At 59.3% G+C, this 112,689-nt stretch carries 92 protein-coding genes and 11 pseudogenes; 71 read left to right on the forward strand and 32 right to left on the reverse strand.

Annotated elements, in window-relative coordinates; all coding sequences use genetic code 11:
- The 4 genes from ACZ1HM_RS00125 to ACZ1HM_RS00140 form a co-directional block, all read right to left on the reverse strand.
- Positions 1-347, reverse strand: a 347-nt coding sequence (locus ACZ1HM_RS00125) for a caspase family protein (RefSeq protein ID WP_472740363.1), incomplete at its 3' end; no start/stop codon positions are given.
- A 45-nt stretch (positions 348-392) separates the two neighbouring features.
- Positions 393-2,393: an MBG domain-containing protein gene (locus ACZ1HM_RS00130; RefSeq protein ID WP_472740365.1), complete on the reverse strand. Its 2,001-nt coding sequence runs from the start codon at positions 2,391-2,393 to the stop codon at positions 393-395.
- Positions 2,360-5,140, reverse strand: coding sequence for a two-partner secretion domain-containing protein (locus ACZ1HM_RS00135; protein WP_472740367.1), 2,781 nt, complete (start codon positions 5,138-5,140; stop codon positions 2,360-2,362). The genes ACZ1HM_RS00130 and ACZ1HM_RS00135 overlap by 34 nt, the downstream gene beginning before the upstream one ends.
- 40 nt (positions 5,141-5,180) lie before the next feature.
- Positions 5,181-6,971 (reverse strand): ShlB/FhaC/HecB family hemolysin secretion/activation protein, encoded by a 1,791-nt coding sequence (locus ACZ1HM_RS00140; protein WP_472740369.1) that lies wholly within the window; start codon positions 6,969-6,971, stop codon positions 5,181-5,183.
- 258 nt (positions 6,972-7,229) lie between these two features.
- On the opposite strand from ACZ1HM_RS00140, the gene ACZ1HM_RS00145 reads away from it, so the two are divergent.
- From ACZ1HM_RS00145 to ACZ1HM_RS00155, 3 genes are read left to right on the forward strand one after another with little or no spacing between them, the layout of a single operon-like run.
- Positions 7,230-7,841, forward strand: a complete 612-nt coding sequence (locus tag ACZ1HM_RS00145; RefSeq protein ID WP_472740371.1) for a hypothetical protein — start codon at positions 7,230-7,232, stop codon at positions 7,839-7,841.
- On the forward strand, positions 7,792-12,300 hold the full coding sequence (locus ACZ1HM_RS00150) for a hypothetical protein (RefSeq protein WP_472740372.1): 4,509 nt from the start codon (positions 7,792-7,794) through the stop codon (positions 12,298-12,300). The genes ACZ1HM_RS00145 and ACZ1HM_RS00150 overlap by 50 nt, the downstream gene beginning before the upstream one ends.
- A gap of 19 nt (positions 12,301-12,319) precedes the next feature.
- The gene (locus ACZ1HM_RS00155) at positions 12,320-13,018 is read left to right on the forward strand and encodes a CpXC domain-containing protein (RefSeq protein WP_472740374.1); all 699 of its coding nucleotides are present in this window, start codon (positions 12,320-12,322) and stop codon (positions 13,016-13,018) included.
- A gap of 28 nt (positions 13,019-13,046) precedes the next feature.
- Here the strand turns inward: ACZ1HM_RS00155 and ACZ1HM_RS00160 are convergent, their stop codons facing one another.
- The 6 genes from ACZ1HM_RS00160 to ACZ1HM_RS00185 all read right to left on the reverse strand — a co-directional run bounded on the left by ACZ1HM_RS00160 (position 13,047) and on the right by ACZ1HM_RS00185 (position 17,821).
- On the reverse strand, positions 13,047-13,859 hold the full coding sequence (locus tag ACZ1HM_RS00160; protein ID WP_472740376.1) for a DUF4384 domain-containing protein: 813 nt from the start codon (positions 13,857-13,859) through the stop codon (positions 13,047-13,049).
- Between the two features lie 579 nt (positions 13,860-14,438).
- A complete protein-coding gene (locus ACZ1HM_RS00165; RefSeq protein ID WP_472740378.1) occupies positions 14,439-14,837 on the reverse strand; it encodes an ExbD/TolR family protein in 399 nt (132 codons plus the stop codon).
- Positions 14,834-15,271 carry an ExbD/TolR family protein gene (locus tag ACZ1HM_RS00170; protein ID WP_472740380.1) on the reverse strand — a complete coding sequence of 146 codons (438 nt, stop codon included), beginning with the start codon at positions 15,269-15,271 and terminating at the stop codon, positions 14,834-14,836. Before ACZ1HM_RS00170 ends, ACZ1HM_RS00165 begins: the two co-directional genes overlap by 4 nt.
- 3 nt (positions 15,272-15,274) lie before the next feature.
- Positions 15,275-15,901 carry a MotA/TolQ/ExbB proton channel family protein gene (locus ACZ1HM_RS00175; RefSeq protein WP_472740382.1) on the reverse strand — a complete coding sequence of 209 codons (627 nt, stop codon included), beginning with the start codon at positions 15,899-15,901 and terminating at the stop codon, positions 15,275-15,277.
- A gap of 1 nt (position 15,902) precedes the next feature.
- A complete protein-coding gene (locus tag ACZ1HM_RS00180) occupies positions 15,903-16,325 on the reverse strand; it encodes a hypothetical protein (protein WP_472740384.1) in 423 nt (140 codons plus the stop codon).
- Between the two features lie 23 nt (positions 16,326-16,348).
- Positions 16,349-17,821, reverse strand: coding sequence for a hypothetical protein (locus tag ACZ1HM_RS00185; protein ID WP_472740386.1), 1,473 nt, complete (start codon positions 17,819-17,821; stop codon positions 16,349-16,351).
- A gap of 281 nt (positions 17,822-18,102) precedes the next feature.
- Between ACZ1HM_RS00185 and tssA the strand changes: the two genes are divergently transcribed.
- From tssA to ACZ1HM_RS00300, 23 genes and pseudogenes are all read left to right on the forward strand, one after another.
- Positions 18,103-19,137: a type VI secretion system protein TssA gene (gene tssA / locus ACZ1HM_RS00190; protein WP_472740387.1), complete on the forward strand. Its 1,035-nt coding sequence runs from the start codon at positions 18,103-18,105 to the stop codon at positions 19,135-19,137.
- 72 nt (positions 19,138-19,209) lie between these two features.
- On the forward strand, positions 19,210-19,719 hold the full coding sequence (tssB, locus tag ACZ1HM_RS00195) for a type VI secretion system contractile sheath small subunit (protein ID WP_472740389.1): 510 nt from the start codon (positions 19,210-19,212) through the stop codon (positions 19,717-19,719).
- Positions 19,720-19,722: 3 nt separating this feature from the next.
- A pseudogene (gene tssC / locus ACZ1HM_RS00200) lies at positions 19,723-21,223 on the forward strand (type VI secretion system contractile sheath large subunit).
- 65 nt (positions 21,224-21,288) lie between these two features.
- Entirely contained in the window at positions 21,289-21,789 is a 501-nt protein-coding gene (locus ACZ1HM_RS00205) for an Hcp family type VI secretion system effector (protein WP_472740391.1), read from the forward strand.
- Between the two features lie 520 nt (positions 21,790-22,309).
- Positions 22,310-22,696 carry a type VI secretion system accessory protein TagJ gene (locus ACZ1HM_RS00210; protein WP_472740393.1) on the forward strand — a complete coding sequence of 129 codons (387 nt, stop codon included), beginning with the start codon at positions 22,310-22,312 and terminating at the stop codon, positions 22,694-22,696.
- On the forward strand, positions 22,689-23,186 hold the full coding sequence (gene tssE, locus ACZ1HM_RS00215; protein ID WP_472740395.1) for a type VI secretion system baseplate subunit TssE: 498 nt from the start codon (positions 22,689-22,691) through the stop codon (positions 23,184-23,186). The genes ACZ1HM_RS00210 and tssE overlap by 8 nt, the downstream gene beginning before the upstream one ends.
- Positions 23,187-23,192: 6 nt before the next feature.
- Positions 23,193-25,070 (forward strand): annotated as a pseudogene (tssF, locus tag ACZ1HM_RS00220) (type VI secretion system baseplate subunit TssF).
- Positions 25,034-26,065 (forward strand): type VI secretion system baseplate subunit TssG, encoded by a 1,032-nt coding sequence (tssG, locus tag ACZ1HM_RS00225; RefSeq protein ID WP_472740397.1) that lies wholly within the window; start codon positions 25,034-25,036, stop codon positions 26,063-26,065. The pseudogene tssF and the gene tssG overlap by 37 nt, the downstream one beginning before the upstream one ends.
- 27 nt (positions 26,066-26,092) lie before the next feature.
- Positions 26,093-28,799 (forward strand): annotated as a pseudogene (gene tssH, locus ACZ1HM_RS00230) (type VI secretion system ATPase TssH).
- Between the two features lie 86 nt (positions 28,800-28,885).
- Positions 28,886-29,719 (forward strand): ion transporter, encoded by an 834-nt coding sequence (locus ACZ1HM_RS00235; RefSeq protein WP_472740399.1) that lies wholly within the window; start codon positions 28,886-28,888, stop codon positions 29,717-29,719.
- Between the two features lie 5 nt (positions 29,720-29,724).
- A pseudogene (tssB, locus tag ACZ1HM_RS00240) lies at positions 29,725-30,201 on the forward strand (type VI secretion system contractile sheath small subunit); the annotation flags it as partial.
- Positions 30,202-30,509: 308 nt separating this feature from the next.
- Entirely contained in the window at positions 30,510-33,794 is a 3,285-nt protein-coding gene (locus ACZ1HM_RS00245; protein ID WP_472740401.1) for a type VI secretion system contractile sheath domain-containing protein, read from the forward strand.
- A complete protein-coding gene (locus ACZ1HM_RS00250; protein WP_472740402.1) occupies positions 33,748-33,963 on the forward strand; it encodes a hypothetical protein in 216 nt (71 codons plus the stop codon). The genes ACZ1HM_RS00245 and ACZ1HM_RS00250 overlap by 47 nt, the downstream gene beginning before the upstream one ends.
- Positions 33,964-34,012: 49 nt before the next feature.
- The gene (locus ACZ1HM_RS00255) at positions 34,013-36,043 is read left to right on the forward strand and encodes a type VI secretion system Vgr family protein (RefSeq protein WP_472740404.1); all 2,031 of its coding nucleotides are present in this window, start codon (positions 34,013-34,015) and stop codon (positions 36,041-36,043) included.
- Between the two features lie 9 nt (positions 36,044-36,052).
- The gene (locus ACZ1HM_RS00260) at positions 36,053-36,712 is read left to right on the forward strand and encodes a DUF6931 family protein (protein WP_472740406.1); all 660 of its coding nucleotides are present in this window, start codon (positions 36,053-36,055) and stop codon (positions 36,710-36,712) included.
- Between the two features lie 14 nt (positions 36,713-36,726).
- Positions 36,727-38,193 carry a type VI secretion system-associated FHA domain protein TagH gene (gene tagH, locus ACZ1HM_RS00265; RefSeq protein ID WP_472740408.1) on the forward strand — a complete coding sequence of 489 codons (1,467 nt, stop codon included), beginning with the start codon at positions 36,727-36,729 and terminating at the stop codon, positions 38,191-38,193.
- Between the two features lie 54 nt (positions 38,194-38,247).
- Positions 38,248-39,569 (forward strand): annotated as a pseudogene (tssK, locus tag ACZ1HM_RS00270) (type VI secretion system baseplate subunit TssK).
- A 25-nt stretch (positions 39,570-39,594) separates the two neighbouring features.
- Positions 39,595-40,605, forward strand: a complete 1,011-nt coding sequence (gene icmH / locus ACZ1HM_RS00275; RefSeq protein WP_472740410.1) for a type IVB secretion system protein IcmH/DotU — start codon at positions 39,595-39,597, stop codon at positions 40,603-40,605.
- Positions 40,568-41,008 carry a type VI secretion system protein TssL, long form gene (tssL, locus tag ACZ1HM_RS00280; protein ID WP_472740411.1) on the forward strand — a complete coding sequence of 147 codons (441 nt, stop codon included), beginning with the start codon at positions 40,568-40,570 and terminating at the stop codon, positions 41,006-41,008. The genes icmH and tssL overlap by 38 nt, the downstream gene beginning before the upstream one ends.
- Complete coding sequence (tssM, locus tag ACZ1HM_RS00285) at positions 41,008-44,586, forward strand: type VI secretion system membrane subunit TssM (protein ID WP_472740413.1); 3,579 nt, start codon at positions 41,008-41,010, stop codon at positions 44,584-44,586. The genes tssL and tssM overlap by 1 nt, the downstream gene beginning before the upstream one ends.
- Positions 44,586-45,065, forward strand: coding sequence for a type VI secretion system-associated protein TagF (gene tagF / locus ACZ1HM_RS00290; protein WP_472740415.1), 480 nt, complete (start codon positions 44,586-44,588; stop codon positions 45,063-45,065). Before tssM ends, tagF begins: the two co-directional genes overlap by 1 nt.
- Positions 45,059-45,271 (forward strand): hypothetical protein, encoded by a 213-nt coding sequence (locus ACZ1HM_RS00295; protein ID WP_472740417.1) that lies wholly within the window; start codon positions 45,059-45,061, stop codon positions 45,269-45,271. The genes tagF and ACZ1HM_RS00295 overlap by 7 nt, the downstream gene beginning before the upstream one ends.
- Complete coding sequence (locus ACZ1HM_RS00300; RefSeq protein WP_472740419.1) at positions 45,268-45,984, forward strand: PP2C family protein-serine/threonine phosphatase; 717 nt, start codon at positions 45,268-45,270, stop codon at positions 45,982-45,984. Before ACZ1HM_RS00295 ends, ACZ1HM_RS00300 begins: the two co-directional genes overlap by 4 nt.
- A 24-nt stretch (positions 45,985-46,008) precedes the next feature.
- Here the strand turns inward: ACZ1HM_RS00300 and ACZ1HM_RS00305 are convergent, their stop codons facing one another.
- The 3 genes from ACZ1HM_RS00305 to ACZ1HM_RS00315 all read right to left on the reverse strand — a co-directional run bounded on the left by ACZ1HM_RS00305 (position 46,009) and on the right by ACZ1HM_RS00315 (position 48,870).
- Entirely contained in the window at positions 46,009-47,010 is a 1,002-nt protein-coding gene (locus ACZ1HM_RS00305; protein WP_472740421.1) for a hypothetical protein, read from the reverse strand.
- A 131-nt stretch (positions 47,011-47,141) separates the two neighbouring features.
- Complete coding sequence (locus ACZ1HM_RS00310; RefSeq protein WP_472740423.1) at positions 47,142-48,251, reverse strand: serine/threonine-protein kinase; 1,110 nt, start codon at positions 48,249-48,251, stop codon at positions 47,142-47,144.
- A 40-nt stretch (positions 48,252-48,291) separates the two neighbouring features.
- A complete protein-coding gene (locus ACZ1HM_RS00315) occupies positions 48,292-48,870 on the reverse strand; it encodes an OmpA family protein (protein ID WP_472740425.1) in 579 nt (192 codons plus the stop codon).
- Between the two features lie 150 nt (positions 48,871-49,020).
- Here ACZ1HM_RS00315 and ACZ1HM_RS00320 point away from each other — a divergent pair, with 150 nt between their 5' ends.
- Both ACZ1HM_RS00320 and ACZ1HM_RS00325 read left to right on the forward strand, forming a co-directional pair.
- A complete protein-coding gene (locus ACZ1HM_RS00320; RefSeq protein ID WP_472740427.1) occupies positions 49,021-49,896 on the forward strand; it encodes a M15 family metallopeptidase in 876 nt (291 codons plus the stop codon).
- A 396-nt stretch (positions 49,897-50,292) separates the two neighbouring features.
- Positions 50,293-51,099, forward strand: a complete 807-nt coding sequence (locus ACZ1HM_RS00325) for a class I SAM-dependent methyltransferase (protein WP_472740428.1) — start codon at positions 50,293-50,295, stop codon at positions 51,097-51,099.
- A 230-nt stretch (positions 51,100-51,329) separates the two neighbouring features.
- Here the strand turns inward: ACZ1HM_RS00325 and ppsR are convergent, their stop codons facing one another.
- Both ppsR and ACZ1HM_RS00335 read right to left on the reverse strand, forming a co-directional pair.
- Complete coding sequence (ppsR, locus tag ACZ1HM_RS00330; RefSeq protein ID WP_472740430.1) at positions 51,330-52,751, reverse strand: transcriptional regulator PpsR; 1,422 nt, start codon at positions 52,749-52,751, stop codon at positions 51,330-51,332.
- Complete coding sequence (locus ACZ1HM_RS00335; protein ID WP_472740432.1) at positions 52,748-53,548, reverse strand: cobalamin B12-binding domain-containing protein; 801 nt, start codon at positions 53,546-53,548, stop codon at positions 52,748-52,750. The genes ppsR and ACZ1HM_RS00335 overlap by 4 nt, the downstream gene beginning before the upstream one ends.
- Positions 53,549-53,791: 243 nt before the next feature.
- Between ACZ1HM_RS00335 and bchF the strand changes: the two genes are divergently transcribed.
- From bchF to ACZ1HM_RS00410, 15 genes and pseudogenes are all read left to right on the forward strand, one after another.
- Positions 53,792-54,280 carry a 2-vinyl bacteriochlorophyllide hydratase gene (gene bchF, locus ACZ1HM_RS00340; protein ID WP_472740434.1) on the forward strand — a complete coding sequence of 163 codons (489 nt, stop codon included), beginning with the start codon at positions 53,792-53,794 and terminating at the stop codon, positions 54,278-54,280.
- A 7-nt stretch (positions 54,281-54,287) separates the two neighbouring features.
- Complete coding sequence (locus ACZ1HM_RS00345) at positions 54,288-55,571, forward strand: ferredoxin:protochlorophyllide reductase (ATP-dependent) subunit N (RefSeq protein WP_472740530.1); 1,284 nt, start codon at positions 54,288-54,290, stop codon at positions 55,569-55,571.
- Between the two features lie 85 nt (positions 55,572-55,656).
- Positions 55,657-57,215, forward strand: a pseudogene (bchB, locus tag ACZ1HM_RS00350) (ferredoxin:protochlorophyllide reductase (ATP-dependent) subunit B).
- Positions 57,205-60,744 carry a magnesium chelatase subunit H gene (locus ACZ1HM_RS00355; RefSeq protein WP_472740436.1) on the forward strand — a complete coding sequence of 1,180 codons (3,540 nt, stop codon included), beginning with the start codon at positions 57,205-57,207 and terminating at the stop codon, positions 60,742-60,744. Before bchB ends, ACZ1HM_RS00355 begins: the two are co-directional and overlap by 11 nt.
- Before the next feature lie 19 nt (positions 60,745-60,763).
- Complete coding sequence (gene bchL / locus ACZ1HM_RS00360; RefSeq protein ID WP_472740437.1) at positions 60,764-61,663, forward strand: ferredoxin:protochlorophyllide reductase (ATP-dependent) iron-sulfur ATP-binding protein; 900 nt, start codon at positions 60,764-60,766, stop codon at positions 61,661-61,663.
- Between the two features lie 93 nt (positions 61,664-61,756).
- The gene (bchM, locus tag ACZ1HM_RS00365; RefSeq protein ID WP_472740439.1) at positions 61,757-62,434 is read left to right on the forward strand and encodes a magnesium protoporphyrin IX methyltransferase; all 678 of its coding nucleotides are present in this window, start codon (positions 61,757-61,759) and stop codon (positions 62,432-62,434) included.
- A complete protein-coding gene (locus tag ACZ1HM_RS00370) occupies positions 62,431-63,861 on the forward strand; it encodes a PucC family protein (RefSeq protein ID WP_472740441.1) in 1,431 nt (476 codons plus the stop codon). The genes bchM and ACZ1HM_RS00370 overlap by 4 nt, the downstream gene beginning before the upstream one ends.
- Before the next feature lie 28 nt (positions 63,862-63,889).
- Complete coding sequence (gene puhA / locus ACZ1HM_RS00375; RefSeq protein WP_472740443.1) at positions 63,890-64,663, forward strand: photosynthetic reaction center subunit H; 774 nt, start codon at positions 63,890-63,892, stop codon at positions 64,661-64,663.
- Positions 64,664-64,718: 55 nt separating this feature from the next.
- Positions 64,719-65,357, forward strand: coding sequence for a photosynthetic complex putative assembly protein PuhB (gene puhB / locus ACZ1HM_RS00380; protein WP_472740445.1), 639 nt, complete (start codon positions 64,719-64,721; stop codon positions 65,355-65,357).
- A gap of 1 nt (position 65,358) precedes the next feature.
- Positions 65,359-65,829, forward strand: coding sequence for a photosynthetic complex assembly protein PuhC (puhC, locus tag ACZ1HM_RS00385; protein WP_472740447.1), 471 nt, complete (start codon positions 65,359-65,361; stop codon positions 65,827-65,829).
- 20 nt (positions 65,830-65,849) lie between these two features.
- A complete protein-coding gene (locus ACZ1HM_RS00390; RefSeq protein WP_472740449.1) occupies positions 65,850-66,146 on the forward strand; it encodes a hypothetical protein in 297 nt (98 codons plus the stop codon).
- Positions 66,143-67,273 (forward strand): magnesium-protoporphyrin IX monomethyl ester (oxidative) cyclase, encoded by a 1,131-nt coding sequence (acsF, locus tag ACZ1HM_RS00395; protein ID WP_472740451.1) that lies wholly within the window; start codon positions 66,143-66,145, stop codon positions 67,271-67,273. Before ACZ1HM_RS00390 ends, acsF begins: the two co-directional genes overlap by 4 nt.
- Before the next feature lie 9 nt (positions 67,274-67,282).
- Positions 67,283-68,035, forward strand: a pseudogene (gene puhE / locus ACZ1HM_RS00400) (putative photosynthetic complex assembly protein PuhE); the annotation flags it as partial.
- 39 nt (positions 68,036-68,074) lie between these two features.
- Complete coding sequence (gene hemA / locus ACZ1HM_RS00405) at positions 68,075-69,289, forward strand: 5-aminolevulinate synthase (RefSeq protein WP_472740532.1); 1,215 nt, start codon at positions 68,075-68,077, stop codon at positions 69,287-69,289.
- Positions 69,290-69,408: 119 nt separating this feature from the next.
- Positions 69,409-69,810 carry an ACT domain-containing protein gene (locus ACZ1HM_RS00410; protein WP_472740453.1) on the forward strand — a complete coding sequence of 134 codons (402 nt, stop codon included), beginning with the start codon at positions 69,409-69,411 and terminating at the stop codon, positions 69,808-69,810.
- A 26-nt stretch (positions 69,811-69,836) separates the two neighbouring features.
- On the opposite strand, the gene ACZ1HM_RS00415 is transcribed toward ACZ1HM_RS00410, so the two are convergent.
- Positions 69,837-70,694: an alpha/beta fold hydrolase gene (locus ACZ1HM_RS00415; RefSeq protein WP_472740456.1), complete on the reverse strand. Its 858-nt coding sequence runs from the start codon at positions 70,692-70,694 to the stop codon at positions 69,837-69,839.
- A 126-nt stretch (positions 70,695-70,820) separates the two neighbouring features.
- Positions 70,821-71,768, reverse strand: a complete 948-nt coding sequence (hemC, locus tag ACZ1HM_RS00420; protein WP_472740458.1) for a hydroxymethylbilane synthase — start codon at positions 71,766-71,768, stop codon at positions 70,821-70,823.
- A gap of 95 nt (positions 71,769-71,863) precedes the next feature.
- Here hemC and hemE point away from each other — a divergent pair, with 95 nt between their 5' ends.
- Complete coding sequence (gene hemE, locus ACZ1HM_RS00425) at positions 71,864-72,898, forward strand: uroporphyrinogen decarboxylase (protein WP_472740460.1); 1,035 nt, start codon at positions 71,864-71,866, stop codon at positions 72,896-72,898.
- Between the two features lie 135 nt (positions 72,899-73,033).
- Here the strand turns inward: hemE and ACZ1HM_RS00430 are convergent, their stop codons facing one another.
- Positions 73,034-73,711, reverse strand: coding sequence for a hypothetical protein (locus ACZ1HM_RS00430; RefSeq protein WP_472740462.1), 678 nt, complete (start codon positions 73,709-73,711; stop codon positions 73,034-73,036).
- 508 nt (positions 73,712-74,219) lie between these two features.
- Between ACZ1HM_RS00430 and ACZ1HM_RS00435 the strand changes: the two genes are divergently transcribed.
- Positions 74,220-75,524 (forward strand): AAA family ATPase, encoded by a 1,305-nt coding sequence (locus tag ACZ1HM_RS00435; RefSeq protein ID WP_472740464.1) that lies wholly within the window; start codon positions 74,220-74,222, stop codon positions 75,522-75,524.
- Positions 75,521-76,591 carry a ParB N-terminal domain-containing protein gene (locus tag ACZ1HM_RS00440; RefSeq protein WP_472740466.1) on the forward strand — a complete coding sequence of 357 codons (1,071 nt, stop codon included), beginning with the start codon at positions 75,521-75,523 and terminating at the stop codon, positions 76,589-76,591. Before ACZ1HM_RS00435 ends, ACZ1HM_RS00440 begins: the two co-directional genes overlap by 4 nt.
- A gap of 147 nt (positions 76,592-76,738) precedes the next feature.
- Here ACZ1HM_RS00440 and bchO read toward each other — a convergent pair whose 3' ends face one another.
- The 4 genes from bchO to crtA form a co-directional block, all read right to left on the reverse strand.
- Positions 76,739-77,608: an alpha/beta fold hydrolase BchO gene (gene bchO, locus ACZ1HM_RS00445; protein ID WP_472740468.1), complete on the reverse strand. Its 870-nt coding sequence runs from the start codon at positions 77,606-77,608 to the stop codon at positions 76,739-76,741.
- Between the two features lies 1 nt (position 77,609).
- A complete protein-coding gene (locus ACZ1HM_RS00450) occupies positions 77,610-79,088 on the reverse strand; it encodes a VWA domain-containing protein (protein WP_472740470.1) in 1,479 nt (492 codons plus the stop codon).
- A 148-nt stretch (positions 79,089-79,236) separates the two neighbouring features.
- Complete coding sequence (gene bchI, locus ACZ1HM_RS00455) at positions 79,237-80,241, reverse strand: magnesium chelatase ATPase subunit I (RefSeq protein ID WP_472740472.1); 1,005 nt, start codon at positions 80,239-80,241, stop codon at positions 79,237-79,239.
- Positions 80,238-80,942, reverse strand: a complete 705-nt coding sequence (gene crtA / locus ACZ1HM_RS00460; RefSeq protein ID WP_472740474.1) for a spheroidene monooxygenase — start codon at positions 80,940-80,942, stop codon at positions 80,238-80,240. The genes bchI and crtA overlap by 4 nt, the downstream gene beginning before the upstream one ends.
- 111 nt (positions 80,943-81,053) lie before the next feature.
- On the opposite strand from crtA, the gene ACZ1HM_RS00465 reads away from it, so the two are divergent.
- The 3 genes from ACZ1HM_RS00465 to tspO are packed head-to-tail and all read left to right on the forward strand — an operon-like array spanning position 81,054 to position 84,109.
- The gene (locus ACZ1HM_RS00465) at positions 81,054-82,598 is read left to right on the forward strand and encodes a phytoene desaturase (protein WP_472740476.1); all 1,545 of its coding nucleotides are present in this window, start codon (positions 81,054-81,056) and stop codon (positions 82,596-82,598) included.
- A complete protein-coding gene (crtB, locus tag ACZ1HM_RS00470) occupies positions 82,595-83,608 on the forward strand; it encodes a 15-cis-phytoene synthase (protein ID WP_472740478.1) in 1,014 nt (337 codons plus the stop codon). Before ACZ1HM_RS00465 ends, crtB begins: the two co-directional genes overlap by 4 nt.
- An 18-nt stretch (positions 83,609-83,626) precedes the next feature.
- The gene (gene tspO, locus ACZ1HM_RS00475; protein ID WP_472740480.1) at positions 83,627-84,109 is read left to right on the forward strand and encodes a tryptophan-rich sensory protein TspO; all 483 of its coding nucleotides are present in this window, start codon (positions 83,627-83,629) and stop codon (positions 84,107-84,109) included.
- A gap of 21 nt (positions 84,110-84,130) precedes the next feature.
- Here tspO and crtC read toward each other — a convergent pair whose 3' ends face one another.
- Positions 84,131-84,970 carry a carotenoid 1,2-hydratase gene (gene crtC / locus ACZ1HM_RS00480; RefSeq protein ID WP_472740533.1) on the reverse strand — a complete coding sequence of 280 codons (840 nt, stop codon included), beginning with the start codon at positions 84,968-84,970 and terminating at the stop codon, positions 84,131-84,133.
- On the reverse strand, positions 84,955-86,529 hold the full coding sequence (gene crtD / locus ACZ1HM_RS00485) for a 1-hydroxycarotenoid 3,4-desaturase CrtD (protein WP_472740482.1): 1,575 nt from the start codon (positions 86,527-86,529) through the stop codon (positions 84,955-84,957). The genes crtC and crtD overlap by 16 nt, the downstream gene beginning before the upstream one ends.
- A gap of 94 nt (positions 86,530-86,623) precedes the next feature.
- Here crtD and ACZ1HM_RS00490 point away from each other — a divergent pair, with 94 nt between their 5' ends.
- From ACZ1HM_RS00490 to dxs, 14 genes and pseudogenes are all read left to right on the forward strand, one after another.
- On the forward strand, positions 86,624-87,508 hold the full coding sequence (locus tag ACZ1HM_RS00490; RefSeq protein ID WP_472740484.1) for a polyprenyl synthetase family protein: 885 nt from the start codon (positions 86,624-86,626) through the stop codon (positions 87,506-87,508).
- Positions 87,508-88,633 (forward strand): annotated as a pseudogene (locus ACZ1HM_RS00495) (methyltransferase). Before ACZ1HM_RS00490 ends, ACZ1HM_RS00495 begins: the two are co-directional and overlap by 1 nt.
- Positions 88,634-88,747: 114 nt before the next feature.
- On the forward strand, positions 88,748-89,689 hold the full coding sequence (bchC, locus tag ACZ1HM_RS00500) for a chlorophyll synthesis pathway protein BchC (protein WP_472740486.1): 942 nt from the start codon (positions 88,748-88,750) through the stop codon (positions 89,687-89,689).
- Positions 89,686-90,705, forward strand: coding sequence for a chlorophyllide a reductase iron protein subunit X (locus tag ACZ1HM_RS00505; RefSeq protein ID WP_472740488.1), 1,020 nt, complete (start codon positions 89,686-89,688; stop codon positions 90,703-90,705). The genes bchC and ACZ1HM_RS00505 overlap by 4 nt, the downstream gene beginning before the upstream one ends.
- Positions 90,692-90,871, forward strand: coding sequence for a hypothetical protein (locus ACZ1HM_RS00510; protein ID WP_472740490.1), 180 nt, complete (start codon positions 90,692-90,694; stop codon positions 90,869-90,871). Before ACZ1HM_RS00505 ends, ACZ1HM_RS00510 begins: the two co-directional genes overlap by 14 nt.
- Positions 90,868-92,430 carry a chlorophyllide a reductase subunit Y gene (bchY, locus tag ACZ1HM_RS00515; protein ID WP_472740492.1) on the forward strand — a complete coding sequence of 521 codons (1,563 nt, stop codon included), beginning with the start codon at positions 90,868-90,870 and terminating at the stop codon, positions 92,428-92,430. Before ACZ1HM_RS00510 ends, bchY begins: the two co-directional genes overlap by 4 nt.
- A gap of 127 nt (positions 92,431-92,557) precedes the next feature.
- Complete coding sequence (bchZ, locus tag ACZ1HM_RS00520) at positions 92,558-94,021, forward strand: chlorophyllide a reductase subunit Z (protein WP_472740494.1); 1,464 nt, start codon at positions 92,558-92,560, stop codon at positions 94,019-94,021.
- Positions 94,018-94,251 carry a cytochrome PufQ gene (gene pufQ, locus ACZ1HM_RS00525; RefSeq protein ID WP_472740496.1) on the forward strand — a complete coding sequence of 78 codons (234 nt, stop codon included), beginning with the start codon at positions 94,018-94,020 and terminating at the stop codon, positions 94,249-94,251. The genes bchZ and pufQ overlap by 4 nt, the downstream gene beginning before the upstream one ends.
- Before the next feature lie 143 nt (positions 94,252-94,394).
- On the forward strand, positions 94,395-94,550 hold the full coding sequence (gene pufB, locus ACZ1HM_RS00530) for a light-harvesting antenna LH1, beta subunit (protein WP_472740498.1): 156 nt from the start codon (positions 94,395-94,397) through the stop codon (positions 94,548-94,550).
- A gap of 17 nt (positions 94,551-94,567) precedes the next feature.
- Complete coding sequence (pufA, locus tag ACZ1HM_RS00535; protein ID WP_164355052.1) at positions 94,568-94,726, forward strand: light-harvesting antenna LH1, alpha subunit; 159 nt, start codon at positions 94,568-94,570, stop codon at positions 94,724-94,726.
- A gap of 120 nt (positions 94,727-94,846) precedes the next feature.
- Positions 94,847-95,679, forward strand: a pseudogene (gene pufL, locus ACZ1HM_RS00540) (photosynthetic reaction center subunit L).
- Positions 95,680-95,693: 14 nt separating this feature from the next.
- Positions 95,694-96,620 (forward strand): photosynthetic reaction center subunit M, encoded by a 927-nt coding sequence (pufM, locus tag ACZ1HM_RS00545; RefSeq protein ID WP_472740500.1) that lies wholly within the window; start codon positions 95,694-95,696, stop codon positions 96,618-96,620.
- Between the two features lie 13 nt (positions 96,621-96,633).
- A complete protein-coding gene (pufX, locus tag ACZ1HM_RS00550; RefSeq protein ID WP_472740502.1) occupies positions 96,634-96,870 on the forward strand; it encodes an RC-LH1 core complex protein PufX in 237 nt (78 codons plus the stop codon).
- Between the two features lie 203 nt (positions 96,871-97,073).
- Positions 97,074-98,969, forward strand: coding sequence for a 1-deoxy-D-xylulose-5-phosphate synthase (dxs, locus tag ACZ1HM_RS00555; protein ID WP_472740504.1), 1,896 nt, complete (start codon positions 97,074-97,076; stop codon positions 98,967-98,969).
- A gap of 84 nt (positions 98,970-99,053) precedes the next feature.
- Here the strand turns inward: dxs and idi are convergent, their stop codons facing one another.
- From idi to chlG, 4 genes are read right to left on the reverse strand one after another with little or no spacing between them, the layout of a single operon-like run.
- On the reverse strand, positions 99,054-99,590 hold the full coding sequence (gene idi / locus ACZ1HM_RS00560; protein WP_472740506.1) for an isopentenyl-diphosphate Delta-isomerase: 537 nt from the start codon (positions 99,588-99,590) through the stop codon (positions 99,054-99,056).
- A gap of 11 nt (positions 99,591-99,601) precedes the next feature.
- Positions 99,602-100,780 carry a geranylgeranyl diphosphate reductase gene (locus ACZ1HM_RS00565; RefSeq protein ID WP_472740508.1) on the reverse strand — a complete coding sequence of 393 codons (1,179 nt, stop codon included), beginning with the start codon at positions 100,778-100,780 and terminating at the stop codon, positions 99,602-99,604.
- 2 nt (positions 100,781-100,782) lie between these two features.
- Positions 100,783-102,051 (reverse strand): BCD family MFS transporter, encoded by a 1,269-nt coding sequence (locus tag ACZ1HM_RS00570; protein WP_472740510.1) that lies wholly within the window; start codon positions 102,049-102,051, stop codon positions 100,783-100,785.
- Positions 102,048-102,947, reverse strand: a complete 900-nt coding sequence (gene chlG, locus ACZ1HM_RS00575; protein WP_472740511.1) for a chlorophyll synthase ChlG — start codon at positions 102,945-102,947, stop codon at positions 102,048-102,050. Before chlG ends, ACZ1HM_RS00570 begins: the two co-directional genes overlap by 4 nt.
- 227 nt (positions 102,948-103,174) lie before the next feature.
- Between chlG and ACZ1HM_RS00580 the strand changes: the two genes are divergently transcribed.
- On the forward strand, positions 103,175-103,624 hold the full coding sequence (locus ACZ1HM_RS00580; RefSeq protein WP_472740513.1) for a c-type cytochrome: 450 nt from the start codon (positions 103,175-103,177) through the stop codon (positions 103,622-103,624).
- Positions 103,625-103,679: 55 nt separating this feature from the next.
- Here ACZ1HM_RS00580 and ACZ1HM_RS00585 read toward each other — a convergent pair whose 3' ends face one another.
- Entirely contained in the window at positions 103,680-104,420 is a 741-nt protein-coding gene (locus tag ACZ1HM_RS00585) for a cobalamin B12-binding domain-containing protein (protein ID WP_472740515.1), read from the reverse strand.
- Between the two features lie 671 nt (positions 104,421-105,091).
- On the opposite strand from ACZ1HM_RS00585, the gene ACZ1HM_RS00590 reads away from it, so the two are divergent.
- The 7 genes and pseudogenes from ACZ1HM_RS00590 (at position 105,092) to ACZ1HM_RS00620 (ending at position 110,179) form a co-directional block, all read left to right on the forward strand.
- On the forward strand, positions 105,092-106,009 hold the full coding sequence (locus ACZ1HM_RS00590; RefSeq protein WP_472740517.1) for a branched-chain amino acid ABC transporter permease: 918 nt from the start codon (positions 105,092-105,094) through the stop codon (positions 106,007-106,009).
- A gap of 73 nt (positions 106,010-106,082) precedes the next feature.
- Positions 106,083-106,409, forward strand: a pseudogene (locus tag ACZ1HM_RS00595) (ABC transporter permease subunit); the annotation flags it as partial.
- Positions 106,410-106,492: 83 nt separating this feature from the next.
- Entirely contained in the window at positions 106,493-106,984 is a 492-nt protein-coding gene (locus tag ACZ1HM_RS00600; protein WP_472740518.1) for a branched-chain amino acid ABC transporter permease, read from the forward strand.
- Complete coding sequence (locus tag ACZ1HM_RS00605) at positions 106,974-107,729, forward strand: ABC transporter ATP-binding protein (protein WP_472740520.1); 756 nt, start codon at positions 106,974-106,976, stop codon at positions 107,727-107,729. Before ACZ1HM_RS00600 ends, ACZ1HM_RS00605 begins: the two co-directional genes overlap by 11 nt.
- Positions 107,726-108,414, forward strand: a pseudogene (locus tag ACZ1HM_RS00610) (ABC transporter ATP-binding protein). The gene ACZ1HM_RS00605 and the pseudogene ACZ1HM_RS00610 overlap by 4 nt, the downstream one beginning before the upstream one ends.
- Positions 108,415-108,470: 56 nt before the next feature.
- Complete coding sequence (locus ACZ1HM_RS00615; RefSeq protein WP_472740522.1) at positions 108,471-108,863, forward strand: RidA family protein; 393 nt, start codon at positions 108,471-108,473, stop codon at positions 108,861-108,863.
- A gap of 41 nt (positions 108,864-108,904) precedes the next feature.
- The gene (locus tag ACZ1HM_RS00620; protein WP_472740524.1) at positions 108,905-110,179 is read left to right on the forward strand and encodes a phenylacetate--CoA ligase family protein; all 1,275 of its coding nucleotides are present in this window, start codon (positions 108,905-108,907) and stop codon (positions 110,177-110,179) included.
- Between the two features lie 11 nt (positions 110,180-110,190).
- Here the strand turns inward: ACZ1HM_RS00620 and ACZ1HM_RS00625 are convergent, their stop codons facing one another.
- The 3 genes from ACZ1HM_RS00625 to ACZ1HM_RS00635 form a co-directional block, all read right to left on the reverse strand.
- The gene (locus ACZ1HM_RS00625; protein WP_472740525.1) at positions 110,191-111,111 is read right to left on the reverse strand and encodes a fumarylacetoacetate hydrolase family protein; all 921 of its coding nucleotides are present in this window, start codon (positions 111,109-111,111) and stop codon (positions 110,191-110,193) included.
- A gap of 27 nt (positions 111,112-111,138) precedes the next feature.
- Positions 111,139-112,287 (reverse strand): SEL1-like repeat protein, encoded by a 1,149-nt coding sequence (locus ACZ1HM_RS00630; protein WP_472740527.1) that lies wholly within the window; start codon positions 112,285-112,287, stop codon positions 111,139-111,141.
- Positions 112,257-112,689, reverse strand: a 433-nt coding sequence (locus ACZ1HM_RS00635) for a caspase family protein (protein WP_472740529.1), incomplete at its 5' end; no start/stop codon positions are given. The genes ACZ1HM_RS00635 and ACZ1HM_RS00630, both read right to left, overlap by 31 nt.

Raw genomic sequence — 112,689 nt, forward strand, 5'->3', positions numbered from 1 at the left:
GTTTGATTAATCACATCCTGCGGGGTTTGAATGCGGGCGTCCGTGGGGACCAGATAGTTTTGCCCGTTCACCTGAAAGCCGTGACCGGCAAAGAAAAACAATGACACGTCGGCGGTTTCAATGGCCGTTGAAAACTGATCAGCGAGGCGGGTCATCTCTTGGCCCGAAACATCAAGGCCAAGGTAGACATCAAACCCCAGCCCTTCCAATGCCACGGCCATATCGCTGGCGTCATTGCCCGGATTGTCGAGCGGTGCGACGCGTTCATATTCCGCATTGCCAATGATAAGCGCCACCCGGCGTTCATCTGTCTCTTGCGCCAAAGCGTTCAGGGGCCACAGCAACAACAGGCAAAACGCCCAGAATGCTCTGATCCCCTTCCCGCGCATGGTTTAAAGTTCGACCGCCCGCGCCAGTGTGCTGTCGACCGTGTCGAAGGCTTGGATAATCCGGTTGCCGGTGCGGACCTGTACCGCCTCTACTGCGGGATCATCGGCGCGGATCAAGGTGATCGCTTTGCGAATGTCCTCTTTTGCGGTGTCCAAAGCGCCCCGCGCTTCAGCGATTGCATCCCTGCGGATCGCCTGACGCTCTGCCTCGGACGTGGCGGTCGCAAGGCGGGACTGCGCGCGCGCGGCTGCTGCCTGCACTTCTTGGCGGGCGGTGCGGATGGTGGCCGATACCGTTTCCAGCCCGGAGGGCAGATCCGTTGCGATCTGATCCAGCGCATTGGCATAGGTGTCCAAAGAGGCGCTCAGGCAGGCCATATAGTTGGTAAAGTCCTGATCCGCTGAGCCGCAAGACTGGATCGCCAGCTCCAACTCAGTTGAGATGTCATCCACCACTTCAAAGGTTGCTTCGGCTTCTGAGAGGCTTTGCTGGGCAGAACCTTCACCGCGCGATTGCACATTACCTGCCTCAACCTCACTGCCGGGGAAGGCGATGCGGATCACGTCGCCGGGGTTGGGCAAGGTACTGCTGCCCGGCTCACGTGGGTTGACCTCAGGTGTGGTGGTGATGTTGGCCACGGTCATCGTGCCGTCGACAGTGGTCACGTCGTAGTTTTCCAAGCCCGATCCTGTCACATCACTGATGAAAATAGTGAAGGGGCTGTCTTCGATCAACGCGTCCTCTGACGCGCCGTCACTGGTCAGCACCGCGCTGTCCACACTGTCGCCGTTGCGCAGGCCCGATGCGGTGAACTCTGTGCCCGCAAAGGTAAACACCTGCCCTTCTTGTTTCAGGATATCATCTGCGGTGACCGTCAGAGGGGCCGGGGTGATGACCAACGTGCCATCCGCCAGAACCAATTCATAATCTTCAAGGCCCGTGCCCACCACGTCGCTGATCACGATCTGGAAGGGGCCATCGCCCACTTGTGCACCTGCGGCAGCCCCGGCGCTTGTCAGGGTCACGCTGTCCACGCTGTCGCCTTCTTCCAGCCCGGTGACAGTGAATTCGGTGCCGTCAAAGACCAGCTCAGTGCCGTAGACTTTGGTCTGATCGTTGGCAGTGATGATCAACCCGCCTTGGGCAATGATCATGATGCCGTTGACCAGCGTAATTTCATAATTCTCAAGCCCGGTCCCCAGTGGGTCTGTGATCAGGATGGCCACACCCGCCTCACCGGTCAGCGGTGCATCAGCCGCTGCACCTGCGCTGCTCAGCGTCGCACTTGTTACCGCGTCGTCATTGACCAGACCTGTGACTGTGAACTCTGTCCCGGCGAACACAAATTCTTCGCCGAAGGGTTTTTCCTGATTATCAGCTGTGATGGTCAGTGCAGCAGGCGTGATTGTTAGCACGCCAGGCAGGATGGAGACCGCATAATTCTCCAAACCCGTGCCCAGAGGGGTTTCCCCCAGAATATCGAACGGCCCATCCGCAACCTGACTGTCTGCGGCGGCACCGTCACTTGTGATTGTCAGGCTGGTCACTTCATCTTCGGCTTGCAGGCCGACAACGGTGAATTCCAAGCCTTCGAATACCAGTTCATCGCCGTAGGTCTTGCTGATGCTGTCCACGGTGATCTCCAACTCAGCCGCTGTCACAGAGGCCGGGGCCGCACGAGAGCGGATGGAGTACGCCTGGCCCAGGGCGCTGGTAAAGCTGGGGTCAAAGGTGAAGGTCTGCGGGCCAACATCTGCTCCTGACAGGATCACAGGCGCGTCCGTTGTCGGCGGCGTGCCGCTGTCTCCCAAGGGCCCAAACTCAAACACGGAGGTGCCTCCGTGGTAGTCGGCCAGGGGCAAAAGATGGTTGACCGTGCCGTTATAGACGAACTCTGGTTCGACTTCGTCCACGAAGAAGCCGTTGATAACCGGAGAGGTGCTGTAAAGCCGCGATTGATCTGACCCGTTCAGTGGATAGGACCAGGTGTCAGCAAGCTCCACCCGCCGGCTTGCGCGGCGCTTGTGAATGCATCGGCGTCGTTAAAGAAGGCCAGATCACCTGACTGCGCCCCCAAGAACTGGCCAAAGCCATTGGTGGCCCCGGGTGTTTCGCCGTTTTGCCCGCTGGTGGCTTGGCCGGTGCGCGAAGGATCCCAGAAGGAAGACAGAATGCTTTGTTCATCCGCACTGTCGGCCCCCACGATGCCGCCTTCATCGACAAAGGCGCAGCAGCCGCCGGTTGCCGCGACCGGGCCGGTTGCGATGACATTTTCAATGACGCCGGGGTTATCGCCAGCGATGCCGCCAATGCGTGTTTCGGTAAAGCCGCCCGGTGCGTTCGCGGTGACACTGGCATCGGAATAGGAATCGAATATGCGGTCAGCATTGCGCCCCGCGATCCCGCCTGCCTCGCCCTCAAAGGCTGCGGCATGTGTGATGCTGCCCGAGCTGTTGGTCCGCTGAATCAAGCCGTCGTTAAATCCGACGATCCCGCCGATGAAGGCCAGGCCCGAGCCAACCGATAGGTTGGTTGGATCTGTGGCGTCTGTCACGCTCACGTTGGTGTAGCTGTCGGAAATGGAGCCGCCAAAGGTTTGGCCGACCAGCCCGCCGCCAGAGCCTTCGAACGTCGTCACGGTGCCAGAGGCAAAGACCCCGCGCACAGCCGCTTCGCTTTGCCCCGCCAGAATACCGGCATTGCCACCAGCGATATCCGCGTTGGTAATATCCAGGCGGTAGACAAAGGCCGATTCACCCAAGGCGCTAAAGAGGCCCGCGTTCTGACCAGACCCAAGCCCGGGATAGCTCCGGACAAAGAGGTTGGAGATGTCGAAGCGGCGTCCGTCAAATTCACCGTCAAAGAATTTGGGGACAAAGCCCCCGTTCTGGAAACCGCCCACCGGAGCATTCAGGCTGACCCAGCTAGACGTGACAGAGGCGTCAATGTCATTGGCCAGCGCAAAATTGGCCGCCCCATTTGCCACGGTGCCCATGCCCTGCAGGCCGTAAACATCCGTAATGAGGTAGGGTGATGATACTGTCCCGTCACCGCCCGTTGCCCGCAAGAAGCTTGAGCCGGGGTCGGTGCCGATGACAAAGTTATCTGCTGCAAAGCCGGGCAGGTCGCTGCCCACTTGCTCCCAATCGCCTTCAGCCAAATGGAATTGCGCCACATCAATGGCCCCTGCAGGTCCTGTCAGAATGGGAGCGATTGCCCCGGCAAAGGCGAAAAGCCGCAAGCTGCCGTTGGAGGCTGTGATGGGCGCGTCGATGTCGATGCTGGTGTCGGCAAAAAGGGTCAGCTCAGTCGCCGCGCTCCAGGTCAGAGGGGCCAGGACGGAAATGAAACCGTCGTCAGACTGGCTGGGGAATGTGTTTGAGGTGGAGATGGAAAAATCGCCCAAAGCCAACTGAGCCTCAACATCGCTTGCCGCGAGCTGATTGCTTGCGTTTGTGACGTCGTTGACGATTTCAATGTCTGTCGGGTCCAGCAGCAGCTCACCCCAATCGCCCTGTGGCGCGCGCATGTCGGCCATGCCCGCAAAGCTAAGGTTGCGTTTGCCCGAAACCTCGGCAAAGCCGCCGTTGCCGCCGTTCTCACCGCCGCGCGCTGAGATTTTGCCCGCAAATGTTGTGCGTTCATCCGACCACAGGATGACCCGGCCGCCATCGCCGCTGTCCGTGGCATCGGCAAGAATGGTTGTCGCGGCGTCTACAGTGAGCGTCTCAGCCGTTGGCAAACCGGCTCCGCCCTGGAATTCTCCGCCGATACGGATTTGTCCGCCACCATTGACACCACTTGCATCAAGCGCTGCCCCGGCAAGCGTGATCTCGCGCCCTGTGATGGTGATGGCCCCGCCCGCGGGTGGGCGGGCCTGAGGGCGTGCAGATTCGACAACCTGGATCGCAGGACGTGTTGCCGTGGTGCGGACGCGTCCCGTGACGGTCACTTTGCCGCCCGCGCCGCCGCCCAGCGTAATGCGGCCGTTGCGCCCTGATACAGTTGTCGCCTCAACCACACCGCCAAGGTTGATGGCGTGCCGGGCTGCGTTCCTTGCTGTAGCGGCTGAGATTTGCACGGTCCCGCCGTTGGCCTGGATCGTGCCTGAGTTTTCTATCAGAGCCTCAAGGCCCGCATCGTCCGAATCCGTCGGCACAGCGACTTGCAGAAATCCGTCGCCCGCCAGATCAAGCGTAACACGTCCACCCGCGCCAAGACCAACAAACCCAAGAGGCGCCTGGATCGTTCCTGAATTTTTAACCTTACCGCCTATCAGCGCGGCATAGCCGCCGGTCACGACCTGCACCGTGCCTGCGTTTTCAACAACAGCAGACGTGCCGTCGCCCTCAAACACAAGCTGGCCAGTGGCAAAGTCTTCGTTGCGGATGTCGAGGGTGGAGGCGACGAAACTGCCCGTGTTCACAGACCCAGTTGGCCCGATAAAGACGCCGTTGGGATTGACGACAAAGACACGCCCGTTTGCGTTAAGCTGTCCGTGGATCTGGCTGGTGGTATCGCCGGTGACGCGGTTCAACAGGGCCGCATCCGCAGAGGGCTGTGTGATGTTCACCGCATTGCCCTGGCCGATGGAAAAGCTGTCCCAGTTGACGATGGCCGTATCCGAGCTTTGGTTGATCGTCATCGTGTTGGGGGCAGGGGTGGCAATAGCAGCAGCGCCATGCGCCACGGTGCCACCTGTCGGCAGCGGATCGGCCAAGACCCAGACGGGCGTGAGCGCCGTGCCCAAGGCCAACGCCCATTTCAGGGCAGACCGCGCTGAACAGCGCTTAGAAGCGGAATGAGCCTTGGATGCTGAAGCGGTTGTTGTCCGGCTGATCGTCATCACGAGTTCCCCTGGCGTATTCAATCCGCACGGTTGCGGATGAGAAATTTGATTTGGTCAAAGTATTAAATTCCACACCAATCCCGAAAGACGTGGCTGACAGATCCGCGCTTTCCTGGGCAGTGGGTGCCTCAAGGGAGACATCCCCGTAGGCGGCAAAAACATATGGGCTGACCAACACAGGCAGGTCGCCAAAGGCGGTCTGCGTTGGCATGGAAATCTCAGCGCGCGCGACAAAGCCGCTGTCGCCTTTAATGGAGCCTGCATCAAAACCAGAGAGCTCTTGCGGGCCAGCAATGCCAAATTGCTCACTGGTCAGCAGCGGATCCCCGAAAGAGGTTTGCGCCCTGCCTGAAAGGGAGAAGTTGAACCGGTCGTTCAATTGGCGGCGCAGGCGGCCCGACAGGATCAACTTGGAAAATTCAGCGTCCGCTCCTTGCCGGGACAGGGGTGTGCCCCCCACAGCGTCCGCAGCCGTGCGTGCGCCAAGCGCGTCAAAACCGTGTGACAGGACGGCCCCGGCCTCTAACGCGGTGCCATTCTCAGTCAGCCAAAAGCCATCCAAGGCGGCGCGCAGCACGGTGGTTTTGTCTTCATAGATGGGCGTTCGTGTGCCCCCCGGGCCGATCAGGAACTGTTCGTCGGTTTGCCGATCCAGCGTCAGCTGGCCCGAGATGTTGCGGTTACGCGAGCGGACGAAGGGATAGAAAAGGCGCACGGATGTGCGGCTAAAGCGGCTTGTGCTGGGGGCCACCAGCGTATCGGGGGCTGTGCGGCTGTCTGTTGCTTCGATGTTAAGCGTCAGACCATCATATCCCAGCGGGATCACGCCCCCCAAAGACACGGTGCGCAGCCGTGGATCGCCGCTTAGAAAGGCCCCAACATCATTGGCATTGTCGCCAGAAGGTGTCGCAGAGATCCGCCCGTAAAGGGTTTCTCCCAAATTGAAGGGTGAGTTTAGCTCAACCCCGGCGCTCAGCGTGAGCGGCCCCAACTCATCTGAGTTGGCGTTGTCGAAGGCGAAAAAGCCGGTGACGGGGCGAAACTCTGGCTGCAAGATCAGCGATGTGCCGCCCGGCGTGGCCCCTGCCGCCAAGGCGGAGCCAAGCGCCACCCCATAGGTATCCCCGGCCAAGAGCAATTGACGCTCAAGTTCTGGCAGCCGCAGGCTGCGTTGGCCGACAAGTGGCTGGGTGATTTGCACAATCCTGTCGCGGACAGGGGCAGGCACGGTGGAGGTATCCACGGTTTCGACAAAGCCGTCGATCACCTCAATCCGCAACGCGCCGCCATCGCGCAGCTCTTGCGCAGGCAGGATAACGCGGGCCAGCACAAAACCTGCCTGGGCATAGGCGGTTTCCAGATCGGAGGCTGCGTTAAAGATTTCTGCGACAGTGATTGTCTTGCCCGTCAGCCTGGCGCGCGTGGCCTCATTCACGTCGGCCATTTGCGGCAGACCGCCATTCAGCACGAGGCCCGACAGATTGATTAGCAGTTTTTCTGAACCTGCCGGCGCCTTGGTCCCGCGTTCACCTGAGAACACGACCGCGCCGGTCAAACGCTGTGCGTCAGGTGCGAAGGAGGATGGCGTAATCTCACTTGCAGTTTGCGCGTCGGATGATTGCCCAAATGCTGCAAAGGCCAGCGCGCATGAAAGGACAAGCGCCGTCCTGACGCGACCGTGTACCGGCGCTTGCGCACAGGTGTCCTGAGGGTTTGGCTTGGGTTCCCGCACAGCAGAACTCCTGCAAAATTTCATAAACAAATATCACCCGGCGTGAGCGCGCCGCGTGCTACATCCTGTAGGCAAATTTACCCTAAGGCAAGGATTTTGCCGCAAATCCTTTGTGGCTTTGGCGGCTGGGGTCCCGTTGATCGGGAAAAACCTTGCATTGGATGACGGCGTGGTTTTCTCTGGGTGGGGGCTGTCACCTTATTTTAGTACAAATCGTTTCCCGGCGGCCCCTGACATCCAGGTAGGAGAGCCTGTGCGATGGCGATCGAGGGATTGACCGATCAGCAAACGGATTTCATTGACCGCTTCTTGAAGCTGCCCAAAGTCATTGGCCGGAAAAAGCGAAAAGAGGCGCAGGCCGAAGCCATTGCGCAGTTCAGCCAGATCAACGCGGCCCAAAACGCAGTTGAGGAACTGATCCTGCGCGTCCAAGACCCGACCGCCAAGGCGATGCTGTTGAGCGGTTTGGAAACCACCGAAGCCATTATTGAGGCTGACCCGGATGCGCTGGATTTTGACGGCGCGCACATGCATCTGGCGCGCGTCTCGGCGCAGGCCGAAAGGCTGGCCACACAAGAAGACGCACAGCGCGCGCATGAGGTGTTGGCGGCAAGGATGGCGGCGTTTCAATCCGGGGCCACGCGCCACCCGACCTCTGACGCGCAAGCGGGTGTTGATCTGACCTGGGCCTATGCGGAAGAAAAATTCGCAGCTGGGATGGCCACGGGTGATGTGAGCGCGCTGCGTTCGGCCCTTGATGCGATGGCACGGCTCGAAGGGTTGCTGCAGGTTGCGGAAGCGGAGGCAGAGAACCCCTTCAATGCACAGACGGGCCAGTGTTGCCGCCGCCAAGGCCGCTCTGGCGCCTGACATTCTGTCTGCCCGCAACCGCCTGCGGGATACACATGCCGCGCTCAGCATCTTGAACAACGAGATCAACGCGCAATTTGGCGAGACCCACGCGCCCTTGTCACTTCGCATGGCGTTGACGGCGGTGCGCAACAAATTGGACGCCGCAGTGGATGCCGCACCCGAGGCTTTGCCAGCGATTGCGGAGGAGGCCGAAGAGTTATTTCAGCAGGCAGAGAAATCGGGCCAGGACCTGATCCGCGATGCCCAGAAATGGGAGCGTGATCACGCAGCGTTTCAGGTGCGCTATTTGGTGATGCAGGCGCATCCCATGGCGCAAGACGCGGCGTTTGTGAAACCTGAGTTTGACGCAGTGCGCGCTGACTATGACGCGGCCTGCGCCAAGGCGGCAGAGCATGCCTATCCAGCCGCCTGCCAGGATCTGACAGTTGTGCGGCATGCCCTGAAAGATGCATTGGATTTCGCCGATGACTGCGCGATGTTTGAGGCGCTTCTGGCGGAACGCACGGTGCTTTTGGCGTCGTTGCCCGCCCCGGAAACCTATCCTTTAGACCGCTTGCGTGATGATCATCTGGCCGCAAGCAATCTGCCTGAGCAAGCCAAAGCTGCGCGGCAAGATGGACAGATCAGTGCCGCGCTGACCTTGCTGAACCAAATCCCCAAGGCCGTTGCCGAAATCCTTGACCTGAACAAATTTGCGACCCGGTTTCAGATCCTTGAAAAACGCTGGGTGGACCGCACCGCGATCGTGGCGCAGGCGCAATACGATGCCGTCCGGCCATTGGTGGCAGACGATGTCGCCTATGTCGCCCGCGCCGGAAAAGCGGCACAAGAGGATGCGGCGCGCGGCGCCTATCGCAGTGCATCGGGTCAGATGCTCAAGCTGACCGGGTTTCACAGAAAACTGGTCACGCAACTGAAATCGCTGCGGGTCTATGACAAAGCCCGCACAGCCCTGGCCGCCCGACTGACTGAAACGGCAGGCCGGGAAGGCGCTGAGGGGCGCATTGCCATCGAAGACTATTATCAAGCGCTCAAAGGGGATGAAGCCAAACGCGTTGCCGCAGAAGCGGCGGGCGATTTCAAACTGGCGCTGGCCATGTGTCAAAGGCTGGAAAGCCGCCATGCAGAGATGATGGCACTGGCGGATGCGGCGAAGCTTTATTTGGTGCAAAAGTCGCGCTTCGATACGGCCTTGGCACAATTGCCAGCGGATACCGGCAGCGCAGCCGCAAGAGAGGCCGCTGTGCAGATGCTGGCACATGCGGTGGATGCGACGAACCGGGGCAATTGGTTGGGGGCCACAACCCTGTTGGACAGCGCTGTTTTCGATGTTGAGCAAGCGGTCAGTGACGCCCAGACAGCTGCTTTGATCGACGGAATCCAAGAGGGTGCGGATGGCACCACCATCAGTGCAGACAATGACTTTGACGCGGCCTTCGCCGCGTTTTCAAAGATCTTGGCCCAGGTGAACGCCTTGGATGAAGACGGGCTTTTCATGGATGCCTTGGTGGATGCAGAGCTGACCGCGCGCACGGCTGAGTTTGAGGATGACCCAGCCGATACCCAAAACATGTTGGATGAGGCGGTAGCCGCATGCAAAGCCGTGATAGCGCAGTTGGGTGCTGCCAAAAGTTACGCGCATCAGTTGAAAACAACTCAGACGCTTCTGGCCCAGGCGGAGGATGAAAACCAGGATCGCGAAATCTCGGATGACATCGACATGGTGAATGCCCGGCTGGCCGCAGCACAGGAAGCGGTGGCGGAACCTGCTTTGGATTTCCGCGCAGGCATTGCCACATTGGCCCAAGCGCAAGCCATTGCGCGGGATGGGGCAGAGGCCATGAAGGTCTATGTCACCACGGTCAAACCCCTGCGGTCTTTGGTGAAAGAGACCTGCGACAGGCTACAAGAGGCGGCGACAGCCCCCTATCTGGGCGAAGAAGTAGGGCGGCTGACGGATCTGCTGGATCAGATGAACGCAGCCTTTGATGCAAGGGATTTGTCAGAGACTGATGCCAAGGTGCGGCTGCTGCGCGAAAGGCTTGCCACGGCAGAGGACGTCCATAAGGCCTGCGTGACCGCTGTGGCGCTGAAAACTACTTATATTGACGCAGGCGCAGGGGCAGAGATGACCCATGTTGCAACCACCGCTGCGGCGTCAGAGCTGAATGAGCTTTCTGATGCCTTTGATCTGGCCATGAACGGTGGGCGTTTTGCCATGGCCGCCGAGTTGGCCCAGCAGATCCGCTTGGTCCGCTATCTGGCACGCAAACGGGCGTTGGCTTTTGACGCGTATCTGCCCGTCAAACTGGCCGCGCAGGAAAAGCTGGCGGCTTTGGCACCGCGTGCGACCGCTGAAACGGGCCCGATTGAGGAAAGCTTGCGCGCGCAGCGCCAGATCTTTGAAGAGGCTGAGGCCAAAGAAGCGATGGGCAATTTCAGCGGCGCGCAAAAGCATCTGTCGGGATTTGACGCGGCTTGCGACGCGCTTGAGCAGGCGTTGGATGTCTTTGACGCTTATGTTTTGCAAAAGGCACGTGCCGAGGCCGCGCTGTCAGATGTGGCGGACATCAGGGGGCCGGAGATTGAGCCGCTGTGGTCGCGGCTGGAGGGCAAGCGCAGCAATGCGGAGCGGCTTGCAGCGGCGGCTGATTTTCAGATGGCCGCAGATCTGTTCGCGTCTTTGCATCAGGACTGCGCACAGGCGCAAGAGTTGCAAGAGCGGGCAAATGGATTTGCGGATATAGACAGCGCGATAGACGGGATCGATGATCAGGACACGGGTGCGTTGTTGGGTATCATCCTGCGGGCAGAGCAAAAGCTGAATGCGCTGCGCAAAGAACCCTCTGCGCTTTATGTCCATGCCGAAATGCTGCAGGCGGTGGCGCAACTCGACAGCGCCAAAGATCAAGCGGAAAGCGATTTCAGTGGTGCCAAAGCCGAGGCGAAAGAGGCGCTTGAGACCTGCACCCAAGTTGCCATTCTGATGGCGCAATATGATCAATTGAACGCCTCTGCATTGGTGGCACGTGGCATTGCAGATAGGCTGTTGGACACGCATCCGTTGCGCAGTCTGATGCATCACAAAGACTTTGGTCGCAGTGACATCATGACCCAGATGGCCGCGGTCGATGCCTCAATGAATGCCGCGCGCACAGATCGCGATCTGCGTCCACAGACCCAAGAGCAGATTGAACGCACCATCATGGACCTGCGCGATTTGATGCGCGTGCTGGACAGACACCTCGCCTACGCAGAGGCGCGCGCGCCGGTGGATGCGGTCCTGGCGGATTTGGAAAAAGGGGCTGATCGCGCCCTGATCCGCGAAGAGTTGACGCAAGCGCGCAAACATCTTGATACCGCAGCCACCCGCGCCATTGACCGCAATCATCCCAGCGCGTTGGCTGAGGTGACCGCTGCAGGACAAGAATTGGACGCCGCCCAGCTGCGCGTTGCCCTTTCGCAAAACACCACGCCCTCCGCTGCGGATTTGTCCAAGCTGATCGCAGCACCAGACGGGTTGGAGCGGTTGGATGACATCATCGCAGGGCTTGAGGCATCTGCGCAGCGCGCCGTGATGGCCGCCGCGTTTGAAGCGCGTTTTGGCTGCAAACTGGAACTGACGAAAGCTACCGATGGCGGTGCCCCTCACCCTGAGGACGAAATGGACATGCCCGCCCCCAACCTCAGACGGTTCTACGCAGAGATGTCAAAGCTGCCGCCCAGCGACACCCTGGAAAATGACAGCCTGCTGACCTTCCTGCATCAGGGCGGAAAGGCCGCCGGATCGGCCTATGACTGGGACCAAAAGAAAATTCTGATGCGCGAAGGGGATGAAGTAGGCTCGCGGGTTTATGCCATCGCGGTGGAGCATGAACTGGGCAAGATCGACGATGACGCGTTGCCAAACCCCGGTGAGGAACGCACAGCCTTTAGTTGGAACACCCTGCACGAGGTGGGACATGCGGTGGATGATAAGCTGAGCTTTATGAACAACAACGGGCACCGGCTTGCCGGTTGGACGGTTTATGGGGCCAATGTCTATGAACCCGCAAAAGAGATCGCTGAGGCCTTTGGCTTTGATGCGGGGTATGTCGCTGAATATATGATGAGCACGCAGGGCCGCGACCTGCCGGTGCCTGACCCGGTGGGCTGTCTGCCAGATGAGTGGCGCAGGCGCATGTTGGATTGCCGCATGTTCGTGGACCGGGCCCGGACGGGCAACAAACCTTGGTCATCGGCCAGCGTGGCGGCGGCCTGTGCGGTGGGCGATTACACTTATGTGGAAAGCTATGAAAAGAACTGGGCGCGCTATCTGACTTCGCAGCGCAAATACGGTGTCTCGGGCTATCAGTTCCGCGCCCCAGGCGAATGGTTTTCAGAACTTTACGCCGCTTATCACAGCGGCCGACTAAACAGCTCGCATCCGCACCGCGCTGAGATCGCAAACCTTTAGGCCAGGCAGGGAGAACAAGATGTCTTTGTTTGATACCGCGACAATGGAATGTCCAAGTTGTGGCACGCTGTCAGATCATCCCGCAGCTGGCAGCGTAAACGCCGATCGTCGCCCGGATTTGCGCACAGCGATTTTAGAGCATCAGTTTCAAACCGTGCGCTGCCCGTGTTGTGGCGAAGAAATGCGGCTTGAGCCGCTTTTCAACTATCTCGACGTTGAACTGGGCCTATGGATTGCCGCCTATCCCGGCAGGCAAATAGGTGAACATCTTGTGCTAGAGGACGCCGTACAGGTGCTGTTTGACGCAAGTTATGGCCCATCTGCCACTGCTTCTGCGCAGGAGGTGGGTGGGCTGTTGAAGGAACGTTTGACCTTTGGCTGGCCCGCTGTGCATGAAAAGCTGTTGCTTGCCCAGGCGCGGATTGATGATGTGAGCATCGAGATGATGAAGCTGGATCTGTTGCGCCGCTTGCCAGAAGCGCCGTTGCAGGCGGGTGTGGAACTGCGCGTCTCAGCCGTTGAAGAAGAGACACTGAGCTTTGTCTGGGTTGAGACCGAAACTGAGGCCGTGTTGCAAGAAATCGCCGCCCAACGGACGCTGCTGGAAGAGATCGAAAGCGACCCCGAAGGCTGGGCCGAGATCCGGGCGGGCCTGACAAGGGGCATGTTCGTGGATATGCAAAAGCTCTACCTTGGAGCGGGGCGTGACGCGGCCTAATGCGGAAAGAAACCGCGTTTGAGGGCTCTTAGTTGGCTGCTGTCGTTACAAAGAAATAAACCCATTCCCCTTTGAAATCAGGGTGTTCTGCGCGCGCCTCTGCGACACGGTCTCGCATCCAGTTGAGGTAGGTATCAGCGGGTTCAATGATCGGGCGAAGCCCTTCATAAAGCGGAACAGACGCGGCAAAGGCGGCGGCAATCTCTTGCCCGTAGGGTGGCCCCACCCGCACCAGCAACCCGGGCTCGCCCTCCTTTGTGGCACCAAAGCGAATGGGGGCTTCGGCTGCGACAAAGGCCAAAGGTGAAGATGTGTTCGGGCTCAGATGGATAACGTTCCCAGCGGCATCAAAATAATCAAGATAGACATAAGCCGGGTAATCTGCCCCCGCCATATCGATGACCAAAGCCTGCCCTTCGGTGTAACGAAACGCGCGGGCGTGGGTATCTGCGCCTACAATCAGGGGGTTGGTGATTTGATCGGTGGATTGCGGCAGCCCCATGTTGGCGATCCCGGTGAGGGCTCCGCATTGGGGGGCGGGCAAAATCAGCAAGTTATCTGCCACGCGAATGTTGCTGCCCATCTGCTCTTGCAGCGCCGCCAGCACCGGCGCGCGCTGGCTGGGATCGGGTATGTGGCCAGAAACGCTGAGCGTGGTGGTATCGGGATCAAAGCTGACCTGCATTCTGGCACAAGGCACTGAAAGCGCAGCGGTCAGGCTGTCGCGCACATCCGTTCCTGTTGCTTGATCGGGTTGGGTGAAACTTTGGAACGCGGCCAGTGATACTGGATCAACCGCGCCATCCGCAGGAAAGGCCAGCTGAGCTTTGGTCCGGGTCATCTCTGGGGTCTGAGGATTTGCAGCGATGCTGGGCGCGTCTTGCGCTACGGCATTTTGCGGCTGGGGCGCCTGGCTGTTTAAAGGCACTGCAGGGGGCGTTTGTTGTGATACCGGGCGGGCGGCGGCCAATTGCAGGGTGCGGCTGTAGCCTTTGGCGCCTGCGATGCAAGCGGTGCCGCCTGCAAGGGCGCTGGTGTGGCGGCGCTTGGCTGGGGCGTCGCCTCAGCAACGGGGGCGGCCTGAAGCGGGGCAGGGCCTGTGCGTTCTGCTGCATCCTTTGCGGCGCGGGCTGTGGCTTTTTCCGGTTGGGGTTCCGTGGAAGGTGCCGCAGACTGGGTTAACGCGCCGATGCCTAGGGCGGTGCCCTTGGCATCTTGGCTATCTGTCGCCTCGTTCGGGGGGGCTGGGAAACGGCCTCGCTACGGTCCACTTGCTGCGCTTCAACGTTCAAGCGGCTTTCGGGAACCGGTTGATCCTGCACCGGTTCCGGTTGCAGAGCGGCCAACAGGGCCGCCCCAGCGCCCAGGTGTACCACCGCCGATGCCGCGATCCCCAAGGCCCAGTTTGCGATGCCGCCACTCATGTGTCACCCGGTGTGACGACAAGGGCCACGTCCTGCGCGCCAGCGGCTTCCAATGCCCCGATCAAGGGCAGGATATGGCGCAGTTCGGCGTCCTGATGCGCATTGATGCGGATCAACGTATCTGGTGCCGATTGCAGGTGGCGCAGCATCACGGCCATAGGATCTGACGTGGGCAGCCCATCAACGGCCATCTGACCCTCTGCGCTGACCGACAGGGTCATCCCGCCCGCGGGCATATCCGCCCCGGTTGCGGCGGTTGGGGGTGTCACGTCAAAGGGGGCGGTGGCGTCCATGCGTCCGATCAGCATGAAAAAGACCAGCAAAAAGAAGACGACGTCGATCAGAGCGATGATAGTCTCAGGCGCTTGTCTGGCTGGAGGACGTGTGAGCTTCATGGCCGCGCCTCCAACCGGATCACGCGCAGATTAGTGACCCCTGCGCGCGTGGCGATGTCCATGACGCTGACCAGCGATTGGGTGCGTGCAACGCCGGTTGGCAACAGCATCACAGAAAGGGCCGAATTTTCGGCCAAGCGGTTTTGCAGCAGTGTGCCGAGATCCGTCAGGCTCAGGCTTTGGCCCCGGATCACGGGTGTCCCATCTGCCCCGATGCGGATCAAAAGCGGTGCCGCGGCTTGCGCAGACACAGGCGCGGTTTCGGATACATCTTCTTGCTGGGACACGGCCGGTATCATGTCCAGATCAAGATAGGTTGACGTGACCATGAAGAAGACCAGCAAAATCAACAGCACGTCGATCATCGCCACTAATGAAATCAGCGCCCGCGCAGGGCGGGGGCGTTTCAGAGTGAGGGATGCTGGATCTTGCATGGCTTAGGCGGCCTCTGGGTTTTCCTCGACCAACATCAGCCGTCCGACGCTGTTCTCAATCATTTGCGCAGCACTTTCTGCCCGTGCGGACAAAAGCGTTGCGCCCACAGCTGCCGGGATGGCCACTAACAGACCCACAGCCGTTGTCAGCAAAGCCTGCCAGATACCACCTGCCAGAACGGACGCATTTGCCGCACCTGCAGCCATTTCAAGTGACTGAAAAGATTGGATCATTCCCAGGACGGTTCCCAGCAGGCCCAAAAGAGGGCTGATCATGGCGATCAGTTCCAACAGGCGGATACCAGAGTTCATGCGCGCAAATTCTTCGTTGCCACGGCGCAGCAATTCGGTCTGCAAGGCGGGGCCTTTGAACCCACTGCTGAGTGATTTCATCGCATAGGCCATGACCCGGTCCGCCGGACTTTTGCCAGCGGCGATGGCCGATGCTGCGGTGTCTTTCTGGCCTTGCGCCCATTGGGTCAGGGCCGCGTCACGGGCCGCCGCCCCGGCGCGTGCGGGCAGCAGTTGGATGATTTTGACGACGATAAGGGCGAGCGACAGGGCCGAAAGCAGGAGCAGCACCACAATGATGATGCCGCCCGCGCCAAGGCTGCTAAGATCAAAAGACATGTTATTTGACCAGCGCCGCTGCCGCTTTGCTGCGCAGCGTCAATATAGGAAAGCAATCCATCTCATCGCCGTTTTGCGGACGGCAAGAGGTGAGATCATGCAGCAAAATTTCTGAGATGTTTTCGCAGGCAATCTCGGGCACTTCAAACAGCTTCAACGTGGTGCGCGCAACCGGCAGGGGGGCCGCGTCAATGGACAGTAAGCGGTCAATCACCCCTTGGCTGTCCAGGATCGCCAGCGACATCTCAAACCCTTCAAAGCTATTGTCCGTCTCATTGCGGAACAAAAAGAATGCGCTGCACCCTCCCGAGCCGGATGCTTCGGTCTTGTTCAGTTCCACCGTCAGGCCGCTGCCCGATTGTGCAGCGACGGCCAAGGGCAGCAGCGCAAATACGGCTGCGGCGCAAAGTCTGAAAAAAATCATTTTGGTCCCCCCAAATTTAAGGGCTACGCGGCCAAAGCCGTTTCCACCCCTTTCAATGCGTTCAGTGCAGTATCTCTTATGTTTGTCTCAATGAAACCGTTGTTGTCGACGGCTTTGAAAAAGTCTGTATCAAGCGTTTCGCGGTAGGCCGCGATGGTCTTTTGCGCCGCATCTTTCAGTTTTTGGCGCTTTATCCCGTCTTGTGTCGCGACCAGCTGGGTCATCGTCTGTTCGAGCGAGGTATCAAGATCTTCGAGGTAATCGAGCAGGGCAGCCGTGTTGTTGGCCACATCTTCAAGCCCCGCGATCCCTTGGGTTTTTGCATCAATCGCCATCTTCAACTGCGCAAGATCCGCACGCAGCCCGTTGCGCGTTTGTACCCATTCGGTCTGAGAGGTGCGATAGGCCTCAACGTCACTGGGCGTGAGCTCTTGTGCTTCGGTCACTGCCTCGCTGCCATCTGCCATCGGTGCCGCTTGCGCCTCTTGCAGCAACTTTTGAGTGGCAGCACCTGCCTTTACAGCAGTGTCAAAGTTGCCGGATGCTGCTTGTTCCTGAGCAAAGGCAAAAGCGCGCTGAACAGCGGCAACATCGCTGAGGCCCGCCTTTTGTGCCTCGTCAATTGCGGACTGCAGACCCGGCTGCATCTTGCCCCACGTCTGTTCCTCAGGTGAAGGCGCGGGCGGGATATCTGGGGTGGTCTGCGGTTCGGGCTCAGGCGCGTCTGCCTGCAGCGGTTCAGCTGCCGCTGTCCTTTTAGCAAGGGCATTGACCGCCTTTTCCACTGCGGTCAGCTTGGCGTGGGCCTGGTCATAGGCGCGGGCCTGCAGCTGAGTGATGGCCTGCACCAGCGCATTTCTGATCTTTGGCGCCGCGTCGCCTTCCAGATCCGGCAAGGCGGATTTGAGGGATGCCGCCCGCGCCAGCAGGACCTTGGGTGGTGGATGCGCCGCGGCCGCGACGGGATCGCTGTTAGCGTTCGCTTTCTTCTGAAATGCCTCCAGCTTTTCCTCAACCTGGTAAAGCATGTCGCCGGTTTTTTCGTAATCCCCTGCCTTGAAGGTTTGCACAATCACCCGCAGCGCCTTTTTCAACGGCGCACCAGTGGGCCCCACGGCGGCAATGTCCTGTTGTAACAGACGGATGCGGTTGGCATGCCGGCGCTGGATTTCTTCGGGGGAGAGTGGGGCCGCTGCCTGAGCTGGCCCATCCTCTTCATCGTCCGCTTCCAGCACCGCGCCGGTGCTGTCACAGATCTCAACCTTAAACGAAAGGTCCAGTGTTTTGAGGTGTTTACGCAGTGCTTTTGACAGGCCCGGCAGGGTTTGCTCGGCTGTCAGGCGGAACTTGCGCCCCTTAACCTCAAAGCTGCCGAATGCAACGCGGCTGCCTTCGCCTTCTTTCTTGGCGATGCGCGCGATGACATCGGGGGCCTTGATGCGGTGCAGGATCAACAGGTCGGCGTTTTTGGGCCCGGGATTATACGCCAGGTTCATGGGCCGCTTCTTGCCCAGCAAGATCAGTTTTTTCTGTTCTTCAATTGTCGTCGGTTCGTAGGCCAAACAGCTTTCGCCCGTTTTTTTGGTGGAAAGTCATTGACATAAAAATGGCGATAAGGCTGACTATTGGTCAAGCTCGCATTTTTTGCCGCAAGATTTCTGTGGTTGAGCTTATGAAATTATGTACTGTTTTTAGACATTTATGAAACGAATGGTGTTTGGAATTACTTTTGGCTGCCGCCAACGATCAGGAAGTCCACGACCAGTAAGGGGGCAAGATGGACGTTGCTAAACTGCTTGAACCTCATGAGGATGACGGGCCGAGCGGTGAAAACCTCGAATATGATCCCGAGTTTGTTGAGCTGGAATTGGCCGCTCAGCCAGGGGAAGAACGGCAAGAAGGCGACACCATTATCGAGGCCGAAGAGCCTGATCATGGCGAGGTTGTCCGGCTTGCTGAAACGATCTTGGGCCGCAGCCATGATATTCGTGCGGCCGTATTCTATGGAACGTCGGTACTGCACACCAAGGGGCTGATCGGCTTTGCCGAGGCAACAGCCTATGTGCGCGGCTGTTTGGAGACCTATTGGGATACATGTCACCCGGAACTGGATGAGGATGACGACAACGATCCGACAATGCGGATCAACGCTGTGCAAGGGCTCAGTGGGGCAGACAGTGTGATCCGCGCGTTGCGCCGGACGGGCCTGACCGATAGCCGGATGTTCGGCAAAATGAGCCTGCGTTTGATGGATGTGGCCGAAGGCACGATCCCGCCGCCCTCTGACGTGACCGACGTCCCTGATACCAGCGCGATCCAGGCGGCATTTCAGGATACCGATCCTGAGGTGATCTCAGCGCTGCTTACAGCGGCCAAAAGCGCAAACGATGATCTGGCGGCCATTGACGCCATCTTTATTGACAAGACCCCGGGGCAGGGGCCTGACCTGGAAGAAGCAAAACGCACCTTGGGCGTTATCATTCGCCGCATCTCTGACGCGACGGGTGCGGAGGACGCCGCCGATGAGGCGGGTGCTGATGAGGCCGCAGGCACCGATGCGGGCGGTGGTGGCGGCGCAGGACGCCCCATGGGCGCGATCAACTCCTCAACGGATGTGATCAACGCGCTGGATAAGATCATGTCTTATTACCAGCGTGTCGAACCCTCCAGCCCGGTGCCCATGTTGCTTGAGCGCGCCAAACGTCTGGTAGGCGCCGACTTTATCACCATCATCAAAGACATTGCCGATCAGGGTAAGGATCAGGTCTATAATATCGGGGGTATCGAGGAAGAAGATACCGGGATGTACTGATGATCTAAGCCTTGCCGAAATTTGAATGCGAGACGTCAGTCTCACCGTATTGCTAAGACCAAGGAGCCCTTCATGGCCAAGAGTTCACAGAAGTTTATCGCCCGGAACCGGGCCCCCCGCGTTCAGATCGAATATGACGTCGAACTGTACGGGGCCGAGAAAAAGGTACAGCTGCCGTTCGTGATGGGCGTCATGAGCGATCTGGCCGGCAAATCTGAGGTGGAACAACCCGCTGTGGCGGACCGCAAGTTTCTTGAGATTGACGTGGACAATTTCGATGAGCGGATGAAATCCATCGCGCCGCGCACAGCCTTTACCGTGCCAAACACCCTGACGGGTGAAGGCAATATGGCTGTCGATATCACCTTTGAAAGCATGGATGATTTCAGCCCCGCCGCCATCGCCGCCAAGGTCGAACCATTGGCCGAGCTGTTGGATGCGCGGACCCAGTTGAGCAACTTGATGACATATATGGACGGCAAGACCGGTGCAGAGGATTTGATCAGCAAGATCATTCAGGATCCCACGCTGCTCAAGACTTTGGCAGCACAGCCCAAGCCCGGCGCGACAGAGGAGGAGTAATCCATGGCTGAACAGGAAGCCCAGGTAGAACAGTCTGGCGGAGCCACGGCATTTGGTTCCACGGAATTTGAGAACTTGCTGCAAAAAGAGTTCCGACCAAAGTCGGATCAGGCCAAAACGGCCGTGCAATCGGCGGTCAAAACACTGGCTGAGCAAGCGCTAGTAAACACCGCTCTGATTTCAGACGATGCACTGCGCTCTGTGGAAAGCATCATTGCAGAGATCGACAAGAAGTTGACCGAACAGGTCAACCTGATCCTGCACCACGAAGAGTTCCAGCAGATGGAAAGCGCGTGGCGTGGTCTGCATTATCTGGTGAACAACACAGAGTCGGATGAAAATCTGAAGATCCGGGTCATGAACATCTCCAAAAAGGACATGCACAAGACCCTGCGCAAATTCAAAGGCACAGCCTGGGATCAATCGCCGATCTTCAAAAAGCTCTATACTGAAGAGTTCTCACAGCTTGGCGGTGAGCCTTATGGCACGCTGGTTGCGGATTACCACTTTGATCACAGCCCGCGCGATGTTGAATTGCTGGGTGAGATGTCCAAGATCGCAGCCGCAGCGCACGCGCCACTGATCACCGGGGCCAACCCAAGCCTGTTCCAGATGGACACATGGTCTGAGTTGATGAACCCACGCGATTTGACCAAGATCTTCCAGACACCGGAATATGCCGCCTGGCGGTCGTTGCGCGACAGCGAAGATGCAAAATACGTGGGCCTTGCGATGCCACGGGTTCTGAGCCGCTTGCCTTACGGTTCCATGACCGAACCGGTCGAGGAATTTGCCTTTGAAGAGGAAACCGACGGTTCCGATCACAGCAAATACGCTTGGATGAACGCCGCCTACGGCATGGCTGTGAACATTAACCGTTCGTTCAAAGAATATGGCTGGTGCAGTCGGATCCGCGGCGTGGAATCCGGCGGGACGCTGGAAAACCTGCCCTCGCACACTTTCCCCACTACAGATGGCGGCGTGGATCAGAAATGCCCCACCGAAATCGCCATTGATGACCGGCGCGAAGCAGAGCTTGCCAAGAACGGCATGATGCCTTTGATCCACCGGAAAAATACGGACGTTGCAACCTTTATGGGCGCGCAGTCTTTGCACAAGCCAGCAGAGTATGACGACCCCGACGCAACGGCCAACGCAAATCTTGCAGCTCGGCTGCCTTACCTGTTCGCGACATGCCGCTTTGCCCACTACCTCAAGTGTATGGTCCGCGACAAAATCGGCTCCTTCAAAAGCCGGACAGACATGGAAGGCTGGCTGCAGGACTGGATCAACAATTACGTTGATTTCAATGCCGACATTTCGTCAGGAATCTGAGAAGGCGCGGAAACCTCTCGCGGCGGCAGAAGTCGTTGTGGAAGAGGTGGAAGGCAATCCTGGCTATTACACCTCAAAGTTCTTCCTGCGACCGCATTACCAGTTGGAAGGCCTTTCGGTATCATTGCGGCTTGTTTCCAAGCTCCCTTCTGAAAAAGGTGGTGCCTGATCTCACGTATTACTTTGGGACAGCCCATTGTCACCATAAAATAACTTGTTGAAAGGATTACGCAAATGGCTGCGAATATGTTCATGAAAGTCGAAGGTGCCGAAGGCGACGCGACTGAAAAACATCACAAGAACTGGATCGTTCTGGAATCTGCAACCTTTGAAGTGGAGCGCGCGGTCGACATGGCCGACCTTGGTTCAAACCAGCGGATGCACGCGAACACCAACTTCCAGAAAATCGAAGTCACCTCTCAGATCGGTAAGGCGTCCAACAAGCTGGCGCAGTCCGTGGCCAACGGCACGGTCCGCCCCGAAGTGCTGATGCACTGGTGCCGGTCCGGTCAGTCGTCCTCTGACGGTCTGGAGGCGTTTTCGCAGTGGAAGTTCAAACACGTTGTCATCGACAAATATTCCATCCAGGCGAGTGCGGATGGCATCCCAGAAGAAACCTGGGCGCTGGCCTATATCGGTGTTGAGCATGAATACAAAGAGACCAACCAGAACACTGGTAAGTTGACCACGCTGAACACCTTCAAGTGGAACCTGCGCACGGGTTCTGTGGAATAATCCAGGTTCGTGATCTGCCCGCGCCCCCTGTGGTGCGCGGGCCATCAAAACGTCGTGTGATTTTTGTCCGCGCATCCCGATCCGAGCGGAGGTCGATCTGTGACGCCTGAAGAACATCTAAAATCCGGCGATCTGTCCGCGACACTTGCAGCCCTGCAAGACAAGGTGCGCGCAGATCCCGCAGACGCCAAGCTGCGGATTTTCCTGTTTCAGCTGCTGTGCGTTCTGGGCGACTGGAAGCGCGCGATCAACCAGCTGAAAGTCAGTGCTGAGTTGGACCCCTCCGCGCTGATGATGGCGCAGACCTACCGTGAAGGCATCATCTGCGAGGTATACCGCGAAAAGGTTTTCGCGGGCGACAAGGAGCCGATGATCTTTGGCGAACCAGAGCCCTGGCTTGCCCTGCTCATTGAAGCACAAAAGCTTTTGGCGCAGGGAGAGCCGGATAAGGCAGCCCAACTGCGCGCTCAGGCTTTTGACGCAGCCCCCGCAACTTCTGGCACGATCAACGGCACTGCGTTTGACTGGATTGCCGACGCGGACATGCGCACTGGGTCCGATCCTGGAAGTTGTTGTAAACGGGCGCTATTTCTGGCTGCCGTTCTCACAGATCAACAAGGTAGAGATCGAAGCCCCTGCAGATCTGCGCGACGCGGTCTGGACGGCTGCCACCCTGACCCTGCGCAACGAAGGGGAGGTGGTCGCCCTGATCCCAACCCGATATGCAGGCACGCCAGAGGCGGGCGATGACGCTGCTAAATTGGCGCGCGCCACGGAATGGCGCGATGCAGGTTCAGAAACCTTTGTGGGCCTTGGCCAACGTCTGTTTGCCACGGATGCCGACGACATCGCACTGCTGGATATCCGCGAACTTGTCCTCAACCATGAGGCTGAAAGCGATGGGTGAGAACCTGCTCTCTGAACGTCTCCAGCCCTCATTGCTGGACAGGCTGACGGATGATGCGCCGTCGGAAAAGCAGGAAGTCCGCTCAAACAAAGCCATTGATATCGGCAGGCTGCGCGAGATCATCAAACGGGACCTGGCGTGGCTTTTGAACACCAATAGCATCGAATCCTCCATCGACGTGAAACGTTTTCCGCATGTGGCAAAATCTGTTCTGAACTTCGGCGTGCGCGAAGTGGCGGGCGAATATTCAACCTCGCAACGTGCCGAGCTGATCCGCAAATCAATTCTGGCCGCCATCGTTCAGCATGAACCGCGCATCATTCATGGCTCAGCCTTTGTGGAGTTGCGCGCCGAAGAGCATAAGGGCCAGACCCAGATTGCCTTTGATATTCATGCCGATATGTGGGCGCAACCGGTGCCGTTGGAGCTGTATTTGCGCAGCAAAATCGATGTCACCACGGGCGAGGTTTCGCTCGACCGGATCGGGTGACGCCTGATGGATACCCGGCTCTTACGACATTATGAAAATGAACTGGCCTTCATGCGTGACATGGGGGCCGAGTTTGCTGAAGCCTATCCAAAGATCGCCTCCCGGTTGGGTATGGAGGGGGTTGAGGTGCTCGACCCCTATGTGGAACGCCTGCTGGAGGGTGTCGCCTTCTTATCTGCACGGGTACAGCTGGAACTTGAGATGCAGTTCCCGGTGTTCACCTCGCATCTGCTGGAAATCGTCTATCCGCATTATTTAGCCCCAACGCCCTCTATGATGATCGCGCAATTCATGCCTGATCTCAGCAGTTCTGGCTTGAAAACAGGCTACGTTATTCCGCGCCAAACAACCGTCCGCAGCCGTCTGCTGGATGGAGAGCAAACGGCCTGTGAATTCCGCACGGCACATGATGTCACCATGTGGCCGATTGAAATTACCGAAGCTGAATACATCGACAGCCGCGGCGGCCTGGTCGCCGCAGGAGTGGGGGCAGATACGCCTGCACGTGCCGGTATCCGGCTGCGCCTGCAACGCGCGAAAGGGGCCAAGATATCTGAGCTGCAGATGGATGATCTGACGCTCTATCTAGACCGCAGTTCTGGCCGCAGCTGGCAATTTCATGAACTGCTGTGCACGCAGACCGTCGGCCTTGCAGGCCGGTCCGCAGACAGACGGGATGATTGGACCGTTTCCTTGCCGCAAGGCCGCACTGGAACAGGTTGGATTTTCGCCCGAAGAGGCGTTGTTGCCCACGCCGCGCCGATCCTTTGATGGCTACCGGCTGCTGCAAGAATACTTTGCGATGCCCGAACGGTTCTTGTTCGTCAAACTGTCGGGGCTGCTGCCCGCCTTGCAAAACGCCAAGGGCAGTGAGGTTGATGTCTATATCCTTTTGGGCGACGGCAACAAAGATCTTGCCCCCGCCGTCACCCCAGACGCCTTTGGGCTGAACGCCGTACCTGCCGTGAACCTGTTTCAGAAGCGTTGCGACCGCGTTCAGGTGACAAACCGCGATGTTGAGCAGCACGTCGTGCCCAACCGAACGGCGGGTCTTGATTTTGAGATTTACCAGATTGAATCCGTCACTGGCATCAGCGGCGACGGATCGGATGACATCCCTTTCCGTCCGTTTTATTCGGCGACCGATTTTACGTCTGCCGGGGATGTGCATGCAGCCTATTACACGCAGATCCGGCGCATGCGAACCCGCAGTGAAAAGGAACGGCTGCGCGGGGTGCGCACCTCTTATCTAGGGTCAGAGGTGTACCTATCGCTCGTCGATCGGGATCAAGCGCCTTACCCCTCAAAGCTCGATCAGCTTGCCGTCACAGCGCTTTGTACCAACCGCGATCTGCCCATGTTGTTGTCGGTTGGCGATGACAAGGTCTTTCATCTGCCAGATGGCGGCCCTGTCAAATCGGTGCGTACGCCAATTTCGCCCACCCGGCCCAATCCGACCCTGGCACAGGGGGACACGGCGTGGCGGCTGATCAGTCATTTATCGCTGAACTATCTGTCGATTGCGCAGACGAACGATGGCAGCTCTGCTGCCGCGCTACGCGAGCTGATCGGCATCTACGCACCGCTTGGGGACAGGGTGACTGACAAGCAGCTTGAAGGCATCACAGGGGTATCAAGCCGCCCCATCGTGCGCCGAATGAGCGATGAGGTGCTGTCCACAGCCGTGCGCGGGCTTGAGATCACAATTGATTTTGATGAGACGTTTTTTGAAGGCACCAGCGTTTACGTGCTGGGTGCCGTGATGGAGCGGTTTTTCCGTAAATATGCCACCATCAATAGTTTTACAGAGACCGTTCTAAAGACGGAAAGACGGGGGAAATTGCCCGATGGAGACCGACGGCCGGCCTGGGCCAGATACTCTAGAGCATTTCGTCAAGCTGACGGAAGAGCCTGAGAAACATCACGTTTTTCAGGCCATGCGGATCATTGATGCCGCCTATCCTGATGCGCCGCGTCTGGGTGAAAGCCGCAGACCACGGCAAGATAAGATACGGCTTGGCCAAGAGGCTGAGCTGGCCTTTCCACCCTCTACCATCGCGGAATTTGAAGCAGGAAAAGACGGCAAACCGGGCAAGCTGATCAACCGCTTCTTCGGACTTTTTGGCCCGCAAGGCCCGCTGCCGCTGCATCTGACGGAATATGCCCGCATCCGGCGGCGCAATCACCGGGACGGGACATTCATTGGCTTTGCCAACATGCTCACCCACCGAATGATGAGCCTGCTGTACCGGGCCTGGCGCACGGGTCAGCCCGCCGCCAGCTATGACCGGGGCGATGATGAATTTGAACGCCGCGTCGCGGCGGTTGCTGGCTATCACGGCGAAGGATTTCGCAATCGCGACGCACTGCCCGATGTCTCAAGGCGCCATTTCGCCGCTTACATGTCGCAAGGCTCCAAAAACCCGGACGGGCTTTTGGCCTTTCTCAGCGCTTTTTTCGACGTGAAAGTCGAGATGATCCAGTTCGTTGGCAGCTGGCTGCAGCTTGAACCGGATGACTGCTGGGAAATGGGCCAGGGCGTTCAACTGGGACGGACCACCAGCATCGGCAGCCGGGTTTGGAGCCGCACATCGAAGTTTCGCTTGCGGGTCGGGCCGCTGGACCGTGCCACTTATGAACGTTTCCTGCCCGGCAATGAAGGATTTGAGCGGCTTGAAGCGATCGTGCGCAGCTACTTGGGCGACACGCTGGATTGGGACGTTCAACTGGTCCTGAAAGGCGAAGAAGTGCCCCGCACGGCGCTGTCGGGGACCGTCCGATTGGGACATACCTCTTGGATCGGGTCCAGACCGACCGGAGATGAGCCACGCCCCGATGCAGACGACCTGTTCCTCTCACCTCAGATTGGGCGGGCATAAACCAATGATAAGAAAGGGAGAACCGAAATGACAGAGATCAGCAGGGTCGCGTTATTTGGCAAGCTCAATAGCCTTGGATACAAGGCGGTCGAGGGGGCTACGGTTTTCTGCAAGATGCGGGGCAACCCCTATGTGGAAGTGGTGCATTGGCTGCATCAGATCCTGAACGGCCAGGACAGCGATCTGCACCGCATCATAGACCACTATGATCTGGACCCCGGCATCATCGCGTCCGAGATGACGCGTAACCTGGATGGCTTGCCCACGGCGCCTCAGCGATCTCAGATCTGTCCGATCATTTGATGGATGCGATGGAACGCGGCTGGGTTTACGGCTCACTCCTGTTTAGCTCGTCCCAAGTGCGGACCGGTCACTTGCTGCTCGGCATGCTCAAAACACCTGCTTTGCGCAATATCCTGACCTCTATTTCGCCCGAGCTGGGCAGCATCAAACCCGATGACCTTGCCGACAGCTTCCTGGATGCAACGGGCGGCTCTCCTGAGGAACAGATGGCAGCGCAGGATGGCTCTAACACGGGCGGCGGGGCAGAGCCTGGCGAAGCCTCTGGCGCGATGGCACCTGCGCAGATGGGCAAGGGCGAAGCGCTTGAGCAGTTTTGCACGGACCTTACCGAACAGGCGCGCAACGGTGAGATTGACCCCATCGTGGGGCGTGATGAGGAAATTCGCCAAATCGTCGATGTGTTGATGCGGCGCCGTCAAAACAACCCGATCCTGACAGGCGAGGCGGGTGTTGGGAAAACCGCCGTTGTCGAAGGCTTTGCCCTGCGCATCGCGCGCGGCGACGTGCCACCTGCGTTGCAGGATGTGCGTTTGCTGGTGCTGGACGTGGGCCTGTTGCAGGCAGGCGCAAGCATGAAGGGCGAGTTTGAAAACCGCCTGCGGTCGGTGATTGACGAAGTTCAGGCCAGCCCCACACCCATCGTGATGTTTGTGGATGAAACCCACACGCTGGTGGGCGCGGGGGGGCAGCTGGGACAGGCGATGCGGCGAACCTGCTCAAGCCTGCGCTGGCACGCGGCACGTTGCGCACCATCGGGGCCACGACCTGGGCCGAATATAAGAAATACATTGAAAAAGACCCCGCCCTGACCCGCCGGTTCCAGGTGGTGCAGGTGGATGAGCCTGATGTCGCAAAAGCCATCATGATGATGCGCGGCATCGCATCCATGTTGGAGAACCACCACAAGGTGCAGGTGCTGGATGAAGGGATCGAAGCGGCTGTGTCGCTTTCCGCCCGCTACATCCCGGCGCGGCAGTTGCCAGATAAATCGGTCAGCGTTTTGGACACGGCCTGCGCGCGGGTGGCGGTTAGCCAACATGCGGTGCCCGCACAAGTGGATGACGCACAACGCCGAATTGAGGCTTTGGAGACCGAGCTTGAGATCATCTCGCGCGATGAAACGGCAGGTTATGATGTGCAAGACCGGCGCGGCAAGGTCGAGGCCGAGAAAGCAGAAGTGTCCGAACGGCTTGAAGGATTGCAAGCACGCTGGGAGACGGAAAAGGAGATCGTCGCCGAAATCCTTGATCTGCGGGGACAGTTGCGCGCAGGCGGTGCCCCGGTTGAAGAGGGATCAGAGCTTGCGCCAGAGGGCGGCGAAGATGCATTGGATGACGCCGCCCGCGCTGAGGTGATGGATAAGCTCAGGGCAGCAAACGACCGTCTTTCTGAGGCACAAGGAGAAGCACCGCTGATCTTGCCAATTGTGGATGCTCAGGCGGTGGCCTCAGTTGTTGGGGATTGGACCGGTATCCCAGTGGGCCGCATGGTCCGGGATGAGCTTGAGACCGTTCTGAGCCTGGAAGAACACCTTGCCAAACGGGTCATCGGCCAGGATCACGCCATGAAGATGATCGCCAAGCGCATCCAGACCAGCAGGGCAGGGTTGGACAACCCCAACAAACCCATTGGTGTTTTCATGCTGGCAGGCACCTCGGGTGTCGGCAAAACTGAAACGGCGCTGGCCTTGGCCGAGGTGCTTTATGGCGGTGAACAAAACGTCATCACCATCAACATGTCCGAATACCAAGAGGCGCATAGCGTCAGCTCACTCAAAGGGGCACCTCCGGGCTATGTCGGCTATGGCGAAGGGGGCGTGCTGACAGAAGCGGTGCGGCGCAAACCCTATTCCGTTGTGCTGCTGGATGAGGTCGAAAAGGCCCACCCAGATGTGCATGAGATTTTCTTTCAGGTGTTTGACAAAGGGGTCATGGAAGACGGCGAAGGCCGGCTGATTGATTTCAAAAACACGCTGATCCTGCTGACGTCAAACGCCGGGTCAGACCTGATCATGGATTTGTGCAGTGATCCTGAATTGCTGCCCGAACCCGATGGCATCGCCAAAGCGCTGCGCGACCCGCTGCTCAAGATCTTCCCGGCAGCGCTTTTGGGCCGCCTGGTGACGATCCCCTATTATCCGCTCAGCCCTGAAATGATTGGCGAGATTACCAAGCTGCAGTTGGGCCGTATCAAAAAGCGGGTGGAAAGCACACATGACGTTCCGTTTGAATACTCAGACGCCGTTGTCGCGCAGATCGTGGACCGCTGCCAAGAGCTGGAAAGCGGTGGCCGCATGATTGATGCCATCGTGACCAACACGATGCTGCCCGATATTTCGGCAGAGTTTCTCAAACGCATGATCGAAGGCCGACCCGTCACCAAGGTCAGCATTGATGTAGCAGACAAGGAATTCACTTACGCCTTTGAATAAAGAGGCGAAAGCAAGAGTATTGACCGCACAAACCACCGGTTTGAGCAGAAGGAGTAAAGAATTTGGCAGTTGTTGACAGAGCTGATTTGAGCCCCAGTCGCGCAAAGGTCTTTGATTTCGTTGAAAGCGCTACGTTCAAGAACACGATCATGGGCGTGATCATTTTCAACGCAATTACGCTTGGCATCTCAACCTCGGGGAACATTTCTTCCCAGTTGGAGGCCACGCTTGGCGTTCTTGATAACATCGTGCTGACGATATTTGTGGGCGAGCTTTTGTTGAAGTTCTACGCCTACCGCTTGGCCTTTTTCAAAAGTGCCTGGAATATTTTTGACCTGTTGGTCGTTATGCTTGGCGTTTTGCCAAAGCAGGAAGGTCTTTCCGCGCTGCGCGGTCTGCGCGTCATCCGTGCAATGCGTCTTTTGTCGGCGGTGCCGCAAATGCGGGCGGTGGTCCAGGCGCTTTTGGATGCCTTGCCTGGTATGGGCGCGGTGATCGTGATGATCTCCATTGTGTTCTACGTCTTCGGGGTGATGGCCACGCTGATGTACGGGGCCAGCTTTGATGAATGGTTCGGCACTTTGGGTCGGTCACTCTATTCCCTGTTCCAGATCATGACGCTTGAAAGCTGGTCGATGGGCATCGTCCGCCCGGTGATGAAGGAATATCCCTCTGCCTGGGCCTTCTTTGTGCCCTTCATCGTGGTAACTGCCTTTTCCGTGCTCAACCTCTTTATTGGTTTGCTGGTCAACACCATGCAGGGCGCTGTGGAAGAAGAGCAGGAGCAGGAGTTTGAAAACCTGCGCAAGCTGGTGCGCGATGAAACGGATGTTGTGGACCGCAATGTGCTGGCGCTGATGGATGAGGTCAAAGCGTTGCGGGCCGAGGTGCAACGCCTGAACGGGCAGGGAGGCTCTTAAACGCCATGGCCAAAAGCGCGCAGAAGTTCATCGCCCGCAACCGGGCCCCCCGCGTCCAAATCGAATATGATGTGGAGCTTTACGGGGCTGAGAAGAAGGTTCAGCTGCCCTTCGTCATGGGGGTGATGAGCGATCTGGCGGGCAAGTCAGAGGTTGACCAGGGTTCAGTTGCCAGCCGCAAGTTTTTGGAGATTGACGTCGACAATTTTGACGAGCGCATGAAATCCATCGCGCCGCGCGCGGCCTTTAACGTGCCCAACACGTTGACCGGCGAAGGCAACATGTCGATTGATTTGACGTTTAACAAGATGTCAGATTTTGAACCCGCAGCGATTGCAGCCAAAACAGATGCCTTGCGCCCCCTGCTGGAAGCGCGCCGACAACTCACTGATCTGATGACCTACATGGACGGCAAGGCAGGGGCGGAGGCGCTGATTGAGAAGGTTCTCAAAGATCCCGCCCTGCTTGGTGCCTTGGCTGCGGGCAACGGAGACAGATCAGCAGAACAAACAGCAGCCCTGGATGCATTGCGTGCGGCAGACGTGGCCGACGACACCCCAGAAGACACCAACGATGCGACGCTTGACGCGCTGCGGCAAGCCGATGTGCCCGCCGCCCCCACCACAGATGATGGCCAAAGCGCGCTGGATGCCTTGCGCGCCGCAGCACCTGAAGAAGCGGTGCCAAGTGATACATCCGCCTCAGCCCTTGATGCGTTACGCGATGCTGCCCCAGCGGAGCAGACACCAGAGGAAACCATTGATCCGCTGGCCCCCTACGCGCGGCACCCGTGGAAGAGGCCGCCGAAGAAGACGGGCAGGATGCCGCTTTGGACGCGTTGAAATCCAGCGCGACGCCAGACGCGCCAGAGGCGGACGACGGCACTTCAACGCTAGACGCTTTGCGCGCAGCTGAGCTGCCCGAAACTGAGGATGACAACAGTGCTGAAAGCATCCTGGCGGGCTTGGACGCCCCCGTTGATGTGGCAACCGAAGACAGTGCTGATGATGTCTTGGCCACGTTGGAAAGCACAGCCTCAGAGCCAGAGCCTGCCCCCGCAGGCGATACGGTTGCCGCAACGCTCGCAGGATTGGACACACCAGATGCGCCGCCTGCTGAGGCTGACACCGATGACATTCTTGGCGGCCTTGAGGCCGTGGAGACATCTGATGATGAAACCTCTGCGGATGATATTTTGGCGGATCTTGAGGCCATAGAAGAGCCGCCTGCGCCAGAGGATATGGATGACCTGGGCGCCCTTCTTGCAGATCTGCCACCCGCAGAAACCGCACCGCCAGAAGACGGTATTGAGGATGCATTGGCGTCCCTTGACGCCCCCGTTGCACCCCAGGCCGAAGAAACCTCAGCCGATGATATCTTGGCCGAACTCGACACGCCCGCAGTATCTCAAGAGGACGTCGCCGACGATTTGGATGCCCTGCTGGACGGGATCGAAACACCCGCCGTTGAAGCAGGTGAACCCTCCGCCCAAGACGTCTTGGCCACGGTGGATGCACCACAAAGCACTGAGCAGGATGACGACGATCTGGACGCGCTCTTGGCAGGCATTGATGCCCCTGAGGAGGGCCAAGATGCGGCAAAGGCAGAAGATGTGCTGTCCTCTCTTGAGCCTGCGGAGGTGTCCGAGGCCGCAGAAGATGATCTCGACGCCCTACTTGCCGACATCGAAGCGCCTGAGGAAACCGAAGACACCTCTACCGATGACGTGCTGGGATCGATTGAAGCCATTGAAGAGGGCACAGCCGAAGAAGACGATCTGGATGCTTTGCTGTCAGATATCCACGCCCCGGCCGATCCTGAGCCTGAGGAAAGTGATGATCTAGACGCACTTTTAGCTGACATCTACACCCCTGAGGACGCTGAGACCTCTGACGATGTGGATGATATCTTGGCTGATCTGGAACCAGCAGCACTTGATCAGGAGGAGGGCGAGGAAAACCTAGATGCGCTTCTTTCTGATTTGGAAACCAGCCCTGCCGCACCGGAGGACGAGGCAGATGACCTTGATGCGCTGTTGGCGGATCTGGGGGCTGAGGACGTGGGCACCGAGGATGCCAAGACCAACGTGGATGACATCCTGGGGGATTTGGACACCGGCGATGACACCGCAGCGGCTGCAGATGACGTGGATGATATCTTGGCTGATCTGGAACCCGCCGCATTGGATGAAGACACCAATGACGATGATCTAGACGCGCTGCTGGCAGACCTTGAGGATGATGCCTCTGACACAGCGGAAGAAGATGATCTCGACAGCCTGCTGGCCGATCTGGACAGCGAAGATACTGTCAGCGCAGCGCCCGACACACCGGCTGACGATCTGGATGCGCTTTTGGCTGATCTGGATGACGAACCGCCCGCCGCCGCCGAAGACGATCTGGATGCCTTGCTGGCGGATTTAGATGCGCCAACCGGCGATACTGATGCCCCAGTCGATGATCTGGACGCGGCCTTGGCCGAGCTGGATGCGGCCCCTGAAGCGGAGGAGGCCCCCGCCACGAAACCGGAAAGCCCGGTGGAGAGCACGCCGCGCACGGATGAGCCTGCGTTGGCTTACGGTCACATTTCCGAAGACCGCCTGTCGCCAGAACAGCTGAACCGGAAACGGTTCCGCATTGCCATTCTGGGTGATTTTACCGGTCGCGCGGCAAGAGGTGCGATTGAAGTCGGGGATGCGCTGGCCAACCGTGAACCGGTTTTGCTGGACGTAGACACCGTTGAGGATGTGATCGAAGGCTTTGCAACCACGCTGATGCTGCCCATCGGCAAAGACGGGGCTGCGGTCGAAGTAAAACTTGGCGGGTTGGAAGACCTGCACCCAGATGAGCTTTATGACAATGTTGAGCTTTTCTCAGCGCTCAAAGATCTCAAGACCCAGCTCAGCCACGGGGGCACCGCCGAAGGTGCCGCTCAATCGCTGAAGGCGTGGGGCGAAGCGCACGGTCAAAAGGTTACGCCGGCCAAAACCGTCTCTGGTGGCAACACGGTGCGCGCCGACCTTAAGCTTAGCGATTTTCAGAAACTGATCGGGGATACCGGCGGCCAGTTGACCCAGGCTTCGCCGGTTGAAGAGTTGCTGGCGCGCGTGGTCGGCCCCCATATCCGCAAATTGCCTGACCCAAATGTCACCGCCATGGCCGAAGCCGTTGATGACGCACTGTCCGCCGCCATGCGCCTGGTTCTGCATCATCCCGAATTCCAATCGGTTGAGGCGCAGTGGCGTTCTATTGATCTGATCGCACGAAGCATCGAAACTGACGATACGCTGGATGTCATGCTCTATGACATCTCAGCCGAAGAGATTGCTGCAGATCTGACGCAATCGGATGATCTGGCAGAGAGCGGATTTGTACGCCTGCTGACCGAAGCGCCATTGGACGAAGAAAACGGGCGCGGTGCCTATTCGGCGATGATCGGCATGTACAGCTTTGAAGAAACGCCGCCCCATGCCCAACTGCTGGGACGGATCGCGCGGGTGGCTGCGCATGTGGATGCCCCATTTATCGCGGCCATGACACCTGGTTTCCTTGAAACCGCAAAAGAGGATCGCCATCCCCTTGTGGCGTCTGAATGGGACAGGCTGCGCGCGATGCCCGAGGCGGGACATCTTGCGCTGGCCTCGCCTCGGTTCCTGCTGCGCAGGCCCTATGGCGCCAAAACCGAACCCATCTACGAGTTTGAGTTTGAAGAATTCACTGAAAGCGATGGGCTGTCAGGCATGCTTTGGGCCAATCCCGTATCCCTGGTATCAATCCTGCTGGCCAAGTCATTCCGGGAAAATGGTGCCTCCATGGGCCTGGGTAAGATCATGTCGCTGGGCGGCATGCCCTATCACTACGTCAATGACCGCTATGGGGATCAGGTTGCCTTGCCCTGCACAGAGCGCAATCTGACCCTTGATAAAGTCGAAATCGTGATGGGCCGCGGCTACCTGCCGGTGATTGCCATCAAAGGCCGCGATGAAATTGAGACTGGGCGCGTTCCAGTCCTTGGCGGGGGGCGATATTTTGGGCCCCTGGGCAAAGGTCCCACCGCCGCCACCTTCCCCGCCTGAGCCGCCACAAGCGGCACCGCAGGAAGGTGCAGCCCCCGCTGAGCAAACATCAGATCAGGATGATCTGGACGCATTACTGTCCAGCTTTGATCTGGATGCGGCAGGGGACGATGACCAAAGTGAAGATGATATGGATGCCGAACTGGCCGCGCTGCTTGCCGATCTTTGAGCGGGGAAATTTCGCCCCATTCCGGCCGCGCATTTAAAGGGATGTTTTGATGACCTTAAGCAAGCCAAGAGACGACGCCTCGACCTGGATGTCGGGCACCTACAGCGCCGATGAGCTAAAGCTCCGTCAAGGGGTGGTGAAGGAAAAGCTCAGTACACTGACAGAGACGACCATCGAGTTTGTCAGCGAAAAGGTGGGGCTGGAGATCAAGGACTTCGTTGGCAAAATCATGACCCTGCATGTGCAGGAAGAAAACCAAGACCGCTCGCATACTCCCAGTGAGGGCCGCAAATTCACCGGCACCTGTATCTCTATCGAAGCCATGGGGATGCGCGATGGCTTTGACGTTTTCGTCGCACAAATACGCCCCTGGTTCTGGATGCTTACCCTGCAGCGCAATATCCGGGTGTTTCAGGAAAAAACGGTCAAGGAAATCATCGAAGAGGTCCTGGGCGAACATGGCTTCTCAGACTATGAACTTAAGCTGTCCGAGACGTATGAGATGCGCGAATACTGTGTGCAGTACCGCGAGAGCGATTTCGCCTTCCTGTCCCGTCTGATGGAAGAAGAAGGGATCTATTATTTCTTCGATCACACTGATGCTTTTGAGGCCAATGAAAAGCTGATCATCTGCGACGGGCTGAGCGCCCATAAAGACGTACCCGTTGACAAAGAGCTGAAATTCAAGCCGCGCGATGGTGAGGATTCACACTCAGGCCAGACCATCACCGAATGGGCCGCCGCCCAGGACGTCACCCGTGGCAAGGTCAGCCTGACGGATTACGACTTTGAAAAACCGGGCATTCGCCAGATGGAAGTGACCGCAATCCCGAAGGGACAACACAATTACAAGAATTATGAATACTACGACAACTTGGGCCATTATCGCGGCGAAAGTCAGTTAGGTCAGAACCGCACCCGCATCCGGGCCGAAGCCGATGCCATCAAGCACCTGCAATACCGTGGTTCTGGCGATATCCGCCATTTTGGCACCGGCTTTCTGTTCACGCTGACAGAACATCCCGAAGAAAAGAACAATGCAGAATATCTGATCACAGAAGCACTGCATTACATCAAAGACTCTGAGGAAATGGCCGACAACGACCGTTGGTTTGCCATCACGCCAAAAAACATCGACATCCCCGAAGAAGTCACCAATGACTATTCCTTCACATTTGGGGCTGTCCTGAAAGAGCATAAGTACCGTGCACCATTGATCACGCCCTGGCCCGAAGTCGCGGGGATTCAAATCGGTGAGGTGGTCGGACCTGATGGCAAAGAGATCTACACCGACGAATATGGCCGCATCAAAGTGCGGTTCCGGTGGGACCGCATCAATGAGCCAAACGAACATGCGTCGTGCTGGATCCGGGTTGTTACGCAGTGGTCGGGCAATGCCTACGGTCTCATCTCCATCCCGCGTGTAGGGCAAGAGGTGATCATTCAGTTTGAGGATGGTGATCCTGACCGCCCCATCTGCACCGGGATGATGTACAATAAAGACAAAATGCCCCCCTACGTTGATCCTCCCGAAGAAACCCGCACTGGGATCATGACCCGCTCTTCACCTGAAGGGGGAGAATCTGAATATAACGCACTGGTGTTCGAAGATGAGGCCGGCAAAGAGTATGTGCATGTTCAGTCGCAAAAAGACTACCAGATGGTCGTCAAGGATTCCGCACAGATCACCATTGGGGATGACGGGCTGAATGTGGATAGCGGTGCGCAGGAAGTTGAGGCCAACAGCTTGCTGCAAACGGTAAAACAACACGTCACCGAAATGGTACAAGAGGGCAACAAGACAGAAACCGTGGACAAGGGGAACCTGGATCTGACGGTTGAGGGCGATATGACGGAAATCGTCCGCACTGGTGACATGAGTTTGGACGTGAAAACGGGCAAAATCACCATGACCGCCGCGCAGAAGATCACGCTGCAAGTTGGGCAAAGCTCTATCGTAATCACGCCAACTGGTATTACCATCAGCGGGGCAACGTCGGTAAACGTCGATGCTCTGAACACCACTGTGCAGGGCACCGCGGCGTTGACGCTGCGGGGTGGTATGGTGAGAATAAACTAGGGCGGGATGATGAGCGAACGATTCAAAGATATGGTCAAAGTACCGAAGGAGCCTGTCGCCAAGCTCCTATCGCTGACCAATACCCGTTTGCAGACGCCTATTACCGCACCGGTGGCCGCTTTGGCAGATGAAGTGCTGGCCGAACTGGATGGCAAAGGCGCGATGATGGATGTCATGCGTCTGATGTCCATCGTGCTGCCGCCCCGCGAACGGGTCTGGTGGGCCTGTTTGGCGGCGCGCGATTATATCGGGCCCAAATCAGACAAGGATCCACAACCGCTCGTTACCTCTGAGGCTTGGGTGTTCAACCCGTCAGATCAAAACCGCGAGGCCGCGCGCAACTCCATTGATGAAGCCTATATCGACGATGAAACCGTAAATTGCGCGCTGTCTGTGCTTTATTTTGACGGCACGCTTGGCCCTGCCGATCTGGCTGATTATCCCTCGCCTGCGGGGGCCGCTGAAACCTATGCCTTTGTGATGAATGTCGTGGCGCTGGACAAAAACTCTGATAGATTTGAAGAGTATGGCCAAATGCTGATTGATCGTGCCGTTGATATAGCCCGGGGGGCAACGGCAGGTTGCAGGCCAAAGAAGAAAACAAGGAGGCGACGTGATGCCAGATGCCACGCCGCGCGCGCTAGTCTGCCAAGCAGCGATCTGGGTTAGGATCTAGAGACAGCGTGCCCGTCAAACTGTCTTTCCAGTCCTCCGGGACGATCCCTGGTGATGTGGGTCCAATGCAGATGCCGTCAGGCGGCAGCCTAAGCATCGGGCGCGGGCCTGCAAACGACGTTGTGCTGCCAGACCCGGAACGCCAGCTTTCCAAAAACCACTGTGTGATTGAGGATCATAACGGCAACATTGTTGTGGTCGATTTCTCAACCAACGGCACTTTTCTGAATTACGCCAAAACCGCGCTTGGCCGTGTGCCAACCCCGATAAACCATGGCGATATCCTCTCTGTCGGCAGCTATGAGCTGCTGGTTGAAATTTCTGAGGCTTTGCCGCCCCCCATCCCCGATCCATTGGGCCATGACCAGGTATCGCACGGCAGTGCGGAACGCGCGCCCGATCCGATGCAGCTTTTGGATGATGTGGGGCCTGGCGGTGATTTTCTTGATGATTTGCTGGGCGCGCCCGAAGGGCCGAAAGGGCCCGCGCAAATCAAAACCGCCGATCCCATCGATGATCTGTTGCCACCTTTGGGCGAAGAAGAAGATCCGTTCTTTGCCAAACCCGGCGGTGATATCCCGGATGATTTCGGCTCTACCCAGTCCGCGCATAATACCAGCGGCACGGACAGCTTTCGCCCCGCGCTGTCCACAGGCCCTGCCGTTATCCCCGATGACTGGGACGACGATCTGCTGGCCCCATCCCAGCCTGAAGAACCGCAAGCACCTGCACCAACGCCGCCCGCGGCGCAGGACACGCCACCAGCCCCTGAACTGACCGCGGAAACGGAACTGCCGACACCGCCCAAACCCGCTGAACCCACCGCAGCACCAGCCCCGCTGACCCCCACAACCGTGCCACCGGCGGCTGAACAAAAGGTTGTGGCACAAGGCGATCAAGCCGCCGCGCGCGCGTTTCTTGATGCCCTTGATGTCGAAGAGCTGTCGATTTCTGACGAAGACCTACACACCACCATGGGCCGGATGGGCCGGGTGATGCGCACAATGATCACCGGCCTGCGCGAGATTCTGATGACCCGCACCTCCATCAAATCCGAGTTTCGGATTGAGCAGACCATGATCAGCGCGGGCGGAAATAACCCCCTGAAATTCTCAATCAGCCCCGAACAGGCGATTGAGGCCTTGGTGAAACCTAAATCTCGTGGCTATCTTGGATCTGAGATGGCAACCGAACAGGCCCTGAATGATATCAAGGCCCATGAGGTAGCGATGGTCACCGGCATGGAGGCCGCGCTCAAAGGCATCTTGGCAAAGTTGGATCCCGAGGTGCTGGGGGAGCAGATTGAAGAAGGGGGCGGTATTGGCGGCCTCTTGAAAGGAAAGAAAGCCCGCTATTGGGAAGTCTACGAAAAGATGTACAGTCAGATCTCAGATCAGGCTGAAAATGATTTTCACGAGCTCTTCAGCCGCGAATTTGCGCGCGCTTATAAGGAGCAGCTCGACAAGTTAAAATAATCGTCTCCCAAGGGGGCGAAGGACGGGGAGTATTGCGTGTCCTGGGACAGTAAAGTGCTTTGGACGGAGGGGTTGTTTCTGCAACCTCACCATTTCCAACAGGCGGACCGCCACAAGGAGGCGCTGATCGCAGGGTTGGCGCGGCGCAGCCGGCCCTATGGCTGGGGCCTGAGTGCGCTTGAGATTGATGAAGAGGTTCTCAAAGTCGGTCAATTCGCGCTGAAAAGCTGCGCGGGGCTGACCCATGACGGCATGGTTTTCCGCGTGCCACAAACCGAAGATCACCCGCCAGCGCTGGAAGTGCCAGAGACGATCAAGGACTGCGTGGTCTATCTGACTGTGCCGCAGCGTCGTCATGGTGCCGTCGAAGTGGATCTAAGCGGGGCAGAACAATCCGTCAGCCGCCTGCGCCCGGCCGAGCTTGAGATCACCGATACGATGGGGCGCGATCAGAAACCGGTCACGATCGGCGTTGGCAAGATGCGCCTGCAATTTGCACTGGCTGTAGATGACCTGGCGGACATGCTGGCCATCCCCATCGCTCGCATCATTGAGGTGCGCCCCGACAAAGAGATCATCCTTGACCGCAGCTTTATCCCGTCTTGCATTGACGTGCGCGCCTCGGCCTCGCTTGCTGGATTTGTGCGCGAGATCGAAGGCCTGTTATCTCACCGGATGACAGCACTGGCCGGACGGCTGTCAGAGGGTGGCGCGGCCAAAGCGGTGGCAGAGGTTTCTGATTTTCTGCTGCTGACGGTCATCAACCGCACCATCCCCCTGTTCAAACATCTGACGAACATCGAAAACCTTCATCCCGAAGACGCCTACCGCGCCTGTGTCTCCCTGGCTGGGGAGCTGTCGGTTTTCATGACCACCAACAAAGAACCGCCAGAGTTTCCCCCTACCAGCATGACAATCTGTCGATGACCTTTGCGCCGGTGATCCGCGTTTTGCGGCAGTACCTCAGCTCTGTTCTGGAACAGACGGCCATCTCCATTCCGCTGGAGGCGCGCAAGTACGGCGTGAGCGTCGGTGTTATTGCAGATCGCAAGCTGATCAGCACTGCAGGTTTTGTGCTGGCGGTACAGGCAGAGATCCCAGCCGAGGATGTCCGCCGCCATTTCGCAGGTCAGGCCAAGATCGGTCCTGTGGAAGAAATCCGGCAGTTGGTCAATTCCGCCCTGCCGGGCATTGCGTTGCGGCCCTTGCCGGTCGCACCGCGGCAAATCCCGTATCACGCGGGTGTTGTTTATTTCGAACTCGCCTCTGACAGCCCGTATTGGGGCAAAATGACCACGTCAGGGGGGATCGCTGTGCATGTTTCAGGTCAATATCCCGGCTTGAACATGGAGTTATGGGCGATCCGCAACACGTAGATTTTTTGAAGAAAGGGGATGGCCTGTGTCAGATGACGACCCGTTTGCAGAACCCGATGATACAGATAAGACAGTCATTCGCCCCAATCCGGGTGGACGCCGAACGCCTGCCGCTGCACCGGCAGCCCCCGCTATGCCAGCGGAACCGATGGAGGCACCGGCCCCTGCACAAATGGATGCCGTTGGCATCCCCTCAGCCGCCAAAGCCCCTCAGGCCACCAAAAAGGACGGCCCGCAAGAAGTAGAAATGGTGCTGACGGGCATGAACCAGCTGACCGCGTCAGCAGCCCCGCTTTTTTCCCTGATCAGCCGGATCAGAAACCGCGCCCAACACATGGATCCTGACAAACTGCGCGGCTCCGTGGTGGCCGAGGTGCGCGCGTTTGAAAACCGTGCCCTGCAGGCGGGCATCGCCGCGCAAACCGTCAAAATCGCGCGCTATGCGCTATGTGCCACGTTGGATGACGTGGTGTTGAACACCCCTTGGGGCGGGCAATCCAGTTGGGGGCTACAATCGATGGTGGGCACCTTTCACCGTGAAACGGTGGGGGGGATCGCTTTTATGATCTGCTGGCCAGTGCTGGAAAAAGAACCCGGCAACAACCTGGATGTGCTTGAGTTCATCTACATGTGTCTGTCGCTAGGCTTTGAAGGCCGCTTGCGGATTGAGCAGGGCGGGCCGGACAAACATCTGCAAATCCGTCAGGGCCTGGCCCGTATCATCCGCGGTCAGCGCGGCGATGTGGAACGTGATCTGTCCCCAAATTGGGAAGGTGAGGATAAACCGTTCAAAGCCCTGTCCGCCTGGCGGCTGGTCTGGATCGCTATGGCAACAACCGCTGCAATGCTGGTGCTGCAATTCACCGGGCTGTCTTATTTCCTGTCCAACGCGACAGAGCGGGTCATTGGCCAGCTCTCAGTGATTGACAGCGGCCCCGTGGCCGAGCTTCAGCGCCGCGCTCCGCCACCACCGCCAGCGCCCCCCGCCGGAAACCGAAGTGCGCCTGCAAAAAGTCGTCAGCTTTTTGCAGGATGAAATTGATGACGGCGTGGTGTCGGTTTTCCAAAAGGACAACCTGCTTGTCATCCGCATCTCAGGCTCAGGCATGTTCGGATCCGGATCTGATCAGCTGACCTCACAGTTTGCCGAGCCCATCTCACGCGTTGCAAATGCGTTGAACGATGAACCCGGCCCGGTCATTATCACTGGCCATTCTGACAACATTCCGATCAAATCCTCGCGCTTTCCCTCAAACATGCATCTCAGTCTGGCCCGGGCCAAATCGGTGATGGCCTCTATGGCCAAGACGATGAAAGATCCCAAACGCCTGACCGCGGAAGGGCGCGCTGAGAAAGAACCCATCGCAGACAACAGCACACGAGAAGGGCGGGCTAAGAACCGCCGCATCGAAGTGTTGCTGGTGCAGGAGGCCACCTAATGTACGGGCGCCGCTTATTCTATTTTATCATCCGCTCCATCTATACCACCCTTTTGGCTGTGGCTGTGGCCCTCTCAGCTGCGGTTTGGTATCTTGGCCCCTTCATTGTTTTCGGTGAATGGCGTCCCTTCGACACGACGATGTCACGCCTGATTTTGATCGGCGGGATATTCTTCTTCTTCCTGGCCCTGATGCTGTTCATTTTCCTGCGCCGCCGCCGCAAGGAAAAGGCCATGACCGAAGAGATCGCCGAAACGGTCGAAGAGGCCGAGGATGATCTGAATGCCATTGAACTGGGTGAATTGCGTGACAAGCTTAAGCAGGCCATGGCCGAGCTACGGAAATCCAAGAACGGGCGCAAACATCTACAAGATCTGCCCTGGTATGTGATGATCGGCCCACCTGGCGCGGGCAAAACGACGGCCATCGTAAATTCCGGTCTGCAGTTCCCCTTGGCCGAAAGCATGGGCAAAACCGCCATCGGCGGGGTAGGGGGCACGCGCAACTGCGATTGGTGGTTCACCAACAACGCTGTCCTGATTGATACGGCCGGGCGCTATACCACGCAGGAAAGCGACGCTGAAACGGACAATGCCGGTTGGCTGGGCTTCTTGGGATTGCTCAAGAAATACCGTAAACGGCAACCGATCAATGGCGCGATGATCGCCATCAGCCTCAGCGATTTGCTGATGCAGGATGAGGTCACACAGGCCAGTCACGCCCGCGCCGTGCGGCGCCGGTTGAATGAGCTGCGCGAAAAACTCGGGGTGCGTTTCCCGGTTTATGTGCTTTTCACAAAGGCGGATTTGATCGCGGGGTTCTCTGAGTTTTTTGACAACTTGGGCAAGGAAGACCGCGAACAGGTCTGGGGCTTTACCCTGCCGCTGAATAAATCCAAGGCCGAAGCCTCGCCCGTGGCGGCCTTTGATGAGGAGTTCGCGCTGCTTTTGGGTCAGCTTAACGCGCAATCGCTTGAGCGGATGCAGACCGAGGTAGATCCGCAAAGGCGTTCCATGATCGCAGGCTTCCCACCACAGGTTGCCGCGATGCGCGCGGTTGCACGCAGCTTCCTGGACGAAGTGTTTCAGGACAACCGTTTTGAAAAACGCCACATGTTGCGCGGTATTTACTTTACGTCTGGCACCCAGGAAGGCACGCCGATTGACCGTCTGATGCTGGGCATGGCGCGCACCTTTGGCATTGGGCGCCAGGCCATTGGCACGGGCCAGGGGCAGGGCCGCTCCTATTTCCTGACGCGGCTTTTTGAAGGGGTGATTTTCCCCGAGGCAGGTTTGGTTTCCGCCGATGACAAAGTCGAACGCCGGTACGCGATTACCAAATGGGGGGCGATTGCCGCGACCGTGATTGTGGCCATCACCACCGGGACGCTGTTTGTGCGCAGCTATCTGGGCAACCAAAGCCTGATTGCGCAGGCAGCGACCTATGTGGAAAGCTATCAACAGGTCGCCTCTACGCTACCGGCAAGCCCGATTGGCGACACTGATCTGCCGCCTGTTGTCGACGCGCTGAACATTCTGCGGGACATGCCCGCAAACCCCACGTTTGAAGATATCGATCCTGAGCGGCGGCTGACCTACGGTCTTTACCAAGGTGAGGTCATCGGCACCCAAGCCGCGCAAACCTACCGAGCCGCTTTGAACCAGCGGCTTTTGCCGCGTCTGCTGCTCCGGCTCGAAGAGCAGATCACCGGCAACATCAACAACCCCGAACTGCTGTACGAAGCGCTTAAGATCTATCTGATGCTCGGTCTGGAAGGGCCGATGAACGCGGATTTGATCAAAGAATGGATGGGCATTGATTGGTCTGTCACCTTTGCCGGGCCCAACCGCGCTGAACTGCGCAATGATCTGGCGCTGCACCTGGACGCGCTGCTGTCCCAGCCCATGGCGAAGGTGGCGTTGAACGGCCCGCTTGTTGAACAGGTGCAGGGGATTTTGGCGGAGATGCCGCTGGCCCAGCGGGTGTATAACGGGATCATCAAAAGCGCCTCTGCCACCAGCCTGCCCAAGTGGCGGATCACTGAGGCCGGAGGCCCTGCGGTTACCCGTGTTCTAGTCCGCTCTTCTGGCAAACCGCTGAGCGACGGGGTCGAGGGCATCTTTACCTATTCCGGCTTCCGGGACGTGTTCCTGGGCGAAGCACTTGGCGTGGCCACCCGCATTCAACGCGAAAGCTGGGTTTTGGGGCCCCGCGGTGTTGCAGAGCAAACCGATCAGGCGCTGACAGCACTCAGCCGAGATGTGCTTGATCTGTATTACAACGACTACATTGCGGCCTATGACGCGGTGCTCAGTGATATCGATATCATTCCGCTGGAATCGCTTTCGCATGCGGTTGAGGTCACTAATGTGCTCTCTGGTCCAACCTCACCCATCGTGAACCTGTTGACCGAAATTGCCCGCGAAACCCGGCTGACCGAAAATCGCAGCCTTCTGGGCAATGAAGAGATCAACAACACGGTTGGCACAATCGCCAACATCGAACTGCGGTCGGGGCTTGGGGTTCAGGGTGAAATCCTGCTCGACGCTTTGCAGCAATCCGGCATCGGTGGCGAAGACGGCACCCCGCCAAAGCCACCCGGCGCCTATGTTGAGGAACGCTTTGGCTGGCTGCAGCAACTGGTGCTGCGCCCGGACGGGCAGAACAGCGAGCTTGATCTGTTGGTCCTGACCTTGCAGGAGGTCTATCAAGAGCTGAACAAGATGTCGTTCAGCGGCGTTGCCGCCACAGCCGTTGAAGGCGGCACAGCCACGCAGCGCTTCAAACAGATGGCAGGCCGCATTCCGGGTCCGATGGAACGCTGGGCCAATCAGATCACCAGCTCTTCTACTGGGATCACAGCGGATGGCACGCGGTCGTCCATCAATGCGGCTTGGCAATCAAACGTGCTGCCTTTCTGCACCCAAGCGCTTGAAAACCGCTATCCGTTCAACCGGCGCGCCCGGGCCGATGTGGCAATGGCAGATTTCCAAAAGATCTTCGCGCCGGGTGGGCTGATTGATGCGTTTTTCCAGACCAATCTGGCCAAATTCGTGGATACCGGTGTGCGGCCCTGGGCCTGGAAACAGGTCAACGATGTCGATCTGGGCATATCGCCTGCGGTGCTGTTGCAACTGCAATACGCCGCCGAAATACGCGACGCGTTCTTTGCAACGGGCGCCAGTCCCCAGGTCCAGTTTCAGATCACACCAGAAGCGCTTGATCCCAAGGCCGCCTCTGTCCAGCTGACAATCGGGTCGCAGAATGTGCTTTTTGAAACGCGCAGGCCGAACAACACGCCGGTGGCCATCACCTGGCCTGGCACGGTGGGTCTGGCGGGTGTGGTGTTCCAACCTGACCTGCGCAACGGCGAAAGCCAGCTGGCCAAAGACGGGCCATGGGCGTTCTTTAGACTGCTGGATGCCGCAGAAATACGCCGCACCAACGTGTCAGACCGCAAGCGCGTGATCTTTAACGTCTCAGGCCGGATCGCCATTTTCCAGATGCAGTCTGGATCGGTGATCAACCCCTTTGCCTTGCCGGCCCTGTCCAAATTCAACTGCCCCAAGACGTTCTGATGGGGCAGGGATTTGGCGCCTTTGGAAAGATCCCCGCCTTGGGAGATTTCTTTCATCTCAACCCGCCCACCGGCTTTGTCCGAGCCTGGGACAGCTGGTTGCAAGGCGCGATGCTGCAGGCGGCTGAGCAGATCGGAGAGAGCTGGGATGCGCGCTATATGTCGGCACCGATTTGGCGGTTTGCGCTTTCTCCCGGCTTGGCGGGGGCGGCTAAAATCATCGGTGTGCTGATGCCATCGGTGGACAGAGTAGGCCGCCGGTTTCCCCTTTCGCTGATGGCGCCGGTGGACCGCGAAGGGCCTGCCGCCTTGGATCATCTGACCCAGGAAAACACCTTTATCCAGCTTGAAGACCTGGCGCTTGCATCGCTCGAAGATGACATGGACCGGGATAGGCTCGCGGCGGCGCTTTCTGGTATCGTGCCCCCCACGCCCACAGCTATGCGCGCCTGCGCCAGGCGGGCAGCGCGCTGGTGCTGACCCAGGCCAATGCCACCAGCGTGGCCCCGGAACTGGCCGCGGGATTACTCACAGCAGATGGGATGACCAAACCCAGTGTCTGGAGCACAGTGCTCAGCGATACCCGCCGCGCGATGATCTGCGAAGGGCTGCCCGATGCACATCAAGCGCGCGCGCTGTTTGATCTAAACGCCCCTCTTTGGGCAGATGCGAGGCCCATTTCATGACCCTGCACACCCGCTACAGCGTCCAAACGCACGTCGGCCACCGGCGCAAAGTCAACGAAGACGCGGTGCTGGCGCTGCCTGATCTGGACATTTGGTTGGTCTCTGACGGCATGGGCGGCCATGCGGCGGGCGATTATGCCAGCCGTCTCATCGCTGATTTGGTTGCGGGCATGCCATTGGATCTGCAACCGGCGGACCGTTTGCAAGTGCTGCGCGACACCATTCAGGAAGCCCATCGTCTGATCCGCCAAGAAGCGCAAACACGCGGCATTGAGGTCATTGGGGCCACGGTTGTGGGGCTGTTGCTGGCAGATGGACATTTCGCGGCACTTTGGGCCGGGGACAGCCGACTGTACCGGCTGCGCGGTGGTGAAATTGAGATGCTGACAACGGATCATTCAGTGGTTGCGGCCTTGGTTGAGGCCGGGCAAATGACCTGGGATGAGGCGGAGAACCACCCCCAGTCTAACGCCATCACCCGCGCAGTTGGGGTCGGAGATGTGTTGGAGCTGGACAAAATCCGCGGCGATATTGAACCGGGTGATCGTTTCTTGATCTGTTCAGACGGGCTGACGAAATACGCCACGTTCAACATGCTGCGCGATGCTTTATCTCAACAACCCATTGAGCTGATCTGCGATCATCTGATCCAGATCGCCCTGGCGGGCGGCGGGGCTGATAACATCACCACAGCCGTGATCGACGTCCTGTAAATGGCAACTCACGCCACCTGACCGTCAGGGCAGGGCAGTGGTGACAATCTCAGCATCAAGGGACCGGATCAACCCGTCACCCGCTGCCGCGCGTTCGCTCAGCGCTTCCGCAAAACCCACACCGGATTCGATGGTTGGACGCATCTGCCGAAACAGAGGTGCCTCAGACACGATCACAAGGATCTTGCTTTTGCCAAGCGCGGAATCGTCCACCTCAATCGCGTAGGTGCCCGGCGGCTTGGTTTCATCCTTGCCAAAGGCCACCCGCAACGGAACCTTGCCATCCTTGAACTCTCGCAAGGTCAGCACGGAATTGTCGGGCCTGCCAATGTTGGGCAACAGGTGGAACACATCGCCTGAGACGTCCACGATGGAAACAGACAGGTATCCGGTAAAGAGATCCTCTGGGATCATCACATCAATGACCGGGTTCTGGCCCACGACAAACCGGCCTGAGGGCACCTCAGGCCCGTTGGCCCCATCGCGGAACACCACGTCAATGCCCCCTGCTGGCGCTTGGGGCAAAAAGTTCTCAACAACGCAAACAGCGGCGTTCAGCACTTCGACATTAAGGACAACGTTGCGGCCATCTGTTTCGGCCTCCAACACCTCTTGCAACACTTCGCGGCTTTGCTCGCTTGCCACGGTGCCTTTGACCAGGATCGCGTCATCAGGTCCGTAGCCGACGCCCTGCGGCGCGTCGACCTGTTCCAGCGGGCCGCAGTCGGCCTGTGCGGACAGGATCGCATCCACGTCATCAGGGCTGAGGAACAATGAGGTAAAGACCACATCAACCGTCCCGGTCAGACCACCGGGCCAATCCGCAGGATAGCGGGCCGTGATGGTATCCATCACCACCTGGTCAGATGTGGCACCTGACAGGGCCACCTCATTGTCGTTGATGGCCAGTTGCCAGTCATCAAGCGTGACCGCATCGGCCAATACCGCCATGACATCCTGCCCCCAGGTCGCCGAGATATTGCCAGAGGCCAGCGTCAAATCTGCTGTGCCACCCATATCTGCCATCCGCGCAACCAAGGCGCTTTGCATTTCAGCATTGGGCACGTACCCGCTGGCCGTGGGGGCGTTATTTTCGGGTTGAGCGATGACCAAAGAAAACGGGCTGACAGGGGGCAGGGGCGGTTCGCCGCCACCGATCAATCCGCCAAAGTATGCAGCAGCGCCGCCCCGATCAAGACCACAGCAGCGCCTGCCGCAATCAATCCGCCAGAGCCTCCAGATGACTTTTTCGGCACGGCGGCTGGTTTTTTGGAGGTCTCCTTGTCCGCCGCAGGTGGCTTGGCGGCGGGCAATTCCTTGGCTGGTTCCGGGATCAGATCATCCAGATCATCAGCCGCCGGCTTTGCGCGCGGCACCACCACGGTCGCATCCGACAACGCATCTGCATCACCACCAGATGCAGCCGGGGCAGGGACTGCTGATGGTCCTTTTTCAAGAAAGCTCAGCACCTCTTTCATGGATTGAAAACGGTCCTCAGGCTTGGGTGCCGTCATGCGATCAAGCAGCGTTTTAAGCGGCTCTGGCACACCAGAGGTATCAAGCGGGTCGTTCTTTTTCTGAACAACCTCCATCGGGTTCGCACCAACATCGGGGGATTTGCCCCTGAAGTTTGCCAACAAAAGTGCGCCCAGCGAATAAATGTCTGAGCGCGCGTCCGTCTTACCGCTCAGCTGTTCTGGCGCCGCATAGGCGTATTTGCCCGCAAATTCATTGCCAACAATAGTCTCCGCACCCGGGTTGGTGTCTTTGGCGATACCAAAGTCAATCACCACCGCCTGCGCGGGGTCATTGTCGCGCATCAGGATGTTATCGGGCGACAGATCGCGGTGCACGATGCTGCGGTCATGGGCAGCCTGCAAACCTTCGCCCACGCGCTTGCACAGAACCAGAAGGTCCTCCGCTGACATGGGCCCTTCTTTTAGCTTTTGATCCAGGCCCGGCCCATCAATGTAGTCCATCAAAAGATAGACCAACCCTTCGGAGGTGCGGTGGTTTTCAGAATAGCGTACAATCGCGTCGTGACGCACTTCACGAATTTCTTCTTCGCGCGTCATCAGCACAAGATAGTCGTCATTTCCCAGAAACTCAGACTTCAGCACCTTGATCGCTACCAACCGCCCCGAAATCTCACTCCGGGCGCGGTAGACATCTGATGTGCCGCCACGGCCCAGCAGGGCCTCAATGCGGTAGGTGTTATTGAGAACGTCACCAGGCTGGAACGCGTCACCGGGGCGTGGCTCAGTCATAAGACCACTCCTGCCCGCTCAGCTTCTTGCAGTACCATGTTTAGCCAAGCGCCTGGAACTCAACCCGGCGATTAGCATCGCTGCGCGGATCACTGGTATCAAACGGGGCGCTTTCGCCCAACCCGATGGCCTCAAGCCGGTTCTCTTCAATCCCGCAGCTGGACACCAGATGGCGTTTCACTTCCTTGGCCCGCAAAAGCGACAGGTTTTCGTTATAGGCCGCTGAGCCGGAGCTGTCGGTGTGGCCAATGATCTGGAAAACCGCCACATCAACCGCCTTCATGGCTTCGCACATCGCATCCAGCTTGGGCTTTTCATTGTCGCGCAATGCGGCACTGTCAAAATCAAACCCGATCTTGAGGTTGATCTGATCCGCCTTATCAACGGCTGTATATTCCTGTGTTGTAGCTACCACCTCAGTCTGCTGCTGTGTGGTTGTCGTCGCTGTCGCCGTCTCGGTCTGGTCCGAGGGTACAATCACCAAGCCGCGTGTCTTTTGCTTGTTAAACGCATCCTTGATCTCTTCTGCGGTCAGATCGTTCTGCGCAACTGCGGCCTGTCCAAAAAATGCAAACAACCCAGCCAAGCTGCCTGCGGTGAGGGCACGGGTGAAAGTCATGACGCCTCCTTTCAAAATGGGATTCATAAAAAGATATAGCGTCAGGCTATACGACACGGTCCAGTGCGACAACGGTTTTGACGCAGCTTAGGTCTTTCGCCTAAGGTAAAACGGAGCTTTGGCTCAGTTGATTTTAGAAAGACATTATTCATGCGGCTTGTTCCTGCCCTCATCCTCGCGTTCGCGATTATTTTGGCCCCCATCCTATGGTTCGTGATGCCGATGATGCTGAACCAATCCTACGGTGGCACAGGCCCTGCGATCGACTCTCAAGCGCGGATTGAGATTGAGGTTCTGAACCAGCAAGTCGAAGATATCCGGTTGCGCATGGAAGACATCCGCGAAGGCATGTCAGCGCTGGGGCAAGAGGTCCGCCGCCGCCCGGCCTTTCAACCGCAGCTGCCTGGGCAAACCCTCAACCAGCAACCGCAGACCGACGGGTCGGAGGTGTTTGAGCAAAACGGCGAAAACGACATTATCGACGCTTATGCCCAGGTTGTTCTGATTGCCGACCGGCGCAACGTGAACAAAGGGCTGGAAATTGCGGGTGGCCGGTATCTGACCGAAAAACTGGGGCTGCCCCGCCAAAACCTGAGCGACAATTGTGAGGCGATGACCAATCCAAGGCTGAAATCCAAGCTCAAAACCCAGCAGGTCGGCCCCATCCGCGTCACCATGCTGCAACCGGCGTTGGATTCGCTGGCCCGCGTGTTTGAAAACGTGCGCATCACCGATCCAGATCTCTACGCCCGCATCAACACCGCGGGCGCCCTCTGCGTCCGCCGCATCCGCGGCACCACCAACCGCGTCTCAACCCACAGCTTTGGCCTGGCGGTGGATCTGAACATCGACGGCAAACTCGACACGCTGGGCGATGGCAAAACCCAATTGGGCCTGACAATCCTGGCCGATTTTTTCCGCACCGAAGGCTGGGTCTGGGGCGCAAGCTGGCGCCGCGAAGACAGCATGCATTTTGAGATCAGCCGGAAGCAGTTGGATCAATGGATCGCGGAAGGGAAGTTGTGAGGGGGTAGTGGGTTGCGAAGCCGGTGTCTGTAGCTGACGAGGTGGGCGCGGGGTAAGCCTGTCATCGCACCAAAAACCTGCCGGAACACTATTGGTTTTGGCCAGGGGTTATGGAAGGTCTAAGCTGTTATCCACACGTTCTGGACTAGGGGTTTCCAAAAACCACCGTTTTAGGCACAGCCTGTAGTTGATCTGCCTGTCTCAAATGAACCAAGAACATCACTGAACAGGTTTTATGTGAACGTCCTTCAGGTTGTGTTGGGGGCAAGGGTGGTGGTGACACAAAGGCAGCTCTGCGGACGAAGCGGACTCTGCCGACCAAATGTTCAAGGTCCGCTTAGGTGTTGCCAACCATCGAAGCAATGTGTTGTCGTCCCTCGCACTAGTGGAGATTTTATGGATTATTCGGCATTTAGAGAAGGCGAACGCGACGGTTGGTCAAAACGCGCGCAAATATACGGCGACGCTACTGCACGCGCGACACTTCAGACTATCCCGAAGCTTTTGGATCACGCCAGACTGTTCCCCGGTGCAAAAGTGCTGGATGCAGGTTGCGGACCTGGCTTTGTCGCAGCGAGTGCAAAACTCCTTGGTGCAGACGTCGAAGGCATCGACTTCTCGGAAGGAATGGTAGAGCAGGCGAAAAGTCGGTTCCCAGATATCGATTTCGCCGTGGCCGATGTCGAGGATTTGCCTATGCCGGACGAAACGCTCGACGCAGTCCTAAGCAACATAGTTTTGTTTCACGTCACCGACCCAGAGAAGGCCATGTCCGAGGCAAAGCGTGTTCTCAAGCCGAATGGAAGATTTGTGTTCAGCCAATGGCTCGGACCTGACCGTTCTGATTGCTACCGGCTCTTGTTCGAAGTCTTGGGAAAACATGCTGATATGTCGCGTGCTGACCCTGCACCAAACGCGTACATCCTCTCCGATGAAGCAAATGTTTCTGAGATGATGAGACGCGTAGGTTTTACGGACATCAAATCCGAAGTCGTCGAGAATGTTCTGCACGCTCCGGGTCCAAGCTTTTTCGATTTCTTCATGAAGTTCGGTGTTCGCGTGCCACTTATCTTGGAACGTCAGGAACAGGATGTTCGGAAGACAATTCAGAAAGACGTCGACAAGGTGACAGCGCCGTATCTTTCGGAGGGAGTTTTTAAATTGCCTATGCCCAGTGTCGTTTTCTCCGGTCGAGCGGCATAGCCAGACGAACGCCAAAACAGCCGTTCGTGTCATCTGCAGCATTTGGGGGGTTTGAGCTCACAGCGGTCATCCGACCGTTTTGGTGGGTCAACAAGCGGTGTTGCGTTTGAGGTTACTTCAAAAACTCAAGATACTGTTTTTATTGCATTATTACCCCCAAATAACGAGATATTATGCAAAGTCTCCAAATTCACTATTCAACATAACTCTGATTACACGTGTATCAGCCGTCACTCATCCGGCTCTTTCTTAAGCAGATCATACTTGCGCAGCTTCACATAAAGCGACTGGCGCGACAGCCCCAGCATCTCTGCCGCAGCGACCCGGTTGTTTGATGTCAGCTCAACCGCTGTCTCGATGCACATTTTCTCAATCACATCGGTGGTCTTGGCCACGATCCCCTTCAGGGTCTGGCTGCCGATCAGCTCAATGACCGAACGCATGTCCACATCCGTGATCTGCTGGCTGGACTTGCGCACCATTTCGGCGCGGCTGGCGTCGCGGATTACCAGGGCAAACACCTGGTCCTGCCCTCCGCTCAGCATGGTCGTGGCAATCTCAACCGGGATCTCGGCCCCGTGCTCTCCGATCACGCGGGTAGCGTAAAGGCGCATTGCACCCGTGCGCGTGGCGTTTTCGCAGATCACGTTCAGATCGACGGAGCCGCGGCCCAGGAAATCCGTGATATTGCGCCCTTTGATGACAGCGGCCTGCACCACATCTGTGAGCCGCAGAAACGCGTCATTCGCGCTCAGCACATTGCCGGCCTTGGTGATGAACACAATGCCATCGGCACCCCGCTCAAACAAACCCGCCAGCTGTTCTTCCAGCGCATCAGAGCGCAGCGCGTCCCCCCGCGCATCGCTAAGCTGGCACAGCATCATCTGCTCACCCGTCGCGCGGAACACCGTAGGCCGCAGGACAAGCTCGCGGCCCGCGTTGTTCTTGATGCGCACTTCATTGCTGGTCTGGGCGGCTGCAGCCTGGGTCAGATCATCCAGCAGGCTCGCCGCACCGTTCAGCTGCACAACATCCCAAAGCTTGCGCCCCAAAAGATCATTGCGCAACGTGCCCAGCATTTGCGCGGCAGAGGGGTTGGCATCGGTAATCTCGCCCGTGCCTGCCGAGACATACAGCACCCCTTCCCGGGAACTGCTCATCAAGACGCGCAGCCGGGTGTCATATTCCCGCTGGGTCTCATAATCTTTCTCAAGCGCAATCTGGGCCGCGACCAATTGCTGCTGCATCTCCGCCACGGGGCGCAAATCCTGGCCCAGCATCAACACAGCACCATCCGTCCCAATCCGGTGAAAACTGTAGCGGATCGGGAATTCCTGCTGATCTTCGGTTGCGGTGTGGTTCAGCTCAACCGGGCGAACAATCTCTTCTTCCTGAGCCAGAAACGCCGCCAGCCGTTCTTCGAACTTTGGCACCGATTCAACAGTGAGCTGCGCATTCAAGGGCTGCCCCTCCCACCGGGAGAAGTTGTATTGCAGCCGTGAGTTTGGATTGCTCAGCACGCCCAACACCGTGCCTGTGCTTGAAATCACCAGCGCAAGGTCAGCAATCCGAGAGATAATTTCTGTGACGATCTCCGGCTCGATCATCGGGATCAGACCACTGGTCCACGTCATTTCGCCCTGAGACATCATACGCCTGCACCCTGCCCTTCATTCTCGCTTACGGGCTTGGACGCATGCGTTTTCGCGGGCTCGCCGCAAAACGCCAAAGCTTCGCCGACATCCGATGTCACGAGATCTACACCAGTGAGGCTTTTTATATCGTTGACCTGTTCCAGAAGCGTTCCGCCGAGAATTACCGGCGTGTTCCGGCTTTCTTTGCGTAAATGATCCACCAGTTTCCGACAAGATTCAAGGTGCGCCGCCCCAGAGGCAGACAAGAGAATGCCGCCATAGTGCTCTTTGCGCATCTGCTCGGCCAACCGCTCAGGCGTCAACGTCAGATCCAGGTGCACTGAATAGCCCCTCTGCCGCAACTGCGCGGCCAGCACAGAAGCCCCCAGCGTGTGCTGCACGCCCTCTGGCACGCCCACCAGAAAGCCGACCGCCCGCGGTGTGGCATAAGAGCTCTCAAATTCCAGATACCGCAGCATGGATTGCAAGCGCGCCGCACCGATCGTTACGGCGGCAAAATCAAGCTCATCACAAACCCACCCTTGGCCCAGGAATTGGGCCACCGCGGGCACGTATACTTCTGCAATCTCAAGCGCTGTGATGTTTTCTGCCCGCATCTCATCCACAACCCCGCGCAACAGCTGCGGCTCCGCACCCAGGACAGCCCGCGCCATGCTATCCACGTGTTGCGGATGGGCCATCGGCTTTTTGGGGGCGGCAACCATGGGCTCCACCACCATTTCCATCGCGCGCAGCACCACCCTGCCCACCTCATCACGAGGAGCGGTCGATGAACTGCGATGGGTTGGTGGCATAACTGTCTCCCTGACAGTGCGCACAGGAGGATAAGGCAGAAAACACCAACATCGTCTCTGACGCCCTGATCAATGTCAAATATTATTGACACAATTAGAGCGGGGCAAGAGAAATGCCTCTTTTTTATAAGGAAAAAAGGGCGATGCCTGTCACTATTAGAAAACCAAAAGCTGTAAATGCAAGTTGACAGTTTCACCGCTTCCTGCCAGATTTTCCTAAGAAACACCAGCCAAGGGGGAGCCATGTCTGGCATCGGCGGCACCGCACAGCCCCACAAATTGCTCTACACACCAGCGCAAAAGCAGCGCCGGGATGAAAGCCCTTGGACCCTTGTCCAGGGGGTTCTGGCCCCTGTTCAGTTCTTGGTGTTCCTGATCTCTTTGGGGCTTGTGTTTCGCTATCTGGCGACGGGCGCGGGCTATGATCTGGCCAGCGCGTCAATCGTGGTCAAAACCGGCTTTTTGTACCTCATCATGATCACCGGTGCGATCTGGGAAAAAGTGGTGTTTGGCCAATGGCTTTTTGCCCCCGCCTTCTTTTGGGAAGATGTCTTTAGCTTTGCGGTCATCGCCCTGCATACCCTTTATATCTTTGGATTATTCTGGACGGACATGGCCCCGATGACGCTGATGCTGATCGCGCTGGCAGCCTACGGTGCCTATGTGATCAACGCAGGCCAGTTCGTCTGGAAATTGCGCGCCGCCCGTCTGCAAGCGGAGGCCGCACTATGACCGACCAATTTGCCCCCCTCCTGCCTTGGGTTGCCGCACTGCCCCCGTGCTCAAAGAACGCGGGCAGCGCGAGGTGTTCTGCGGCTTGACCGGCATTATCTGGCTACACCGCAAAATCCAGGACGCGTTCTTTCTCGTGGTCGGATCACGCACCTGCGCGCACCTGCTGCAAAGTGCTGCGGGCGTTATGATTTTCGCCGAACCACGATTCGGCACAGCGATTCTGGAAGAATCCGATCTGGCGGGCCTGAACGACGCCCATGCGGAACTGGACAAGACCGTGGATGCCCTTCTGGAACGGCGCCCGGACATTCGCCAGCTCTTTCTTGTGGGCTCCTGCCCCTCTGAGGTCATCAAGCTTGATCTCAGCCGTGCCGCCGAACGGCTGACGCAAAAATTCGCGCCCAAAGTGCGCGTGCTGGAATACTCCGGCTCAGGGATTGAAACGACATTTACCCAAGGCGAAGACGCCTGCCTTGCTGCGATGGTGCCCGTGCTGCCCGAAACCCAAGCGCGCGAGCTTTTGGTGGTAGGGGCCCTGCCCGATGTGGTCGAAGACCAGATGCTGTCCTTGCTTGAGGGTCTCGGCGTGGGCCCTATCCGTGTCCTGCCCGCCCGCTCGGTTGAGGCTGAGATGGGCGTGGGACCGAATACCGTTTTTGCCCTCACCCAGCCTTTCTTGGGCGAAACCCACGCCGCTCTGGAACGCCGCGGTGCCCGCCATCTGGCGGCCCCCTTCCCCTTCGGCGAAGAAGGCACAACCGCCTGGCTTGCCGCCATCGCAGCGGAATTTGGCGTCTCAAAAGAACGCTTTTCAGAGGTGACAGAGGCCCCCCGCCGCCGCGCCCGCGCCGCCATCGCCCAGGCCGCCAAACCATTGAACGACCGTTCGGTCTTCTTCTTCCCCGACAGCCAACTCGAAGTACCATTGGCCCGCTTCCTCACCCGCGAATGCGGGATGAGCGCGATCGAAGTCGGCATGCCCTATATCCACGACGCCATCCACGGCCCCGACCTTGATCTGCTGCCCCAAGGCCCTCAAATCTCCGAAGGCCAGGACGTCGATCTGCAACTCGACCGCTGCCGCGCTGCTGCCCCTGACCTGACGGTCTGTGGCCCGGGCCTTGCTAACCCGCTTGAGGCGGAAGGTCTCTCCACCAAATGGGCCATCGAATTGGTCTTCACCCCGGTGCATTTCTACGAACAAGCCGGGGATCTGGCCGCGCTCTTTGCCCGCCCCCTGCGCCGCAAATCCATCCTCACCCCCAAGGCGGAGGTCGCGGCCGAATGACACCCCAGCTTCATCTTTCCTCTACACCTCCGGGGTCCGGGGCCGCGCCCCGGTCCGGCGTTTTCCACACAAAGGAACGCCAGACATGAAACTCACCGTCTGGACATACGAAGGCCCGCCCCACGTCGGCGCCATGCGCGTCGCCACCGGCATGAAGAACCTGCATTATGTGCTGCATGCGCCCCAGGGCGACACCTATGCCGATTTGCTGTTCACCATGATCGAACGGCGCGACCACCGCCCGCCCGTGACCTATACAACCTTCCAGGCGCGCGATCTGGGCAGCGATACCGCTGGCCTGTTCAAACAGGCCTGCCAAGACGCCTATGACCGGTTCAAGCCTGAGGCGATCATCGTCGGTGCCTCTTGCACTGCGGAGCTCATCCAGGATGATCCCGGCGGTCTGGCCGAAACCATGGGCCTACCCATACCGGTGATCCCGCTGGAACTGCCCAGCTACCAACGCAAAGAAAACTTCGGCGCGGATGAGACGTTTTTTCAGATCGTCCGCCACCTTGCCAAACCCATGGCCAAAACAGAACGGGTAAGCTGCAATATCCTGGGCCCCACCGCCCTGGGATTCCGTCACCGCGATGACGTTCAGGAAATCACCAACCTGCTGTATGAGCTGGGGATCGAAGTGAACGTTGCCGCCCCCATGGGCGCCAGCCCTTCGGACATCGCCAAGCTCGGCCAGGCTCATTTCAACGTGCTGCTCTATCCTGAAACCGGTGAACAAGCCGCGCGGTTCTGTGAACGCAGCTTCGATCAGCCCTTTACCAAGACCATCCCCATCGGTGTGAACGCCACGCGCGATTTCATCGAAGAGGTCCGCGCGCTTTCTGGCAGCACCGCACCGATTGATGACCGCGGCCTGCGCCAAACCTGGTGGTCGCGCAGCGTCGACAGCACCTATCTGACCGGTAAACGCGTCTTTATCTTTGGCGATGGCACCCATGTGCAAACCGCCGCCCGGGTGGCGCGGGACGAAATGGGCTTCGAAGTGGCGGGCCTGGGCTGCTACAACCGCGAATTTGCCCGCCCCGTGCGCGCGCTGGCCAAAGAGTTCGGCGTCGAGCCGCTGATCACGGATGACTACCTTGAGGTTGAGCGCGCCATTGAAGCGCTGCAACCCGAAATGATCCTGGGCACCCAGATGGAGCGTCACATCGGCAAGCGCCTGGGCATTCCCTGCGCGGTCATTTCCGCGCCTGTGCATGTGCAGGATTTCCCCGCCCGCTATTCGCCCCAGATGGGGTTTGAAGGGGCCAATGTAATCTTTGACACCTGGATCCACCCGCTGGTGATGGGGCTTGAAGAGCATCTGTTGCACATGTTCCGCGAGGATTTTGAATTTCACGACGCAGCAGGCCCATCACATCACGGCGGCCATGCGCCCGTGGCACTGGAGGCAGGGGGGCCAGCCCCCATCGGCCAGAGGCCGATGTCCCCCGGAGCGATAATGGAAAGATGAAGACGGGCGAGGTGATTTGGCTGGATCAGGCCGAGCGCGAATTAAAGAAGATCCCTTTCTTTGTGCGTGGCAAGGCCCGGCGCAACACAGAAAAGTTCGCCAGCGATCAGGGCTTGAACGAAATCTCACTGGATACGCTTTACGAAGCAAAGGCTCATTTTGCGCGATGATGTAACCCATAACCCCTATCGCGTGGTGCTTCTGACGCTTGACCGGCACGCCGCCGGGCCTGCTGCCCGTGTGGCCCCGCGCCTGGCGCAGGATTTTCCCGGTCTGCAGGTGCACATCCATGCCGCCGCTGAATGGGAAAAAGACCCCAGTGCATTGGCCGCAACCAAATCGGACGTCGCCCAGGCTGATATCGTGGTGTCATCCGTGATCTTCTTAGAAGACCACATCAAAGCCATCCTGCCCGATTTGAAAGCACGCCGCGACACCTGTGATGCCATGGTGGGCATCATCGCAGATCAAGAAATCGTGCAGCTGACCCGCATGGGCGATCTGGACATGTCCCGCCCCGCGTCCGGGGCCATGGCGCTTTTGAAAAAGCTCAAGCCTGCCAGCAAATCCGGGGCCTCTGGTGCAGGCCAGATGAAGATGCTGCGCCGTTTGCCCAAGCTGCTGCGCCTCATTCCCGGCAAAAGCCAGGATCTGCGCGCCTGGTTCCTGTCGATGCAATATTGGCTGGGCGGCTCGGATGAGAACATCGAAAGCCTCGTGCGGTTCCTGATCTCACGTTATGCCAACCGGCCCGAATGGCGCGGCACCCATGCTGATCTGCCCGTCGAATACCCCGATGTTGGGCTTTATCACCCCGATCTACCCGGCACTGGCATCACCACGGACCTAAGCGATCTGCCACAGCGCGGCGATGGCCCAACCGTGGGCATTCTGATGCTGCGCAGCTATATTTTGGCAGGCGATACCGCCCATTACGCCCATGTGATCCGCAGCTTTGAGGCGCGCGGCCTGCGCGTGATCCCTGCTTTTGCGGGGGGCCTCGATGGGCGGCCCGCGATGGATGCTTATTTTGGCGGTGTGGATGCTTTGGTCTCTCTCACCGGGTTCTCTTTGGTGGGCGGGCCGGCCTATAATGACAACGCAGGCGCGATTGCTGCGTTGTCCCAGCTTGACGTGCCTTATCTGACCGCACAGCCCTTGGAATTCCAAACGCTGCAGCAATGGGCGCGGGGCGATCAGGGGCTCAGCCCGATTGAATCCACCATGCTTATCGCGCTGCCCGAACTGGACGGCGCGACCAATCCCACCGTCTTTGCTGGCCGCCATGGTGCGGAAGGCTGCGACGGCTGCGCGCATCGCTGCGCTGCAGAGGGCGATGTCAAAGCCATGGCCCCTTGCGTGGAACGGATTGAGGCCCTGGCCGAAAAGGCCCACAGGATGGCCAGCTTGCGGCGCAAGAGCAATGCGGACAAGAACCTTGCCATCGTGCTTTTTGGCTTTCCGCCCAATGCGGGTGCTGTGGGCACTGCCGCCTACCTCAGCGTATTTGAAAGCCTTTTCAACACGTTGAACCGTTTGCAGGCCGAGGGGTATGACGTCACCCCCGCCTCAGTCGATGAATTGCGCGAGATCGTTTTAAACGGCAACGCCAAGACACTGGGCCAAGAGGCCAATGTCGCCGCCCGCGTCACGGCAGATCAGATCGTGGCGCGCACCCCCTGGCTGGATGAGATTGAGGCAACCTGGGGCCCCGCCCCGGGCCGTGTGCAATCCAACGGGCGCGAGGTGTTTGTGCTGGGCGCGCAGTTTGGCCGCGTCTTTGTCGGCGTACAGCCGGGCTTTGGCTATGAGGGCGATCCGATGCGCCTGCTCTTTGAGCGTGGCTTTGCCCCGACCCATGCGTTCAACGCCTTTTACCAATACCTCAAACATGATTTTGAGGCGGACGCGGTGCTGCATTTCGGGATGCACGGCGCGTTGGAGTTCATGCCCGGCAAGCAGAACGGGCTGTCCGGTGCCGATTGGCCCGACCGTTTGATGGGGCAGATGCCCAACGTCTACCTTTATGCCGCCAACAACCCATCCGAGGCGACGCTGGCCAAGCGGCGCAGCAATGCGGTGACGGTCACGCATCTGACACCGCCACTGCAATCGGCGGGGCTTTACCGTGGCTTGGCTGATCTCAAAGACAGCCTGCAACGTTTCCGCGCCCTGCCCCCCGGTGATCCCAGCCGCGATGAGATGCGCGCGCTGATCGCCGCCCAGGCAGAGGCGGTGAACCTTGAGGCTGAGGATGCCGATACCCTCTGGCTCAAACTGCTTGAGACCGAAGAGGCGCTGATCCCCGACGGTCTGCACATCGTAGGCAAGACACTGGAGGCAGAGCAGCGCGCGGATCTGCTCGGTCTGATGAGCTTTGACAGCGAAGAAGACCGCGCCGCCGCCGCGGCCAACCTTGCGCAGGATCATGAGCTGCCCGCGCTTATGCGCGCGCTCAACGGACAATACATCGCCCCTGTGCCGGGTGGCGATGTGATCCGCGCGCCTGAAATCCTGCCCACGGGCCGCAACATCCACGCCTTTGATCCCTTCCGCATGCCCACCGCCTTTGCCATGCAAGACGGCGCCGCTCAGGCCGAAGCGCTGATTGAGACGCATAAGACCTTGCCGCGCAGCGTGGCTTTGGTGCTTTGGGGCAGTGACAACATCAAATCCGGCGGCGGGCCGATTGGCCAGGCGCTGGCGCTGATGGGCGCGCGTCCACGGTTTGACAGCCACGGCCGCCTCTGCGGCGCTGATCTGATACCGCTGGCCGAGTTGGGCCGCGCACGTGTCGATGTGGTGATGACCCTCTCTGGCATTTTCCGCGATCTGCTGCCCTTGCAGACCAAACTGCTGGCCGATGCCGCGTATCAATGCGCCGCCGCTGATGAACCCGAGGCACTGAACCCCATTCGCCAACATGCGCTGGCCTTTATGGCCACCAATGGCTGCGATCTAAAAACCGCCGCGCTGCGGGTCTTTTCCAATGCCGAAGGGGCCTATGGCTCCAATGTGAACCAATTGGTGGACAGCTCCGCCTTTGAGGATGACGCCGATCTGGCCGATGCCTACCAGGCGCGCAAATCCTTTGCCTACGGCACCGATGGCGAGGCAAGCGCACAGGCCGAACTGCTGCAAGACACGCTCGCCAATGTGGATCTGGCCTATCAAAACCTCGAATCCGTCGAGTTGGGCGTGACCACGGTGGATCACTACTTTGATACGCTGGGCGGCATCGCCTCTGCGGTGAAACGCGCCAAGGGCACGGATGCCACGCCGGTCTATATCGGCGATCAGACACGGGGCTCGGCAACGGTACGCACCCTCGAAGATCAGGTGGCGCTGGAAACCCGCGCCCGCAATCTGAACCCGAAATTCTATGAACCGCTTCTCAAACACGGCCACGAAGGGGTGCGCCAGATTGAGGCCAGCATCACCAATACCGTGGGCTGGTCTGCGACCACCGGCAAGGTGGAACCTTGGGTCTATCAGCGCCTGTCTGAGACCTTTGTGTTGGATGACGCCATGCGCCAGCGGCTCGCTGATCTGAACCCGCAAGCCTCTATGCGCATGGCCAACCGCCTGCTGGAAGCCTCGGATCGTGACTATTGGCAACCAGACGCCGAAACGCTCGCCGCGCTGCAATCCGCAGCCGACGCCATCGAAGATCAACTAGAGGGCATTGCAGCCGAATGACCCCTGAAAGGACAACATCATGAGCCCACTTGATAAGGGAATTCCAAGCCTCAAGGGACAAGACGGCGAAGGTTCCGTGCAGGTGCACCGGGATTCGTCGATGAAAATCGAAGGGGCCAAGGTGTTTTCGGTCTATGGCAAGGGCGGGATTGGCAAATCCACGACCTCATCCAACCTGTCAGCTGCGTTTTCCAAACTGGGCAAACGCGTGCTGCAGATCGGGTGCGACCCCAAACATGACAGCACCTTCACCCTCACCGGTTCGCTGGTGCCCACCGTCATCGACATTCTGAAGGAGGTGGATTTCCACCCCGAAGAGCTGCGCGCGGAGGATTTCGTTTTCGAAGGGTTCAACGGCGTCAAATGTGTTGAGGCGGGCGGCCCACCTGCGGGCACCGGCTGTGGTGGCTATGTCGTGGGCCAGACGGTGAAACTGCTCAAACAGCACCACCTGTTGGAAGACACCGATGTGGTGATCTTTGACGTGCTGGGCGATGTGGTCTGTGGTGGCTTTGCCGCCCCGCTGCAGCACGCGGATCGGGCGTTGATCGTCACGGCCAATGATTTTGACAGCATCTATGCGATGAACCGCATCATTGCGGCCGTGCAGGCCAAGTCCAGCAACTACAAGGTGCGCCTGGCCGGCTGCGTGGCCAACCGCTCACGCGAGACGGATGAGGTGGACCGCTACTGCAAGACGGTTGGCTTTAACCGCATCGCGCATATGCCCGATCTGGATGCGATCCGCCGCTCGCGGCTCAAGAAAAAGACCCTGTTTGAAATGGACCTCGATGACGACATCGCCGCGGTTCAAAAGGAATACATCCGCCTGGCAGAGACACTGTGGAACGGAACGGAGCCTTTGGCCCCTGCCCCGCTGCCTGACCGCGAAATCTTTGAGCTTTTGGGATTTGATTAATGGCTGACACCGCCCAACACCAAAGGCTAAGCGCGACTTCCCCTGCGGGGGCGGCGCCTGTTGGGCTGTCTGAGGCGCAGACCGCTGAGGGGGGTGATCTCCGACGATTATGCCAAGACCCGCAACCGGGTTGAGCATTACTTTGACCGTACCGCCACCAAAACATGGGAGCGGTTGACCTCTGACGCGCCGGTCTCTGGCATCCGCGCCACCGTGCGCGCGGGCCGCGATGCAATGCGGGCGCTGATCCTCAACCAACTGCCCACCGATCTGCGCGGCATGCGGATTTTGGATGCGGGCTGTGGCACCGGGGCCTTGGCCCATGAGCTGGCAGAGCGTGGCGCCGATGTCTTGGGCATCGACATCTCGCCTCAACTGGTTGAAATCGCGCGTAAACGCACGCCGAACATGCTGCATGACAAGCTGACGTTCCGGGCGGGCGACATGCTGGACCCAAGCCTTGGCAACTTTGACCACATCGTCGCCATGGACAGCCTGATTTACTACACCGCGCAGGACATTGCCGAGATCCTCGGGGGCCTTGCCCCGCGTGTGGCCGCCAGCATGGTCTTTACCGTCGCCCCCCGCACCCCGCTGCTGATGGCGATGTGGTATGCGGGCAAGCTGTTCCCGAAATCGGATCGTTCGCCCACGATGATCCCCCACACCGCCGCCCAGATCCGGCGCAAGCTGACAACCGGCAGCTTGAGCGACGTGCAGCGTGTGACCTCTGGCTTCTACATCTCCAACGCTTTGGAGTTCCGCCCATGATCCTGACCCGCAGCCAGATCAAGAACGCCAGCCTGCGCATGTTGCCCTTCTCAGATGCGGTCAGCGCGCAGCTCCCTCTGGGTCAGCTTTTGCGCCTGTCGCTGTTCCAGATCAGCGTTGGCATGGCCTCTGTGATGCTGTTGGGCACGCTCAACCGCGTGATGATCGTGGAGCTGGGCGTGGCCGCAACCATCGTGGCCATCATGATCGCCATCCCCGTGCTGGTCGCCCCTTTCCGGGCGCTCTTGGGGTTCAAATCAGACACCTACCGCTCTTCCATCGGGTGGAAACGCATCCCCTACCTGTGGTTCGGATCGCTGTGGCAATTTGGCGGGCTGGCCATCATGCCCATGGGCCTGTTGGTGTTATCCGGCGATCAGGTCGCAGGCCCCGAATGGGCAGGCGAAGTGGGCGCGGCGCTGGCCTTCCTGCTCACCGGCTTGGGCATGCATATGACCCAGACCGCCGGTCTGGCCCTCGCTGCTGACCGCGCCAGCGATGAAACCCGGCCGCAAGTGGTGGCGCTGCTGTATGTGATGTTCCTGGTGGGCATGGGCGTGTCCGCTGTCCTTATCGGAACATTATTGCGTGATTTCAGCGCCTTACGTCTGGTACAAGTGGTGCAAGGTGCGGCGGTTGTCACGCTGTTGCTGAACCTCGTGGCGCTGTGGAAACAAGAAAAAGTCGCCCCCATGAGCAAAGAGGAACGCGCCGCCCCGCGCCCGCAGTTCCGCGATGCCTGGGCCGATCTGACCCAAGACACCACCGCCACCCGGCTGCTGGTGGTCGTCTTTCTGGGCACCTTGGCCTTCAACATGCAGGACGTCCTGCTTGAACCTTACGGCGGCGAAATTCTGGGGCTGTCGGTCTCTGCCACCACGCTTTTGACGGCGATGTGGGCGGTGGGCGCGCTCTTGGGCTTTGGCCTGGCCGCGCGCTGGCTGAAAACCGCCATCAACCCTCACCGCATGGCGGCACGGGGGCTGCTGGCCGGGCTGATCGCCTTTTCTGCGGTCATCTTTGCCGCGCCGATGAATTCGGGCGTGCTGTTTTTTGCGGGTGCCTTTGGCATCGGCCTGGGCGGCGGGCTTTTTGCGGTGGCCACGCTCACCTCTGCGATGGCGCTGGAAACCCAAGGGACCGCTGGCAAAGGCCTGGCCCTGGGCGCTTGGGGCGCGGCACAGGCCACGGCGGCGGGGCTGTCCATCTTCATGGGCGGCGCGCTGCGCGATGTGATCAACGTCGCGGCCCAAAACGGTGCCCTGGGTGAGGCGCTGCGCTCCGCCACGACGGGCTATTCCGTCGTTTATCACATCGAGATTTGCTTGCTCTTTGCCACGCTCATCGCGCTGGGACCGTTGGTCCGGGCGCGCCCGCTCACTGAAACCCCGGCACAGCCCTTGGGCCTTGCCGATTTTCCAACCTAACCGAACCCAGCAGACCACGGAGGCTTAAATGGTAGGCGTCGAATTCTTCGGTAACTTTGATCTCGCATCAGCGGCGATCTGGTTATTCTACATCTTTTTCGCAGGGCTGATTTACTACCTGCAAACCGAAAACATGCGCGAAGGCTATCCACTAGAAACAGACGATGGCCAGCCCGCCCCAAACCAAGGCCCCTTCCCGGTGCCAAAGGACAAAACCTTTATCCTGCCCCACGGCCGGGGTGAGGTGACGGTCCCCTCAGGTCAGCACCCTGATCGCCCCGTTCTGGCGCTGCAGCGTACCTCCAAGGCCGAAGGCTCGCCTTTTGTGCCCACGGGTGATCCGATGATGGACGGCGTTGGCCCGGCCTCATGGGCGCCGCGCCGCGACGTGCCGGAACTGGATGCCCACGGCCATGCCAAGATCCAGCCGCTGTCCAAGCTGGAGGAATTCTCCGTCTCAGCCGGGCGCGACCCGCAGGGCATGCCGGTGATGACAGGGGACGGCGAAGTTGTTGGCCGCATCGTCGATATGTGGGTGGACGTGCCTGAACAGATGGTCCGCTATCTGGTCATGGACGTGAACCCCGAAGGGTCCGGCAAACACCGCCTGATCCCGATGAACTTTGCGCGGATCAAATCGAACCACGTCAAGATCCGCTCGCTTTATCAGCACAATGTGGACGGCATCCCAACCATCAAAGGGGACGCCGAAATCACGCTGCTCGAAGAGGAAAAGATCATGGCCTACTTCGGCGGCGGCACCATGTACGCCGATCCAAAGCGCGAAGAGCCTGTGATCTAACCCACCTCTGGGCCGACCAGCCATCGGCCCGGAAACCACCTTAGGGATGACTGCCATGCACCACGATGACTTCAAATTCGAACCCGTCCCCGGCCTGCCCGAAGCGCTCCCCAAAGGGGAACACATTCTGTGGCAAGGTCGGCCAAACAGCCTCCGTTTGGCAAAGGACGCGTGGAAATTGAACTGGGTGCTTGGCTATTTCCTGGTGTTGGCAGTTTGGCGCGTGGGGGTGTCCTCCACGACCCTGCCAATCGGATCAGCCCTGGCCCACGGCGTGCCCTTCCTCCTTGCTGGCATCGTAACGGGGCTGATCCTTTACGGGCTTGCCGTCGTCCAGGCGCGCAGCACCATCTACACCCTGACCAACAAACGCGTGGCTTTGCGCATCGGTGCTGCCCTGACCATGACGCTGAACCTACCTTACGTGCAGATCGCCAATGCCACCGTGCACACCCGCAAATCCGGCCATGGCACCCTCGCGTTTGAGCTGATGGGTGAGACGCGCCTGTCCTATCTGATGACCTGGCCGCACGCGCGCCCTGGCGCTTTGCCCGCACCGAGCCGGCGCTGCGGTCGATCCCGAATGTGGCCACCGTTGCGCAGATTTTCGCTGACGCCGCTGAGGCGCGCGTGGCTGAACCCAAAATCACCCGGTCCGCCCCCACGGGCGATGCGATTGCAGCGGAGTAAGTGACATGAGCCACCCCACATCCTCGCTTGCCAACCAGATGAAGATGCGCGACCGCGAAATGGTCCCCCGCATCCTTGTCATTGCGATGTTCGGCCTGATGGCCGCGTCTTTGGCCATCGTGGCCTTTGCCCGTCTCACCGATCAGCCACTGCGCGGCGTGCCCGCGCCATCGGCCATCGTGGCGGAACGGATGATCACCCTGGAAGGCACCCGCAACGACGGGGTGCGCGTCCTGGATGCCAGCGGCGCTGAGATCGCCTTTTCCCGCGAAAACCGCGCGGGCTTTATCGACGTCATCTGGGTCGGCATCAACCGCGAGCGCATGTTGCGCGGCATCGCGGGCAACCCTGCCCTCCAACTTGTGCGCCGCGAAAACGGCCACACCGCCATTATCGACCCCGCCACAAACTGGTCCATCGAACTTGTGGGCTACGGCGCGGACAATATCGCAGCTTTCGCCAGGCTGCTTGATTGAACCATGAAAGGGACACCACCATGGGACTACTGACCCGCAGCAAAGAGACGGCCCCCTGCACCGTCACCATCAGCCACAGGTTCGAAGAACTGTCGGCACATGTGAAATTCAACAACGGCGCCGTCGTCTATCCCGGCGATTCCGTCCTGGTGCACGGGGAAGAGATCATGGCCCCCTACGGTGAGGTTGTCGAAGAGACCCGCACCGCCACGATCACCCGCGCCAGCAAGCTGGAACAGCTTTGGACCCGCATGACCGGGGACTTCGAATTCATGGAACTCTGCGAATTTTCCTTCTCCGAAGAGGTGCTGTCATGAACGCCCCAACCCATTCCGCCTTTGCCAAAACCGCAGAAGAGGCGCTCGCCGCACAGGACGCGTTGGACAACGCTGTCACCACCTCCGAGGAAGCCACGCAGGTGGCGATGCAGAACACCCTGCTGACGCCGCGGTTCTACACCACCGACTTTGATGAAATGGACGCCATTGATGTGTCGCCCGTCCGCGACGAATGGGATGTTCTCATCAACGCGATGAAAGCAGATCCTAATCAGGGGCATTTCAAGAAAAACGAAGATTGGGATGATGTCGATTGGGACGGGATGGAACCTGCGCTCAAGGCCGAATTCATCGACTTCCTGATCTCGTCCTGCACGGCGGAATTCTCAGGCTGTGTGCTGTATAAAGAAATGAAGCGGCGCGGTGCGAATGAAGATATCACCACCCTGTTTCAGCTCATGGCCCGGGATGAGGCGCGGCACGCCGGTTTCATCAACGACGCTCTGCGCGAGGCGGGCATCCGTGTGAACCTTGGCTTTCTGACGCAACAGAAAAAATACACCTACTTCCGGCCCAAGTTCATCTACTATGCCACCTACCTCAGCGAAAAGATCGGCTATGCCCGCTATATCACGATCTTCCGCCATCTTGAGGCGCATCCAGAGCATCGGTTTCACCCGATTTTCAAATGGTTCCGTGAGTGGTGCAATGATGAGTTCAGCCATGGCGAAGCCTTTGCCTTGCTGATGAAAACAGACCCTAAGCTGACGGAATCCTTCACCAACAAGCTGTGGATCAAGTTCTTTTTGACGGCCGTCTATTCCACCATGTGGGTACGCGACCACCAGCGCCCCGTGTTCCATGACGCGCTTGGGGTGGACACCACCTGGTACGGCCAGGAAGTATTCCGCAAGACGTCCGAGATCTCCAAGCAGGTCTTTCCGATGACACTGGACATCGACCATCCGCGCTGGCGCAAGAACCTGGATCTGATGGAGGCCGCAAGCCGCCAGATTGATGCCGCCAAGAAACGCGGCGGTGTGGGCGGCATGATCAGCCGGGTCACCGGCATGGCCAAAGCCGCCAAGGCCTTTGTCAGCCTCTACACCATCCCCGCCATCCCAAATGAGGTGCCGGACAGCCCCCGCCTACAACCGGCCTACTAAGGAACCGCTATGTCGTCCCCCTGGACCGCAGCCTTGATCGCAGTTTTCGCCTGGTGGTTTTTCACCGGTGCGATCCTGCTGGTCGTGCGCCGCGCCGATGGGGGCGACACCGTGGCCCATGGCCGCAATGTCTTTCTGTCGATCCCGCTCTTTGCGCTGGGGGCGGCAGGCATCATCCTCTCTGCCGGGGCCCTGACCACGGCAAATGTCTATATCGCCTTCATCAGCACTCTGCTGGTCTGGGGCTGGATCGAACTGGCGTTCCTCGCTGGCGTCATCACCGGACCTGAGCGTCGCCCCTGCCCTGCGGGCCTCACCGGTCAGGCCCGTTTCGCCCGCGCCTGGCACACGGTCAGCCATCATGAGGTGCTGCTTTTGCTGGCGCTCTTGGTGATCCTGAACATCACTCGCGGCGCTGAGAACACGGTGGCCTTCTGGTCCTACCTCATCCTCTTTGTCGCGCGAATTTCTGCCAAGCTGAACCTCTTTTTCGGCGTACCGCGCATCAACACCGAATTTGTGCCCAAACCGCTGGAGCACCTCAAAAGCTATTTCCGCCAGGGCCCAATCACCCTGGCCTTCCCCTTAGGCGTGACGTTCCTGTCGATCACCGCCGCCTGTTTTGCCGAACGCATGGTATCGGCGCCCTCACCGCAGGCCCTGACCGGCTTTGCCCTTCTCACCGCGCTGGCGGCTCTCGCCACGCTTGAACATTGGTTGATGGTGGTGCCGCTGCCTGATGCCAAACTCTGGCGCTGGATGCTGCCAGAGGCCCCAGGACACTATCCAAGGACAAGACCCATGAACTTTGATGCGCTCTTTCAAGCCCAAATCGACCAATTGAAGGAAGAGGGTAACTATCGCTATTTCGCTGAGTTAGAGCGTAAATGCGGCAAGTTTCCCCGTGCCGCCAACCATGTGGACGGCGAAAAGCGGGATGTGACTGTCTGGTGCTCGAACGACTATCTGGGCATGGGCCAGAACCCTGTGGTGATCGACGCCATGTGCGAAGCGGTGCAGCGCACCGGCACCGGTGCGGGCGGCACGCGCAACATCTCTGGCACCAACCACGATCACCTGCTGCTGGAGGCCGAATTGGCCGACCTGCACGGCAAAGAAAGCGCGCTGCTCTTTACCTCTGGATACGTCTCTAACTGGGCGGCTTTGTCCTGTCTGGGTAGCCGGTTGGAGAACTGCGTGATCCTGTCGGACGCGGGCAACCATGCCTCTATGATCGAAGGCATCCGCCATTCCAAAGCGCAAAAGGTGATCTGGAAACACAACGATGTGGCCGACCTGGAGGCCAAGCTGGCCGCCCTGCCCGCCAATGTCCCTAAAATTGTCGCTTTCGAATCCGTCTATTCCATGGATGGTGACATCTGCCCGATGCGCGAAATTGTTGAGGTGGCCGAAAAATACGGTGCCATGACATACCTTGATGAGGTGCACGCCGTGGGCATGTACGGCCCACGCGGTGGCGGCGTGTCCGAACGCGAAGGCCTGGCAGACCGCATCACCCTGATCGAAGGCACGCTGGGCAAAGCCTTTGGCGTGGTCGGCGGCTATATCACCGGCTCCGCAGCCCTGTGTGATTTCATCCGCAGCTTCGCCTCCGGCTTTATCTTTACCACCGCCCTGCCCCCTGCGGTGGCAGCAGCGGCGCGGGCCTCCATCATGCATCTCAAGCAAAGCTGCGTGGAACGGGACCGCCAAAAAGAGCAGGTCGCCAAGATGCGCAAGCTGCTCGACCTCGCGGGAATTCCCCACATGATGAACGAAAGCCACATCATCCCCGTGATGATCAAAGATCCGGTCAAAACCCGGATGCTGGCCGACTACTTGATGGAGGAATGGGCGATTTACGTGCAGCCCATCAACTATCCCACCGTGCCCAAAGGGACAGAGCGTTTGCGCTTTACCCCCTCACCCCTGCACACCGATAAAGACATCGCTTATCTGGTCGACGCGCTGAGCCACTTGTGGAAACAATGCGCCATCAGTCACGCGGTGGCGTAACCCCGCAAACTGCGGGCGCGTATAGACCAAAACGTCGCCCCACGTGACCCTACCATGCGCGCCACAGTCCCCCTATGGCGCGATCACCTTTGTGGGCGCAACAAGACAGGGCAAGAACGATGGCCGGTGAGACGAACCTCGATAAATTGATCAGATCGCTGTCGGCAGAGCTTGTCGATGGGGTCTATGTCTTTGTGACGGCAGCGCCGGATCAGGTGCCCACGGGCATTGCCCCGCGCATGACTTTTCAAGAGGCAGAGGGCACAACCCTCATCATGCTGCAATCAGAGGCCACAGCACTGGGGCTGGCTTATGAATTTCCCTGCAGAATGATCACCCTCAACATCCACTCCTCCCTTGAGGCGGTGGGTTTCATGGCATGCATCGCCACGGCTTTGGCGCAGCACGACATGGGCGTGAACCCCGTTTCCGGCTTTTTCCATGACCACCTGTTTGTGCCAAACGGACGCGAGGCTGATGCCATGGCCGTCCTGCAAGACCTGTCAGAAGGCAAAGCATAGGCCCTACAAAGGCCGAAGACGCCGCTTTAGCCCAAACCCTCAATAAAGGCGCGCATGGCCCTCAGCGCGTCGCTGGGCCTGTCTGCGACCACTCCATGCCCACAATCTGCGTAGCGGTGATAGGTCACTCGGTCCGCGTCCAGCCCATCCGCGATGACATCTGAGAACACAGGTGGGGTGATCGGATCATCCTCACCCGCCATCAACAGAACCGGACAGGAAATGCGGGCAAGCGCCGGTCGGAAATCCATCGCGCCGTGCTCGGCATGCGGCCCGTTAAAGTGCAGCGCTGTTTGGTTGCGCCAAAGAATGCGGGAAAGCCAGTCTTGGGACGTGGATGCGCTGCGTTGATAGAGCGGCACACAGCGGTCGCGGTAAAGCGCCCTGCCCGCTTCTGTCGGCTGTTCCCAATACTCCCGCGCGATCTTGGCAATCTCAGGGCCGCCCAACCGTTCAAAGGCGGCATAGACGTCGGCAAAATCCACTTTCGCCGCGGTGGAGATCAACACCAGACCCGCCGCATGACCGGGATGGCGCGTGGCATATGACAGTGTGACAAACCCGCCAAAGGACGTGCCAATCACGATCGGGCGCTCAATGCCCAAGGCATCACAAAGTCCGCGCAGATCATCGCCCCATTGCGCCAGTGTCCAGTCATTGGGATCATCGCCCGCGCTGCGCCCGTTGCCCCGGTGATCATAATACACCACCTGCGCAATGTCGGTCAGCTGACCGAAGTAGGGTTTTGACACCGTGTGATCCGCCCCTGGCCCGCCATGGACCATCACCACCGTCGGCTTTTGGCGCATGGACGCGCCCTCCGGCGCCAGCCCTTCGCCATCCACATCAAAATAAAGCCGCGCGCCGTTAACTTCTGTGTACATCGCTCACCCCGCTGCGGCCTATCAGATCACAGCCAGTCGGAGGCGGCCAGCCCACGGGGAGGCCGCATCACATCACAGGTCGTCAGATTATCTCAGAAGGAACAACAAGGCATCTCTGCCCCGCCCTCAGCTGCGCCACTCAAAAAAGCCATCGCCAGCCGCAGCCAGCATCTTGCCCGCCATCTCGGTGCCAGCAGCGGCGCCATCCTCAATCGGGCAACGCACCGCGTCCTCAATCACCTCAGAGCCGTCGGGGCGCAGAACCTCACCGCGCAGCCAGATGTCGCCGCCGTCAAGCTCAGCCAGACCCGCAATCGGCGTTTCACACGACCCATCCAGTGCGGCCAGGAACGCCCGTTCAGCCGCCAGGCGCTGGCCTGTCGGGCCATCATGTATCGCCTCCAGCATTTCGGCCATGCGGCTGTCATCCGCGCGCCGCTCAATCCCGATGGCACCCTGGGCCACCGCAGGCAGCATCGTCTCCGTCTCAATCGCGGTTTTGGGCACCTCATCCATGCCCAAACGGTTCAACCCCGCCATCGCCAGGAAGGTGGCTTCGGCCACGCCATCCTCCAGCTTTTTTAGCCGGGTCTGCAGATTGCCGCGAAACTCAACCACCTCCAGATCGGGCCGCCGCAGTTTCAGCTGCGCCCGGCGCCGCAGGCTTGATGTGCCCACAACCGTGCCCGCCGCCAGCTCACCCAGGCCTGACGCACGCGGTGAGATGAACGCATCGCGCACATCCTCGCGCGGCAAATAGGTATCCAACAACAGCCCCTCTGGCTGGATCGTCGGCATGTCTTTCATCGAATGCACCGCGATGTCGATCTTGCCGGCCAGCATGTCGTCCTCAATCTCGCGGGTGAAAAGACCCTTGCCGCCGATCTCTTTCAACGGGCGGTCCAGCACCTTGTCGCCGGTGGTTTTGATCACGCAGATTTCAAAGGCCTCAAACGGCAGGTCAAACGCCTTCGCCAGCCGCTCCCGCGTTTCATAGGCCTGGGCCAAAGCAAGGGGCGACCCACGGGTGCCGATGTTCAAAGGGTTCTGCGGGGTGGGTAGATTCAGTGTCATACCTTTACGTACCCCTGTAAACTTCGCCTGACAACTCTTGTATCACGTCAGTTTACCTATCATGATGCGACAAAGACCGTAGCCAGGAAAGACCAATGCGCCAAGACAAGACAATCCTGCGGGCCCTCGCGGGGGAAACGCTGCCGACCCCACCGATTTGGATGATGCGCCAGGCCGGGCGATATTTGCCTGAATACAAGGCCACCCGTGCCGAGGCCGGCGATTTCCTGTCGCTGTGCTACAACCCCGATCTGGCCGCCGAAGTTACCTTTCAGCCGATCCGGCGCTACGGCTTTGACGCGGCCATTCTGTTTGCCGATATCCTGCTCATTCCCCAAGCGCTTGGCATGGACCTGTGGTTTGTCACCGGCGAAGGCCCACGGCTGTCCACACTGGGCTCAAAGGCCGATGTGGACGCCCTGAAACCCGCCGAGGCGGTGCATGACACGCTGAACCCCGTCTATGAAACGGTCAAGATCCTGTCCAACGGACTGCCCGATGAAACCACGCTTATCGGTTTCGCCGGTGCCCCCTGGACCGTCGCCACCTACATGATCGCTGGGCGCGGCACGCCAGACCAAGGGCCTGCTCATACGCTCAAATCCGAGAACCGTGCGGTGTTTGAGGCCATCATCGACCGCGTGACAGAGGCCACGGTTCTTTACCTGTCCGAACAGATCAAAGCCGGGGCAGAGGTGGTCAAGATCTTCGATTCTTGGGCAGGCTCGCTTCAAGGCGCTGATTTTGATGACTTTTCTCTCAAACCGATGCAGCGCATCACGGCCGAGATCAAAGCCTTGCACCCCGGCATTCCCGTCATCGCCTTCCCACGTGGTGCGGGTGAACGCTATGTCGGCGCACATGCGGCCACGGGGGCTGACTGCATCGCCCTGGACGACGGCGTGACGGCCCCCTGGGCGGCGCAGAACGTGCAAACCGGCGGCTGTGTGCAGGGCAACCTCAAATCCTCCCACATGGTCACAGGGGGCGATGCACTGGTGTCAGAAACCCGCGCAATCGTTGAGGCGTTCTCAGACGGGCCGCATATCTTTAATCTGGGCCACGGCATCACGCCGGATGCGGACCCAGAAAACGTGCAGTTGATGATTGATACCGTGCGGGGAAGCTAGGGTACTTGCCCCTCGCTGATGTGGTGGGTGCGGCCAGGTTGCTTTTGAGTTTTAGTGGAAAGATGAAGCGCGGCGGTGCGCTTTGACTTCTTCGGGGGCTGCTTGTGGTTTGCGTGGGGATTAAGGTCCTTTGCCCTAGCCGATGATCTCCAGCGTGCTGACATCGCCGTCGACCGCCTGACAGGCCCTCAGGAGCACCGCGTCCAGATGGGTTTGGACGTAGGCTGCATGAAACCGGCTGGGGGCCCGCAGCGTCAGCCGCCCCCCTGCCCTGCCTTCGCGCACCAAGGCTTCAATCCAAGCCCCATAGCGGCCCTGGTCCTCAGCATAGAGCACCGCGCGGGCCAGCCCCCATTCTGTGGCCTCATCCACGGTTGGGGCTGTGACGATACCTTTGACCGGGAAAGGCACAACCGTCTCAGCGGGTGCCCCTTCCAGGCGCAGCGCAAAGTCGGGGCCGACCTCAGGCCAAATTGCCTTGGTGCTATCCAGAAGGCGTTCCACATCGAGGCCGTAAGTGGTCACCCGTCCCCGCGCGCCTTGTTTTTTGACCACCAGCCAGCCGAGGCCGCGTAACTTCGCAAGTTCGCGTTTGACGGTGCGTTCATTGCAAGACCACAGCCGCGCAATTTCGCGCTGGCCCATCGACAGCTCATCGCGGCCCCAGTTGTAACGCGCGGTGAGAAGTGTGATCAGCCGCAAGACCAGACGTTGGTCATGTTTGCCCAGCGACAGGGCATGTGCCCCAAGCGCTGTGATAATATCATATTTGCGTGCAGCAGCTCCCGGCCCTGCCAGCTTTGTCTGGAGCATGTCCCTGCCCTATCCATGCGCAACCGGAAAATAGTTGCTATGCCTCGTGTCCCGAACTCTTTGGTTCGATTAACTGCTTCCAGTGAAAGGCAACGCTTTTCAGGAAGCTTGTCTGATTTGCGTCCAAACGTTCGATTCTGTCAAGGCTTAGCTGATCTTGTGGGTGTCGCTTTCCCAAATCAAAAGAAAGAAATCAGGTTAAATAGGTATAGGGTGACATACAGTCTGTCCCCTAGTTAGACTCTTTTGTCCCCTATTCGTCTCTGATCTTTTCAAACCTGTCCCCCTTGGGACGGTCTGTTTGGTGGTGGGGTCAAGGAGCAGAGCGATTCGCTTTGGGCCAACTATATATGGTGTATTCGCATAATAACGTGATTTACTTTTTTCGCAAAATCAGCGTAAATCGGAAAGTGTGCGGAATTAGCGTCCTGTTTCTATGCAAAACCGCTCCACACCCCTGTCCCCGCGGGGACACATGGCGAATAACGTGAGAATAGAGGCAGTTACCATGTTCACCCATCAAGATCTTGCAGCGTTGCAGGCACAATCGCTCAAGATGCAAGGATTCATCCGTCAGCAGACCTTTTCCCCTGAGAACGAAAAGACCCTGCGCCGCTTTTCCAGCTGGGAGGTGGCGGAGCTGATCTTTAAGGTTAATCAATCGACCCTGCGGGGACGGCTGGCGGCAGACCCCTCCCTGCCCCAGGGCCAGACGGAGGAGGACGGCCGCCAGCATTGGTACAGCTTGGAAGAGATCAATGAGCTGCGCCGCCGGCTCAAGATCAACCGCAAGAGCCTGATGCCCCACCGCCCCGCAGGCAAGCGCGCGATGCGCGCGGCGATTGCCAACTTCAAAGGGGGTGCCGGTAAATCCACCGTGGCACTGCACTTTGCCCATGCCGCGGCCTTGGATGGCTACCGCGTGTTGGTGGTGGATTTTGACCCGCAAGCCACGCTCAGCCATTCCATGGGGCTCAATGATGTGAGCGAGGAATACACCGTCTGGGGCGTCATGGCCCGCGACCTCATCCGCGAGACGGAGCGGATGAATGCCGCCACGCGCGGCGCGGAAAGTGGTGCTGCCCTGCCCCAACGCAAGCTGCCCAGTTCGATCACCGAAATGGGGCTGCACGATCTGCGCGTCACGGACTTTATTAAGCCCACCAATTGGCCCACGATTGACGCCCTGCCCTCTTGCGCCAACGCGGCCTTTGTTGAATTTGCTTCGGCCCAATACCGGCACCTGAACCCTGAGTGGTCGTTCTTTGCCGCGGTCTCTCGCTACCTCGATAGCCTGCCGGATGACGCCTATGACCTCATCCTCTTCGATTGCCCGCCTGCCATCGGCTATCAATCCATGAACGCGGTCTTTGCGGCGGATGTGCTCTATATCCCGTCTGGGCCCGGCTATTGGGAATACGATTCGACCACTTCCTTTATCGGTCAGCTGTCTGAGGCGCTGGAGGATCTGGAACGCTTTGGCGGCGCTGTCCCCGGCGGGACGCTGACGCTCCCTAAGGTTTTCGCCGATGTGCGTTTCCTGCTCACCCGGTTTGAAAGCAACAATGAGCTGCACCGCGCGATGCAGTCAGCTTTCGGCAAGGTCTTTGGTGACAGACTGGCCGAACACCCGATCGAAATGACCCGCGCGGTGGAGCAATCGGGGCGGTTCTTAAGCTCCATCTATGAGACAGACTACCGCGATATGACACGCGAAACTTGGCGCCGGGCGCGGGCGTCTTTTGATCAGGCTTATGATGAATTCAAAGGCCATCTGATCACCGCCTGGGACACGTTGGAGGATAGAACATGAGCAAGAAAAAACGCGTCTTCGACATCAACTTTGACGACGCTGAGGTCACGCCTGAGCCAAACGTCCCCGCGGGGACAGAGCGGCGCGGGCCGATGGCCGCGGCCATCACCGAGAACGCCGAGGCGCTCACCGAGCGACAGGCGGCCGAGGCGGCGATCCGCGCGGAAAACGATGCCTTGGCCCATGAACATGTGCGCCTGAAAAAGGCGGGGCTGATCACCGATTTGATCCCGCTGTCAGAGATCCGCACAGACAAGCTGACCCGTGACCGTGCGCCGGGCCGCGATGATGAGATTGATGAGCTCAAGACCTCGATCCAAGAGATTGGCCTGTCCAACCCCATCCGGGTGGAGCAGGTGGGCGACACCTATGAGCTGATCCAGGGTTTCCGCCGCTTCACCGCCTATCAGGAGCTTTATGAGGACACCGGGGATGAGGCATTTGCCACCATCCCCGCGGGGATCAATGCCAAGGGTGAAAACCTGCTGCGGCTCTACCGCCGCATGGTGGATGAAAACCTTGTGCGGCGCGGCGTGTCTTTCGGAGAGATGGCGCAGTTGGCGATCAACTACCGTCACCAGGCGCCGGAGGTCGAAGGCTATGACCATGCGGTCGCTTTGCTCTTTGCGGCCTCTGGCCGGCAGAAACGAAACTACATCAAACATTTTGTGCGGCTGCTGACGGCGGCAGAGGGGCACATTCAGCATGTCGATACCATTCCCCGGTCGCTCGGGCTTGAGGTGGTCAAACGGCTTGAGGAACACCAGGACGCGAAAGAGATGTTGGTCCGTCTGTTGTCCGGCAAAGCGGCGCGCAGCCCGGAGCAAGAGCAGGCCTTGATGGCCCAGTTCGTGTCCGAGTTTGAGGTCTCCAAAAAGGAGAAGGTCAAGATCGGTCGCCCGCGTTTGGCCAAGACAACCTTTCGGGTGGAGCGTCCCGGCGGGGACGCGAAGTGCACCGTGTCCGACGGACGGGTTGAGCTGCGCCTGGACCGCGATTTTAGCGGGATGGAGCGTAAGCGGCTGGAGGACGCGGTGGAGGCGTTCCTGGCGGCGTTGGACGATTAAGCCGCGCCCACTTTCGTGGCATCAAAGCGCCGGTCCTGATGGGGGCCGGCGCTTTTGCTTTAAGGGGGCTGATCTGTGCAAATGAGGCGTCAAATCGCCGCCAGAAAAAGTGTCCCCGCGGGGACACATGCGTTATTTTGTTTTATTTCAGATGTTTAAGGGTGGTTCGCGAAAAAAGTCCGCCATGGCGTCCATCACTCTTTGCGCATCCTCTTCATGGGCCAAATGGCCCAGTCCCGGCAGGGACAAATGCTGTGCCTGGGGCATTTTTGCAGCCACTTGGGTTGAGGTGCTGGGGGGCACGGCCTTGTCCCGGTCACCGGTAATCAGCAAGGTTTCCGAAGGGTGTTGGGGCAGGGCGTGCAGCAGGGGGTTCAGATCCCACTGCGCCATCATCGCCAGGGTGCCGTCCACATGTGCGGCATCGCTGACCAGGGCGCGATACCATTGCATGTCCTCGGGGCTCAGGCTTGATCCCGTGCCCTCAATCAACCGTGTGACGGACTGGGGCCGCGCGGTGGAGGCGGTGAACATCCGCGCCACCCAGGGCGTCATCGCAAGCGCCTTGGCCATCAGCGGAAAGAGCAGACCAGCCAGCCCTTTGAAATTCCCAAGCGCGGCATTCAGCCCAATGACCGGCGGGGCAGGGGAAAGGTCTGCGGCCATCTCAAGTGCGATGGCAGCACCCGCGGAGTGACCGATCAGCAGCGCTGGCTGCCAGCCCTGATCGGCGCAGAGCTTGCGCAGGTCTTGGGCCATGGGCTGCAACCCCATCCGCCCCTGCGCGCCGCTGCGGGTAAAGCCCTGTCCCGGCAGATCCATCGCGATCACACGGTGGCTTTGGGCCAAGAGCGGCATCAGATGGCGCCAGCTTTGCGTGGCCCCGCCCGCACCGTGGATCAACAGCACAAGCGGGCCTGCGCCCATCTCTTGCACATGCCAATGGTGCGGTTTGCACATCACGAAACGGGACTGGGCCGCGTGGGGCCAGGTGCTGCCGTGCTGCGCCCAATCCATGCTAATCGCGCAGCGCCGCGCTGACTGTCTCTGAAAGCGTATGCGCATTCGCACGCGGAAGTGAGACATAGCGTCCCCGCAGGGACACAGAGAGGTCGCGCAACGCGCGCTCCGGGCGGCGGCTGGTGTCGATGACGATGCTGTCGATGCCTGCGCGGGCGATGTGGTGGGCCATATCCGTGGCGTCAGCGGCGGCTTGTGCGCGGTCCGCGCTGCCATCCAGCGCGATGTTGCTGCGCCCATCGGTGAGCAGGATCAGAACGGGGCTCATCCCCTTGCGTTCGGCTTGGAGTGCAGTCTCTAACCCGTGCCTCAGACCCGATGCCAGCGGGGTGCCGCCGCCACCGGGCAAAGCCGCCAGGCGGCGTTTGGTTTGCACCAGTGACCGTGTGGGGGGCAAAAGCACTTCGGCATCTTCGCCCCGGAATGAGATCAGCGCGACGTGATCACGCCGGGCATAGGCTTCGGCCAAGAGCAGTTCCACTGCGCCTTTCGCCTCTGCCAGGCGGGCCAGAGCGGCGGAGCCTGAGGCATCAACGGCAAAGATCAGCAGGCGGTCGGACAGTTCTTCATAGCGTTTGTGGCGCAGGTCGGTGGGGTGAATGATCGGGCCTTGGCGGTCTGGTTGGCTTCGCCTGCGGAGCGGTTGCCAGGGCACAGCCGCGCGCAGGGTAGCGATTAGGTCAACGCGGGCCGCGCCAGAGGCCGCACCGCGCGCGGGCAGGGGGCGTCCCCGCCGGTTCCCGACACGCTTCTGTCCGGCACCATTGCCTGCCGTTTTCGCCTTATTAGAGCCTGTTTTGTGCAGCAGATCGGTGGGCAGGGCGGTTTCAATTGCTTCCAGCAGGATTTCGTCTGGCAACGTTGTGCTTTGCGAGCTGGATTGCGTGTCATCCGGCTGGCCGTCAGGGGGCGGTGGTGGTGGTGGTTCCTGATGCTCTTGCGGGAACTGGGTGGCGCGGGGGGCAAGCACCAGTTCAGCGGCGGCGTGGATATCCGCCTCAGCCACGGTCCGGCGGCCATGTAGGGCGGCATGCGCGCGTGCTGCATTCAGTGCAAGGGCAGGGGCGCGCAGGCTGGTGATGCCCAGAGAGACTGCGAGGGCGGTCAGATCGTTGATCGCTGCGTCGGTGATGATCACGTCTTGGGGCAGCCGATATGCAACCTTGGGTTGATTTTCCACATCGATATCATGCAGGCCAAGGCCGTCGAAGGAGACATGAAACGCCAGCCGTTCTTGCAAAGCGCCGGGGGCAGGGACCTCATCCTCCCCATGTTCATCCAGCGCAATCAGGCGCAGTCCGCGGCGCCCGTCCAGCGCGCGGGCAAGCTGAGCGGCCATGAGAGGCGGTGTGCGTTCGGCCATGGGCAGGATGAATTGCTGGTCCACGCCTTCCAGCAGCCCGCGTTGATGCACCAGCGTGCCTTCGGCAAGGCTTTGTGAGACGTCAATGCCGCCTGAAAGCGCGTCTTCGGTCATATTGGGGTGCAACCGGGTGCCTTTGCCCCCAGGAGCCGCAGAAAGGCGTCTCTGGCGGGGCCTGAGCGGGCGTGCAGCAGGATACCGCCCAATCCGTCTGGATCCAGCTTGAGCAGCCTCAGGGCCGTTGTTGCGCGGCCCCGGGGTGTCATCCCAGCACGTCTTCGACGACGCGGGCCACGCGGCTGCCTGATCCGGCCTCATCCAAAGGATCGCGGCGCAGGCGGTGGCGCAGGGCCAAGGGCGCCACATCGCGGATATGGGTGCGGGTGAGCGTGGTGTCGCCGACAAAGGCTGCATGTGCACGCGCGGCCTTGAGCAGGGTAAGTTCGCCGCGCAGACCGTCAGAGCCAAGCTTGATGCACAGCTCAGCCACGTCGCGCAGGCTGTCTTCTGGGGTTTTGAGCCGGGCCAAACGCTTGCGCGCGGCAAGGATTTGCGTGCGCAGCAACGCGTCTTCGGCGTGCCAGCGCAGCATGAAGGCGGTGTGATCGCTTTCATAGGCGTCGCGACGTTTGATCACCTCAATCCGTTCGTCAATATCGGTAGGTGAGGCCACATCAACCGACAGACCAAAGCGGTCCAGCAGTTGGGGTCGCAGCTCTCCCTCTTCGGGGTTGCCCGAGCCCACCAGAACAAAACGCGCGGCATGGCGGATGGAGAGGCCTTCGCGTTCAATCACGTTCTCACCCGATTGCGCGACGTCCAGCAGCAGATCCACGATGTGATCCTCAAGCAGGTTGACCTCATCAATATAAAGATAACCCCGGTTCGCCGCCGCCAAAAGGCCCGGCTGAAACGCCTTTTGCCCCTTTGTTAGAGCCTTTTCGATGTCCAGTGCACCCGTCACGCGGTCTTCTGATGCGCCAAGCGGCAGGTCCACAACCGGCGTGGGCACGTGATGCGTGGCCTTTTTGGTTACATTGGCCCGGGGCGGGCAACCGGTGAATTTTTCGCTGTTCACGGGGCAGGCTTTCACCGCCTTGATGGGGGGCAAGAGGGCGGCAAGCGCCCGCACGGCGGTGGATTTGCCAGTGCCCCTGTCGCCAAAGACCAACACGCCGCCGATTGCGGGATCAATCGCGGTGAGCAGCATGGCGCGTTTCATGTCCTCTTGGCCAACGATGGCGGAGAATGGGAACGGCTGTTTCATGAGGCCTCCAGTGCTTTGAGAGGGGAGGATCCGCCCCAGCTGCCTTCGTCGTGCAGCAGAGTGAAGCGGGCGTAGAGTTCTTCGCGGAACCAGCCTTCGTCGCGTACGGCGCGAATGGCTTCGGCATGGGGGCCGGTGCGGGCGAAGTTGGCCATGCGTTGGGCGTCTGGCCAGATAGAAAAGGTGACCTGATGCAGCCAAGGCACCTCTCCGATGCCGATTTTGAAGACGACATTGGGGTCTTGGCCGATCACGGCTGAAATATTGGGCACCCGGCCCCAAAAGCGGCTCAGGATGCGGGGTTTTATGGTGGCGCGTGTCAATGCGGCCAGTGGGCCGGGGGCGGCGGTTTGCTGGGCTTGAAACGGTGCGACGCCAGACCATTCACCACGCACGCTGTCCGCGCTCATGTAGAGGGTCCAGTGTTCTGAGGCGCGCGCGCGGTAGCGGTTGAAAATGCGCGCCTCTGCCTGCGCGTGTTGTGCGGCGTGCAAGCTGGGCCAGGTGCATAGGATGGCATAGACGCCTAGGTTCGGGATGGGCGTGAACCCTTCGCCGACGCCAGAGCCGCAGAGTTTCCAGAACTGAACATCAGGCAGTCGTGCCATGGCAGGACGGGCAAGTCCCATCATGGCAAAGGCCCATGCGCGGGCCATCACGCCATCAAAGCGGTAAAAGCTGAGGCTGACCACCTGTGTCAATGTATCCGAGTCCCTTCGGCTGTCAGCTTAGATTTACACAAAAGCCGTCATTTGGAAAGAGCAGTGCGGAGACGATTGTAAATTAAAGTGGACAGTTGTACGATTTGAAATATGACAGATCGAGACTCGGACAGTGTAGATCGGCGTGCCATCGTTATTGGGGCAGGCCTTGGTGGGTTGGCCGCGGCGATGCGGCTGGGGGCCAAGGGCTATGATGTAACGGTGCTGGACCGGCTGGGTGAAACCGGCGGGCGCGGATCCTCGATCACTCAGGCGGGCCACCGGTTTGATCTGGGCCCCACGATTGTCACGGTGCCCAATGTCTTTGAAAAACTCTGGGCCGCTTGCGGGCGCGATTTTCACCGGGACGTCACGTTGAAAAGCCTCGATCCTTTTTACAAGGTGCGGTGGCCGGACGGCACCGTGTTTGAGGCCAGCGGCGATGATACCCGCATGGAAGCCGAAGTGGCCAAGATCAATCCAAGGGATGTGGCGGGGTATCGCCGGTTTTTGAAGGATTCGCATCGCCGCTACGTTGTCGGGTTTGAGGGCATGGTGGCCAAGCCGATGCACCGCGCCTGGGAGACGATCAAAGTTCTGCCCACCTTTGGTTTGCTGCGCGCGGATCGCTCTATCTACGGCCTGGCGGCATCGCGGGTTAGCCACGAAAAGCTGCGCATGGCCTTGTCGTTTCACCCGCTCTTTATTGGGGGCGATCCGACCCATGTGACCTCAATGTATGCGCTGGTCGCACATTTGGAGAAGACCTATGGCGTGCATTATGCCATGGGCGGCGTGCAGGCGATTGCCGATGCAATGGCCGATGTTGTGCGCGCACAAGGTGGGGCGGTGCGCCACAATGCGGAAGTGGATGAAATCCACGTGGCTAAAGGTGCCGCAACCGGTGTGACACTGAACGATGGTACCCGTCTGGACGCGCCTTTGGTGGTCAGCAATGCGGATGCGGGCCACACCTATGAACGGCTGTTGCGCAACCATAAGCGGCGGCGGTGGAGTTCGGGCAAGCTGCGGCGGATGCGTTGGTCTATGGGGCTTTATGTCTGGTATTTCGGCACAAAAGGCACGCGCAAGATGTGGCCTGATCTGGGCCATCACACCATTCTGAACGGGCCGCGGTTCAAGGGGCTGCTGAAGGACATCTTCATGAAAGGTGTGCTGTCAGATGACATGAGCCTTTATATCCACCGCCCCTCTGAAACCGATCCTACGGCAGCACCTGAGGGGGATGATACATTCTATGTGTTGTCACCTGTGCCGCATCTGGGATGGAAAAAGGCGGTGGACTGGCGCGCCGAAGAACCGGTGTACCGTGAAAAGGTGGCGCAGGTTCTGGAAACTGTCATGCCCGGTTTCCGCGACAAGATCAGCACCGAGCTGGTGTTCACGCCTGAGACATTCCGCGACCGTTACCTAAGCCCGCATGGGGCAGGCTTTTCGTTTGAGCCGCGCATCCTGCAATCGGCGTGGTTTCGGCCCCATAACGTCAGCGAAGAGGCCAAGGGCCTGTTTCTGGTGGGCGCTGGCACACACCCCGGGGCGGGGTTGCCGGGCGTTGTTTCAAGTGCGGAAGTGCTGGGCAAGCTGGTGCCGGATCTGCCGCGCGTGCTGGATGAACAAAGGCTGGCCGCGGAATGATTGCACCTCAGGATATGGCGCATTGCCGCGAAGCGATTCGCACCGGATCATTGTCGTTTCACACCGCGTCCAAGCTGCTGCCTGCTGCGGTGCGTGAACCGGCGCTGGCGCTTTATGCTTTCTGCCGGTTGGCGGATGATGAGGTGGATGAGGGCACGCATAAGGCGCGCGCGGTGCTGGCGCTGCGGGACAGGTTGGATGCGGCCTATGCCGGGCGGCCCCAGAATGCGCCCGAAGACCGCGCCTTTGCGGCGATCATCGAAGAGTTTGACATGCCCAAGGCCCTGCCTGAGGCGTTGTTGGAGGGTCTGGCCCGGGACGCGGCCGGGCAACGCTATGCCACATTGTCGGACGTGCGGGCCTATTCGGCGCGCGTGGCCTCGGCTGTGGGGGCAATGATGTGTGTCCTGATGCGGGTGCGCGATGCGGATGCGCTGGCCCGCGCCTGTGATCTTGGTGTGGCGATGCAGCTGACAAACATCGCCCGCGATGTGGGTGAGGATGCGCGCGCGGGGCGGCTTTATCTGCCGACAGATTGGCTGGAGGACGCCGGGATCGAAACCGATGCGTTCCTGGCGCAAGAAGTGGCCCTGGCTGAGACACAACGCATGGTGCGCCGGCTTCTGGCCGAGGCGCACCGTCTCTATATCCGTTCTGAGGCTGGGATTTCCCGCCTGCCGCTTTCGGCGCGCACCGGCATTTTTGCGGCACGCCTGGTCTATGCGGGCATTGGCACTCAGATTAAACGCAACGGCTATGACAGCGTCACGCGCCGGGCGCATACCTCAAAGCGGCAGAAACTGGGTTGGGTGGTGCAATCGGGCCTGCGCGCAGCGGGCACTTTGGTCATGCCACAATCGCCAGTTCTTTTTGCCGCACCGCTGCCAGAGGTGGCCTTTCTGGTTGATGCTGCTAGGTCCGGAGACAGGGCTGCGGGCCGGACGGCTGCGTTGTTGGATATGCTGGCTGATCTTGAACGGGATCAGCCTTCACAGATGGCGGCAGAGTAAGCCGCGTAAGGAGCGGTCATGGACTTTCTGTTGTTTGGTCTTTTCATTCTGACGTGCGGTGCTGCGGCCACAACGGGGGCCGTTTTCCCACCTGGCAAATGGTATGAGACCTTGGCCAAACCCAGCTGGACACCACCCGACTGGGTGTTCCCCCTGGCCTGGACATCTATCTATCTGCTGATCTCATTTGCTGGTGCGCGTGTGGCCGTGCTTGACGGTAATGCCTATGCGATGGCGTTTTGGGCGATGCAGGCGGGGTTTTCCACCCTGTGGACGCCTGTGTTTTTCGGCCTGCGCCGCATGAAAGGCGCGCTTTTGGTGATGATCCCCCTTTGGGCGTCGGTTGCGGGATGTGTGATCACCCATTTCCAACTGGACACCTGGGCTGGGCTTGCCTTTGTGCCTTACCTGATTTGGGTGAGCGTTGCGGCGGCATTGAACCTGTCGGTGGCACGGCTGAACCCGGATGTGGTGCCGTTCAAACCCGCAGAGCTTGACTAGCGATAGCGCCCAAGCGGCCGGTTAAAACGTCCAATGGGCGCGCCGGGGCACACGCACGGCCAGCATCGGTTTCAAAAGCGGATTGGCGTAGCGGTTAAGATCCAGCGCCTCATGAACGCCCTGCGTGCGTTCGCCCGCGATCTGGGTTTGCACGACGGAGCGGGAATAGAACGGCGCGTCCAGCATGGCCTTGGTTTGGCGCGGCGTGATGCCGGGATCAGCGCGGGTTTCGCGGCGCAACGCCCAAAGGGTGCGTTTGAAAGTTGTGCGGGGTGGGGCTGCGATAGGGCGCGCTTCCCCGTTTTCGGCAAAGGCCACTGCCGCTTCCAACGCGGTGCCATCGCGGCGGGTTGCGTCGTAAAAACAGGTGGCACCTGCAGCGGTGGGATAGCGGCCCCAGGTCCAATAGCTGAAATCAGCCTCCAAGGGTCGGGTGCCAAAGTTGGCATCGAAATAGCCGTGCCCATCAAACTGCCAGCCCTTGGCTTCCAGGTTCACATTGATGCGCGACACAGGGGCGAAGGGCCGCCAGACATGGGCGCCATCACGGGTGAGGGGCAGCTCCACGTTTGTGACAGCTGCCGGGGTCACGGTGACCTGCCCCCGCATGCGTGAAATCAGCGGCAACGAGGAGACTTCGTTGATGTCGATCACCAGCTTGTCGCCCGTCCAATGCAGCGATGAGGGGCCCACCGTAAACGTATCATCGGTGGTGCGTAGCGCCGCGGTGCCCCTGTCGGTCATGGCAAAGCGTCCGCCACGGCCATAGGTGGCCACGTTAATGCAGCAGTGGTTTGCCGGGTTGCCCCGACCTGACCAGTGATACCAGGGCGAAAAAACAGAGCCTATGAAGGCGATGATGGAGATGGCGCGTGTCCCGCAATCGGAGACCCCATCGATGTACCACCAGGCGTATCCCGTGGATGGGACGGTGAGGTCAAAGAATGGTCGATCATGATCGCATCGACCGCGTGCCGTGCGCAGAGTGTCGCCATCGGGATCCCCGCTCCCGGATGCACGCCCCCGCCCACCAGGTAAAGACCCGGTATCTTGCTGCGTACCGTCGGGCGCTGAAACGCTGCCATCATCCCATGTGGGGAACGCCCGTAAAGCGACCCGGTGCTGGCCGGGAACATCTGGGCGAAATGCTGGGGCATTGTGAGACTGCTGGCGTTGGGGCGCGGACTGAAGTGCAGACCGAAGTGGGCCAGACGTCTGAGGGTCGCTGAATGACATTGTTCTTGCTCCTCTTGGGAAAGCGGGGTCGCATCGCTGGTGGGTGCGGCGTTCATGATGATCTCAAAGCGCTCTGGGCCGCTGGGCTGCTGGCCGCCAAAGCGGTCTTGGGCGCAGATATAAAGGGTGGCGTCCTCAGGCCGTTCGCCGCGTGCGATGGGATCGAATTCATCACGCGGGTTGGCGCAGAAAAACACGTTGTGACCGGCAAGGGCCGGGCCACTGGGTTCGGCGGCAAAGCTGTGGACATAGGCCGATAGGCTGCGGGGGTCGGTGGCTTTGTGGGTTACGGCCAGACGGGCGCCGTCCCCCATCAGCCCTTCGCGCAAAGCGCGCGGGTCGCCGTTAAAGAGCACGGCGTCAATGGGATGACGGTCGCCGTCGGTTTCTATTGCCGCGGGGCGGCCTTGTTGCATTTCAATGCGCCGGACGTGGGTGTTTAGATGGATCTTGGCGCCAAGGGCCGCCGCGCGGGTGGCCATGGCCTGGGCCAATTGGTGCATCCCCCCTTCAACATACCAAACGCCCTGCGCCTCAGCATGAGAAATCAGGCTGAGCAGGGCAGGGGAGGCATAGGGCGAGCCGCCCACATAGGTGGCATAGCGGCCAAAGAGCTGCGCCAGGCGGGGATCAGAGAATTGCTTGGCCAGGCTTTGCGCCAGCGTGCGGTGGCTGTCCATCTGGGGGATCAGCCGGGGGTTGCGCATCACTTGGGTGATCAGGGTCAACAAAAAGGGCTGCGCCGTTTGCATCATTGGGGCGTCAAAGGCGTCAAAGAGCGTGGCGGCGCGGGTGGTGAAGGCCTGAAACTCTTGCGCTGAGGTCAGCCCAAAGGCCTGCGCCACATTCGCCATCGTTTCTTGCCGGTCCGCTGTGATGTCAAAGACCGTGCCATCGCGCCAAAAGTGCCGCGCAAGGATATGTTCGCTCCTCAGCGTGACATGGTTGGACAGCGGGCTGCCTGTGCTGGTGAAGAGATCCTCAAACACCGTCTTCATGGTCAGCACGGTAGGGCCTGCATCCACCGGCCCTGCGACCGATGGCACCGTGCGCATTTTGCCCCCCGGTGCCGCGTGACGATCAAAGACGGTAACCTTGGCCCCGATGTGGGCCAGCCGCATGGCGGCGGCCAAACCGCCCACGCCAGCGCCGACGATGGCGATATGCGGGCGGTGGTCCGTCACGTTTTCTGGACAGTTCTAGAATTCCATTTGTCTAGTTTAGTTGACACGTAGAATGTCAGCAATAGACTACATGGGACCTGTCAGGAGAGTCGTCATGGATATTGCCACGCGTATAGACACCGCTATTTCCGAAGCCATTCGGCACGGGCAGGCGGCCCCATCGCCGGGCAGACTTGCCTCAGCCTTGCATTATACGGTGACGCCGGGGGGCGCGCGGATCAGGCCTTCTATCCTGATGTCCGTGGCAGGGGCCTGCGGCGACAAACACCCTGAGGTGGCCAATGCAGCGGCGGCCGCGTTGGAGCTGATCCATTGTGCATCGCTGGTGCATGATGACCTGCCTTGCTTTGATGATGCGGACATGCGGCGCGGTAAACCGGCGGTACACAAGGCCTTTGGCGAACCGCTGGCTGTGCTCACAGGTGACAGTTTGATCATCATGGCGTTTGAGGTTCTGGCGCGGGCGGCGGTGAAAGAGCCGGTGCTGGCGGGCAAATTGATTGCGATCCTGGCGAACCGGTCTGGCATGCCCAATGGGATTTGTGCCGGTCAGGGGTGGGAAAGCGAAGAAGAGGTCGATCTGCGGGCCTATCATCGGGCCAAGACTGGGGCGCTCTTTATGGCGGCGACGCAGATGGGCGCTGTTGCCTCGGGCGAGGATGCGGAGCCTTGGGAAGAGCTGGGCGCACGCATTGGCGAGGCGTTTCAGGTCGCGGATGATTTGCGCGATGCGCTTTATGACGAAGAGACCTTGGGCAAGCCGGTGGGGCAGGATGATCTGCATGGGCGGCCAAATGCGGTGACCGAATTTGGCATCGAAGGCGCGATTGCTCATATGCGTGAGATTTTGACGGGCGCGATCGCCTCCATCCCGAAATGCCCCGGCGAGGCGATGCTGGCCAAGCTGGTGACCGCACAGGCTGAGGTGCTGACCCCCATTAAGTGGCGCGCCGCGCAGCGGCATGTGCCGGGCGAATAATGGCTGACGTTCCGCTGTCACCCATAAGCCCGCCGCGACGTGGGTTTTCATTTTCCGGGTTGGTGGCCAGCCGGGGGTTTCAGAAATGGGCTGCCCGGTTCCCGCTGACGCGGCCCTTCGTGCGCAAGGAGGGTGAGGCGCTTTTTGATCTTTTGGCGGGGTTTTGCCATTCGCAGGTCTTGATGGCGTTGGTGGCGTTGGACGTGCCGCAAAAGCTGATGGCGGGGCCGTTGGCCTTGCGGACGCTGGCGGGACAGACCGCCGTGCCAGAGGCGCGGATGCAGGTGCTGATGCGCGCGGCGGTGTCGCTGGGGTTGGTCAAGGCGAAACGTGGCGGGCGTTTTGCGCTGACGCAACGTGGTGCCGCGCTGGTGGGCGTGCCGGGGTTGCAAGAGATGATCCGGCATCATGATGTGCTCTACCGGGATCTGGCCGATCCAGTGGCATTCTTCCGGGGAGACAGATCCCGAATTGGCCGGATTTTGGCCCTATGTCTTTGGGGGCGATGTCGACCCGCAGGTGGCTGAGACCTATTCGGACCTGATGGCGCAGAGCCAGCTTTTGGTGGCAGATGACACGCTGGATACCGTCAGCCTAAAAGGTGTGCGGCACCTGATGGATGTGGGCGGTGGCACAGGCGCTTTCCTGGCTGAGGTCGGGCGGCGCTATGCGGACATAAAGCTGACGTTGTTTGATCTGCCCGCCGTGGCCCCGCATGCCACGGCCCGCTTTGCCCAGGAAAAGCTGTCTGAGCGCACAGAGATTCGGTCAGGTTCCTTCCGCACAGATGGCGTGCCCGCGGGGGCGGATGCGATTTCGCTCATTCGGGTGCTTTATGATCACGCCGATGAAACGGTGGCCGCACTTTTGGCCTCTGCCTATGACGCGCTGCCTGAGGGAGGGCGGCTGATTATCTCAGAACCGATGAGCGGTGGGGATAGGCCTAACAGGCCGGGGGATGCGTATTTTGCGCTCTACACCTTGGCCATGGGCACCGGAAAGGCGCGCAGCGCGGATGAGATCATCACGCTTTGCCGGTCGGCAGGTTTTCGCGAGATCAAGAAGATGCCTGTGCGCCGTTCTTTCATCACCTCCTGCGTTGTTGCGACGAAAGGACACAGATAAATGTCTAATCGCGTTGACAGAAAAAAGTGTCAGGTTTAACTTACATATAGAAAAGGACGGTGTACCGAGTCTCTGACAGGCTTGCGTCACCGGTTAAGTCCAAAGGGGAAACTGTTGCTCACCACCGCTGTCATCTTGAACGGACCGCGTGACCTTGGCCTGGATCGGCTGAGCGTGACCCCGCCTGCGGCGGGTGATCTGGTGATTGAGGTGACGCACTCTGGCATCTCAACGGGCACGGAGAAACTTCTTTGGACAGGTGAGATGCCGCCCTTTCCGGGCATGGGATATCCGCTTGTGCCGGGCTATGAGGCCGCGGGCGAAGTTGTCGAAGCAGCACCGGCCACGGGGTACAAACCGGGTGACCGTGTGTTTGTGCCGGGGGCCAATTGCTTTGACGGGGCCTTTGGCCTGTTCGGCGGCGCGGCCTCATTGCTGGTCAGCGATGCGGAGCGGGTGACACGGATTGATCCAGGTCTTGAGGCTGAGGGCGCTTTGCTTGCGCTGGCCGCAACCGCGCGCCACGCGATGGCGGGCCCTGGCAAAGCGGTGCCGGACCTGATTGTGGGTCACGGTGTCTTGGGCCGGTTGCTGGCCCGTCTGACAATTGCTGCTGGCGCGCCAGCTCCCACGGTGTGGGAGATTGACCCCAGCCGCGCGGCGGGGGCCGATGGTTATGAAGTGTTGCACCCCGATGCCGATCCGCGCCGCGACTACACATCTGTTTATGACGCCTCCGGTTCGGTGGAGGTGTTGGGCGATCTGATTGGTCGCATCGTTAAGGGCGGTGAGATTGTGCTGGCCGGCTTTTACGCCCAGCCGATCCAATTCGCCTTCCCCCCTGCCTTTATGAAAGAGGCACGGTTCCGGGTTGCCGCTGAATGGACACGGGATGACCTGATGGCCACCCGCGCCCTGGTGGAATGCGGCGCGCTGAGCTTGGGCGGTTTGATCACGCACCGGGCCAAGGCCGCGGATGCGACCACCGCCTATGAGACAGCCTTCTCTGACGGGAACTGTCTGAAAATGATCCTCGACTGGAAAGGTCACGCATGACACTCGACATTCCCAACCTGAAGGATGGCGGGACCATCAAAGACTTTGACCAGCGTTTGCGGGATGAGGCCAATGAAGATCTGGCCGACATCATCGCGGAAGAGCCAAAGTCCAAAACGCAGATCATCGCAATTTATGGCAAGGGCGGGATTGGCAAATCCTTCACGCTGGCCAACCTCAGCCACATGATGGCTGAGCAGGGCAAACGTGTGCTGCTGATCGGCTGTGATCCAAAGTCTGATACGACCAGCCTGTTGTTTGGCGGCAAGGCGTGCCCAACGATCATTGAAACTTCCACCCGCAAGAAGCTGGCGGGCGAAGAAGTGCAGATCGGCGATGTCTGTTTCAAACGTGGCGGTGTCTTCGCGATGGAGCTGGGCGGGCCAGAAGTGGGCCGGGGCTGTGGCGGACGCGGGATCATCCACGGGTTTGAGCTCTTGGAAAAGTTGGGCTTTCACGATTGGGACTTTGATTACGTCTTGCTCGACTTCTTGGGCGATGTGGTCTGTGGCGGCTTTGGTCTGCCGATTGCGCGGGACATGGCGCAGAAGGTGATCTTGGTCGGGTCGAACGATCTGCAGTCACTTTATGTGGCCAACAACGTCTGTTCGGCGGTGGAGTATTTCCGCAAGCTGGGCGGCAACGTGGGTGTTGCGGGCCTGGTGATCAACAAGGACGATGGCTCGGGCGAGGCGCAGGCCTTTGCCGATGCGGCGGGCATTCCGGTACTGGCGAGCATTCCGCAGGACGATGACCTGCGCAAGAAATCCGCGAACTATCAGATTGTCGGATCTGCCTCCACGCAGTGGGGTGGGCTGTTTGCTGAGCTGGGGATGAACGTGGCCGAAGCGCCGCCGGTGCGCCCAACGCCGCTGGACCAAGACGGTCTGCTGGGGCTCTTTGATGCCTCGGAAACTGGCGGCAATGTGGTTCTGGAACCTGCAACAGACACCGACATGCGCGGCAAGAACGCGGCACCGAAAGCCAGCCTTGAGGTGATCTATGACGAAGCCTGAGCTGAGCGATGCGCTGGAGAGCGCGCTGAAAGAGGTGGATGTGGGCCGCATCAAGACCGCTCTGGGGGCGGATGCGGACAAACGTTGTAGCGACATTGCGGCTGAGGGCCGCGAGATTGATCTGCAAGGCGCGCTGGATGAAGCCGCAGCAGGTGCCAAAGCATGAATGGACCCGTCAAATATGACGATGCCGAAGCCGTAGAGGTGGAAACCGGGACCGAGATTGAGGGGCGCGATGCGCCGATTCCTCAGGACGGTCTGGGCTGCCACTCCGGCGCCACGATGGAGGCTGCCGCGCGGGCGGCGGGCCAGTCTGAGCTTTTGGACCAATTCGCCAAGGATTACCCCCAAGGCCCCCATGACAAGCCGCAGTCCATGTGCCCGGCTTTCGGCTCATTGCGCGTGGGCCTACGGATGAAGCGCACCGCGACGATCCTGTCAGGATCGGCCTGCTGCGTGTACGGGCTGACCTTTGTGTCGCATTTCTATGGCGCGCGGCGGTCGGTTGGTTATGTGCCGTTCAACTCAGAAACCCTGGTGACCGGCAAGCTTTTTGAAGACATCCGCGAAGCGGTGCATGACATTGCCGATCCTGAGAAACTGGACGCGGTGGTGGTCACCAACCTCTGTGTGCCCACGGCCTCTGGCGTGCCGTTGCGGTTGTTGCCGGATGAGATCGACGGCGTGCGGATTGTGGGCATTGATGTGCCCGGCTTTGGCATTCCGACCCATGCGGAGGCCAAGGATGTACTGGCCGGTGCCATGCTGAATTACGCCCGGCGTGAAATTGAAGCCGGTCCCGTTGCGATGCCTGACAGCGGGAAATCCGACCGTCCGACCGTGAGCCTGCTGGGTGAGATGTTCCCCGCTGATCCGATGATGATTGGTCAGATGCTGGCCCCGCTTGGATTGGCCGCAGGCCCCGTGGTGCCATGCCGGGAGTGGCGTGAGCTTTATGCAGCATTGGATTGCGGTGCGGTGGCAGCGATCCATCCGTTTTATACCGCAAGCGTGCGCGAATTTGAGGCGGCAGGGCGGCCCGTCATCGGTTCAGCCCCTGTGGGCCATGACGGGACCGCAAGCTGGCTGGCGGCTATCGGCGATGCCTTTGGCCTGTCAGCGGACAAAGTGGCTGAGGCGCAGAATGCTGTGCTGCCCGCGATCAAAGGAGCCCTTGCGGCCACGCCCATTGAGGGGACGATCACGCTTTCAGGCTATGAAGGATCGGAACTGCTGGTGGCGCGCTTGTTGATTGAAAGCGGCGCAAACGTGCCCTACGTCGGCACCGCCTGTCCCAAGACACCCTGGTCGGCAGATGATGCCGCCTGGCTTGAGGCCAAAGGGGTCAAGATCCAGTACCGCGCGTCGCTGGAAGACGACTGTGCGGCGGTGGAAGCCATCAAGCCGGACCTGGCCATCGGCACCACGCCTGTGGTGCAAAAGGGCAAAGAGCTGGGCATCCCGTCGCTTTATTTCACTAACCTGATCTCTGCGCGTCCCTTGATGGGTGTCGCCGGGGCGGGATCCTTGGCGCAGGTCATCAATGCGGCCATCGGCAACAAGGACCGGATGGGCAAGATGAAAGCCTTCTTTGAGGGTGTGGGTCACGGCGACACCGCTGGGGTCTGGGAAGGCGCGCCAAATGTGCAGCCGCAATTCCGGGCGCAGAACCTCAAGAAGTTGGAAAAACAAGCACGGGCGGCGGAAGCCGCGCGGATGATTTGATGTTTGTGCAGGACCATATGTTTGGTGCGCATGAATGCGCACCCTACGGCATGAAACGCGGGCGTTTGTGTGGCTTGGTGCGTGCGGATGAGGTGTATTGGAAAGATGAAGCGGGCGGAGGTGCGCCATGCTGATCCAAGATCATGACCGCGCCGGGGGGTATTGGGGGGCTGTTTATGCCTTTTGTGCCGTCAAAGGATTGCAATGTGTGATTGATGGCCCGGTGGGGTGTGAAAACCTGCCGGTGACCTCAGTGCTGCATTACACCGATGCGCTGCCGCCGCATGAGCTGCCGATTGTGGTGACGGGTCTGGGCGAAGGCGAGATGGGTGCGGGCACAGAGGACGCGATGAAACGCGCCTGGGATGTGCTGGATCCGGCTTTGCCTGCGGTGGTGGTCACTGGCTCAATCGCTGAGATGATCGGCGGTGGCGTGACGCCGCAGGGCACCAACATTCAGCGGTTCCTGCCGCGCACCATTGATGAGGATCAGTGGGAAGCGGCGGACCGGGCGATGACCTGGGTCTTTACCGAATTTGGTATGACCAAGGGGCGGATGCCTAAAGAGAAAAAGCGCGAAGAAGGTGCCAAGCCACGGGTGAATATCCTGGGGCCGATGTATGGCACGTTCAACATGCCCTCTGATCTGGCTGAGATCCGCCGTTTGATCGAAGGCATCGGTGCGGATGTGAACATGGTGATGCCGCTTGGGTCTCATGTGGGTGAGATGCGCAACCTGGTGAATGCCGATGTGAACGTCTGCATGTACCGTGAGTTCGGGCGCGGGTTGGCCGAAGTTCTGGGCAAGCCTTATCTTCAGGCCCCGGTTGGGGTGGAAAGCACCACGAAGTTCCTGCGCAAATTGGGGGAGCTTTTGGAACTGGATCCTGAGCCTTTCATTGCGCAGGAGAAACATTCGACGATCAAGCCGGTATGGGATTTGTGGCGTTCGGTGACGCAGGATTTCTTTGCCACCGCGTCTTTCGGGATTGTCGCGAACGAGACCTATGCCCGCGGCGTTCGGAATTTCCTGGAAAATGATTTGGGGCTGCCCTGTGCCTTTGCGGTGGCGCGGACGCGCGGCAAAAAGACCGACAATGATCAGGTGCGCCATCTGGTGCACAACACCCGGCCGCTGATCGTGTTGGGCTCCATCAATGAAAAGATGTATCTGGCTGAGATGAAATCGGGCTTTGGCCCGGCACCGGCCTTTATCCCGGCCTCTTTCCCAGGCGCGGCCATCCGGCGCGCCACGGGCACGCCTTTCATGGGCTATGCCGGGGCCACCTATCTTGTGCAAGAAGTGTGTAACGGGCTTTTTGATGCGCTGTTTCACATTTTGCCACTGGGGTCTGAGATGGACGCGGCCCCGGCAACACCAACCCCGCTTAGGCGGGATTTCCCCTGGGATGCGGATGCCCAGGCCAAGCTGGACGAGATTGTCGCCAGCCATCCGATCCTGACACGGATTTCCGCCGCCAAGACCCTACGCGATGCCGCTGAAAAGCGCGCATTGGATGCAGGTGACGAACGCGTGGTGCTGGAGACTGTTGAGGGGCTGCAACCTGCGACGGGAGGCGCAAAATCATGACAGACATGACGACCGATACCGCACAGACACAGGCCAGCCGCACCAAGAGCGGCCCGCCCATGCGAGAGTACTACGTATATTTCGCCATCATCTTCACGGCCACTTTGCCACTGGCCTTGTTGACTTGGGTGTTGAGCACCGCCCGCCGGATGGAGCTGCCAGAGCGCGGTCCCATCAAGGCGGCGTGGTCTCAGGCCCGCATCATCACCCCACGCATCTTTTCTGCGTGAGGTATCAGATCCCGGGAGCCTCCCCGGAAAAGAGGTTCGCCACTCCCCCCGGGGTGGTGGATTAGGGCAGGGGATGAGCCCCTGTCGTAACCCGGCCGCGGGGGGTGCGCGGCGTCGGCACTTTTTTTCGTAAGGAGAAAAACATGGCTGATAAAAATGACCTGTCCTTCACAGGTCTGACAGACGAGCAAGCGCAGGAACTGCACTCGGTCTATATGAGCGGCTTCACGATTTTCGCAATCGTGGCTGTTGTCGCCCATTTGCTGACGTACTTCAAACTGCCTTGGTTCGCCTGGTAATTGAGAGGATCTGAGACATGGCACAGTTTTACAAAATCTGGCTGATCTTTGACCCCCGCCGCGTATTCGTGGCGCAGGGCGTGTTCCTCTTTTTGTTGGCAGCGATGATTCACCTCGTCCTGCTCAGCAATCCAGAGACGAACTGGTTCAACCTGGCCTTTGGCGCAGGTGAGTAAGCTCAGCTCCTAAGACAAAGCCGCGGGCGGGGCAGCCTCCCGCCCGCAGCAACCATACGTTATTCACGCGCATCTTGCGGCCCGCAGGGACCTGGCCTTTGGCGCAAAAGGAGAAAGAAGATGGCACAGCTCAGCTTCGAGAGAAAATACCGGGTCCGAGGCGGGACATTGGTAGGTGGCGATCTGTTCGACTTCTGGGTGGGGCCGTTCTACGTCGGATTTTTCGGCGTCACGACGTTCTTTTTTGCCGCACTCGGCACGATACTGATCTTTTACGGTGCCGCCCTTGGCGACACTTGGAACCCCTGGCTGATCTCTATTGATCCGCCCAGCTTGGAGGTGGGCCTGGGTATGGCGCCACTGGCCGAGGGGGGCTTTGGCAAATCATCACCATGTGCGCGACGCTGGCCTTTGTCAGTTGGGCGCTCAGAGAGGTGGAGATCTGCCGCAAATTGGGCATGGGCTTTCATGTGCCCTTTGCCTTTAGCATCGCGATCCTGGCCTATGTCACGCTGGTGATCATCCGGCCTGTGCTGATGGGCGCTTGGGGGCATGGCTTCCCATACGGGATCTTCAGCCACCTCGATTGGGTGAACAACGTGGGCTATGCCTATGGCAACTTCCACTACAACCCGGCGCATATGGTGGCGATCACGTTCTTCTTCACCAACTGTCTGGCGCTGGCGCTGCATGGCTCCTTGGTGCTGTCGGCGGTGAACACGGGTGGCAAGGAAAACCACATCGTCACACCGGATCACGAAGACACCTATTTCCGCGATCTGATTGGCTATTCCATCGGGCCGTTGGGCATCCACCGTCTGGGCCTTTTGCTGGCGCTGAACGCGGGTCTGTGGAGTGCGATCTGTATCGTGATCTCAGGCACCATCTGGTTCGACCAATGGAGCGCATGGTGGGATTGGTACGCATTATTGCCCTGGTGGGCGGATCTTTAAGGAAGGGTTGAGACATGGCTGAATATCAAAATATCTTTACCCAAGTTCAGGTTGCTGGACCTCCGGAAATGGGGGTCGATCCTGAGGGCCGGCTGGACCGCGAACGCACCAAAGGGGCGAGCATTCAGACCCTGTTGGGCTGGTTCGGCAACGCACAGCTTGGGCCGATCTACCTTGGGCCCTTTGGGCTGGTGTCGATGGCGACGGGGTTTGCCTGGTTCTTTATCGTGGGCATGAACTTCTGGTGGCAGGTGGATTATTCGCCTGGGCTGTTCTTCCGCGATCTGTTCTGGCTGGCGCTTGAACCGCCGTCCTCAGATTACGGGTTGGGCTTTGCCCCGCTGGATGACGGGGGGTGGTGGCTGATCGCCTCGTTCTTCTTACTCGTCTCCGTTATTTCCTGGTGGATCCGCACCTATCTGCGGGCCGAAGAGCTGGGGATGGGCAAACATGTGAGCTGGGCTTTTGCCTCTGCGATCTGGCTGTTCCTTGTGCTGGGTCTGTTCCGACCGATCCTCATGGGATCGTGGGAAGAAGCGGTGCCTTACGGGATCTTCCCGCACCTGGATTGGACGAACCTGTTTTCGCTGACCTATGGCAACCTGTTCTACAACCCGTTCCACGCACTTTCGATTGTGTTCCTGTATGGCTCCGCACTGCTGTTTGCGATGCATGGTGCCACGATCCTGGCAGTCAGCCGTTTCGGCGGTGAACGTGAGATTGAACAGATCGTGGACCGCGGCACGGCCTCAGAACGTGCAGCACTCTTCTGGCGCTGGACCATGGGCTTTAACGCCACGATGGAAGGTATTCACCGCTGGGCCTGGTGGTTTGCGGTGCTGACGACGCTAACGGGCGGCATCGGCATCCTGCTGACCGGCACGGTCGTGGATAACTGGTTCATCTGGGCCCAAGAGCACGGCTACGCGCCGCTCGATTAAGAGGAGAAAGACCATGAGTGACAACAACGACTATCTCCGAACGGGTGGCGGTGATTTCCGTCTGAGGGCCGACATCCTGACCCTGATGCTCAAAGGAGCAGGCTATGCCGCGCTGTTCTGTGTCGCAGTTGGGTTCCTGATTTGGATCACCTACGCCATCGGGCTGCTGCTACCTGAGGAATCAAAGGAAGCGGATGACCCCACGCCGTTTTCCTACAATCTGACCGAAAGCCACGATCAGATTGCATGAAGATTGGCGGGACCGCGCCCTTCGTGGTCCTGCCTGCCAGTTCCGGCCCTGTCATGTCCCTTGACCGGTCCGGAAACGTCGGGAAGAGGCTTTCCCGACATGTCCTGTTGGCTACGGGAACCGGAGGGGGCGGCATCGCTTGCGGCGCGGTCCCCTCCGATCCCGGCCAACAGGGCCTACCTCCGTAGCCAAAGGAGATCGTTATGACTGCCACCCCTTTTCTTGACCGTGTCCGTGATCCGAAGGATCTGCGTGCCATGTCCACCACCGATCTGCGCCACGTATCGGATGAGTTGCGCGCAGAAGTGATCGAAGCTGTTGCCCAAACCGGGGGGCATCTAGGCTCTTCCTTGGGTGTGGTGGAACTGACGGTGGCGTTGCATGCGGTGTTTGATACGCCGCGCGATAAGCTGATCTGGGATGTGGGGCATCAATGCTACCCGCACAAGGTGCTGACCGGGCGCCGTGACCGGATGCGCAGCTTGCGCCAAGAGGGTGGGATCAGCGGTTTCACCAAGCGCAGCGAATCCGAATATGACCCCTTTGGTGCTGCGCATTCCTCTACCTCCATATCGGCCGCTTTGGGGTTCACGGTGGGCCGCGACATGGGCGAAGAGACGGGTGATGCGATTGCGGTGATTGGGGATGGCTCCATCAGTGCGGGCATGGCCTATGAAGCGTTGAACAACGCAGGCTCCGAGGGGCGGCGCATGTTCGTCATCCTCAACGACAATGAAATGTCGATTGCCCCACCCGTCGGTGCGATGTCACAGTATCTATCCGGCCTTTACGGCTCCCCTTTGGGTGAGTTGCAGCAGATGGCCGAAGGCTTTGAAGCGGCCTTGCCTGGCCCCTTGCGCGATCACGCTCGCCGGGCGCGGCAACTGGTGACGGGTGCGGTTGGCGCACAAGGCACGTTGTTTGAAGAACTGGGGTTCCAATACGTGGGTCCCATCAACGGCCACGACATTGACCAGTTAATGACCGTGCTGCGTGCCGCACGCGCGCGGGCGACGGGACCCGTTCTGATCCATTGCTGCACGGTGAAGGGCAAAGGATACGCCCCAGCGGAGCAATCGGCCGATAAATACCACGGTGTGGGTAAGTTCACGGTGGCCTGCGGCACACAGGCCAAGAAACGCCCCAACGCCCCGAGCTATACCAAGGTCTTTGGTCAGGCGTTGACGGATCTGGCGGTGCAGGATCCCCGCATTGTGGGCATCACTGCGGCGATGCCGGGCGGGACGGGCATGGATATCTTTGCCAAGGCCCACCCCAAGCGGATGTTTGATGTGGGCATCGCCGAGCAACACGGTGTGACCTTTGCCGCAGGCCTGGCCGCGTCGGGCCTGAAGCCTTTTTGCGCGATCTATTCAACCTTCTTACAGCGCGGGTATGATCAGGTGGTCCATGACGTGGCCCTGCAAAACCTGCCTGTGCGTTTCGCGATTGACCGGGCTGGATTGGTGGGTGCCGATGGCGCGACCCATGCCGGGGCCTTCGATGTCGGATATCTGGCCGCCTTGCCCAATATGACCGTGATGGCGGCCGCTGACGAAGCGGAGCTGGTGCATATGGTCGCCACCGCCGTGGCCCATGACAGCGGCCCCATCGCCTTCCGCTATCCGCGGGGCGAGGGGGAGGGCATCCCGATGCCTGAGACAGGTGAGGTGCTGGAGATCGGCAAAGGCCGGGTGATTTTTGACGGCGAAGACGTCGCCCTTTTGTCTTTTGGCGCGCATCTGGGCGAATGCCGCAAAGCAGCTGATCTGCTGGCCGCGCGCGGCGTGAGTGTCACGCTTGCGGATGCCCGATTTGCCAAACCGTTGGACCGGCCTTTGATCCACCGGTTGGCCCGCACGCACCGGGCGTTGATCACGGTGGAACAGGGGGCTCAGGGTGGCTTTGGCGCGATGGTTTTGCATGATTTGGCGGGCGAGGGGCTGTTGGACGGCTCTCTTGCTGTGCGCACAATGACCTTGCCGGACAGGTTCATTGATCAAGCGGCCCCTGATGCGATGTATGCTGATGCAGGCCTGACCGCGACTGATATCGCCGCAACCGCTTTGCAAGCGGTCGGGCAGAAAGTCAGTGTTTAGAGCCGAATTGTAGCATTAGGCATCATGCGCCCCTGCCGAAATCATTGGATTTTTCGGGGCGCGCCGACGCGCAGGGGCGATCCCCTAGCCTAAGATAAGAGCGTGGTGATCGCGCAGGTAGATGCGCAGCCAGGGCGTGAATTGATCCGGCGTCGCCTCAATTTCAGCGGCAAGCGCTTCTGGCGTGATCCAGCGGGTCGCCATCACTTCCTCAGGATTTGGCAGCAACGGCATGTCGGGTGCGGCATCGGCCACAAAGACCTCAACCACCTCATGTTCGATCAGCCCGCCGCCCACATCGGCGCGGTATTCCACCTGGCCGCGGTGCGTCGGTGTCAGGCCGGTGATGCCCAGCTCTTCTTTCACGCGTCGATGGGCGCAGGCCAGCGCGTCTTCGTTCCAGGCGGGATGGGTGCAGCAGGTGTTCGCCCAAAGGCCGGGCGTGTGATATTTGCCCATCGCGCGCTGCTGGATCAGGATCGCCCCATCGCGGATCACAAAGACCGAGATCGCAAGGTGGCGCAGACCCCGCTGATGCGCGGCGAGCTTTTCCACCGGCGTTAGCGTGCCATCGACCCAGGCGGGGATCATGATGTTTGTAGGGGCCATGCCGCCGTCCATTGTCGTCTCCTTTAGACGCGGGTCTCAGACACCAAACCGGTGAGATGCGCAAGGTTTTTGATGCCGATCTTGAGGTGTGCCATAGGGCGCGCCTTGACCAGTTTTTTGTTCATATAGGCCTCAAACGTCAGGCGTTGCACATCAATGTCATGACAAAGCGAGACAAAGCGTTCGCGGCGCGCGTCGGAGCGGTAATAGGCGTTTTGCATCGCCCCCAGCACCCGGAACACCTGTTTGTGTTCGCGCATGAAAAGCTTGCGGGCCAGTTGCAGATCTTTGGCGCGTCCGGTGCTAAGACAGGCAGCGGCGGCAGTGGCTGCAACCTGGCCGCCGATCATCGCGTAATAGATGCCTTCGCCTGAGGACGGAGCCACAACGCCTGCGGCATCCCCTGCCAGCACCACGTCGCGGCCATTGTCCCAACGGTCCATCGGTTTGAGCGGGATGGGCGCGCCTTCGCGGCGGATGGTTTTGCAATGCTCAAGGCCAGAGGCGGTGCGCAGCTCAGCGGTGGCCTTTTTCAAGTCCACGCCGTCCAGGCCCGTGCCCATGCCGACAGAGGCGGATTTGCCATGCGGAAAGACCCAGCCATAAAAATCGGGGCTGATCGTGCCGTCATAGATCACATCGCAGCGTTTGGGATCGTAGTGCTGGGTTGCCTCAGGCGCTTCGATGATTTCGTGATAGGCGATGACATAAGGGATTTTGTCGCCCCCCGGGACTTCGGCCTTGGCCACATTGGAGCGCGCGCCATCGGCGCCGATCACCAGCTTGGTGTGCAGGCTCTCAATCTCGCCCGTGGCCTTGTCGCGGTAGCGTACATGCGTGCCTGTCGCATCACGCTCAATCCGGGTGAAGGTGCCGGTTAGCCGGGTCACGCCAGCTTCCGTTGCGCGGGTGCGCAGGTATTCATCAAAATGTTCCCGGTCGACCATGCCGACATAGCCATTTTCAATTGGGATATCGACCTGGCGTTGGGTCGGCGAGATCATGCGCGCGGTTGAGATGCGCGCCACGATCTGTTCATCCGGGATGCGGAAATCGGTGATCAATCGGGGTGGGACGGCCCCACCGCAAGGTTTGATGCGGCCATCCCGGTCAAGCATTGCAACCTTGTGACCAGAGCGTGCAAGTTCTTCTGCTGCGGTGGCTCCGGACGGGCCTCCGCCCACGACGACGACGTCAAACATATCTATTCCCCCGGTACCATAGTCGCTGAGGCGACTTTCGTGTTGTCCATGATGTGCAGCGCCATCAGGCTGGCTGCGATGAAAAGAAAGGCTTCTGCAATAAAGACGGTGCCAAAAGCGGTGGCGTCCGGTTGCACGCTGCGCATCACATCAACGGCGGCGGCGCCGGTCAGCCCGCCAAAGCCCGCCGCAATCGCCTGCGCGGCGCCCCAAAGGCCCATGCGTGTGCCTTCGCGCCTGCCCCGTCCTTCGGCGGCCAGCGCCATCATGGAGCCAATCGCAGCAACGGCGAACATGCCGTTAAAGACGCCCAAAGCCACAACACTCGGGACCAGCGGCACCAGGGCCGTCGCAATCGCCGCGAGGCTGAGCGCAGAGCCCAGGCAACCGGCAATGATCCATGCGCGTAGCGCGCCGATTTTAAAGCCGGTCGCCATGATCCCGACGGTCAGCATACCGACGAAAACACCGCCGTTCTGCGCCCCCGAAAGCGACGTGGATTGGCCAGGGGTAAAGCCCCAGACAAGGCCCGCGAAGGGTTCGAGGATAAGCTCTTGCATGAAATAGGCGTTCATCGACAGAAAAACGAAAAGCGTGAAGTTGCGCGTTTTGCGTTCTGCCCAAACCTCACGCAGGCCCTCCATAAAGGGGGTATGATCGGGTTCGCGGATTGTGGTGACACGGGCTTCGATGCCCCAAACCGCCAGCACCGTCATGACGAATGCAAGTGAGACGACCACAGCGACAACGCTAAGAAGCCGTGCGGGTGAGTAGGGGTCCAGAAAGCTGCCAGCAAGGCCCGCGGTGAGTGCGATGCCAAAGATCATCATCAGCCAGGTGATGGTAGCGGCGGCTGCACGGCGCTGGGGCGCGGTTGCCGTGGCCAAAAGCGCCAACAGTGAAGTACCAGAGGCACCGACGCCCACGCCGATCATCGCATAGGCCAGAATTGACAGCAGCAGGGCCGTCCAAAAGCTGGCCGCAAAGAGGGTGACCGCAAAGGCGGCCAGGAAACCACCTAAGGCGAGCACGGCCATGCCGCCAATGATCCACTTTGTTCTGTTGCCGCCGGTGTCTGAGATAAAGCCCCAGCGGGGCCGGGACAGCTGGATGCCATAGTGCAGACCAACAAGCATCCCGGGCAGGATGGCTGGCAATGCAAATTCCACCACCATCAAACGGTTCAGTGTGGATGTGGTCAGAACCACAATGGCACCAAGCGCCATCTGGACCAGTCCCATGCGGGCGATTTGGCTCCAACTGAGGGTCATGCGAACCCCCGGATGGCAAAGGCTGCCACCATCATCCCGGAGACATAGAGCGTGACGCCCGTGCCGTTGTACCACGGCGCGCGCCCTTTGGGGTCACGCAGCAGGACACGCATGGCCGCGATTTGTGCCACCAGCAGGCAGGTGATGGCGGCAGCGTGCCACGGTTTGTCCCACAGCAACAGCAGCGAGATGACAAAGGTTTGCGGTAGCGCCATGCCCCAGCAGGCCACAACCGCCGCACGGCGGGGGCCGAGTGTGACGGGCAAGGAATTGACGCCAGTTTTGGTGTCACCTTCCAGCGCTTTGAAATCATTCAGCGTCATGATGCCGTGAGCGCCAAGGGCATAAAGTGTGGCCACGATTACCACCGGCCAGGTGGGTGCGCCCGCTGACACGACCGCCGCCCCGGTGAACCATGGCAGGCCTTCGTAGCAAAGGCCAACAAGCCCCGGTCCCCACCAGCCGGATTTCTTAAGACGGACAGGTTCCGCTGAATAGGCCCAGGCCGCCAGCACGCCAAGAACCGTCGCGCCAAAGCCCCACGGGCCCAGTTGCCAGCCCACAAACAGCGACAACAGCGACATTCCCAGCGCGATCCAAAGCCCCCAACGGCCAGGAATACGGCCAGACGGGATAGGACGGTGTGGTTCGTTGATGGCGTCGACATGGCGGTCACACCAGTCATTTGCCGCCTGGCTCATCCCGCAAACGATGGGGCCTGCAAGCAGAATCCCCAAAAGGATCATCATCCACTGACCGCTGAGTACAGCACCCGATGAGATGACGCCGCAAAGGTATGCCCACATAGGTGGAAACCAGGTGATCGGCTTGATCAACTGCAACATTGCCGCCGGTTCAGGCAGGCGCCGGACGGAGATATCTGAAGAGATACTCATATAAGTGTCAATCTAGACTGACAGATCATGAGTCGACAAGTGTAATCTGGGCGGTACACCTCACCGAATTGTCAGGTTAAGCCCCAGAATTGTCCGTTGTAGTACCAAAGAGGAGTAACTATTTTTGTGCTCCAACGTTGACTTTGGCGCAATCAACCTAGTTGGCATCAAACACGCGAGTGATGCGGGGAGAGAATGTGTCACACGCTAGCAAACAGGAGTATTTCATGAATATGTTGAAAACGGCCATTGTGGGCTTTGCCTTGGCTGCTGGTCCAGCTTTCGCAGACGGTCACGCAACGGGTGATGCAGCTGCCGGTGAGGATGTCTTTAAGAAGTGTAAGGCATGCCACTCTGTGGTTGATGCAGAAGGCGAAGTTATTGTGAAGGGCGGCCGCAACGGTCCGAACCTTTATGGCATTCTGAACCGTCAGGCTGGCTCCGAAGAAGAATTTGGCAAGAAGTACGGTAAGTCCTTGGTTGAAGTCGGCGAAAGCGGCGTGATGTGGGACGAAGCGAACTTCGTCGAATATGTCGCAGACCCGCGCGCATACCTGCGCAAGACACTGGATGACAAAAAAGCGCGCTCCAAGATGTCGTTCAAACTGGGCGATGAACAGGACGCAAAAGACGTTTGGGCCTACCTGGTCTCCGTCGGGCCACAGCCTGAATCCTAAGTCCTGAACTGCAGGAACAAATGATCAAACGGCGCGGCCTAAGGCAGCGCCGTTTTTATTTTGCGCGGATCTCTTGCAGGCGTTCCCAAAGGTCATCCAGCCGGCCCATTGCCTCATCATAATCTGGCGACAGCCCGTCGACATGCATCAGCTTTACACTGTCCGCAGCAACGCTGCCGATGTTGCCGCTGACCACGATCAGCGCGTTTGGCGCGCAGATCCGGAGGGCGAGCACCAGCTTGGCAAGGTTCGGGAGTGAGTGATTGCCCCCTGCCGAGAGACCAATAAGCAGCGGCTCTTTTTCGGTGATGACCTCAATCAGCGCATCATGGTCAAGGTCGCGCCGGAGATCTATTTCCCAACCATCCTTGCGCGCCAAATCCGCGGCCATCTTCACCCCAAGGGTGTGATTGTCGCCCGGCACAGAGGCAAAAAGCGCTGCGCGTTTTTCTGGCAGTTTGATCGGCACCAGCCGGTGGCTGATGGTGCGCATGATCGCATAGATCCGGCCAATCCCAACGGTGACTTGGGCAAAGGTGATCTGATCCGTTTCCCACCACTCACCCAGTTTGCGTGCGGCCTGGGCGATGTAGGTCAGATAAAGGTCTTCAACCGCCATGCCGTCATTCAGCTGGTTTTCAATGAAGGATGCCGGTGTCCTGGGATCGGGGCCGATCAAAGCGGATGTCAGCGTTTCCACGTTTTCCGGAATCGTCGGTGGCTCTTTGAGGTTGCGCGCCAACCTGTCCAACACCTCCCGGGCCAAAGAAACGACGGCTTCCTCCGGCAGCTGCATTTGCAACTCCGTTAGATCTGCATAGGACCGATGATAGAGGTCCTCTGGGACCAATTCGTTATTATCGTCCGACGATGTCATTGCTTCCCTTGGTGCGTCACGTTGTGGATCGATTGGCTAGATGATCCGTAACACCGCTATTTCATATCACAGCCGTCACGAACTGACAACGCAAGTGGCCAAAGGCCTTTTTTTGTTGAACTTCGATGTCATTTCTGGCGGCACTTTCCCTGTAATGTATTATTTACAATCTCTGATTTGAAATATCTGATGCCCGGTTGTCAATCATAGAAAGGCGGGCAATTAGCGACATTTACGCCCGGATATCGAAAGCATTGAAAAGGCCGCGTAGTGCAGATGGACTTGCAGAGCCTACGCGCGCACTTTTGTACAGGAAATCGTAACGGGTTGGATGAGGGGTATTCTCATTCGGCATGCGAATTAATTTAAGCTATAATATTTTGAGCTTGAAATAAAAAAGACGGCACAGTAGGTTTCCTTGCACGCCCTGCGCAGCACTGCCAGGCGGTTTTCGACCTAACGCAATTGGCCCGACGTTCAAAGGTTGATATGCCAGATCTCTGATAGGGGGTAAGCGCCTGCCTGTCGCAGGGTCAAGGTGCGCGACGACGCAATTTTTGGCACGCAAAGGCCGGGGGTCACCTAGGGAGATGACAACGCTTGTGGTGATAGAGCTGATCCTTAACGGCCTTCAGTCTGGTCTGCTGTTGTTTGGCGTTGCGGCCGGGTTGACCCTGATCATTGGTGTTACTGGGTTTTTAAACTTGGCGCATGGTGCGTTTCTTTTGACCGGCGCTGTTGCGGCGGCCACCATTGCGGGCTGGGCTGGGCACTTTGCGCTGGGATTGGTGGCAAGTCTGATGACTGCCGCCCTTATGGGGATGATCGTGGAGCGCATGATCATCCGGCGGTTTTACGCGCGCGGGCCTTTGGATCAGGTGATGGTGGGGCTGGCCCTGATGCTCCTGTTCACGGAGGCGCTGCGGTGGGGCGCGGGATCAACGGACATGACGCTTGAGGTGCCAGCGGCATTGGCGGGGAACGTGACACTTCCCGGTGGGGTCCAGTACCCGGCCTTGGGTTTGGGAATCCTTGCCGTTGGTCTCACTGTCGCTCTGGCGCTTTATATATTGCTCGTGGCAACTCGTTTTGGCACCCGGCTGCGCGCTGCGGCGCATGATCGTGAGATGGCTGGGGCGCTTGGTATCAATACGTCCGTGTTGTGCAGCGTGGTTTTCGCCCTGGGTGCGGGGCTCGCAGGCCTGTCCGGCGCGCTGATGGGCGTAGCCCATGGCGCGGAGATCGGCATGGGTGCGCCGGTTCTGATCCTTGCCGCCGTGGTGATTGTCATTGGTGGGATCGGCTCACTCAAAGGTGCTTTCGTGGCGGCCATCTTGGTCGGGCTGACCACCAGTTTCGGCCAAGCATTTTTGCCAATCCTGTTTGAAACTTTCATGGCCCCAGCAACGGCCACGGGCGTCGCAACGGCGCTGGCCCCGCTGCTGATCTATGTCCTTTTGGCGGTGGTTCTTCTGGTCCGGCCTTCGGGTCTTTTTGGACGCGCTTAAGATGAGGGGGGAGCGTTATATCAACGCGGTCGTTCTGATCTGCCTGTTTCTGGTGCCGGCCTTTGCCCTTTTCATGGATGCACCCCTGAGTATTTCACTGGCGACCAAAACGGTGATCCTTGCCTTAGCCGCGCTTGGATTGAACTTGATTGTGGGGCAGGGAGGGCTGGTCAGCCTGGGGCATGCGGCGTTTTTTGGGGCCGGAGGCTATGCCACGGTGCTCATCGCGCGCTTTGCGGACACATCAGGAATACCTCTTTTGCTCCAGGAAAACCTCACGCTGCCCGCCGTTTTGCTGGTGGCCATTGTGGTGTCTGGGGCGCTGGCGCTTTTGATCGGGGCGCTAAGCCTGCGCGCCAAGGGCGTGGCCTTTGTTCTGGTCACCCTGGCCTTTGGGCATGCGATCTATGCCGCCGCGCTGGCCTGGCCCTGGCTTGGGGGGCAGAGGGGCTACCCATCACCACGCGCCACGGTTTTCCAGTGTTGGATACCAGTCTTCCCGTCCAGTATTACGCCATCTGCGTGGTGCTTTTGTGCCTTGTGCTGTGGTTTCTGCACCGGCTGCGGTTGTCGCCTTTTGGTTTGGCCTTGGTCGGTGCCCGGCAAAGCGAAGCGCAGATGCATAGCGTGGGGATCCATGTCTACCGTCTGCGGCTTGTGGCGTTTGTTATCTCAGGTGCCATCACCGGTCTGGCTGGCGCGCTTTTTGCGGAATTCAATGCTGGTGCCGGACCGGAGATGTTCAGTTGGCAGCTCTCATCCCAGTTGCTGATCATCGTGTATTTGGGGGGTGTTGCGCGGCTTTACGGTCCGGTTCTAGGGGCCGCAGTTTTTGTCGTGGCGGAGCATTTCGTGGGGGGGCTCACTGACTATTGGCTGATCGGTCTGGGGGCGCTGGTGCTTTGCGGCGCGCTCTTTGTTCAGGGCGGGATCATGGGTGTGTTGGCACGCAAGGAGACCCGATATGCGGGATAACGTCCTTCAGCTGCGCCATCTTGAAAAATCCTTTGGCGGGCGACGGATCAGTGATGATGTGTCGCTTGATTTGCGCCGGGGCGAAGTGCACGCCTTGGTGGCCCCCAAGGGGGCGGGAAAGTCCACGTTGATTGACCAAATTGCGGGCACCCTGCGCCCAGATTCAGGCACAGTCACCTTTCAGGGCAAAGACATATCGCGAGTGCACCCTGTGCGGCGTGCCCGCGCGGGGCTGGTGCGCAGCTTTCAGGTGCCGATCATGGCGATGGAGCTCACCGTGTTGCAAAACGTCGTTCTGGGGGCGGTTGGCCAACGCGGTTGGGCGTTTCGGTTGCTGCGGCCTGCGATGCGGGATCACACCTTGCTGGCCCGTGCCCGCGCGGCACTGGACCGGCTTGCCCTGACCGATCTGGAAGATGTCCTTGCCGGGGATCTTTCGCATGAACAAAGACGCCAGTTGGAGATTGCGATTGCGCTAACCCTCGCACCGCAGGCCTTTTTGCTAGACGAACCCTTTGCCGGTATGGGTGCCGCGGACGCGCGTCAACTCAGCGCGTTTTTCCAAGAGCTGAAGCACGAGGCGCCGATCCTGCTGGCAGAACGGAGTTTGGAGACCGTCGCAGCCTGTGCCGACCGGATCAGCGTCTTGGACCAAGGTGCCATCATCGCCAGTGGCAGCCTGGATGAGATGCGCGAAAACCCGCACGTTCAACTGATCTTTCAGGGGGAGGGCGCGGTAAGATGAGCCTTCTGACAGTGGACGGGATCACCGCAGGTTACGGGGCGCGACAGGCGTTGTTCGGTGTCGATCTGATGGTCGATGAGGGAGAGGTTGTTGCCCTGATGGGGCGCAGTGGGATGGGGAAATCCACCACTGTAAATGTCATTTCGCGGTTGCTGCCGCATTCACAAGGGCAGGTGCGCTTTGCAGGCCAGGATCTGGCGAGCGTGACAGCGTATAAGGCTGCGGCTTTGGGCCTCGGCCTTGTTCCTGAGGGGGGCGGATATTCCCCAATCTCACAGTACAAGAAAACCTGCGCGTTTCAGCACGGCGGGGCGAATGGACGGCAGACCGGGTGCATCACCTTTTCCCGCGGCTAGCGGAGCGGGGGCGACACAAGGCGGGGACATTGTCTGCGGCAGATCAGCAGATGCTGGCCATGGGCCGCGCGCTCATGACCAACCCGCGTTTGTTGATCCTGGATGAGGTGACCGAAGGGCTGCCCGCGCCCGCGCGCCAAGAGATCTGGACCGCCATTGCAACGCTCAAGATGACAACGGGCCTTGCGATCTTGGTGGTGGATGGGGCGCTTGATGAGTTGCGCAATGTTGCCGACGCCGGGGTGATCTTGGAACGCGGGGTGTCTGTTTGGCACGGCACCTTGGATATGTTGGATGATGACACCAAAGCCCGGTTTTTGGGTGGATAACGCAAAAAAAGCAACAGCGGGCGGCGGTATAGCCCCCCGATAATAAGGAGTAAGACATGCCACATGACGTGATCCAGCCAGAGGGATGGGCCAAGGCCAAGGGCTATGCCAACGGTGTAAAAACGGCAGACAATCAGTTGTTTGTCGGCGGGCAGATCGGCTGGAATGCAGATCAGGTTTTTGAAACCCATGACTTTATTGGCCAAATGGAACAGGCTTTGCGCAATATTGTCGATGTGGTCACAACTGCGGGCGGGACAGCAGAAGATATTGTCCGGCTGACGTGGTATGTTGTCGACAAGAAAGAATACCTTGCCCGACAGCGGGAAGTTGGCGAAGTTTATCGCAAGGTCCTGGGCCGGCATTTTCCGGCGATGACAATGGTTGTTGTGGCCGGTTTGATTGAAGACGAAGCATTGGTCGAGATTGAGGCGACAGCGGTTTTGTAGACCCACTGCAGGCGCCCACCGACACGCGGAGATTGGGCGCAATGATACATCCAGTAATTGATCTTGGTATTCCTGAACGTGTGGCGGGGCTGTTGAACGTCCAGACCCTGCACCGGATCAACGCGGTGTTGCAGGCTCAGACCTGCCCGTTCTACGAGGGGATGTTAAACGACATCGACGTCAACACCATCACGGACCCTGACCAGTGGCAACAGTTGCCGCTGTTGCAAACGCAGGATCTTGCCCAGCTTAGCCCCGATGCCTTTCGTACCCAATTCTGCCTAGCTACCCGCCAAAAGACGACGGAGTATTGGCGCGCGGGGCCTGAGTTTGGCGGCAACCTGATCTATCCAAGGACAAAACAGGACATCACGCACGCGATGATCGGGGTCAAACGCGCCTTGGTTCTGTCGGGCTTTACGGATGAAGATATTCTGCAGGTGGCAATGCCCTTTGGCGTGGACCCATGGGGCCAGTTGATGGCGCGCAGCGCAAGCGAAGTGGGCATGGGGGTGATCTGGGCTGGCGACACCCCTGGCGCAGAGCAGTTAAAGCTGATCGAAGATCAGCGGCCATCGGGCTGGATTGGAGAGGCGGATCTCGCGCTACATTTGGGGATACGCGCGCGTGATGCTGGGGTGCCGTTGGCGCAGGCAGGGGTCGCGCGGCTATTGTGCAGCGGCGCGCCTTTGTCGGATGCAAAACGCCGCAAGCTTGCCCGCCTTTGGGGCGCAGAGGTGCGTCATTGCTGGGGCTTTCCCGAAATGATGTTGGCGGGTTGCGAAGATGCCGAGTGTTTCGGGTATCGTTTCTGGTCCGACTTTTGCTTTCCGGAAGTTCTGGATGCTGACACGCTGGCACCTATAGGGGAGGGTGAGCCAGGGCTTTTGATCCTGACCTCACTAGTGACGAACCACGCCACACCGTTTTTGCGCTGGAACACCGGGCAACGGGTAACGCTGCGCAGTCGCAGGGCAGGGGGCTCACCTTTTGATGTGTTTCCGTTGATCCAACCGTTGGACCCGACATCGCCAGACGTTCTGGTCAGTGGACGCCCCATTCAGATGAACGCAGTGGAAGACGCTTTGTTCAGGCTGGATGAGGTGGGTGATTTTCACATCACAGCGGGTGCTGACCATTTCTCACTGGAGATTGAGGTGATCGCAGGCGCAGACAAGAGCATCATCAGCAAGCGCGCCGCGGAACAGGTGTATCAAGCGGTTCGCGTCCAGCCAGAGATGTCAGTTGCCGCCAAAGGCACGATCGTCACTGCGCGTGAGGTGCGGGGTAGCCTTATCCGCTGGACCGCGACCTAAGGGTATCCGCGCTAAAGCTTGGTGACGTTGACGATGGGGTGGCGAATGGCACCGATGCCTTCGATATGCGCCTCCATAACGTCGCCGGGCCACATCCACTCTTGCGGGTCGCGGCCTGCGCCAACCCCTTCGGGCGTGCCGGAGGCGATGATGTCACCCGGTTCTAACGTGATGCCGCTTGAAAGATCAGCAATCAGCTCATCCACTTTGAAAAGCATGTTTGACGTGTTGGAGCGTTGCTTTTCCACACCATTCACCGTCAGCCACAAATCCAGCGTTTGCGGATCTGGGATTTCATCTGCGGTGACGATGCAGGGGCCAAAGGGTGCATAGCTGTCCATCCCTTTGGAGAATATCCACTGACCCGCGCGCCGGTTATCGCGGGCGGAGACATCAATTATGATGGAATATCCAAAGACGTGATTAAGGGCGCTTTCACGAGATATGCGCTGTGCGGTGGTGCCCATGATCACAGCAAGCTCAACTTCCCAATCAAGCTGTTGGGTGATGTTGGCGTCATGACGCACCGGATCACCCGGCCCGATCACGGCTGTTGGGGGTTTGGAAAAGATCACAGGCTGTTTGGGCAAATCCGTCCCAGTATCAAGCGCCTTGGCGCTTTCTGTGACGTGATCAAGGTAATTCAGACCAATGCCAAAGATGTTTTTGCGTGGTTTTGGAATGGGTGCCAGCAGCGTGATCGACGCCAAAGGCAGCGCAGATGCGTTGCCCCAATCCCCACCAGCGGCGTGCAGTGCCGTGCGGAGGCGCTTGACGGCTACGGGGCCAAGATCAATAAAGTCGAGCATGCGCGCAGGCAGGGTCAGACCCGCGTGGGCCCCAAATTCAGCCACATCGACGACCATCCCGTTTTCAATCACACCCAGTCGTGCGGCGGCTTCTATGGAAGTGCGGTAGGTGACAAGTTTCATGATGCATCCTTGGGTTTTCAGACAAGGTTATTCTACCAATACACTGGGTTCAAACCCTCCGTTGCGCCAGGTTTCCAGCGCTGCCACAAAGTTTGGACCGCTCAACCCATCAACTGTGCTGGTATAATATCCAGCGGCTTTGAGCCGTTCCTGAACCGCCATAATGGTGTCCCGAGACCAGTCAGAGGTGGCTGTCGTGAGTTGCTGGATGCTTTGCCCGCCGTCCTCAGCCGCGCCGCGTAACAGCATGTTTGCGGCCGCTTTTGGGTTGCGCGGCACGATGCGGCCTTCGTCATAAAGGATGGCGCTGGCGACATAGGCGCGTGCTTCCCCTGCGGTGATGGCGCGGCGGAAATATTCAATCGCGTCAGCGGGGGCATCGGCTTTGCCATCACGGGCCAGGACACCCAAGTTATAGGTCGCAATGGCAGACCCTTGATCGGCGGCTTGCTTTAGGAGGGATACGGCGCGGGCCTCATCCTGTTCGACGTTCGCGCCTTCAAAAAGCGCCACCGCCAGATTGATCTGGGCATCCGGGCTGCCGAGGTTTGCAGCCTTTTCATACAGACGCAACGCCGCAATGGGGTTGGCCGGAACGCCGCGCCCTGCCTCGGTGAGCAAAGCCAGGCTGACCATCGCGCGTAGATCACCACGATCCGCGGCCACACGGTAAAGGCGCAGCGCGCCCTCAATATCGCCCGCGGCGATGGTGGCGCGCGCCAACAGTGCGGCGTAGTGCGGCAGGTCCGGATTGGCATCAGCGGCAGATTGACAGGCGTTGATTGCGTTGATTGCGTTTTGCTGCAGGCTTGCAAAAGGCACACCGGCGGTGCGGGCCGTGGCATCACGCGGATGCGTGGCCAGACGTTCACACAAGCGCGCCGTGCCGCCGTCACTGTCTGAGGGCAAGGTGGCAATCAGGCGCCGCGCGTCGCGGGCGTATTTGCCGTTGGGATACTGATCAAGATAGAACTGAGCCAGGGGGCGCATCCGGCTGCGCTGTGCCAATTGCCACAAACGCTCTTCCTGGGCGTCATCCTCTTTTGGTGCGTAATCACGCGATTGGATCGCGTCGCCAGTTTCCAAAAACGCCATGACCTGCTCAACATGGGTGCCTTGCGGATAGCGTTGGGCATAAAGCGCCATCAGCTCCGGGTCACCGGCATTGGCCGCCACCTGCCACAGCAGGGTTTCGGGCGATACGGTGTCGGGCCGTGGATCAAACCGGAATTGCCGGGTGAGGGATGAATTTTCCCACGGAATTTGGCGCCCCCCGTTGCGGCCAGCACATCGCGCCGGACCGTGATCATCAGGTCAGAGACATCCAAGCCGGGTGTGTAGATGTGGCTGAGCAAAGCTTCGGTAAAAAAGCTGTTCCGCCCGGTGCCGTCATAGGCCACGTTATCGGGCTGGGTTGAAAAAGAGATCATGAAATCCGCCGCATTGCCAATGCGCGCCAGCCCTTCGGAAACGGAGGTAATGGCCCCTTCAAACGGATCGTTTCGGCAGGCGTCTAGGAAGACAAATTTGATGCCGGGGGCGGCCTCCATCTTGTCCAGCACATCCTGCAGTTTCACG

The organism is Sulfitobacter sp. GN1-4, from assembly GCF_055693825.1.

Excerpts from the sequence above, each read along its gene's own strand:
- ACZ1HM_RS00145 (WP_472740371.1), top strand. The coding sequence starts at position 7,230 with ATGGCGATCGAGGGATTGACCGATCAGCAAACGGATTTCATTGACCGC.
- ACZ1HM_RS00150 (WP_472740372.1), top strand. The coding sequence starts at position 7,792 with ATGCACAGACGGGCCAGTGTTGCCGCCGCCAAGGCCGCTCTGGCGCCT.
- ACZ1HM_RS00155 (WP_472740374.1), top strand. The coding sequence starts at position 12,320 with ATGTCTTTGTTTGATACCGCGACAATGGAATGTCCAAGTTGTGGCACG.
- ACZ1HM_RS00160 (WP_472740376.1), bottom strand. The coding sequence starts at position 13,859 with ATGACCCGGACCAAAGCTCAGCTGGCCTTTCCTGCGGATGGCGCGGTT.
- ACZ1HM_RS00165 (WP_472740378.1), bottom strand. The coding sequence starts at position 14,837 with ATGAAGCTCACACGTCCTCCAGCCAGACAAGCGCCTGAGACTATCATC.
- ACZ1HM_RS00170 (WP_472740380.1), bottom strand. The coding sequence starts at position 15,271 with ATGCAAGATCCAGCATCCCTCACTCTGAAACGCCCCCGCCCTGCGCGG.
- ACZ1HM_RS00175 (WP_472740382.1), bottom strand. The coding sequence starts at position 15,901 with ATGTCTTTTGATCTTAGCAGCCTTGGCGCGGGCGGCATCATCATTGTG.
- ACZ1HM_RS00180 (WP_472740384.1), bottom strand. The coding sequence starts at position 16,325 with ATGATTTTTTTCAGACTTTGCGCCGCAGCCGTATTTGCGCTGCTGCCC.
- ACZ1HM_RS00185 (WP_472740386.1), bottom strand. The coding sequence starts at position 17,821 with ATGAACCTGGCGTATAATCCCGGGCCCAAAAACGCCGACCTGTTGATC.
- tssA (WP_472740387.1), top strand. The coding sequence starts at position 18,103 with ATGGACGTTGCTAAACTGCTTGAACCTCATGAGGATGACGGGCCGAGC.
- tssB (WP_472740389.1), top strand. The coding sequence starts at position 19,210 with ATGGCCAAGAGTTCACAGAAGTTTATCGCCCGGAACCGGGCCCCCCGC.
- ACZ1HM_RS00205 (WP_472740391.1), top strand. The coding sequence starts at position 21,289 with ATGGCTGCGAATATGTTCATGAAAGTCGAAGGTGCCGAAGGCGACGCG.
- tssE (WP_472740395.1), top strand. The coding sequence starts at position 22,689 with ATGGGTGAGAACCTGCTCTCTGAACGTCTCCAGCCCTCATTGCTGGAC.
- tssG (WP_472740397.1), top strand. The coding sequence starts at position 25,034 with ATGGAGACCGACGGCCGGCCTGGGCCAGATACTCTAGAGCATTTCGTC.
- ACZ1HM_RS00255 (WP_472740404.1), top strand. The coding sequence starts at position 34,013 with ATGACCTTAAGCAAGCCAAGAGACGACGCCTCGACCTGGATGTCGGGC.
- ACZ1HM_RS00260 (WP_472740406.1), top strand. The coding sequence starts at position 36,053 with ATGAGCGAACGATTCAAAGATATGGTCAAAGTACCGAAGGAGCCTGTC.
- tssM (WP_472740413.1), top strand. The coding sequence starts at position 41,008 with ATGTACGGGCGCCGCTTATTCTATTTTATCATCCGCTCCATCTATACC.
- tagF (WP_472740415.1), top strand. The coding sequence starts at position 44,586 with ATGGGGCAGGGATTTGGCGCCTTTGGAAAGATCCCCGCCTTGGGAGAT.
- ACZ1HM_RS00300 (WP_472740419.1), top strand. The coding sequence starts at position 45,268 with ATGACCCTGCACACCCGCTACAGCGTCCAAACGCACGTCGGCCACCGG.
- ACZ1HM_RS00305 (WP_472740421.1), bottom strand. The coding sequence starts at position 47,010 with ATGGCAGATATGGGTGGCACAGCAGATTTGACGCTGGCCTCTGGCAAT.
- ACZ1HM_RS00310 (WP_472740423.1), bottom strand. The coding sequence starts at position 48,251 with ATGACTGAGCCACGCCCCGGTGACGCGTTCCAGCCTGGTGACGTTCTC.
- ACZ1HM_RS00315 (WP_472740425.1), bottom strand. The coding sequence starts at position 48,870 with ATGACTTTCACCCGTGCCCTCACCGCAGGCAGCTTGGCTGGGTTGTTT.
- ACZ1HM_RS00320 (WP_472740427.1), top strand. The coding sequence starts at position 49,021 with ATGCGGCTTGTTCCTGCCCTCATCCTCGCGTTCGCGATTATTTTGGCC.
- ACZ1HM_RS00325 (WP_472740428.1), top strand. The coding sequence starts at position 50,293 with ATGGATTATTCGGCATTTAGAGAAGGCGAACGCGACGGTTGGTCAAAA.
- ppsR (WP_472740430.1), bottom strand. The coding sequence starts at position 52,751 with ATGATGTCTCAGGGCGAAATGACGTGGACCAGTGGTCTGATCCCGATG.
- ACZ1HM_RS00335 (WP_472740432.1), bottom strand. The coding sequence starts at position 53,548 with ATGCCACCAACCCATCGCAGTTCATCGACCGCTCCTCGTGATGAGGTG.
- bchF (WP_472740434.1), top strand. The coding sequence starts at position 53,792 with ATGTCTGGCATCGGCGGCACCGCACAGCCCCACAAATTGCTCTACACA.
- bchL (WP_472740437.1), top strand. The coding sequence starts at position 60,764 with ATGAGCCCACTTGATAAGGGAATTCCAAGCCTCAAGGGACAAGACGGC.
- ACZ1HM_RS00370 (WP_472740441.1), top strand. The coding sequence starts at position 62,431 with ATGATCCTGACCCGCAGCCAGATCAAGAACGCCAGCCTGCGCATGTTG.
- puhA (WP_472740443.1), top strand. The coding sequence starts at position 63,890 with ATGGTAGGCGTCGAATTCTTCGGTAACTTTGATCTCGCATCAGCGGCG.
- puhB (WP_472740445.1), top strand. The coding sequence starts at position 64,719 with ATGCACCACGATGACTTCAAATTCGAACCCGTCCCCGGCCTGCCCGAA.
- puhC (WP_472740447.1), top strand. The coding sequence starts at position 65,359 with ATGAGCCACCCCACATCCTCGCTTGCCAACCAGATGAAGATGCGCGAC.
- ACZ1HM_RS00390 (WP_472740449.1), top strand. The coding sequence starts at position 65,850 with ATGGGACTACTGACCCGCAGCAAAGAGACGGCCCCCTGCACCGTCACC.
- acsF (WP_472740451.1), top strand. The coding sequence starts at position 66,143 with ATGAACGCCCCAACCCATTCCGCCTTTGCCAAAACCGCAGAAGAGGCG.
- hemA (WP_472740532.1), top strand. The coding sequence starts at position 68,075 with ATGAACTTTGATGCGCTCTTTCAAGCCCAAATCGACCAATTGAAGGAA.
- ACZ1HM_RS00410 (WP_472740453.1), top strand. The coding sequence starts at position 69,409 with ATGGCCGGTGAGACGAACCTCGATAAATTGATCAGATCGCTGTCGGCA.
- ACZ1HM_RS00415 (WP_472740456.1), bottom strand. The coding sequence starts at position 70,694 with ATGTACACAGAAGTTAACGGCGCGCGGCTTTATTTTGATGTGGATGGC.
- hemC (WP_472740458.1), bottom strand. The coding sequence starts at position 71,768 with ATGACACTGAATCTACCCACCCCGCAGAACCCTTTGAACATCGGCACC.
- hemE (WP_472740460.1), top strand. The coding sequence starts at position 71,864 with ATGCGCCAAGACAAGACAATCCTGCGGGCCCTCGCGGGGGAAACGCTG.
- ACZ1HM_RS00430 (WP_472740462.1), bottom strand. The coding sequence starts at position 73,711 with ATGCTCCAGACAAAGCTGGCAGGGCCGGGAGCTGCTGCACGCAAATAT.
- ACZ1HM_RS00435 (WP_472740464.1), top strand. The coding sequence starts at position 74,220 with ATGTTCACCCATCAAGATCTTGCAGCGTTGCAGGCACAATCGCTCAAG.
- ACZ1HM_RS00440 (WP_472740466.1), top strand. The coding sequence starts at position 75,521 with ATGAGCAAGAAAAAACGCGTCTTCGACATCAACTTTGACGACGCTGAG.
- bchO (WP_472740468.1), bottom strand. The coding sequence starts at position 77,608 with ATGGATTGGGCGCAGCACGGCAGCACCTGGCCCCACGCGGCCCAGTCC.
- ACZ1HM_RS00450 (WP_472740470.1), bottom strand. The coding sequence starts at position 79,088 with ATGACCGAAGACGCGCTTTCAGGCGGCATTGACGTCTCACAAAGCCTT.
- bchI (WP_472740472.1), bottom strand. The coding sequence starts at position 80,241 with ATGAAACAGCCGTTCCCATTCTCCGCCATCGTTGGCCAAGAGGACATG.
- ACZ1HM_RS00465 (WP_472740476.1), top strand. The coding sequence starts at position 81,054 with ATGACAGATCGAGACTCGGACAGTGTAGATCGGCGTGCCATCGTTATT.
- crtB (WP_472740478.1), top strand. The coding sequence starts at position 82,595 with ATGATTGCACCTCAGGATATGGCGCATTGCCGCGAAGCGATTCGCACC.
- tspO (WP_472740480.1), top strand. The coding sequence starts at position 83,627 with ATGGACTTTCTGTTGTTTGGTCTTTTCATTCTGACGTGCGGTGCTGCG.
- ACZ1HM_RS00490 (WP_472740484.1), top strand. The coding sequence starts at position 86,624 with ATGGATATTGCCACGCGTATAGACACCGCTATTTCCGAAGCCATTCGG.
- ACZ1HM_RS00505 (WP_472740488.1), top strand. The coding sequence starts at position 89,686 with ATGACACTCGACATTCCCAACCTGAAGGATGGCGGGACCATCAAAGAC.
- ACZ1HM_RS00510 (WP_472740490.1), top strand. The coding sequence starts at position 90,692 with ATGACGAAGCCTGAGCTGAGCGATGCGCTGGAGAGCGCGCTGAAAGAG.
- bchY (WP_472740492.1), top strand. The coding sequence starts at position 90,868 with ATGAATGGACCCGTCAAATATGACGATGCCGAAGCCGTAGAGGTGGAA.
- bchZ (WP_472740494.1), top strand. The coding sequence starts at position 92,558 with ATGCTGATCCAAGATCATGACCGCGCCGGGGGGTATTGGGGGGCTGTT.
- pufQ (WP_472740496.1), top strand. The coding sequence starts at position 94,018 with ATGACAGACATGACGACCGATACCGCACAGACACAGGCCAGCCGCACC.
- pufB (WP_472740498.1), top strand. The coding sequence starts at position 94,395 with ATGGCTGATAAAAATGACCTGTCCTTCACAGGTCTGACAGACGAGCAA.
- pufA (WP_164355052.1), top strand. The coding sequence starts at position 94,568 with ATGGCACAGTTTTACAAAATCTGGCTGATCTTTGACCCCCGCCGCGTA.
- pufM (WP_472740500.1), top strand. The coding sequence starts at position 95,694 with ATGGCTGAATATCAAAATATCTTTACCCAAGTTCAGGTTGCTGGACCT.
- pufX (WP_472740502.1), top strand. The coding sequence starts at position 96,634 with ATGAGTGACAACAACGACTATCTCCGAACGGGTGGCGGTGATTTCCGT.
- dxs (WP_472740504.1), top strand. The coding sequence starts at position 97,074 with ATGACTGCCACCCCTTTTCTTGACCGTGTCCGTGATCCGAAGGATCTG.
- idi (WP_472740506.1), bottom strand. The coding sequence starts at position 99,590 with ATGGACGGCGGCATGGCCCCTACAAACATCATGATCCCCGCCTGGGTC.
- ACZ1HM_RS00565 (WP_472740508.1), bottom strand. The coding sequence starts at position 100,780 with ATGTTTGACGTCGTCGTCGTGGGCGGAGGCCCGTCCGGAGCCACCGCA.
- ACZ1HM_RS00570 (WP_472740510.1), bottom strand. The coding sequence starts at position 102,051 with ATGACCCTCAGTTGGAGCCAAATCGCCCGCATGGGACTGGTCCAGATG.
- chlG (WP_472740511.1), bottom strand. The coding sequence starts at position 102,947 with ATGAGTATCTCTTCAGATATCTCCGTCCGGCGCCTGCCTGAACCGGCG.
- ACZ1HM_RS00580 (WP_472740513.1), top strand. The coding sequence starts at position 103,175 with ATGAATATGTTGAAAACGGCCATTGTGGGCTTTGCCTTGGCTGCTGGT.
- ACZ1HM_RS00585 (WP_472740515.1), bottom strand. The coding sequence starts at position 104,420 with ATGCAGCTGCCGGAGGAAGCCGTCGTTTCTTTGGCCCGGGAGGTGTTG.
- ACZ1HM_RS00590 (WP_472740517.1), top strand. The coding sequence starts at position 105,092 with ATGACAACGCTTGTGGTGATAGAGCTGATCCTTAACGGCCTTCAGTCT.
- ACZ1HM_RS00605 (WP_472740520.1), top strand. The coding sequence starts at position 106,974 with ATGCGGGATAACGTCCTTCAGCTGCGCCATCTTGAAAAATCCTTTGGC.
- ACZ1HM_RS00615 (WP_472740522.1), top strand. The coding sequence starts at position 108,471 with ATGCCACATGACGTGATCCAGCCAGAGGGATGGGCCAAGGCCAAGGGC.
- ACZ1HM_RS00620 (WP_472740524.1), top strand. The coding sequence starts at position 108,905 with ATGATACATCCAGTAATTGATCTTGGTATTCCTGAACGTGTGGCGGGG.
- ACZ1HM_RS00625 (WP_472740525.1), bottom strand. The coding sequence starts at position 111,111 with ATGAAACTTGTCACCTACCGCACTTCCATAGAAGCCGCCGCACGACTG.